The sequence below is a fragment of the Actinoallomurus sp. CA-142502 genome (genome assembly GCF_050936355.1).
Taxonomy (GTDB): Bacteria; Actinomycetota; Actinomycetes; order Streptosporangiales; family Streptosporangiaceae; genus Actinoallomurus; species Actinoallomurus iriomotensis.
Genome location: NZ_JBNJMY010000001.1, coordinates 7,846,421 through 7,957,728, shown reverse-complemented (window position 1 = coordinate 7,957,728; position 111,308 = coordinate 7,846,421). Strand labels below are relative to the sequence as shown.

At 71.7% G+C, this 111,308-nt stretch carries 110 protein-coding genes and 3 pseudogenes (2 of these 113 running past the window's edge); 66 read left to right on the top strand and 47 right to left on the bottom strand.

Going from position 1 to position 111,308, the window contains the following annotated elements; translation table 11 throughout:
* Positions 1–1,049: the 3' portion of a YihY/virulence factor BrkB family protein gene (locus tag ACQEV1_RS37205; RefSeq protein ID WP_433400630.1), read on the top strand. 70 nt of this gene lie to the left of the window's left edge; 1,049 of the gene's 1,119 nt are visible here — the last part of the coding sequence; the start codon falls outside the window, past its left edge; the stop codon is at positions 1,047–1,049.
* A 97-nt stretch (positions 1,050–1,146) separates the two neighbouring features.
* Here the strand turns inward: ACQEV1_RS37205 and ACQEV1_RS37200 are convergent, their stop codons facing one another.
* Both ACQEV1_RS37200 and ACQEV1_RS37195 read right to left on the bottom strand, forming a co-directional pair.
* Entirely contained in the window at positions 1,147–1,656 is a 510-nt protein-coding gene (locus ACQEV1_RS37200) for a hypothetical protein (RefSeq protein WP_285635856.1), read from the bottom strand.
* A 97-nt stretch (positions 1,657–1,753) separates the two neighbouring features.
* The gene (locus tag ACQEV1_RS37195) at positions 1,754–2,422 is read right to left on the bottom strand and encodes a hypothetical protein (RefSeq protein WP_433400627.1); all 669 of its coding nucleotides are present in this window, start codon (positions 2,420–2,422) and stop codon (positions 1,754–1,756) included.
* Positions 2,423–2,805: 383 nt separating this feature from the next.
* Here ACQEV1_RS37195 and ACQEV1_RS37190 point away from each other — a divergent pair, with 383 nt between their 5' ends.
* Complete coding sequence (locus tag ACQEV1_RS37190) at positions 2,806–3,879, top strand: alpha/beta fold hydrolase (RefSeq protein WP_433400624.1); 1,074 nt, start codon at positions 2,806–2,808, stop codon at positions 3,877–3,879.
* Between the two features lie 89 nt (positions 3,880–3,968).
* On the opposite strand, the gene ACQEV1_RS37185 is transcribed toward ACQEV1_RS37190, so the two are convergent.
* A complete protein-coding gene (locus ACQEV1_RS37185) occupies positions 3,969–4,547 on the bottom strand; it encodes a TetR/AcrR family transcriptional regulator (RefSeq protein WP_285635865.1) in 579 nt (192 codons plus the stop codon).
* 94 nt (positions 4,548–4,641) lie between these two features.
* Between ACQEV1_RS37185 and ACQEV1_RS37180 the strand changes: the two genes are divergently transcribed.
* Positions 4,642–5,598: an NADP-dependent oxidoreductase gene (locus ACQEV1_RS37180; RefSeq protein WP_433400620.1), complete on the top strand. Its 957-nt coding sequence runs from the start codon at positions 4,642–4,644 to the stop codon at positions 5,596–5,598.
* A gap of 197 nt (positions 5,599–5,795) precedes the next feature.
* On the opposite strand, the gene ACQEV1_RS37175 is transcribed toward ACQEV1_RS37180, so the two are convergent.
* Complete coding sequence (locus tag ACQEV1_RS37175) at positions 5,796–6,938, bottom strand: site-2 protease family protein (RefSeq protein WP_433400617.1); 1,143 nt, start codon at positions 6,936–6,938, stop codon at positions 5,796–5,798.
* Positions 6,939–7,382: 444 nt separating this feature from the next.
* Between ACQEV1_RS37175 and ACQEV1_RS37170 the strand changes: the two genes are divergently transcribed.
* Positions 7,383–8,048, top strand: coding sequence for a phosphoribosyltransferase (locus ACQEV1_RS37170; protein WP_433400614.1), 666 nt, complete (start codon positions 7,383–7,385; stop codon positions 8,046–8,048).
* Positions 8,049–8,251: 203 nt separating this feature from the next.
* On the opposite strand, the gene ACQEV1_RS37165 is transcribed toward ACQEV1_RS37170, so the two are convergent.
* Positions 8,252–8,548 (bottom strand): WhiB family transcriptional regulator, encoded by a 297-nt coding sequence (locus tag ACQEV1_RS37165; RefSeq protein WP_285576288.1) that lies wholly within the window; start codon positions 8,546–8,548, stop codon positions 8,252–8,254.
* A 157-nt stretch (positions 8,549–8,705) separates the two neighbouring features.
* On the bottom strand, positions 8,706–9,596 hold the full coding sequence (locus ACQEV1_RS37160) for a sucrase ferredoxin (RefSeq protein ID WP_285576290.1): 891 nt from the start codon (positions 9,594–9,596) through the stop codon (positions 8,706–8,708).
* Between the two features lie 183 nt (positions 9,597–9,779).
* Between ACQEV1_RS37160 and ACQEV1_RS37155 the strand changes: the two genes are divergently transcribed.
* From ACQEV1_RS37155 to ACQEV1_RS37140, 4 genes are all read left to right on the top strand, one after another.
* The gene (locus ACQEV1_RS37155; RefSeq protein WP_285635885.1) at positions 9,780–10,910 is read left to right on the top strand and encodes an EfeM/EfeO family lipoprotein; all 1,131 of its coding nucleotides are present in this window, start codon (positions 9,780–9,782) and stop codon (positions 10,908–10,910) included.
* Positions 10,907–12,151, top strand: a complete 1,245-nt coding sequence (gene efeB, locus ACQEV1_RS37150) for an iron uptake transporter deferrochelatase/peroxidase subunit (protein ID WP_433400609.1) — start codon at positions 10,907–10,909, stop codon at positions 12,149–12,151. Before ACQEV1_RS37155 ends, efeB begins: the two co-directional genes overlap by 4 nt.
* 197 nt (positions 12,152–12,348) lie before the next feature.
* Positions 12,349–13,962, top strand: coding sequence for a phospholipase C (locus ACQEV1_RS37145; protein ID WP_433400606.1), 1,614 nt, complete (start codon positions 12,349–12,351; stop codon positions 13,960–13,962).
* A 136-nt stretch (positions 13,963–14,098) separates the two neighbouring features.
* Positions 14,099–15,712 carry a phospholipase C gene (locus tag ACQEV1_RS37140; RefSeq protein ID WP_433400603.1) on the top strand — a complete coding sequence of 538 codons (1,614 nt, stop codon included), beginning with the start codon at positions 14,099–14,101 and terminating at the stop codon, positions 15,710–15,712.
* A 48-nt stretch (positions 15,713–15,760) separates the two neighbouring features.
* Here ACQEV1_RS37140 and ACQEV1_RS37135 read toward each other — a convergent pair whose 3' ends face one another.
* The gene (locus ACQEV1_RS37135) at positions 15,761–16,414 is read right to left on the bottom strand and encodes a response regulator (protein ID WP_433400600.1); all 654 of its coding nucleotides are present in this window, start codon (positions 16,412–16,414) and stop codon (positions 15,761–15,763) included.
* Positions 16,402–17,532 carry a sensor histidine kinase gene (locus tag ACQEV1_RS37130; protein WP_433400597.1) on the bottom strand — a complete coding sequence of 377 codons (1,131 nt, stop codon included), beginning with the start codon at positions 17,530–17,532 and terminating at the stop codon, positions 16,402–16,404. Before ACQEV1_RS37130 ends, ACQEV1_RS37135 begins: the two co-directional genes overlap by 13 nt.
* Before the next feature lie 131 nt (positions 17,533–17,663).
* Here ACQEV1_RS37130 and ACQEV1_RS37125 point away from each other — a divergent pair, with 131 nt between their 5' ends.
* Both ACQEV1_RS37125 and ACQEV1_RS37120 read left to right on the top strand, forming a co-directional pair.
* A complete protein-coding gene (locus tag ACQEV1_RS37125; protein WP_285635895.1) occupies positions 17,664–18,041 on the top strand; it encodes a DUF6069 family protein in 378 nt (125 codons plus the stop codon).
* On the top strand, positions 18,038–19,150 hold the full coding sequence (locus tag ACQEV1_RS37120) for an alpha/beta hydrolase (RefSeq protein WP_433400593.1): 1,113 nt from the start codon (positions 18,038–18,040) through the stop codon (positions 19,148–19,150). The genes ACQEV1_RS37125 and ACQEV1_RS37120 overlap by 4 nt, the downstream gene beginning before the upstream one ends.
* Here the strand turns inward: ACQEV1_RS37120 and ACQEV1_RS37115 are convergent.
* From ACQEV1_RS37115 to ACQEV1_RS37105, 3 genes are all read right to left on the bottom strand, one after another.
* Positions 19,137–19,415: a hypothetical protein gene (locus ACQEV1_RS37115; protein ID WP_433400590.1), complete on the bottom strand. Its 279-nt coding sequence runs from the start codon at positions 19,413–19,415 to the stop codon at positions 19,137–19,139. The two genes, ACQEV1_RS37120 and ACQEV1_RS37115, sit on opposite strands and share 14 nt — an antisense overlap.
* Positions 19,400–19,936: a pyridoxamine 5'-phosphate oxidase family protein gene (locus ACQEV1_RS37110; RefSeq protein ID WP_433400587.1), complete on the bottom strand. Its 537-nt coding sequence runs from the start codon at positions 19,934–19,936 to the stop codon at positions 19,400–19,402. The genes ACQEV1_RS37115 and ACQEV1_RS37110 overlap by 16 nt, the downstream gene beginning before the upstream one ends.
* Before the next feature lie 80 nt (positions 19,937–20,016).
* A complete protein-coding gene (locus ACQEV1_RS37105) occupies positions 20,017–20,178 on the bottom strand; it encodes a hypothetical protein (RefSeq protein ID WP_433400584.1) in 162 nt (53 codons plus the stop codon).
* 14 nt (positions 20,179–20,192) lie between these two features.
* Here ACQEV1_RS37105 and ACQEV1_RS37100 point away from each other — a divergent pair.
* Positions 20,193–20,270: pseudogene (locus tag ACQEV1_RS37100) on the top strand (BBE domain-containing protein); the annotation flags it as partial.
* Positions 20,271–20,292: 22 nt separating this feature from the next.
* Here ACQEV1_RS37100 and ACQEV1_RS37095 read toward each other — a convergent pair.
* From ACQEV1_RS37095 to ACQEV1_RS37085, 3 genes are all read right to left on the bottom strand, one after another.
* Positions 20,293–22,377, bottom strand: a complete 2,085-nt coding sequence (locus ACQEV1_RS37095) for a prolyl oligopeptidase family serine peptidase (protein ID WP_433400581.1) — start codon at positions 22,375–22,377, stop codon at positions 20,293–20,295.
* Positions 22,378–22,611: 234 nt separating this feature from the next.
* Positions 22,612–24,195 (bottom strand): glycerol-3-phosphate dehydrogenase/oxidase, encoded by a 1,584-nt coding sequence (locus ACQEV1_RS37090; RefSeq protein ID WP_433400578.1) that lies wholly within the window; start codon positions 24,193–24,195, stop codon positions 22,612–22,614.
* A gap of 64 nt (positions 24,196–24,259) precedes the next feature.
* Positions 24,260–24,844, bottom strand: a complete 585-nt coding sequence (locus tag ACQEV1_RS37085) for a TetR/AcrR family transcriptional regulator (RefSeq protein WP_285635907.1) — start codon at positions 24,842–24,844, stop codon at positions 24,260–24,262.
* 36 nt (positions 24,845–24,880) lie between these two features.
* Here ACQEV1_RS37085 and ACQEV1_RS37080 point away from each other — a divergent pair, with 36 nt between their 5' ends.
* The 9 genes from ACQEV1_RS37080 to ACQEV1_RS37040 all read left to right on the top strand — a co-directional run bounded on the left by ACQEV1_RS37080 (position 24,881) and on the right by ACQEV1_RS37040 (position 35,225).
* Positions 24,881–26,464, top strand: coding sequence for an FAD-binding oxidoreductase (locus tag ACQEV1_RS37080; protein ID WP_433400575.1), 1,584 nt, complete (start codon positions 24,881–24,883; stop codon positions 26,462–26,464).
* Between the two features lie 76 nt (positions 26,465–26,540).
* Positions 26,541–27,422 (top strand): diacylglycerol/lipid kinase family protein, encoded by an 882-nt coding sequence (locus ACQEV1_RS37075; protein WP_285576318.1) that lies wholly within the window; start codon positions 26,541–26,543, stop codon positions 27,420–27,422.
* A 118-nt stretch (positions 27,423–27,540) separates the two neighbouring features.
* Positions 27,541–28,215, top strand: a complete 675-nt coding sequence (locus ACQEV1_RS37070) for a hypothetical protein (RefSeq protein WP_285635911.1) — start codon at positions 27,541–27,543, stop codon at positions 28,213–28,215.
* Positions 28,216–28,285: 70 nt separating this feature from the next.
* On the top strand, positions 28,286–28,684 hold the full coding sequence (locus tag ACQEV1_RS37065; RefSeq protein WP_285635912.1) for a YccF domain-containing protein: 399 nt from the start codon (positions 28,286–28,288) through the stop codon (positions 28,682–28,684).
* Positions 28,685–29,016: 332 nt separating this feature from the next.
* Entirely contained in the window at positions 29,017–30,171 is a 1,155-nt protein-coding gene (locus tag ACQEV1_RS37060) for an RNA-guided endonuclease InsQ/TnpB family protein (protein WP_432705952.1), read from the top strand.
* Between the two features lie 196 nt (positions 30,172–30,367).
* A complete protein-coding gene (locus ACQEV1_RS37055) occupies positions 30,368–30,646 on the top strand; it encodes a hypothetical protein (protein WP_285576325.1) in 279 nt (92 codons plus the stop codon).
* Between the two features lie 420 nt (positions 30,647–31,066).
* The gene (locus ACQEV1_RS37050) at positions 31,067–31,930 is read left to right on the top strand and encodes an oxidoreductase (RefSeq protein ID WP_285635918.1); all 864 of its coding nucleotides are present in this window, start codon (positions 31,067–31,069) and stop codon (positions 31,928–31,930) included.
* A 78-nt stretch (positions 31,931–32,008) separates the two neighbouring features.
* Positions 32,009–33,514, top strand: coding sequence for a metallophosphoesterase family protein (locus ACQEV1_RS37045; protein ID WP_285635921.1), 1,506 nt, complete (start codon positions 32,009–32,011; stop codon positions 33,512–33,514).
* 70 nt (positions 33,515–33,584) lie between these two features.
* Positions 33,585–35,225, top strand: a complete 1,641-nt coding sequence (locus ACQEV1_RS37040) for a bifunctional 3'-5' exonuclease/DNA polymerase (protein WP_433400568.1) — start codon at positions 33,585–33,587, stop codon at positions 35,223–35,225.
* 31 nt (positions 35,226–35,256) lie between these two features.
* On the opposite strand, the gene ACQEV1_RS37035 is transcribed toward ACQEV1_RS37040, so the two are convergent.
* The 3 genes from ACQEV1_RS37035 to ACQEV1_RS37025 all read right to left on the bottom strand — a co-directional run bounded on the left by ACQEV1_RS37035 (position 35,257) and on the right by ACQEV1_RS37025 (position 38,625).
* On the bottom strand, positions 35,257–36,531 hold the full coding sequence (locus tag ACQEV1_RS37035; RefSeq protein ID WP_433400565.1) for a flavin-dependent oxidoreductase: 1,275 nt from the start codon (positions 36,529–36,531) through the stop codon (positions 35,257–35,259).
* Positions 36,532–36,534: 3 nt separating this feature from the next.
* Positions 36,535–37,284, bottom strand: coding sequence for an ABC transporter ATP-binding protein (locus ACQEV1_RS37030; RefSeq protein WP_285635934.1), 750 nt, complete (start codon positions 37,282–37,284; stop codon positions 36,535–36,537).
* 252 nt (positions 37,285–37,536) lie between these two features.
* Positions 37,537–38,625 carry an ABC transporter substrate-binding protein gene (locus ACQEV1_RS37025; protein ID WP_285635937.1) on the bottom strand — a complete coding sequence of 363 codons (1,089 nt, stop codon included), beginning with the start codon at positions 38,623–38,625 and terminating at the stop codon, positions 37,537–37,539.
* Between the two features lie 435 nt (positions 38,626–39,060).
* Between ACQEV1_RS37025 and ACQEV1_RS37020 the strand changes: the two genes are divergently transcribed.
* Positions 39,061–40,713 (top strand): thiamine pyrophosphate-binding protein, encoded by a 1,653-nt coding sequence (locus ACQEV1_RS37020; protein ID WP_285635940.1) that lies wholly within the window; start codon positions 39,061–39,063, stop codon positions 40,711–40,713.
* Between the two features lie 62 nt (positions 40,714–40,775).
* Here ACQEV1_RS37020 and ACQEV1_RS37015 read toward each other — a convergent pair whose 3' ends face one another.
* Together ACQEV1_RS37015 and ACQEV1_RS37010 are read right to left on the bottom strand one after the other, a co-directional pair.
* Entirely contained in the window at positions 40,776–41,648 is an 873-nt protein-coding gene (locus tag ACQEV1_RS37015) for an ABC transporter permease (RefSeq protein ID WP_285576341.1), read from the bottom strand.
* Positions 41,645–42,385, bottom strand: coding sequence for an ABC transporter permease (locus ACQEV1_RS37010; RefSeq protein WP_285635941.1), 741 nt, complete (start codon positions 42,383–42,385; stop codon positions 41,645–41,647). Before ACQEV1_RS37010 ends, ACQEV1_RS37015 begins: the two co-directional genes overlap by 4 nt.
* A gap of 815 nt (positions 42,386–43,200) precedes the next feature.
* On the opposite strand from ACQEV1_RS37010, the gene ACQEV1_RS37005 reads away from it, so the two are divergent.
* The 9 genes from ACQEV1_RS37005 (at position 43,201) to ACQEV1_RS36965 (ending at position 52,305) form a co-directional block, all read left to right on the top strand.
* Positions 43,201–46,047: a sensor histidine kinase gene (locus ACQEV1_RS37005; RefSeq protein ID WP_433400559.1), complete on the top strand. Its 2,847-nt coding sequence runs from the start codon at positions 43,201–43,203 to the stop codon at positions 46,045–46,047.
* Complete coding sequence (locus tag ACQEV1_RS37000; protein WP_285576345.1) at positions 46,044–46,445, top strand: roadblock/LC7 domain-containing protein; 402 nt, start codon at positions 46,044–46,046, stop codon at positions 46,443–46,445. The genes ACQEV1_RS37005 and ACQEV1_RS37000 overlap by 4 nt, the downstream gene beginning before the upstream one ends.
* A gap of 2 nt (positions 46,446–46,447) precedes the next feature.
* The gene (locus ACQEV1_RS36995; RefSeq protein ID WP_285576346.1) at positions 46,448–46,900 is read left to right on the top strand and encodes a DUF742 domain-containing protein; all 453 of its coding nucleotides are present in this window, start codon (positions 46,448–46,450) and stop codon (positions 46,898–46,900) included.
* Positions 46,901–46,919: 19 nt separating this feature from the next.
* A complete protein-coding gene (locus ACQEV1_RS36990; protein WP_285576347.1) occupies positions 46,920–47,480 on the top strand; it encodes a GTP-binding protein in 561 nt (186 codons plus the stop codon).
* Between the two features lie 39 nt (positions 47,481–47,519).
* Positions 47,520–48,308, top strand: a complete 789-nt coding sequence (locus tag ACQEV1_RS36985; RefSeq protein WP_285635944.1) for an SGNH/GDSL hydrolase family protein — start codon at positions 47,520–47,522, stop codon at positions 48,306–48,308.
* Positions 48,309–48,541: 233 nt separating this feature from the next.
* Positions 48,542–49,543 carry a LacI family DNA-binding transcriptional regulator gene (locus tag ACQEV1_RS36980; protein WP_285576349.1) on the top strand — a complete coding sequence of 334 codons (1,002 nt, stop codon included), beginning with the start codon at positions 48,542–48,544 and terminating at the stop codon, positions 49,541–49,543.
* A 14-nt stretch (positions 49,544–49,557) separates the two neighbouring features.
* Positions 49,558–50,313, top strand: coding sequence for an ATP-binding cassette domain-containing protein (locus tag ACQEV1_RS36975; protein WP_285576350.1), 756 nt, complete (start codon positions 49,558–49,560; stop codon positions 50,311–50,313).
* Positions 50,310–51,323, top strand: a complete 1,014-nt coding sequence (locus tag ACQEV1_RS36970) for an ABC transporter permease (protein WP_285576351.1) — start codon at positions 50,310–50,312, stop codon at positions 51,321–51,323. Before ACQEV1_RS36975 ends, ACQEV1_RS36970 begins: the two co-directional genes overlap by 4 nt.
* A gap of 13 nt (positions 51,324–51,336) precedes the next feature.
* A complete protein-coding gene (locus ACQEV1_RS36965) occupies positions 51,337–52,305 on the top strand; it encodes an ABC transporter substrate-binding protein (protein ID WP_285635950.1) in 969 nt (322 codons plus the stop codon).
* A 440-nt stretch (positions 52,306–52,745) separates the two neighbouring features.
* Here ACQEV1_RS36965 and ACQEV1_RS36960 read toward each other — a convergent pair whose 3' ends face one another.
* Together ACQEV1_RS36960 and ACQEV1_RS36955 are read right to left on the bottom strand one after the other, a co-directional pair.
* Positions 52,746–53,372: an ATP-dependent Clp protease proteolytic subunit gene (locus ACQEV1_RS36960; protein ID WP_285576355.1), complete on the bottom strand. Its 627-nt coding sequence runs from the start codon at positions 53,370–53,372 to the stop codon at positions 52,746–52,748.
* A complete protein-coding gene (locus ACQEV1_RS36955; protein ID WP_285576357.1) occupies positions 53,369–53,986 on the bottom strand; it encodes a ClpP family protease in 618 nt (205 codons plus the stop codon). The genes ACQEV1_RS36960 and ACQEV1_RS36955 overlap by 4 nt, the downstream gene beginning before the upstream one ends.
* Positions 53,987–54,049: 63 nt before the next feature.
* Between ACQEV1_RS36955 and ACQEV1_RS36950 the strand changes: the two genes are divergently transcribed.
* Complete coding sequence (locus tag ACQEV1_RS36950) at positions 54,050–54,319, top strand: type II toxin-antitoxin system Phd/YefM family antitoxin (protein WP_285635952.1); 270 nt, start codon at positions 54,050–54,052, stop codon at positions 54,317–54,319.
* Positions 54,320–54,390: 71 nt separating this feature from the next.
* The gene (locus tag ACQEV1_RS36945) at positions 54,391–57,915 is read left to right on the top strand and encodes an AAA family ATPase (protein WP_433400549.1); all 3,525 of its coding nucleotides are present in this window, start codon (positions 54,391–54,393) and stop codon (positions 57,913–57,915) included.
* On the opposite strand, the gene ACQEV1_RS36940 is transcribed toward ACQEV1_RS36945, so the two are convergent.
* Positions 57,912–58,172: a hypothetical protein gene (locus tag ACQEV1_RS36940; protein WP_433400546.1), complete on the bottom strand. Its 261-nt coding sequence runs from the start codon at positions 58,170–58,172 to the stop codon at positions 57,912–57,914. The two genes, ACQEV1_RS36945 and ACQEV1_RS36940, sit on opposite strands and share 4 nt — an antisense overlap.
* 63 nt (positions 58,173–58,235) lie before the next feature.
* On the opposite strand from ACQEV1_RS36940, the gene ACQEV1_RS36935 reads away from it, so the two are divergent.
* The 5 genes from ACQEV1_RS36935 to ACQEV1_RS36915 all read left to right on the top strand — a co-directional run bounded on the left by ACQEV1_RS36935 (position 58,236) and on the right by ACQEV1_RS36915 (position 60,832).
* On the top strand, positions 58,236–58,499 hold the full coding sequence (locus tag ACQEV1_RS36935; protein WP_433400543.1) for a hypothetical protein: 264 nt from the start codon (positions 58,236–58,238) through the stop codon (positions 58,497–58,499).
* Complete coding sequence (locus ACQEV1_RS36930) at positions 58,496–58,771, top strand: SH3-like domain-containing protein (protein ID WP_349498055.1); 276 nt, start codon at positions 58,496–58,498, stop codon at positions 58,769–58,771. Before ACQEV1_RS36935 ends, ACQEV1_RS36930 begins: the two co-directional genes overlap by 4 nt.
* Positions 58,768–59,403: a nitrile hydratase subunit alpha gene (locus ACQEV1_RS36925; RefSeq protein WP_433400539.1), complete on the top strand. Its 636-nt coding sequence runs from the start codon at positions 58,768–58,770 to the stop codon at positions 59,401–59,403. Before ACQEV1_RS36930 ends, ACQEV1_RS36925 begins: the two co-directional genes overlap by 4 nt.
* A gap of 92 nt (positions 59,404–59,495) precedes the next feature.
* The gene (locus ACQEV1_RS36920) at positions 59,496–60,548 is read left to right on the top strand and encodes an LCP family protein (protein WP_285635965.1); all 1,053 of its coding nucleotides are present in this window, start codon (positions 59,496–59,498) and stop codon (positions 60,546–60,548) included.
* Between the two features lie 131 nt (positions 60,549–60,679).
* A complete protein-coding gene (locus ACQEV1_RS36915) occupies positions 60,680–60,832 on the top strand; it encodes a hypothetical protein (RefSeq protein WP_285576369.1) in 153 nt (50 codons plus the stop codon).
* Here ACQEV1_RS36915 and ACQEV1_RS36910 read toward each other — a convergent pair.
* The gene (locus ACQEV1_RS36910; protein WP_433400535.1) at positions 60,824–61,498 is read right to left on the bottom strand and encodes a TetR/AcrR family transcriptional regulator; all 675 of its coding nucleotides are present in this window, start codon (positions 61,496–61,498) and stop codon (positions 60,824–60,826) included. The genes ACQEV1_RS36915 and ACQEV1_RS36910 overlap by 9 nt on opposite strands.
* 84 nt (positions 61,499–61,582) lie before the next feature.
* Here ACQEV1_RS36910 and ACQEV1_RS36905 point away from each other — a divergent pair, with 84 nt between their 5' ends.
* Positions 61,583–62,521, top strand: coding sequence for an alpha/beta fold hydrolase (locus ACQEV1_RS36905; RefSeq protein WP_433400532.1), 939 nt, complete (start codon positions 61,583–61,585; stop codon positions 62,519–62,521).
* A 32-nt stretch (positions 62,522–62,553) separates the two neighbouring features.
* Here the strand turns inward: ACQEV1_RS36905 and ACQEV1_RS36900 are convergent, their stop codons facing one another.
* Complete coding sequence (locus ACQEV1_RS36900; RefSeq protein ID WP_433400529.1) at positions 62,554–63,438, bottom strand: DUF72 domain-containing protein; 885 nt, start codon at positions 63,436–63,438, stop codon at positions 62,554–62,556.
* Positions 63,439–63,461: 23 nt separating this feature from the next.
* Here ACQEV1_RS36900 and ACQEV1_RS36895 point away from each other — a divergent pair, with 23 nt between their 5' ends.
* Both ACQEV1_RS36895 and ACQEV1_RS36890 read left to right on the top strand, forming a co-directional pair.
* The gene (locus ACQEV1_RS36895; protein ID WP_433400526.1) at positions 63,462–63,947 is read left to right on the top strand and encodes a glutathione peroxidase; all 486 of its coding nucleotides are present in this window, start codon (positions 63,462–63,464) and stop codon (positions 63,945–63,947) included.
* Entirely contained in the window at positions 63,830–64,426 is a 597-nt protein-coding gene (locus ACQEV1_RS36890; RefSeq protein ID WP_433400523.1) for a TIGR00725 family protein, read from the top strand. The genes ACQEV1_RS36895 and ACQEV1_RS36890 overlap by 118 nt, the downstream gene beginning before the upstream one ends.
* 31 nt (positions 64,427–64,457) lie before the next feature.
* Here ACQEV1_RS36890 and ACQEV1_RS36885 read toward each other — a convergent pair whose 3' ends face one another.
* Positions 64,458–65,087 (bottom strand): LUD domain-containing protein, encoded by a 630-nt coding sequence (locus tag ACQEV1_RS36885; protein ID WP_433400520.1) that lies wholly within the window; start codon positions 65,085–65,087, stop codon positions 64,458–64,460.
* Between the two features lie 179 nt (positions 65,088–65,266).
* Here ACQEV1_RS36885 and sigJ point away from each other — a divergent pair, with 179 nt between their 5' ends.
* Complete coding sequence (sigJ, locus tag ACQEV1_RS36880; protein WP_285635986.1) at positions 65,267–66,133, top strand: RNA polymerase sigma factor SigJ; 867 nt, start codon at positions 65,267–65,269, stop codon at positions 66,131–66,133.
* A gap of 206 nt (positions 66,134–66,339) precedes the next feature.
* Here the strand turns inward: sigJ and ACQEV1_RS36875 are convergent, their stop codons facing one another.
* Entirely contained in the window at positions 66,340–66,681 is a 342-nt protein-coding gene (locus tag ACQEV1_RS36875; RefSeq protein ID WP_285635989.1) for a hypothetical protein, read from the bottom strand.
* Between the two features lie 91 nt (positions 66,682–66,772).
* Positions 66,773–67,363 carry a hypothetical protein gene (locus tag ACQEV1_RS36870; protein WP_433400517.1) on the bottom strand — a complete coding sequence of 197 codons (591 nt, stop codon included), beginning with the start codon at positions 67,361–67,363 and terminating at the stop codon, positions 66,773–66,775.
* A 98-nt stretch (positions 67,364–67,461) separates the two neighbouring features.
* On the opposite strand from ACQEV1_RS36870, the gene ACQEV1_RS36865 reads away from it, so the two are divergent.
* The gene (locus ACQEV1_RS36865) at positions 67,462–68,373 is read left to right on the top strand and encodes an oxidoreductase (RefSeq protein WP_433400514.1); all 912 of its coding nucleotides are present in this window, start codon (positions 67,462–67,464) and stop codon (positions 68,371–68,373) included.
* Positions 68,374–68,540: 167 nt separating this feature from the next.
* Here the strand turns inward: ACQEV1_RS36865 and ACQEV1_RS36860 are convergent, their stop codons facing one another.
* Positions 68,541–69,071: a methylated-DNA--[protein]-cysteine S-methyltransferase gene (locus ACQEV1_RS36860; RefSeq protein WP_285576389.1), complete on the bottom strand. Its 531-nt coding sequence runs from the start codon at positions 69,069–69,071 to the stop codon at positions 68,541–68,543.
* Between the two features lie 138 nt (positions 69,072–69,209).
* Between ACQEV1_RS36860 and ACQEV1_RS36855 the strand changes: the two genes are divergently transcribed.
* From ACQEV1_RS36855 to ACQEV1_RS36845, 3 genes are all read left to right on the top strand, one after another.
* Complete coding sequence (locus ACQEV1_RS36855) at positions 69,210–70,424, top strand: citrate/2-methylcitrate synthase (RefSeq protein ID WP_433400510.1); 1,215 nt, start codon at positions 69,210–69,212, stop codon at positions 70,422–70,424.
* A 123-nt stretch (positions 70,425–70,547) separates the two neighbouring features.
* Positions 70,548–70,886, top strand: coding sequence for a hypothetical protein (locus ACQEV1_RS36850; RefSeq protein WP_285576393.1), 339 nt, complete (start codon positions 70,548–70,550; stop codon positions 70,884–70,886).
* A gap of 40 nt (positions 70,887–70,926) precedes the next feature.
* Positions 70,927–71,244, top strand: a complete 318-nt coding sequence (locus ACQEV1_RS36845; protein ID WP_285576396.1) for a DUF3817 domain-containing protein — start codon at positions 70,927–70,929, stop codon at positions 71,242–71,244.
* 460 nt (positions 71,245–71,704) lie between these two features.
* On the opposite strand, the gene ACQEV1_RS36840 is transcribed toward ACQEV1_RS36845, so the two are convergent.
* Positions 71,705–72,142, bottom strand: a complete 438-nt coding sequence (locus ACQEV1_RS36840) for a hypothetical protein (RefSeq protein WP_433400506.1) — start codon at positions 72,140–72,142, stop codon at positions 71,705–71,707.
* 34 nt (positions 72,143–72,176) lie between these two features.
* Positions 72,177–72,635, bottom strand: coding sequence for a rhodanese-like domain-containing protein (locus tag ACQEV1_RS36835; RefSeq protein ID WP_433400503.1), 459 nt, complete (start codon positions 72,633–72,635; stop codon positions 72,177–72,179).
* A gap of 71 nt (positions 72,636–72,706) precedes the next feature.
* Between ACQEV1_RS36835 and ftrA the strand changes: the two genes are divergently transcribed.
* The 6 genes and pseudogenes from ftrA to ACQEV1_RS36805 all read left to right on the top strand — a co-directional run bounded on the left by ftrA (position 72,707) and on the right by ACQEV1_RS36805 (position 77,448).
* Positions 72,707–73,693, top strand: a complete 987-nt coding sequence (gene ftrA, locus ACQEV1_RS36830; protein WP_433400499.1) for a transcriptional regulator FtrA — start codon at positions 72,707–72,709, stop codon at positions 73,691–73,693.
* Positions 73,694–73,902: 209 nt separating this feature from the next.
* A pseudogene (locus ACQEV1_RS36825) lies at positions 73,903–74,064 on the top strand (helix-turn-helix domain-containing protein); the annotation flags it as partial.
* 196 nt (positions 74,065–74,260) lie between these two features.
* Positions 74,261–74,818 (top strand): alpha/beta hydrolase fold domain-containing protein, encoded by a 558-nt coding sequence (locus ACQEV1_RS36820; RefSeq protein ID WP_433400496.1) that lies wholly within the window; start codon positions 74,261–74,263, stop codon positions 74,816–74,818.
* 8 nt (positions 74,819–74,826) lie between these two features.
* Complete coding sequence (locus tag ACQEV1_RS36815; protein WP_433400493.1) at positions 74,827–75,762, top strand: phosphotransferase; 936 nt, start codon at positions 74,827–74,829, stop codon at positions 75,760–75,762.
* Positions 75,763–75,918: 156 nt separating this feature from the next.
* Positions 75,919–76,536, top strand: coding sequence for a hypothetical protein (locus ACQEV1_RS36810; protein ID WP_433400490.1), 618 nt, complete (start codon positions 75,919–75,921; stop codon positions 76,534–76,536).
* Positions 76,537–76,608: 72 nt separating this feature from the next.
* Positions 76,609–77,448 (top strand): alpha/beta fold hydrolase, encoded by an 840-nt coding sequence (locus ACQEV1_RS36805; RefSeq protein ID WP_433400487.1) that lies wholly within the window; start codon positions 76,609–76,611, stop codon positions 77,446–77,448.
* Between the two features lie 67 nt (positions 77,449–77,515).
* On the opposite strand, the gene ACQEV1_RS36800 is transcribed toward ACQEV1_RS36805, so the two are convergent.
* From ACQEV1_RS36800 to ACQEV1_RS36790, 3 genes are read right to left on the bottom strand one after another with little or no spacing between them, the layout of a single operon-like run.
* Positions 77,516–78,289 carry an ABC transporter permease gene (locus ACQEV1_RS36800; RefSeq protein WP_433400484.1) on the bottom strand — a complete coding sequence of 258 codons (774 nt, stop codon included), beginning with the start codon at positions 78,287–78,289 and terminating at the stop codon, positions 77,516–77,518.
* The gene (locus tag ACQEV1_RS36795; RefSeq protein WP_285632179.1) at positions 78,286–79,224 is read right to left on the bottom strand and encodes an ATP-binding cassette domain-containing protein; all 939 of its coding nucleotides are present in this window, start codon (positions 79,222–79,224) and stop codon (positions 78,286–78,288) included. The genes ACQEV1_RS36800 and ACQEV1_RS36795 overlap by 4 nt, the downstream gene beginning before the upstream one ends.
* 12 nt (positions 79,225–79,236) lie before the next feature.
* Entirely contained in the window at positions 79,237–79,899 is a 663-nt protein-coding gene (locus tag ACQEV1_RS36790) for a DUF4097 family beta strand repeat-containing protein (protein WP_433400480.1), read from the bottom strand.
* Positions 79,900–80,155: 256 nt separating this feature from the next.
* Here ACQEV1_RS36790 and ACQEV1_RS36785 point away from each other — a divergent pair, with 256 nt between their 5' ends.
* A complete protein-coding gene (locus ACQEV1_RS36785) occupies positions 80,156–80,938 on the top strand; it encodes a helix-turn-helix domain-containing protein (RefSeq protein ID WP_433406041.1) in 783 nt (260 codons plus the stop codon).
* 22 nt (positions 80,939–80,960) lie between these two features.
* Here the strand turns inward: ACQEV1_RS36785 and ACQEV1_RS36780 are convergent, their stop codons facing one another.
* On the bottom strand, positions 80,961–81,959 hold the full coding sequence (locus ACQEV1_RS36780) for an NAD-dependent epimerase/dehydratase family protein (protein WP_433400478.1): 999 nt from the start codon (positions 81,957–81,959) through the stop codon (positions 80,961–80,963).
* Positions 81,960–82,070: 111 nt separating this feature from the next.
* Between ACQEV1_RS36780 and ACQEV1_RS36775 the strand changes: the two genes are divergently transcribed.
* Entirely contained in the window at positions 82,071–82,799 is a 729-nt protein-coding gene (locus tag ACQEV1_RS36775; protein WP_433400475.1) for a class I SAM-dependent methyltransferase, read from the top strand.
* On the opposite strand, the gene ACQEV1_RS36770 is transcribed toward ACQEV1_RS36775, so the two are convergent.
* Genes ACQEV1_RS36770 through ACQEV1_RS36760 form a run of 3 tightly spaced genes read right to left on the bottom strand, consistent with a single transcriptional unit; the run spans position 82,780 to position 85,138 of the window.
* Positions 82,780–83,226 carry a hypothetical protein gene (locus ACQEV1_RS36770; protein WP_433400472.1) on the bottom strand — a complete coding sequence of 149 codons (447 nt, stop codon included), beginning with the start codon at positions 83,224–83,226 and terminating at the stop codon, positions 82,780–82,782. The two genes, ACQEV1_RS36775 and ACQEV1_RS36770, sit on opposite strands and share 20 nt — an antisense overlap.
* The gene (locus ACQEV1_RS36765; protein ID WP_433400470.1) at positions 83,223–83,951 is read right to left on the bottom strand and encodes a response regulator; all 729 of its coding nucleotides are present in this window, start codon (positions 83,949–83,951) and stop codon (positions 83,223–83,225) included. Before ACQEV1_RS36765 ends, ACQEV1_RS36770 begins: the two co-directional genes overlap by 4 nt.
* On the bottom strand, positions 83,948–85,138 hold the full coding sequence (locus ACQEV1_RS36760) for a sensor histidine kinase (RefSeq protein ID WP_433400467.1): 1,191 nt from the start codon (positions 85,136–85,138) through the stop codon (positions 83,948–83,950). Before ACQEV1_RS36760 ends, ACQEV1_RS36765 begins: the two co-directional genes overlap by 4 nt.
* 164 nt (positions 85,139–85,302) lie before the next feature.
* Between ACQEV1_RS36760 and ACQEV1_RS36755 the strand changes: the two genes are divergently transcribed.
* The gene (locus ACQEV1_RS36755) at positions 85,303–86,922 is read left to right on the top strand and encodes a nitrilase-related carbon-nitrogen hydrolase (protein WP_433400464.1); all 1,620 of its coding nucleotides are present in this window, start codon (positions 85,303–85,305) and stop codon (positions 86,920–86,922) included.
* A 151-nt stretch (positions 86,923–87,073) separates the two neighbouring features.
* Here the strand turns inward: ACQEV1_RS36755 and ACQEV1_RS36750 are convergent, their stop codons facing one another.
* Both ACQEV1_RS36750 and ACQEV1_RS36745 read right to left on the bottom strand, forming a co-directional pair.
* Positions 87,074–87,748, bottom strand: a complete 675-nt coding sequence (locus ACQEV1_RS36750; protein WP_285632200.1) for a response regulator transcription factor — start codon at positions 87,746–87,748, stop codon at positions 87,074–87,076.
* Positions 87,718–89,061, bottom strand: a complete 1,344-nt coding sequence (locus ACQEV1_RS36745) for a sensor histidine kinase (RefSeq protein ID WP_433400461.1) — start codon at positions 89,059–89,061, stop codon at positions 87,718–87,720. Before ACQEV1_RS36745 ends, ACQEV1_RS36750 begins: the two co-directional genes overlap by 31 nt.
* A gap of 173 nt (positions 89,062–89,234) precedes the next feature.
* Here ACQEV1_RS36745 and ACQEV1_RS36740 point away from each other — a divergent pair, with 173 nt between their 5' ends.
* From ACQEV1_RS36740 to ACQEV1_RS36720, 5 genes are all read left to right on the top strand, one after another.
* Entirely contained in the window at positions 89,235–90,071 is an 837-nt protein-coding gene (locus tag ACQEV1_RS36740; RefSeq protein ID WP_285632206.1) for a CPBP family intramembrane glutamic endopeptidase, read from the top strand.
* 86 nt (positions 90,072–90,157) lie between these two features.
* Complete coding sequence (locus ACQEV1_RS36735; RefSeq protein ID WP_433406039.1) at positions 90,158–90,913, top strand: ABC transporter ATP-binding protein; 756 nt, start codon at positions 90,158–90,160, stop codon at positions 90,911–90,913.
* 3 nt (positions 90,914–90,916) lie between these two features.
* Positions 90,917–92,860 carry an FtsX-like permease family protein gene (locus tag ACQEV1_RS36730; protein WP_433400458.1) on the top strand — a complete coding sequence of 648 codons (1,944 nt, stop codon included), beginning with the start codon at positions 90,917–90,919 and terminating at the stop codon, positions 92,858–92,860.
* 113 nt (positions 92,861–92,973) lie between these two features.
* Positions 92,974–93,642 (top strand): HEAT repeat domain-containing protein, encoded by a 669-nt coding sequence (locus tag ACQEV1_RS36725; protein ID WP_432705648.1) that lies wholly within the window; start codon positions 92,974–92,976, stop codon positions 93,640–93,642.
* Between the two features lie 6 nt (positions 93,643–93,648).
* Positions 93,649–94,647 (top strand): HEAT repeat domain-containing protein, encoded by a 999-nt coding sequence (locus tag ACQEV1_RS36720; protein WP_285632211.1) that lies wholly within the window; start codon positions 93,649–93,651, stop codon positions 94,645–94,647.
* Positions 94,648–94,662: 15 nt separating this feature from the next.
* Here the strand turns inward: ACQEV1_RS36720 and ACQEV1_RS36715 are convergent, their stop codons facing one another.
* On the bottom strand, positions 94,663–95,328 hold the full coding sequence (locus tag ACQEV1_RS36715; protein ID WP_433400454.1) for a TetR/AcrR family transcriptional regulator: 666 nt from the start codon (positions 95,326–95,328) through the stop codon (positions 94,663–94,665).
* Between the two features lie 91 nt (positions 95,329–95,419).
* Between ACQEV1_RS36715 and ACQEV1_RS36710 the strand changes: the two genes are divergently transcribed.
* From ACQEV1_RS36710 to ACQEV1_RS36700, 3 genes and pseudogenes are all read left to right on the top strand, one after another.
* Positions 95,420–96,550 (top strand): FAD-dependent oxidoreductase, encoded by a 1,131-nt coding sequence (locus ACQEV1_RS36710; RefSeq protein WP_433400451.1) that lies wholly within the window; start codon positions 95,420–95,422, stop codon positions 96,548–96,550.
* 381 nt (positions 96,551–96,931) lie between these two features.
* Entirely contained in the window at positions 96,932–98,929 is a 1,998-nt protein-coding gene (locus ACQEV1_RS36705) for a S53 family peptidase (protein ID WP_433400448.1), read from the top strand.
* A 623-nt stretch (positions 98,930–99,552) separates the two neighbouring features.
* Positions 99,553–99,651 (top strand): annotated as a pseudogene (locus ACQEV1_RS36700) (hypothetical protein); the annotation flags it as partial.
* A gap of 243 nt (positions 99,652–99,894) precedes the next feature.
* Here the strand turns inward: ACQEV1_RS36700 and ACQEV1_RS36695 are convergent.
* The 4 genes from ACQEV1_RS36695 to ACQEV1_RS36680 all read right to left on the bottom strand — a co-directional run bounded on the left by ACQEV1_RS36695 (position 99,895) and on the right by ACQEV1_RS36680 (position 103,453).
* Complete coding sequence (locus ACQEV1_RS36695) at positions 99,895–100,545, bottom strand: GNAT family N-acetyltransferase (RefSeq protein WP_433400445.1); 651 nt, start codon at positions 100,543–100,545, stop codon at positions 99,895–99,897.
* A gap of 350 nt (positions 100,546–100,895) precedes the next feature.
* Positions 100,896–101,171: a hypothetical protein gene (locus ACQEV1_RS36690; RefSeq protein ID WP_433400443.1), complete on the bottom strand. Its 276-nt coding sequence runs from the start codon at positions 101,169–101,171 to the stop codon at positions 100,896–100,898.
* Between the two features lie 321 nt (positions 101,172–101,492).
* Entirely contained in the window at positions 101,493–102,962 is a 1,470-nt protein-coding gene (locus ACQEV1_RS36685; RefSeq protein ID WP_433400440.1) for an MDR family MFS transporter, read from the bottom strand.
* A 77-nt stretch (positions 102,963–103,039) separates the two neighbouring features.
* Positions 103,040–103,453 (bottom strand): nuclear transport factor 2 family protein, encoded by a 414-nt coding sequence (locus tag ACQEV1_RS36680; protein ID WP_433400437.1) that lies wholly within the window; start codon positions 103,451–103,453, stop codon positions 103,040–103,042.
* A gap of 179 nt (positions 103,454–103,632) precedes the next feature.
* Between ACQEV1_RS36680 and ACQEV1_RS36675 the strand changes: the two genes are divergently transcribed.
* On the top strand, positions 103,633–104,187 hold the full coding sequence (locus ACQEV1_RS36675; protein WP_433400434.1) for a TetR/AcrR family transcriptional regulator: 555 nt from the start codon (positions 103,633–103,635) through the stop codon (positions 104,185–104,187).
* Between the two features lie 596 nt (positions 104,188–104,783).
* Here ACQEV1_RS36675 and ACQEV1_RS36670 read toward each other — a convergent pair.
* The gene (locus ACQEV1_RS36670) at positions 104,784–105,068 is read right to left on the bottom strand and encodes a hypothetical protein (RefSeq protein WP_433400431.1); all 285 of its coding nucleotides are present in this window, start codon (positions 105,066–105,068) and stop codon (positions 104,784–104,786) included.
* 904 nt (positions 105,069–105,972) lie between these two features.
* Between ACQEV1_RS36670 and lon the strand changes: the two genes are divergently transcribed.
* Positions 105,973–108,360, top strand: coding sequence for an endopeptidase La (lon, locus tag ACQEV1_RS36665; RefSeq protein ID WP_433400429.1), 2,388 nt, complete (start codon positions 105,973–105,975; stop codon positions 108,358–108,360).
* Between the two features lie 142 nt (positions 108,361–108,502).
* Positions 108,503–109,030 carry a hypothetical protein gene (locus ACQEV1_RS36660; protein WP_433400426.1) on the top strand — a complete coding sequence of 176 codons (528 nt, stop codon included), beginning with the start codon at positions 108,503–108,505 and terminating at the stop codon, positions 109,028–109,030.
* Between the two features lie 172 nt (positions 109,031–109,202).
* Here the strand turns inward: ACQEV1_RS36660 and ACQEV1_RS36655 are convergent, their stop codons facing one another.
* Together ACQEV1_RS36655 and ACQEV1_RS36650 are read right to left on the bottom strand one after the other, a co-directional pair.
* The gene (locus ACQEV1_RS36655) at positions 109,203–109,694 is read right to left on the bottom strand and encodes a nitroreductase/quinone reductase family protein (RefSeq protein ID WP_285576464.1); all 492 of its coding nucleotides are present in this window, start codon (positions 109,692–109,694) and stop codon (positions 109,203–109,205) included.
* A 10-nt stretch (positions 109,695–109,704) separates the two neighbouring features.
* Positions 109,705–110,757 (bottom strand): NAD-dependent epimerase/dehydratase family protein, encoded by a 1,053-nt coding sequence (locus ACQEV1_RS36650; RefSeq protein WP_285632232.1) that lies wholly within the window; start codon positions 110,755–110,757, stop codon positions 109,705–109,707.
* Between the two features lie 376 nt (positions 110,758–111,133).
* Between ACQEV1_RS36650 and ectA the strand changes: the two genes are divergently transcribed.
* Positions 111,134–111,308: the beginning of a diaminobutyrate acetyltransferase gene (gene ectA, locus ACQEV1_RS36645; RefSeq protein ID WP_285576467.1), read on the top strand. It continues 362 nt past the right edge of the window; 175 of the gene's 537 nt are visible here — the first part of the coding sequence; its start codon is at positions 111,134–111,136; its stop codon lies beyond the right edge, outside the window.

The window sequence follows — 111,308 nt, the reverse complement described above, 5'->3', positions numbered from 1 at the left end:
TGTGGCGGGTCGTCCGCGGTACGAGCGTCTCCGCGTTCCGCTACCGGGTGACCGGCCTGGCCGCGGAGGCCGCGTTCTTCACCCTGCTGTCGCTGCCGCCGCTCGTGCTGGGGCTGATCGGCACGCTCGGGCACTTCCGGTCGATGCTCGGCGACGACACGGTGTCCGACATCCGCACGTGGGTGATCGAGAAGGCGCAGACGGTGCTGACCGAGCAGTCGGTGGACACCGTCGTGCGACCGCTCCTCGACGACGTCCTGCGGGGCGGCCGGGTCGAGATCGTCTCGCTGAGCTTCCTGGTGTCGCTGTGGGCCGGCTCACGCGCGCTGAACGTCTACGTCGACACGATCACGATCGCGTACGGCCTGTCCGGCGTGCGCGGCGTCATCCGCACCCGGCTGCGCGCGTTCTTCCTGTACATCGCCGGGCTCGGCGTCGGGCTGGTGGTCATCCCGCTGCTGGTCGCGGGCCCGACGCTCGTCCTGCGCTGGCTGCCCGAGGGTGCGCGGGTGCTGCACGTGCTCTACTGGCCGGTGCTGATCGTCGTCTCGATCGTGTTCCTCGCCTCGCTGTACTACCTCAGCGTCCCGGTGCGCACGGCCTGGTGGCGGGGCCTGCCGGGCGGCGCGGTGGCCCTGGCGATCTGGGCGCTGGGCAGCCTCATCCTGCGCCTCTACCTGGACGGCTCCGCGTCGGGCGTGTCCGTGTACGGCTCGCTGGGCGCGGCGATCGCGGTCCTCGCCTGGCTGTACGTCACCGCCCTGGCCGTGCTGATCGGTGCCGCGCTCAACGCCGAGATCGACAAACTGTGGCCCGGCGAGTACACCGCGCGCGCCCGCGCCGAGGTCGCCGAGGCGCGCGCCCGGGCGGCGAAGAAGCAGCTCCGGGCCGCCGAGCGGCGCGTCGAGGCCGCCACGACCGACGAGCCGGAGGAGCCCACCGCGCCGGAGGAGGACGCCGAGCCTCAGGAGCCGCGGGAGCCGCGGGAGCCGCTGGAGGCGCGGGAGAGCGAGCGCGAGCAGGCCCGCCCGGAGTCCCGCAGCGCCTGACCGATCCGCCGGCCGGCGGAAGACCGGTCGTCTCCGGGCCGCCGCCCGCACCTGTGATCGGCCTGCCGCCCGCGCGGGCGGAGGAACCACGGGAAGGTCAGGCGCCGGGGGAGGCCAGGTGGTCGACGGCGGGCGGCGGGCCGGAGGACACCGGACGGGGTCTGGCGGTCCGCCGCCGGGTTCGCGGGTCCCCCGAGGTCGTCTCCGGACGTCCCGGGCCGTCCTGGGGGCGTCTGGAACCGTCCTCCGCGTGTCCCCGGACGTCCGGGCCGCGTCCCTGGCCGTACCAGGGGCGGGCGATCGGGGTCCACCGCGCGAGCAGTTCCATCGCGTCCGGGAGCGTCTCGGCGAAGATGTGCTCCACCACGTTGCCCGCGTTGCCCTCGAGTTGGAGCAGGAACTGCAACGGCGGCGTCTCCCGGGAGTAAAGCGTCAGCGAGACCGGCACCGACGGCAGCTCACCGACCTGGCACCACGCCTCGTACCCCAGGTTCGCCACCGCCGCGCGCACGTCACCGCCGTACGGCTCGCAGATCGCCATCACCGGGTCCTCGCGTTCCACCCACGAGCCGTTGACCAGGCACCATGCGTGAATCATCTCGTTCATGATCACACCCCACGGTAGGCCGGGCGGACCGTCCGCGGCGGTAACGCCACGCGGCGTGAGCGACTCCCCGTACACCGGGCCGGGTGTCTCTGGTGGATCAGTGCGCCGCTAGGGGCCACTCGAGGCGGATCCGCGAACGTTCGGGGGACCGGGGCAGGTCCTGGCAGGAGACGTTCATGCCGTGCCCGCTGAGCGCGCGGATACGCCCGGCCACTTCGGTGAGGTCGCCCGTGGGCGCGTCGAGGTGCATGACGAGCCAGGTCGGTGGTCGCGGGTCGGCGGTGATCATCACATGGACGTCCGGCAGACGCTCCCCGGGGACGAGGGCGAGGGTCCGGTGGACGAGCCGGGCGACCCACTGCCAGGCCGACGGGTCGATCACCGCCTCGATGCCGTGCCCGAGCGTCAGCGCCGGGCACATCCGGCCCGGGCCGCAGGCCCGCTCCACCGCCTCCACGACCAGCGCGCGCAGGCCCGATTCTCCGGCGGAGTCCTCGGGGCGCAGGTCGAACACCACGCCGCGAAAGTCCTTGATCGCGCCGTCCAGGCCGTTGATGGCCTTGTGGACCTTGGCGACCGTGACGTCGGCGCCGAGGTTCGCCTCGATGTAGGTCAGCGCGGCGTGCAGGTCCAGACCGACCGCGAACAGGCGGTGCATCAGGACGTCCGCCATTCCCGGGGAGACCCGCTCGCCGCCCTCCGCGGTGGCCACGGGCGATGATCCCCCGCCGACGTCGTTCATCACCGGCTCACTCGGTGTGATCAAAATCGTCCATCCCTCTCTGTCGGCCGTACGGCTCACGGACGGCGGGCCGCCCATCGGCTGGGGGAGGGATCCCGGGGGCGTCACGAATTTTCATGCCCATTGTGGCTGTTCAACGCACTGTGCGCCCTACCCAGCGAATGCCTGATTTATACGTTGTTGGCCGGGCGTGGGCGGGATCTCGGCGGTTGCGGTATTCAGGACCTTCGCCCCTGGCTCACCGTCATCATGTGACGCAACGTGTAGGTGAGGACCTGTGGGGAAGGGGGTTCGGCCGCACGTTGGGAGAAGGGGCCGAGGATCTCCAGTCGCCTCGGCCGCAGCTCAATGGCGAGTGACGGTGGCGGCCTGCCGAGGCAGGACGGCACCGCCCGGCGGAGGTGGTCATGTCGTTCACGGACATCGCCAGCGCGCTGGCGGAACAGGGGCGCTTGTTGCTCCCGATACCCGGACACTCCGCCGCCTCCGAGCCCGACCATCCCCCGCCGACCCGGTCGATGACGGTCACCGCCGATGACGGCGTCGAACTGCACGTGGAGATCCAGGACGCCCCCGGCGCCCCGCTGACCGTCGTCCTCTGCCACGGTTACCTGCTGAACTGCACGAGCTGGGACGTCCAGCGCACGATGCTGGCCGGCAAGGCGCGGGTGGTCCTGTGGGACCACCGCGGCCACGGCCGGTCCGGCTGGGGAACACCGCCCAACGCCACCATCGACCAGGTCGGGCGCGACCTGTTCGCGGTGATCCGGGCGGCGGCGCCGCGCGGACGGCTGGTGCTGGTCGGCCACTCCATGGGCGGGATGGCCATCCTCGGCCTCGCCAAGTCCCACCCCGGCATGTTCGGCGGGCGGGTGGTCGGCGTCGTGCTCTCCTCGACCTCCGCCGGAGGCCTGTCCACGATCACCGCGGGCCTGCCGCAGATCACGGCGCCGTTCGTCGTCCGCCGCCTGGTGCCCGCCACCCTCAGCACGCTGCGGCGGCACGCACGCCTCGTGGACGGCGCGCGGCGGTCCGCGGGCGGCGCGACGTACCTGATCACCTGGCCCTACCTGTACGGCTCGCGGGTGCCCCGCCCGGTGGCCCGGCTCACCACGCGGCTCATGGCGTCGGTGCCCATCCAGGTGATCGCCGAGTTCTACACCGAGCTCGTCCGGTACGACCTGCACGCGGTCCTCCCGGCCCTCGGCCGCATCCCGGTGCTCGTCCTCGTCGGCGAACGCGACGTCATCACCCCGATCGCGCACGCCGAGGCGCTCGTCGCCGCGATGTCCGGCGCGGAACTGGTCGTGGTCCCCGACTCGGGCCACCTGCTGGTCCTCGAACGCCCCCGCGAGTTCGGCGAACAGGTCCGGAGACTGATCAGCCGCGTCACGCCGCCGCGGCTCGTCGCCGCCTCATCCGCCGTACCCCGCAGGCACATCGAGAAGCCGGCGCGAGCCCAGCACCAGCACCGTTCCTAACCGGTGATCGGCTCGCGGCCAGGACGGGTGGACGGCAGATCCACAGGCATCGCCGGCCGCTACGTGGACGTCCCGCGGTTCGAGGAGGCTCAGCCGGGCGGCGCGGGCCGGAGGCCGTCCATCAGGAGGTCCAGCAGGCGGTCGGCCCTGGCTTTGCGCCCGGGCCGGGGGGCCACGGTGAAGATGCCGATGAGCGAGGCGGCGATGTCTTCGGCGGTGACGTCGGAGCGGAGGTCGCCCGCCGCGCGGCCTGCGTCGAGAATCGTGGTGATGGCCGCCAGCAGCTCGGTACGGGTCCGCGCGTGGGCGATCTCACCCGATTCGATCATCGCGAGCAGCGTGTCGAGCATGCCGTTCTTGGTCGCGATCCAGTCCCCGAACAAGTCCATCCAGCGCCGCATCGCCGCGGCCGGGGGCAACGGGCCGAGCAGCTCGCGGGCTCCGGTCGTCAGCCGCACGACCTGGTCCCGGTAGACCGCGTCGACCAGCGACTCGCGGGTCGGGAAGTGCCGGTAGAGCGTGGCGATGCCGACTCCGGCCTCGCGGGCGATCGCACGCATCGACGGCTCGCCGTCAGCCGAGACGAACACGCGGGTCGCCACCGCGAGCAACTGGTCGCGGTTGCGGGCCGCGTCCGCCCGTGGCGCGCGCCTCTCCGCCTCAGTCAAAACGGATCACGCTCCGGTTGTGTTACGGTCGGCCATGAAACGGAGCATAGTCCGTTTCAAGGCGTTCCTTCGGTTCCCAAGGAGACAGGCGTACATGCAGGAACAGAGTGATCACCCGTCGGCGGGCAGGGGCAGGGCGGTCCGGCTCGATTCGTTCGGCGGCCCCGAAGTCCTGGACATCCGTGAGGTTCCCGCGCCGCAGGCCGGGCCGGGACAGGTCCGGGTGCGGGTCACCGCGGCCGGTCTGAACCCGATGGACTGGATCATGACCGCCGACGCGGACACCGCCGCCCGGTTCGGCTTGAGCCTCCCGGCCGGGTTCGGGACCGACTACGCGGGAGTGGTCGACCAGGTCGGTGACGGGGTGACCGGCTTCGCGCCCGGCGACCGCGTGTTCGGGGGTGCCCTGTCCCGCGCGGTCGCCGACTTCGTGGTGATCGACCCGGCCGGGGGGACCGCGGCGAACGAGGCCCACCACACGCCGGACGGCGTCGACGACCGCACCGCCGCCACCCTCACGATCGCGGGCCGCACGGCATCCGCCACCCTCGCCGCGGTCGGCGCCGGCCCGGACGACACGGTGCTGATCGGCGGCGCGGCGGGCGGGGTCGGGGTGTTCGCCGTCCAGCTGGCCCGGATCGCAGGAGCGCGCGTGATCGGGACAGGGTCGGCGACATCATCCGATTTCCTGCGCGATCTGGGAGCCGAGCCGGTCGCCTACGGTGACGGCCTGGCCGACCGGGTCCGAGCCCTCGCGCCCGGCGGCGTCACCGCCGCCATCGACCTGCACGGGACGGAGACAGCGCACGTCGCAAGGGAACTCGGCGTCCCGGACGGCCACATCTGCACCATCGCCGCGCAGGTCGACGGCGTCGCGGCGGCCAACGGAGCGAACGCCGCCCCCGGCGCCCTGGAGGAGATCGCCCGCCTGGTCGCGGCGGGCCGGCTCCGGGTGCCCATCGCGGCGAGCTTCCCGATCGAGCGGATCCGCCGCGCGGCCGAGCTCCAGGCCGGCCGGCACGTGCACGGCAAGGTCGTCATCGACCTGTAGACCAAGGCCGTCGCGACGATGAACGCGTTGTCGCCGTCGCTGATCGGACGGGGACGGCCTCCCGCCCGCCAAGGGGCGACCGCGGGATGCCCTTCACGTCGCAGCCGAGAATGACGCCGCGGACGGCGTCCTTGTCCGCGGCCCCCAACCGCGCGATCGCTCGAGCGGCGTATCGCCAACCGGTGAACCCAGGTGGACTAGTCGGGGCGCGGCGCGCACTTGGCGCGGAGGCGGCTCTGCTGGACCAGCCGGCCGAGGTCCTCGGCGGTGACCATGCCGACGACGCGATGGTCGGCGACGACGACGGCGAGCAGGGTACCGGCGAGCGGCAGCCGCCCGGCGAGCGGCGCGACGGGGTCCTCCGGCGCGGCCAGGTAGTCGGCGGGCAGGGCGACCGCCACCGAGTCGATCCGGTCGCCCGCACGGCCCGGCGGCACCCGCGTGAGGCGGGCCAGGGTGACCACGCCGCACGGTTCGCCGCCGAACCCGGTGACGGGGAAGGCCGACTGGCGGGACCGCGCGGCGACGCTCGCGATGAACTCCCCGATCGGCTGCCACGAGGGCGCGCACTCCGGCTCGGGGACCATCAGGTCGCGTACGCGGACGCCCGCGGCGGCCTCCTGTGTCGCCCGCGACCGGGCCTCGGCGCCGGCCGTCCACATGAGGAACCAGCCGATGAGCATCAGCCACAGCCCGCCCGTCTGGCTGAGGAAGATCAGCTGAGCGACGCCGGCACCGGCGAGCGCGGCGCCCATGACCTGGCCGGCGGCGGTCGCGACCCGGTCACCGCGCGACCGGTCGCCGCAGCGCATCCACACCAGCGCCCGCAGAATCCGTCCGCCGTCCAGCGGCGCGCCCGGCAGCAGGTTGAACACGGCCAGGAACCCGTTGGTCGCCCCGGTCCACGCGAGCGCCGCGACGATCACGCCCGGTGCGCCGGCCGACGAGGCGCCCTCCGCGGCGCCGAACAGCACCCCTCCGACGGCGAGGCTCGTCAGCGGGCCCGCGGCGGCGACGGCGAGGTCCGTACGGGCGGTCTTCGGCTCGCTGTCGAGCTGGGCGACGCCGCCGAGCATCCACAGCGTGATCGACCGCACCCCGAGCCCCCGCCTGCGCGCCACGGCGGCGTGCGCGCCCTCGTGGGCCAGCAGCGAGGCGAGGAAGAGCAGCGCCGTGGGGATCGCGATGGCCCAGTACACGCTCGCGGACCGGCCCGCGTCCGCACGCGGCAGGACGTTCACGGCGACGATGTCGGCGATCAGCACGAGGATCACCACGACCGACCAGTTGACACCCACCGGGATGCCCGCCACGTGGCCCAGCCGGAGATTCTGCTTCATCGCCACCCCCTCGATGGTGACCCAGGCTCCACTCTCGGCTCGTGCGGCCGGCCGGGGTACGTCCATTGGTCCCCGGTGAGCGGGCGAAGGTCGCAGGAACGCCCGGCGCCGCGGCCTCGGCGTCCCGTGGGACGGGACAGGCGACCAAGGTCCCGCCGCGGATGGGACCTTCGCCCCTGGATGGCTCTTCGGCCCGTGCGAGGCTGAATACAGGCCTGCGGGACGAGCGAGGGAGCCGGATCATCGACGACCTCCAACACCTGAACCGGGTGAAACCGGCGCAGGGAAATCGCCCCGCAGGTCTTCTCGTCGCCTGATCGAGAGCCCGTCCAGGGACCGGAACCCGTCGCACCAGCGCCCCTGGACGGCTCCCGGGCGATGCCCGTTGAGGGCCGCCGCTGCTGGGTAGAGCCACGGACAACCGGCTTTTCGAGGTGGTTCACCGTGGGTTCGAACGGACATGGCGTACGGCTGCCGTTCACCGACCGGGCCGAGGCCGGACGGGTGCTCGCCGAGCGCGTGGCGGCACTGGGCCTCACCGACCCCGTCGTCCTGGCCCTGCCCCGTGGCGGTGTCCCGGTGGCGCACGAGATCGCCGAACGGCTCGGCGTCCCCTTCGACGTCCTGGTCACCCGCAAGATCGGCTGCCCGGGCCAGCCCGAACTGGGCGTCGGGGCGATCGCCGAGGGCGGCGAACCGGTGTTCGACGCCGACCTGCTGCGCCGCCTGGGCCTGACCGAACGCGACCTGGACCCGACCACGACCCGGGAACGCGCCGAACTGGCCCGCCGCATCACCGCCTACCGCGGCGACCGCGCGCTGCCCCCGCTCAAGGGCCGCGACGTCGTCGTGGTCGACGACGGACTCGCCACGGGCGGCACCGCACGCGCGGCCCTGGCCGCGGTACGGGGGGAGGGCGCGGCACGCGTGGTCCTGGCGGTCCCCGTGGGCGCCGCGCAGACGGTGTGGGAACTGTCGTCGGCCGCGGACGACCTGATGGTCCTGGCCGCCCCGTCGGCGTTCCGCGCGGTGGGCCAGTGGTACCAGCACTTCGACCAGCTCACCGACGAGGACGTCCTGACGCTCCTCCACGCCCCGCACACGCGATGAGACAGGCCACGTTGGTGACCAGGCCGGGGAGAACGCCGGTGCCACGGATGCTTCCGTGGCACCGGTGATCGGGCGGGCCGTCGGGCCGTCGGGCCGGGGGAGAGGGTCCTCGTAGAGAGGACAAGAGCCGGATCCGCCTGGTCGGCGGTACCGGCTCTATGGAAACGGCCCCGCGGGGGCGGGGCCGCAGGCTGCGCTCTCGCTCAGGCGGCGTTGGCGCGGCGCATGCGGCGGCGGCGCTCCGACGCGCGCTCGTCCTCGTTCAGGCCGCCCCACGTGCCGTACTTCTCGGGCCGGGACACGGCATAGTCAAGGCATTCTCCTCGCACGGGGCAGCGCATGCAGACCGCCTTGGCCTTGCGCTCGCGGATCTCCCGCTCCGGCTGACGTTCACCGTCCGGGCCGAAGAACAGGATGAGGTCCTCCCCCCGGCACTCGGCAGCGTCCTGCCAGCCCCAGCTAGGGCGGGGGAGGTTTGCCTGCCGACGTACCTGAGCCATAGAACTACCACCTCGTAGCTTGCGGGTGAGCATAAATTTCGGTCACGGGCGCCAAACGGTGAGTACGTGCCAAAACTGTGCAACGTCGTGAAGCGCCGTGATGTTCCCCGGAGAGCGCCGTGTCCCCTCGGGAACGGCGTACAGGGCCTCGGAGAGGTTACACGAGGGCCGTCGCGTTGAGAAGAGTCAGGTCCCGTTCAACATAGGTTCGGACGTCTTCGCCGCATCCGGGACCGCAGGCGCTCATCGGCCTCTGCTCTACTCGGAGCCTATAGCGTGCCGTGCGTGCTCGCACCACGGCGACGTCGCCGGCCATGGACTCCACGGTGACGTCGCCGACCCCGAGGACCCCCGTACGCGCACGGACGAAATGCTCCGCTGCCTGCGAGGACTCCGGCTGGCCGCCCCGTCCGCGGAAGCCTTCGAGGACCACCCGGCCGCGCCGATATTCCTCCGCCGCGACCAGCGCCCGCCGCTCGTCCAGGTCGCCGTAGAACAGGCCGTGCGGCAGGCAGACGAGGTTCGCGGCGTAGCGGTCGCCGCCCACATGTGTCGTCTCCCACACCTCGCCGAACCGCTCGTGCAGGAACCGGGCGAGGGGCGCGCCGACGCGGGCGCAGCAGGCGTTGTGCCTCCCGTGCGTGCACACGAGGAACACCGGCCCGGCGACCGGCACTCCGAACCCGGGGGCGTGGCCGGCGCCGACGGCGGCCAGGTCGAGGTCGGCCAGTTCCTCGGGGTCCTCCAGCTCGCGTCCCTCCAGCCAGACGTCGCCGCCGGGGCCGGAGAACCCGGCGTACACCCGGAGCGGCGGTGTGGCGCGCCGCCGCCGGGGCGCCCGGATGAGCTGGGGGCGTACGCCGTGGCGCCGGGCGCGGGCGACGGCTTCGGCGATGGGCGGGGGGAGTGTCATGGTGTCGACGTCCTCGCCCCACGGGCCGGGGTGTTCGATGAGCAACCAGGCGCGCGAGCCCACGGTCGCGCTGGCCAGGCACGGACGCCGGCCGATATGGCACCCGGCGCAGTGCGTGCATCGGTTGTCTCGCAACGAACCCCCTTCACAGGCTTATTAGGTAAGACTAACCTAACTATCTGCCGTCACGCGAGTGAACAGGAGTCGTGAATGAACACAGCGTGAACACCCGCCCGAGAAATGCCGGAAGGCGTCGACGCGTGACACCGCGCACGCTCTACAGTGTTTCCGTCCCCCGAGACCGATCATGGGAGCCCCATGCGCACGCCGTTCCTGGTCGTGAGCGTGGCGTTGTTGCTGGCCAGCGCCGGTGACGCCCGCCCGACTCTCGGCGCACCGCGCCCGGCCGCCATCGAGGCGTCGACCACCGGCTGCGGCACCGGCTGGACGCATCCGCACGCGGGCGGTCAGGTTCTCACGCTGCGTAACGACGGCGCCACCGCCGCGGGCGTGATGCTCGTCGATCCGTCCTCCGGCGCGGTCTACGCCGAGGTCGAGGGCCTGGGGCCCGGCGTGACGCGGCGACTGCACCTGTCCCTCGGGGGCGGCACGTACGCCTTCCGCTGCGAGGACGACCGCGCCGGCGACCCGGTCACCGGCCCCTCGGTACGCATCGCCGGCGGCCGCGGGAGCAGCGTCGCGGTGCTGCCCGTGACCAACAACGACCTGTACGCCCCGGCGCGGGCGTACTCCAAGTACGTCGACGCCGGGCTCGACCGCCTCATCGCCGCGACGGACCGGCTGCGCGCGGCCGTGGACGACGGCGACCTCGGCGCGGCCCGTACCGCCTGGACGCCGGCCCACGTCTCGTACGAGCGCCTCGGGGCGGCGTACGGCACGTTCGGCGACTTCGACGGCGCGATCAACGGCGGCCCCGCCGGCCTGCCGAAGGGCGTGCACGACCCGGACTTCACCGGCTTCCACCGGTTGGAGTACGGCCTGTGGCACGGGGAGTCCGCCGCGTCGCTGCGCAAAGTGGCCGACCGGCTCGCCCACGACACCCGCGCCCTGAAGTCCGACTTCCCGCACCAGCGCATGGACCCCGCGGACCTGCCGCTCAGGGCGCACGAGATCCTGGAGAACACCCTGCAGTTCCAGCTCACCGGCACGGCCGACCAGGGGAGCGGCACCACGCTCAGGACGGCGGCCGCCAACGTCGAGGGCACCCGCGAGGTGCTCGGCGTCCTCCGGCCGGTCCTGCGCGACCGCTACCCGGCCCTGTCCCAGGTCGACACCTGGCTCGACCGGCTCGACGCGCAGCTCAAGGGCAGGTCCTCGGTCGACGGTCTCTCCACCGCGGAGCGCGAACGCCTGAACGGAACGGCGGGCCGGCTGCTGGAGCTGCTCGCGCCGATCGCCACGCTCGCCGAGCCGAGGCGCGTCTCATGAGCGCCCGCGGCCCACGTGACGACGGTGCCGGCGGCGACCGCCGGTCCTTCCTGCGCGGCGCGCTGGCCGCCGGCGTCGCCGGCTCGCTCGCCGGCGCGTCCGCGTCCGCCGCGGCGGCACCGCCGGACCGCGCCACCACGCCCCCCGCACGCCCGTTCCACGGCGTGCACCAGGCCGGCGTGCTCGACCGGTCGCGCCCGCGGACGATCGTGGTCTCCCTCGACGTCATCGCGTCCGGGCGGGGCGAGCTGACCGAGTTCTTCCGCACCCTCACCGACCGGGCCCGCACGCTCACCGCCGGCGGCGCGCCGGACGACAGCGGCATCAGCGGGCCGCCGCCCGACTCCGGAGTGCTCGGGCCCGACGTGCCCGCCGGCGGGCTGACGGTCACCGTCGGCGTCGGCGCCTCGCTGTTCGACGACCGGTACGGCCTGGCGAGCCGCAAGCCCGCCGGGCTGAAGCCGATGCGGATGTTCCCCAACGACGACCTCGACCCGGACTGGTGCCACGGCGACGTCAGCCTGCAGCTGTCGGCCGAGGACGACGACACCGTCGTGCACGCGCTGCGCGACATCGCGCGGCACACGCGCGGCGCGGCGCAGATCCGCTGGCGGATGAGCGGGTTCACCAGCCCGCCACGCCCGAGCGGCACGCCCCGCAACCTCATGGGCTTCAAGGACGGCATCTCCAACCCCGACGCCACGAGCGCGGCCGAGATGGACCGGCTGGTCTGGGCGGACCGCTCGCGCGAGCCCGCCTGGACGGCCGGTGGCTCGTACGTCGTCATCCGGCTGATCCGCATGCTCGTGGAGTTCTGGGACCGGGTGGGGATCACCGAGCAGGAGCAGATGTTCGGCCGCGACCGGGCGACCGGCGCGCCCCTCGACGGCACGCGCGAGCTGGACGAACCCCGGTTCGCCGAGGACCCGATCGGGAAGGTCATCCCGCTGACCAGCCACATCCGGATGGCCAACCCCCGCACGCCGCAGACCGCCGACAGCCGGATCCTGCGCCGCAGCTACAACTACGACCGCGGCGTGGACTCCGTCGGCGACCTCGACATGGGCCTGGTGTTCACCTGCTACCAGCAGAACCCCGAGCGCCAGTTCGAGGCCGTGCAGGAACGCCTGATCGACGAGCCGCTCGTCGACTACATCACCCCGTTCGGCGGCGGCTACTTCTTCGCGCTGCCGGGCGCACGCGATTCCAAGGACTTCCTGGGGCGAACGCTCCTCGCGTAGGTGTACGGCGGATGAACGCCTTCGCCGTGAAGGCGAGGCAAAGATCCTTTAATCCCACATGGGGCCTTGTTCACCTGCCGTACACCTTCCATCACCGCGATCTTCGTCCCGGTCCGATGAGATCCCCGCTGGACCGACGCGGCCCCCGGGATTCCTCATCTCAGGGCCCGGAGCTTGATATTTCCCCAGGAGGCAAGATGGGTCCCGGCAAGTGGAAGAGACGGCGACCGGTGGTGATCGCCGCTTCGCTGGTGGCCGCCGGCTCGCTGGCTCTCGCGGCCTGCGGCACGACGGGAGGCGGGGCGACGTCGCTCACCGCGGCCGAGTCGCCCGTCCGGACCGCGACCCCGATCAAGCACCTCGTGGTGCTGTTCGACGAGAACATCTCGTTCGATCACTACTTCGGGACGTACCCGAAGGCGGCCAACACGGACGGCACGAAGTTCACCGCCGCGAGGCACACCCCGAAGGTGAACGGGCTGACCAAGAAGCTCCTCACCAAGAACCCGAACCAGTACAACCCCACGCGCCTGACGCACGACCAGGCCCTGACCTGCGACCAGGACCACAGCTACGGCCACGAGCAGAAGGCCGTCGACGGGGGCAAGGTCGACAAGTTCGTGGAGAACACCGGCAAGGACACCTGCACGGGCATGCCGCCCCTGTTCGGTGAGCCGGGCCTGGTCATGGACTACTACGACGGCAACACCGTCACCGGGCTGTGGAACTACGCCCAGAACTACGCGATGAGCGACAACTCCTGGGACTCGGTCTTCGGGCCGTCCACCCCCGGCGCGCTCAACCTGATCTCGGGTCAGACCCACGGCGTCTACGCCGTCGACCCGAAGACGGGCGCGAAGGTCAGCGACTCGTACGTGGTCGCCTCGCCGGACAAGAACGGCGTGGGCACGGTCATCAACGACCCGGACCCGGCCTTCGACGACTGCTCGGGCAACAACCACACGTCCAAGAACAACCTGGCCGTGATGACCGGCAAGAACATCGGTGACCTGCTCAACCAGAGGAAGGTCGCCTGGGGCTGGTTCCAGGGCGGCTTCAAGCCGACCGGCTCGGCGAACGGCTACGCGGTCTGCGGCGCCACCCACGCCAACGTCGGCGGCGTCTCCTCGGTCGACTACAGCCCGCACCACTCGCCGTTCCAGTACTACAAGTCGACCTCCAACCCCAAGCACCTGCCGCCGTCGTCGGTCGCCGCGATCGGCCGTACGGACCAGGCCAACCACAACTACGACCTGACGGACTTCGACGCGGCGCTCAAGGCGGGCAACCTGCCGGCGGTGAGCTTCCTGAAGGCCGGCGAGTACCAGGACGGCCACGCGGGCTACTCCGACCCGCTGGACGAGCAGCAGTTCCTCGTGAACACGATCAACAAGCTGCAGCAGTCCCCGGACTGGAAGTCCACCGCGGTCGTCATCGCCTACGACGACTCCGACGGCTGGTACGACCACGTGGCTCCGCGGATCCTGAACGGCTCGTCCGACGCCGCCAACGACGACACCGCGACCTGCGGCAAGACCAGGGTGGTGGCCGGTGGCTACCAGGACCGCTGCGGCCCCAGCCAGCGGCTGCCGCTGCTGGTGGTCTCGCCGTACTCCAAGGTCAACTACGTCGACCACCACTACACCGAGCAGGCCTCGATCACGAAGTTCATCGAGCAGAACTGGGGTGTCGGCCGGATCGGCGACGCCTCGTTCGACGCTCGCGCGGGAGACCTGTCCCACATGTTCGACTTCCACCGGCCGGCGGCGAGGAACCTGATCCTCGACCCGAAGACGGGCGCTCGCCGGTAGCCCGAGTCAAACCCAGGGAAGGCGCCTCCGTCCGGCTTCGGCCGGGTGGGGGCGCCTTTTCGTCATCACCTGCTGTTTACCTCTCGTTCGGGTTCCGGCAACATGATCGTCGCTCCGTCTTCACCCTGGAGGGTAAATGGCTCCCCGCAAGTGGAAGAGGCACAGACCGGCGGCGATCGCCGCCGCCCTGGTGGCGGCCGGTTCGCTGACCCTGGCGAGCTGCGGAAGCGGCCAGAACGCCGCGAGCACGCTGACCGCCGCCGAGTGGTCGCCGGTCCGTACCTCGACGCCGATCCAGCACGTCGTCGTGCTGTTCGACGAGAACATCTCCTTCGACCACTACTTCGGGACGTACCCGAAGGCGGCCAACACGGACGGGACGAAGTTCACCGCCAAGAAGCACACGCCGAAGGTGAACGGGCTGAGCAAGAAGCTGCTCACCGACAACCCGAACGTGTACGACCCCCAGCGCCTCACGCACGAACAGGCCCTGACCTGCGACCAGGACCACACGTACGGCAAGGAGCAGCTGGCCGTCAACGGCGGCAGGATGGACAAGTTCGTCGAGAACACCGAGAAGGACAAGTGCACCGGCCAGCCGGTCCTGTTCGGTGAGCCGGGCCTGGTGATGGACTACTTCGACGGCAACACCGTCACCGGCATGTGGAACTACGCCCAGAACTACGCGATGAGCGACAACAGCTGGGACACGGTGTTCGGACCCTCGTCGCCGGGTGCGATCGACCTCGTCTCCGGCAACACCCACGGCATCTACGCCGTCGACCCGGTGACGCACGAGAAGGTCAGCGACTCCTACGTCGTCCAGTCGCCGGACAAGAACGGCGTCGGCACCATGATCAACGACCCGGACCCGGCGTTCGACGACTGCTCGGGCAACAACCACACGTCCAAGAACAACCTCGGCGTGATGACCGGCCGCAACATCGGCGACCTGCTGAACCAGAAGAAGGTCACCTGGGGCTGGTTCCAGGGCGGCTTCAGGCCGACCGGCTCGGCCAACGGCTACGCGGTCTGCGGCACCACCCACGAGAACGTCGGCGGTGTCCCGGTGGTGGACTACAGCCCGCACCACAACCCGTTCGCGTACTACAAGTCGACGGCGAACGAGAAACACCTGCCGCCGTCGTCGGTCGCCGCGATCGGCCGTACGGACCAGGCGAACCACAACTACGACCTGACCGACTTCGACGCGGCGCTCAAGGCCGGCAACCTGCCGGCGGTGAGCTTCCTGAAGGCCGCGTCGTACCAGGACGGCCACGCGGGCTACTCCGACCCGCTGGACGAGCAGCAGTTCCTCGCCGGCACGATCAACAAGATCCAGCAGTCGCCGGAGTGGAAGTCCACCGCCGTCTTCATCGCCTACGACGACTCCGACGGCTGGTACGACCACGTGGCGCCGAAGGTCACGAACGGCTCGTCCGACGCCTCACAGGACACGCCGCTGTGCTCGAAGAAGCCTGCCGCGGGCGGCTACCAGGACCGCTGCGGGCCGAGCCAGCGCCTGCCGCTGCTCGCCATCTCGCCGTACTCCCGGGTCAACCACGTCGACCACTCGTACGCCGAGCAGACCTCGATCCTGCGGTTCATCGAGGACAACTGGCGGGTGGGCCGGATCGGCGACGCGTCGATGGACGTACGCGCCGGCGGTGTCGGCGGCCTGCTGGACTTCCGCCACGCGAGGGCGGGCCGGCTGATCCTCGACCCGAAGACCGGAGCCCCGGTCTCCTGACCTTGAGCACCGGCACGGCCCCCGCCCACCGGGCGGGGGCCGTTTCGGCTAGCTCAGGCCCGCGTCGTGGGCCAGGAGCGCGATCTGGGTGCGGTTGTCCAGGCCGAGCTTGGTGAGAATGCTGGAGACGTGGGCCTTGACCGTCGTGATGCCCATGGCGAGCTCCGCGGCGATGTCGGCGTTCGTCCGGCCGCGGGCGATCGCGAGGGTCACCTCGTGCTCGCGTGGGGTGAGGACGGCCAGCGCGGCGCGGGCCCGCTCGTAGGTGCCGGTCTGGGTGACGGTGCGGTCCATGAGCCGCCGGGTGATGCGGGGGGACAGGATCGGGTCTCCCTCCGCCACCCGGGTGACCGCCTCCACGATCCGCGGAGGCGAGGTGTCCTTGAGCAGGAACCCGCTGGCGCCGGCGCGCAGTGCGTACAGGATGTTCTCGTCGGTGTCGAAGGTGGTCAGCACGATCACCTCCGGGGGACGAGCGCGGGCGCGCAGCCGGCGGGTGGCGGTGATGCCGTCGACGCCCGGCATCCGCAGGTCCATGAGGACGACGTCGGGTGCGTGGGCGTCGGTGGCGGTGATGGCCTCCTCGCCGTCGGCGGCCTCGCCGACGACGGTGATCCCGGCGGCGCCGTCGAGCATCATCGACAGCCCGGCACGGACCATGGCGTCATCGTCGACCAGCAGCACGCGGATCACGCGGGCCATGGTAGCGACGCCTGGAGCCGGAACTCCCGATCGGCGATCCGGTGGTCCAGCCGCCCGCCGGCCAGCCGTACCCGCTCGGTGAGCCCGACCAGGCCCAGACCGCTGCCCGGCACGGCCGGGGCCGAGTCCGCCGCCGGCAGCGGGTTGCGGATGTCGATCAGCAGGTGCGTGCCGGGACCGCCGTGCAGCAGCACGTCGACCGGCCGGCCGGGAGCGTGCTTGCGCGCGTTGGTCAGCCCCTCCTGCGCGACCCGGTAGGCGGTCCGGGCGGCGGCCGGCGGAAGTGTCGTGGCGTCGGTGACCTCCTCGCGCAGGCGTACGGGCTGGCCCGCCTCCTGCGCCTCGGCGACCAGGCGGGGCAGGTCGGCCAGCGTGGGCCGGGGTTCCAGGTCGTCGTGCCCGTCGTCTTCCTCGCGCAGGAGGCCGATCACCTGACGCAGCTCCTCCAGCGCCTGGTGCACGCCGGTGCGGACCACCCCGGCCGCGCGGGCGAGCTGCTCGGGGGAGGAGTCCGGGCGGTACTCCAGCGCTCCGGCGTGGGTGGCCACCAGCGACAGCCGGTGGGCCAGCACGTCGTGCATCTCCCGGGCGAGCGTGCGCCGCTCGGCCATGCGGGCCTCGGCGACCCGCCTGCCCTGCTCGGCCTCGGCACGCTGGGCGCGCTCGTACAGGGAGATGAGCAGCGCGCGGCGCGAGCGGGCCAGCGCGCCCCAGCCGAGCAGCGCGCCGTACGCGGCGAAGATCAGCAGCAGCCACCAACCGAGAGAGATGCCGGAATTGGGCCGCCACAGTCGCTGGACCACGTGCGCCGCCATGCCCGCCGCCGTCACGGCCACCGCGATGGGGAACCGCCTGCGCTGGGCCGCCTGCAACGCCCCCATCGTCGCCGCCGGCGTGGCCACCGGGGAGACCGCGGCGAGCAGGGTGGCGGCGAGCGCGCCGGAGACCGGCCACCGCAGCTGGGCGAGCGCCGCGAGCAGGCTCGCGACCGCGACCGCGGCATCCAGCACGAACAGGGACCCGCCCTTCTGCCCCCACAGGGACACGGCGGTCAGCCCGCCAATTCCGAGGGCCACACTCGCCACGGCGACCGTACGCGGGGATCGGCATCGGTTCACGGGCTCAAGCTAGCCGCCGGTCCGGCGGGGCCGTCACCTACCAAAGTCGGAGCCGGCCCCCACGCGGGACGGACACGGTGCGACCGCGCGCCCGATGCGGCGGCCCGGCCGGGCGGGCGAGGCTGCTCGGCGTGAACACCTCTGTGCGAAGACTCTTCATCACCGTGCTCGGCGCACCCGCCGTCGCCCTGGCCGTGTGGGCCCTGGCGGTGCCGCTGGCCGGAACCACGCTGACCGTACGGTCGGGCGGTGGCGAGCAGACGGTCGGGCCGGTGGCCGTCGCGGTGGCGAGCCTGCTGGCCGGGCTCGCGGGCTGGGCGCTCCTGGCCGTCCTGGAGCGGTCGGCGGCCCGGCCCGGCCGTACCTGGACGATCATCGCCCTGGCGGTGCTCGCCCTGTCCCTGACCGGCCCGCTCGGCGGCGCGGCCGGAGCCGCCGCGGCGCTGGTGCTGGTCCTGCTGCACCTGGCCGTCGCCGCCGTGCTCGTCACCGGGCTGGTGCGCCGATGAGCCTGCCCTACGGCTATCTGGTCACCGTGGGCCTTCTCGCGGCCGCCGCCCTGCTCACGCTGGCCGCGCCGCGCCGGCCCCGGCCGCTGGCCATGCTGAGTTTCCGGCTCGGCGTGGTCGTCAACGAGCTGCCCTTCGTGGCGCTCGCCTGGCTCCTGGCCGCCACCGCCCTGGCCCTCGCCGAGGGCGACCTGGCCGCACCGGCCGCCGCCGTGGCGGTGGCGGCCCTGGTGGGCCCGGGCGCGGGTCTGGGGGTCGTGGCGTGGCGCGGCGGCCGGGCGCTGCCCGCCGTGCGACGTGCCATGGGGACGGTGCCCGTCGCGCGGCGTCTGCCGTACGGGCGCATCCTGTTCCGGCCCTTCTTCCGCCGTCGCCGCGCGGTGGAGCGGATCCCCGGCCTGACGTACGGCCCGGCGGGCCGGCGCAACCTCCTGGACCTCTACCGTCACCGCTCCCGGCCCACCGGGGCCCCGGTCCTGATCCACCTGCACGGCGGCGGGTACACGGCGGGCCGGAAGAACAGCCAGTCCCTTCCCCTCCTGCACCGGCTGGCCGGCGAGGGCTGGGTGTGCGTGAGCGCGAACTACCGCCTGAGCCCGCAGGCGACCTTCCACGACCACCTGGTGGACGCCAAGAAGGTGATCGCCTGGGTCCGGGAACACGGCCCCTCCTACGGCGCCGACCCCGATCGGATCGTGCTGGCGGGCAGCTCGGCGGGTGCTCACCTGGCGGCCCTGGCCGGTCTCACCGCGGACGACCCCGCCTTCCAGCCCGGCTTCGAACCCGCGGACACCTCCGTCGCGGCGGTGATCGGTCTGGGCGGCCACTACGGGGCGTACGACGAGGCGGACCCGCGGACCTCGCCCTTCGCCCATGTACGGCCGGACGCACCGCCGTTCTTCATCGTTCACGGCGATCACGACACCCTGACGCCGGTCGAGACGGCCCGGCTCTTCGCCGAACGCCTGCGCGCCGTGTCGACCCGGCCGGTCGTCTACGCCGAACTGCCCGGCGGGCAGCACGCCTTCGACCTGTTCCACTCGCTGCGTTTCGAAGCCGTCATCAACGCCATCGACGCCTTCGCCGGGTCGGTGCTCACGCAGCGTTGAGCTCGGCCGTGGTCAGGTCCGCGAGCCGCCGCGCGGTCGTGAAGTGGGAGTCGATCAGGTCGGCAGGGCCGATGCCACGAGGCATCGCCGGCACGCCGGCCGAGTGCGTGAGCACGTGCCGAAGAGTCGCGGTCGCCTTGCCGCGGGCAGCGTGATGGTAGACGGCGACCTGCAAGCCGGTCTCGGCTCCGGTGTCGACGAGTTCGTCGAGGACGCTCTGCACCTTGTGCTGCAGTGCGGGCGTCGTCGTCACCGGCTCGGCCACGTGTAGCGAGTCTGGCCGGCCACCGGCAGCTTGCCGAAGGCGAATCCGACGGCCGGCGCGACCCGGTACAGCCTGACGTCGCCGGCGATGACGGCCTCGCCCAACCGGTACCAGGTGCCCTCGGGGCTGGTCAGATGCGCGCCGTACTTCCGCTCGAAGTCCGCGACGGCCTGTTCACGCTCGGAGCGCTCGTCCACCAGGGACGCGACTCCCTCGATGACGACGTCCACACCGGTCAGGGCGTTCGTACCGGTCGTCAGCACACAGCGGGGATCGTGCTCGAGGTTCCGCGCCTTGCGCTCCTGACCACCCGTGGTGAAGCACAGGCCACCCAGACTCCACACCGCCAGCAACGGCGTCACGTGGGGTCGCCCGTCGGGTCGCACCGTGGACAGCCAGAACACCTCCGCCTCACCGAGGACCGCCGACGCCGACGCCCACGGCGTCGCTCGCGCGTCTGGAGACGAGAACGGCCCCAGCTCGGCATCCGGTTCGTCGTCGGCGGCGGCAAGCCGGCTCATCATGCCCTCCAGTAATCGTCATCTGCGGTCCTGATGGTGACTCGAACTCGCCGGGAAACTCATCGGTCGCCTCCCTCCCGTCATCCGATCGGTGGGGTGGACATTTCGTGGGCGGCGGGTACGGGCCGCTGGCCCGGCGGTACGGCTCGGTGGTGGATCACCTGTACGGGGTGGAGGTCGTGGTGGTCGACCGCGACGGCGCCGCCCGGGGACACCGCGATCGCGCAGCGGGACGTGGTCATGAAGGCGGTCTACCAGACGAGTGAAGGCCCGCTGGGACCCGCGCAACGTCTTCCGGCACGCCCTGGCCGTCGAACCTCCCCTGGTCGGCTGACGAGCCGGGCGCCGCGCCGGGGTCAGTCCTTCCGGTGGGTGTCCGCGCCGAGCGCGCCTTCCAGGAACTCCGCCTCCAGGACGAGCATGTTCTCGGCGATCTCCTCCTGCGGCGTCATGTGCGTCGCGTCCGGCAGCGGCAGCACGGTGTGCGGTCGCCCGGCGGCCGTCAGCGCCGACGAGAGGCGTAGCGTGTGCGCGGCGAAGACGTTGTCGTCCGCGAGTCCGTGGATCAGCATGAGCGGCCGCCGGAGGTGTTTCGCGTCGGCGAGAAGGCTTGAGCGGTCGTACGCTTCGGGGTTCTCGTCCGGATGGCCGAGGAAGCGCTCGTTCCAGTGGGTGTCGTACAGCCGCTGGTCGGTCACTGGCGCGCCGGCCACGGCGGCGTGGAAGACGTCGGGTTCGCGCAGCACGGCGAGCGCGGCGAGGAAACCGCCGAAGGACCATCCGCGGATGCCGACCCGGTCCAGATCGAGGTCGGGATGGCGCGCGGCGGCCGCGTGCAGCGCGGCCACCTGGTCGGTCAGCGCGAGCTCCGCGCGGTCGCCGTAGATCGCCCGTTCCCAGGCGGGGCCGCGGCCGGGCGTGCCGCGGCCGTCCGCGACGATGACCGCGAAGCCACGGTCGGCGAACCACTGGGAGACCAGGTACTGGTTCCGCGCCGCCAGCACGCGCTGCGCGGCGGGCCCACCGTAGGGGTCCATCAGCACCGGCAGCCGTCGCGACCCCGGTGTGTGCCCGGTCGGGAAGAGCACGGCGGTTCGCAGCTCCCCGTCTCCCATGCGCAGGAGTTCCACCTTGGGCGTCAGGACGGGTTTCTCGGCATGCGAGGTGATCGACGCGGCCGGCCGCCCGTCCCGGTGCACGGTCACCTGGGCGCCGTCGTGGCGCAGGGACTGCGCGACCACGACGGTCGTACCGCCCGCCCGGTGACCGTGGTGGACGCCGGGCGCGTCGGCGAACGGCGTCACCCCGGTACTCGGCGCGTACGTCCACAGGCCGATCTCCGTGGGCTCGGTGGACGCGGTGAACAGGACGGTCTCGCCGTCGACTCCGAGGACCTGACGGACGTGCAGGCGGGGTGGCGTGACGGGTTCGTCGTCGAGGAGCAGGCGCCGGCAGTCGTCCAGGTCCGCGGTCCAGACGAGGCGGCCGCTCTCGGTGAGCGCCGGCACACCCGGCACGATCTGCACCCAGTACGGGTCGGTGTCCTCACGTCGTGGGCGTGTCGTCCCGGTCAGCGGGTCCACCGCCAGCACCCGCATCGTCCTCTGGTCGCGGCTCTGCACGGCGATGAGCGGCTCGGGCCCGCTCCAGCAGACGGCGGTGACGTACTCGAAGGCGGCGCGGTCCCAGTCGACGGCCACCCGGCCGCCGTCCAGGCCGACGATCCACAGGGACACGTCGGCGTTGCGGGTGCCGGCGGCCGGGTAGGCGATCTCGGCGGGCGGCCTGGCCGGGTGCGCCGGGTTGGCGATGTACCAGCGCTGTACCGGTGCGTTGTCGACCCGGGCGACCAGAAGGCGAGAGCCGTCCGGTGCCCACCAGAACCCACGGTGACGGCCCATCGACTCGGCCGCCACGTGCTCGGGGAGGCCGTAGGTCACCTCCGGACCCTCCGGTGTGGCGAGCGCGCGGTCCCCGGAGCCGTCCGCGCCGATCACGCGCAGGGATCCGCCGGACACGTAGGCGACCGTGGCGCCGGGCGGGTCGGGGCGCGGTCCGACGACCGGGCCGGTCGCGGGCAGCTCCACCGCGGACGGGGCTGCGAGGTCGGCCAGCCACAGCCGTCCGGACAGCGCGTACGTCGCCTTGGTCAGCGCACGGTCGGTGGCGTACGCGGTCACTCCCGCGCTCTGCTCGCGGGCGCGCTCGCGCCGTGTCGCCTCGGCCGGTGACAGGGCCTCGGTGGCGTCTCCGGGGTCGGCGATGAGCCGCTCCGCGCCCGCGGTGACGTCGAACTCCCACAGGCAGGTGATCGGATCGCTCCCGTCCCGCGACCGCAGGAAGACGACCCGCCGGCCGTCCGGGGAGATGGTGAAGGACCGGGGGACCCCCAGGCTGAACCGGCGGGTGCGTGCGTGCTGTCGGGGCAGGTCGAGGGTCACTTGTCCTCCATCGCGAGTCCGTCGGCCGCGTCGCGCCGGTCGTGGCGGCCGAGGGGCTGGCGGCACGTCGCCCTCGCGCCGGAACCGGGCGTGCCACGCGCAGAACACGGTGCCCGGCCGGACCCTCCCGCGCAACCGGTGCGACCGCCACCGGACCAGCGGTGCTGGGAGGAGTCCATGGTCATCCGTGTCCATCCGCACACGCGGGTGGCGGGGAACTCGTCCCCGGCCGGGTCAGAGGCGCAGCTCGGCCCGGCCGAGGGCGCGGCGGGCGGCGGGCAGGGCCGCCTCGCGGTCGGCGGCGATCAGGCCGACGCGGGTGCGGCGGTCGAGCAGGTCGCCCTCATCCAGCGCGCCCTCGTGGCGGACCGCCCAGGCCAGCTCCGCCCCGATCGTCGCCGAGCCCGGCGCGACCGGCTCCAGCAGCGCCGGGTCCTCGGCGGCCAGGGCCATGACGTCGCGCGCCTCCGTGCCGTACCGGTGGACCAGGTGGGCCGGCGCGACCAGCCGGGACAGATCCGCCGCCGGGCCCGCGCCCACGAGCGGCAGCCGGGCCGTACGGCACGGGCCGGCCTCGACGCCGCGGCTCGCCAGGGCGGCGTCGACCGCGTCCTCGGCCATCCGGCGGTACGTCGTGAGCTTGCCGCCGACGATCGTCACGACGCCGTTCGCCGCGGTCAGCACGGCGTGGCGGCGGGACAGGTCGGCGGTGCCGCCCTCCGCGCCGTACAGCAGCGGCCGCAGCCCGGCGTACGCCCCGGCGACGTCCGCGCGGCGCACGGGCACGTCGAGGGCCGAGTCCAGCAGGTCCAGCAGGAACCCGATCTCGGCCTCCGAGGGCTCCGGCACGTCCGGGACCGGCCCGTCGACGGGCTCGTCGGTGAGCCCGACGTAGATCCGCCCGTCCTCCTGCGGCAGCACGAGCGCGAAGCGGCCCGCCGAGCCCGGCACGGGCAGGTGCAGCCCGGTGGCGAGGCCGCCCAGGCTCTCGGCGCGCAACACGAGGTGGGTGCCGCGCGAGGGCCGTAGGCGCACGCCCTCGGCGAGGCCGCCCGCCCACACGCCCGTGGCGTTCACGACCGCCCGGGCGCGCAGGATGAACTCCGCCCCGGTGAGTTCGTCGCGCACCTGCGCGCCGTCGCCGGTCAGGGTGAGCGCCCGGCAGCGCGTCAGGACGCGTGCGCCGTGCGCCGCCGCCGTACGGGCGATCGCGGTGACCAGGCGCGCGTCGTCGGTGAGCTGCCCGTCCCACGACAGCAGCCCGCCGCGCAGCCCGTACGAGCGCAGCGCGGGCGCGAGCCGCAGCGCCTCCACCGTGCTCAGGCGGCGCGGCCGGGGCAGCGCGGCACGGTGGGTACGGGCCGACATCCGCAGCACGTCACCGGCCCGCATCCCGGCCCGGGCGAGGGCCACCGCGGACGCCGGGACCTGCGGCGTCAGCGGCAGCACGAACGGCAGCGCGCGTACGAGGTGGGGCGCGGTGCGCTCCATGAGGACGCCGCGCTCGACCGCGCTCTCGTACGCGATGCCGAGCTGCCCGGAGGCGAGGTACCGCAGGCCGCCGTGGATCAGCTTGGAGCTCCACCGCGACGTGCCGAAGGCGAGGTCGTGCGCGTCGATCGCGGCCACGGACAGACCGCGCGAGGCGGCGTCCAGCGCGACGCCGGCGCCGGTCGCGCCGAGCCCGACGACCAGGACGTCGACGGCCGTGCCGTCGGCGAGCTCGGCCAGCTCGCGGGCGCGCCGCGCGGCGTTCAGCGATGAGGCGGGAGACGCGGGCGGAACGGCCGCCTCGGCGGGCCGGTGGAGACGTGTCATGGAGCCTCCTTCGTCGGGGGGAGTGACCACGGGTGCGTGTTTTCGATTCCCTCGCTCCGCTCGGTCATGGCGCGAGGTACCTTTCGAGAATCTGCCGGAGCTCCTCGTCGAAGGCGGCCGCCGACAGGGCCGGACCGTCGCCGGTCATGGTGTGGCCGGACATGGCGAAGGACTGGAGGACGAGCAGCAGGGAGCGCGCCTGCCGGACCGGGTCGCCGGCGCGCACGCTGCCGTCGCGGTGGCCCGCCCGCAGCGTCGCCTCGATCGCGCGCAGCATGGCGTCCTGGCTCGTGCCGCGCCGCTCGAGGATGTAGGGGAGCAGGACCTCGGGGTCGACTTCCATGATCTTGAGGAAGAGAGGGTGCGCGCGGAGGGCGCCGACCCCGGCGACCAGGGCCTCGACGGCCTGGACCCGTACGGGTGAGCCGTCCTCGGGCGGCGCTACGCGCGAGACGACGGAGGCCCACTCGCGGGTCATCAGGTCGGCGACCAGCGTCCGCACGTCCGGCCAGCGCCGGTAGATGGTCATGCGCGACACTCCGGCGCGGCGTGCGACGTCGGTGAGCGTCGTACGCCGCACGCCCACCGCCAGCACACAGTCACGTGTCGCGTCCAGCACGGCATCCTTCTTGTGACGAATCGACGCCATATGTCACAGTGTAACTGCGCTGGTGAGGGGGTAGCGATGCCGATCGTGGACATGTTGTGGAGCGGCTGGGGTGATCCGGAGCGGGCCGAGCGCCTGCCGGAGTCCGTCGCCGGACTGCTGCGCGAGTTGCTCGGCGTGCACGCCGAACCGGCCCAGCCGGTCAAGCTCGCCGAGATCGAGCCGCCGCCGGCCCGGCCCGTGCCCGGCGCCCTGGAGGACGTCGTCGGCGAGGAGCACGTGCGCGCGGACGCCGAGACCCGCATCCGGCATACGCGCGGCAAGTCAACGCCCGACCTGCTGCGCATCCGCGGGGGCGACGCCGGCGGCGCGCCCGACGCGGTCGTGCTGCCCGGCTCCCACGACGAGGTCGCCGCGGTGCTGGCCCGGTGCGCCGAACACCGGGTCGCCGTCGTGCCGTTCGGCGGAGGCACCTCCGTCGTCGGCGGGCTCGCCCCGGAGGCGGGCGGCTACGCGGCGGTGATCGCGCTCGACCTGCGGCGCCTGGACCGGCTCGTCGGCCTCGACCCCGTCTCGCGCACGGCCACGCTCGAGCCGGGGCTGCGCGCGCCGCGCGCCGAACGGCTCCTGAACGAGCAGGGCTACACCCTCGGCCACTTCCCGCAGTCGTTCGAGTGGGCGAGCATCGGCGGGTTCGCCGCCGCGCGGTCCTCCGGGCAGGCGTCGGCCGGGTACGGGCGGTTCGACGAGATGGTCGCCGGCCTCACGCTCGCCACGCCGTCCGGCACGCTGGAGACCGGCCGCGCGCCCAAGTCGGCGGCAGGGCCCGACCTGCGCCAGCTCGTACTGGGCTCGGAGGGTGCGTTCGGCGTCATCACGGACGTGACCGTGCGGATCCGGCCGCTGCCCGAGACGCGCGTGTACGAGGGCTGGCTGTTCCCCTCGTTCTCCGAGGGCGTCACCGCGGTCCGCGCCCTCGCCCAGGACGGCCCGCTGCCGACCGTGCTGCGGCTCTCCGACGAGACCGAGACCATGATCGGCCTGGCCCGGCCGGACGAGCTGGGCGAGCGGAACGACGCGGGCGGCTGCCTCGCGGTCTGCGGGTACGAGGGCACCGCCGCCGAGGTGCCCGACCGTCGTGCGAAGGTCCGCGCGGTGCTCACGTCGCTCGGCGGCGCCTACCAGGGCGAGGAGCCGGGGGAGAGCTGGGTGCGCGGCCGGTTCTCCGCGCCGTACCTGCGGGACGCCCTGCTCGACGTCGGCGTGCTCGCCGAGACGCTGGAGACCGCCGGCTTCTGGTCGAACCTGTCGCGCCTGTACGACGCCGTGCGCCTGACCCTCTCCCGCGAGCTGCCCTCGTCGGTGGTCATGTGCCACGTGTCGCACGTCTACCCCGCCGGCGCGTCGCTGTACTTCACGGTCGTCACCGCGCAGGGGGAGCGGCCGGTGGAGCGCTGGCGGGACGCCAAAGCGGCGGTCAGCGACGCGATCATCGAGGCGGGCGGCACGATCAGTCACCACCACGGCGTCGGCGTCGACCACCGCGACTGGTACGCCCGCGAGGCGGGCCCGCTCGGCGTCGCCGTGCTGCGGGCGGTGAAGGACCGGCTCGACCCCGAAGGCATCATGAACCCGGGCGTGCTCATTCCGGGGGAAGGCTGATCCGTCCCGGGCCCCGACCCCGTACGATCCCGCGCAGAGCCCGCTCGCAGGCGCGGGCCCCGGACAGGAGACCGACATGCGATCGTTCACCGCCGTGGTGAACCCGGCCGCCGGCAGCGACCCGGCCGCACGCCTCATCCCGGTCGCGCGGCGGCTGCGCGAGGCCGGCGCCGAGGTCGCGGTGGAGTACAGCCGCAGCCTCGAGCACGCGGGCGACCTGGCGCGGGAGGCCGCCGAGAAGGGGCACGTCGTGATCGCGACGGGCGGCGACGGCATGGTGGGCGGCCTGGCCGGGGCGCTCGCGGGCAGTGACGCGGTCCTCGGCATCCTGCCCGCCGGGCGCGGCAACGACTTCGCCCGCCAGCTCGGCCTGCCCGACGACCCCGAACGCCTGGCCGACCTGCTGCTGTCGGCCGAGCCCACGGCGATCGACGCGATCGAGGTGACCTCCGGCGACGGCACGACCAATGTCGTGGCCGGCAGCGTGTACGGCGGCGTCGACTCGGTGGCCAACGCGCACATCAACCGGCTGACCCGGCTGCCGGGCTCCCTCGCCTACTACCTCGGCCCGCTGCGCGCGATCGCGACGTGGCGGCCCGTCGCGTACCGCATCACGGTCGACGGAGAGACGCGCGAGGAGCGCGGGTACACCGTCGTCGCCGCCAACTCCGGGTACTACGGCTACGGCCTGCACGTCGCGCCGGACGCCTCCGTCTCCGACGGGCTGCTCGACGTCGTCATCATCCGGCACGCGCCCCGCCGCCTGTTCTTCGCGGTGATGCGCGAGCTGCCGCACGGCACGCACGTACGCCGCCCGGAGATCGAGGTGCTCCGCGGACGCGAGGTGCGCGTGGAGGCCGACCGGGAGATCCCGTTCGGCGGCGACGGCGAGCTGCTCGGCACCCTGCCGGCGACGATCCGGGTGCTGCCCGGCGCGCTCCGGGTCATCGCGGCCTGACCTGCCGCCGGGGGACACTCTCCTGGCGGCCTGGTGAAGCTTGCCCGGCGCTTTGCCGCACGGCGACCGGCCACCGGGTACGTTGCCGAGTGCGATCGGTGAGCTGGGGGCGACCACTGTGAAACACGCGCTCGCCGTCCTGGCCGGCATCGCCGTGGGGCTGCCGGTGATGGCGGCTCTCGCGTCCGCGGGCGGGCACACCGCGGGTGCCCTGCCGGACCGCTACGTGCCGTGGGCGCACCACCTCCGCGGCGGGTACACCACGATCAGGACGCCGGTCCGCCCGTCCCGCGCACGGACCCGCCACCGGTCCCGCGTGCTCATCTCCACCTCGCCCGCCTCCGCCGGCACGCCGTCGCCGACGCCCGCCGGCCGGCTCGTCCGTCACGCCCGGCCCGCCGAGGCCGCCGAACCCGCCGACGGCCTGCAGGTCTCCATCGAGGCCCCGCACTCGGTCCGGCCCGGCGGCACCTACGCGTACCGGATCCGCCTGGCCAACCGCGGGCGCGCGACGCCGGGTGAGATCACCGTACGCAACACGCTCCCGGCGGGCGTCGAACGGACCAGCACGTCACTGCCGGGCGGCGCCGGAGGCTACGCGGGCGGCCGCGACACGACACTCGTCCTGCCCCGGCTCGGCCCGGGCCGCTCCGCCACCGCGCGCTTCGTCGTACGGGTCCGGCCGAAGGCCCGCGGCGAACTGGTCGCCCGCACCCGGATCGCCTCGATCGGCGGCGCACGGGTCCCCCGCACCGGCACGAGCGTCTCCCACGTGGCGACCAGAGTTCGCTGATCCACCGGAACCGCGGGCCACCCGTGCTTCGTCTCACCTGTGACGACCGCGACACGGGAAGGCAGGGAGCATGCGTACGCTGCTCAACCTCATCTGGCTGGTGCTCTCCGGGCTCTGGATGGCACTCGGGTACTTCCTCGCGGGGATCGTCTGCTGCGTGCTCGTCGTCACCATCCCGTTCGGCGTCGCGGCCTTCCGCATCGGCGCCTTCGCACTCTGGCCGTTCGGCCGGACCGTCGTGCGCAAGCCGAGCGCCGGAGCGATGAGCACCATCGGCAACGTCATCTGGTTCGTCGTCGCCGGTCTGTGGCTGGCCATCGGGCACCTGCTCAGCGGCATCGCGCTGTGCGTCACGATCATCGGCATCCCGCTCGGCCTGGCCAACTTTAAACTCATCCCGGTGTCCCTGATGCCGCTGGGCGCCGACATCGTCGACGCCGACGACCCGCGCGTCCTCGTCGCGGCCTGAAAGCTTTTGGTCGTACAACCGTGGGACGCCCGGACGCCCGGACGCCCGGACGCCGGGACGCCGTCTGCCGTCGGGAATGTTTGTGGTTTATTTCCGCGTATGGTGGCTCGCTCTCGCCTGATGGCTAGTATCCCGCTGTCCGTATCGACGATCGGAATCTCGTTCGGTTGGACCACCCCTAAATATGAGTCCGCGGCGGAAGGGATTGCTTCTGAGGAGTGCTGTCTAGCCATGTAGCAGCGGTTCGGAAAGCTGTCGGTCAGGTCAGGCGCTTCCGTCGCATATTTGGATTCGGAGTGCATCGGGGCGATGTCGGCAATACGATGCGGGTCGTGAAGCTGGTGGTGCAGGTCAGACTAGCCCCGGATGGGGTGACCGAGACGGCCCTGCGGGAGACGCTGCGTGTATGCAATCTAGCGGCGAACTACGCCTCCCGCCGCGCTTTCGACACTGGCGTTACGGGCAAAATGCCCTTGCAGCAACTCGTATACGGCGAGTTGAAGCAGATGGGGTTGTCGGCGCAGCCTGCGATTCACGTGGTACGAAAGGTCGCCGGGGCCTATGCCACGCTGAAGGCAAATCTGAAGGCGGGGAACTATGGTCCGGACGGTTCAAGGCGCCGTGCCAAAGCCGAGAGCACGCCGCTCCGGTTCCGTAAGGACGCCGCCCAGCCCTTCGATGATCGTTGTCTGTCCTGGCAGCTTGATGCCCGCACGGTGTCGATCTGGACCGTCCGTGGCCGCTTAGGCCGTATCCCGTTCCAGTGCTCCCCGAAGCAGATGAAGATGCTCATCGAGCACCGGCAGGGTGAGTCAGATCTCGTGTTCCGGGGCGGAAACTGGTACCTGTACGCGACCTGTGATGTGCCTGAAGCCGATATGCGCGAACCCGAGGAAGGGTTTCTTGGGATCGATCTCGGTATCGCGAACATCGCCGTCACTTCCGACGGTGCCGTCCACGCCGGCAAGCATTTGAACCAGGTCCGGCACCGCAACCGTCGACTCCGTCGACGTCTCCAGAAGAAGGGCACCAAGTCCGCGAGACGGCTGTTGCGAAAGTTGTCGGGCCGGGAGTCGCGTTTCGCGGCCGACATCAACCATTGCATCTCCAAGAAGCTGGTGACCGAGGCTGAACGCACCTGTCGTGGTATCGCCCTGGAAGACCTGGGTGGTATCCGCGAGAGGGTACGGCTCCGCAAGCCCCAGCGGGTCACTCTCCACTCTTGGAGTTTTCAGCAGCTCGGCGCCTACATCGCCTACAAGGCGGCCCGCGCCGGGGTGCCGGTGGTGTTCGTGGACCCGCGCTACACCTCGCAAGGTTGTAGCGAGTGTGGCCATATCAGTAAAAGGAATCGGCCCGATCAGACTACTTTCCGGTGTACGTCGTGCGGCTTCGCTGAGCACGCCGACGTGAACGCAGCCCGCAACATCGCCACACGCGGCGTGGCGGGCTGGGCAGTGAGTCACGCTGCCGACGACGCGGCCTGACCCGTACCCGCCAGGTACGGTACAGAGCCGCAAGCTTGGCCCTCGATGGCTGAGAAGCTGACGCTCATCCCGGTGTCGTTGATGCCGCTGGGCGCCGACATCGTCGACGCCGACGACCCGCGCGTCCTCGTCGCGGCCTGACTCCTCGCCTTGCGGGTCTCGACAGCGGAGGGTGTCCGGGTCCACACTGGCCCCCATGCCAGGGGCCTCTCCGCTGCCCAAACAGGGCGACGTGTTCTTCGACTGCCGCAGGCCGGACCGCTCGTTGCGGATCAGCCGCCACCCGGACGCCGGAGTGGTCGTGCTGAGCATCTGGAACGGCGGCGTCTGCCAGGGAACATTCCAGCTACCGGCCGACCAGGTCGGCATGTTCGCGGACGCACTGCTCCACGGTCCACCCCCGGAAGCCGCCGCGGAGACCGCCCCCGAACTCTTCCGCACCGGCGAGTACAACACGCACCCCCGCATCGCCTGAACAAGGGGCCCTGATCGTCGCCTTTGGGGCGGGGGTCTTCAGCGTTCACGTCGCGCCTCGGGTGACCGACCCCGTCCGCCCGGGATGTGCCGTCCCGCGTCGATAGCACGTCGGGTGCTGCTTCGCACGGTGGCTGCTTCTGTCTCGCCCGTGGGGCGTGGTGGACCAGCCGCCCGCACGACGGGTGCGACGGGCGAGTCGCCCGCCCGGGCGGTGTGATGGAGGAGTCACTCGCCGGGCGGGGTGCGGTGGGCGAGCGGACCGCCGGGCGGCGTGCCGGCGGGTGAGGCGAAGATATGCGCCACCCGTGGACCGGGGGTGGGCTGATTCCAACCGCAACGTTTTGGTTGGGCTGCCCGAGCGCTAGCATCGGCGCTTGCAACTCCAACGTTGGAGATGACACTCAGAGAGGCGAACGACATGGCAGACAGCGCTCCCGGCGGCACCCTTCGGCTCGCGGACGATCTCGTGCTCAGCCGCATGGGCTACGGCGCGATGCAGCTCGCCGGGCCCGGGGTGTTCGGGCCGCCCAAGGATCGGGCCCAGGCCATCGCGGTCCTGCGCGAGGCGGTCGAGCTGGGCGTCACCCACATCGACACCAGCGACTTCTACGGCCCGGCCGTCGTCAACGAGCTCATCCGCGAGGCGCTCCACCCCTACAAGGAGGACCTGCGCATCGTCACCAAGGTCGGCGCGCGGCGGGACGAGAACGGCGGCTGGCACCCTTCGCTGGAGCCTGCCGACCTGCGGAAACAGGTCCACGACAACCTCCGGCACCTCCGTGTCGACGCGCTGGACGTCGTCAACCTGCGGCTGTCGGCCGAGGGCACCGGCGAGGAGTCCGTCGCCGAGCAGTTCGGCGCCCTGGCGGAGCTGCGCGAGGACGGGCTGATCCGCCACCTCGGCCTCAGCGGAGCCACCGCCGCCCAGCTCACCGAGGCGCAGGGCATCGCGCCCGTCGTGACGGTGCAGAACCTGTACAACCTCGCGAACCGGCAGGACGACCCCCTCGTCGACCGGTGCGCCGCCGAGAACATCGCCTATGCCGCGTTCTTCCCCCTCGGCGGGTTCAGCCCGATCCAGTCCCGTACGCTCACGGACGTGGCGGCGCGCCTCGGCGCCTCACCGCAGCAGGTCGCGCTGGCCTGGCTGCTCCGGCGCTCGCCCACGACCGCGCTCATCCCGGGGACCTCGACCCTCGCCCACCTCCGCGAGAACGTCGCCGCCGCGGACCTGGCGCTGCCGCCCGACGCGGTCGCCGAGCTCGACGCCATCGGCGGCTGAGCGGCCCACCCGCGCACTTTCGCCTGGAATGGCGCGAACACGGCGTGTCGCCGCTATTACGGCTGTTACGGTGCCGCCGTGCCCCCCTCTGCGCCTCTGTCCTCGCGTCACTCACCGGCCGGCGCCGGCTGGTCGTGCGACGAGCCGGGGACCTACACCGACCTCATGCCGGCCCGGGTCCAGAACCTGTCCTGGCTCAACCCCGCCGTCCTCTGGCGGTCGCGCAACGACGTGCTGGCCCGCCGGTTCGGCGATCCGACCAACGACGAGCGGCGCCGGTGGGTGGCCCGCCAGCTCGGTGCGGGTGCGCCGCCCGACTTCGCCATCCCGCGCGACGACCCGTCGTCGTTCTCGTTCATGGTGCTGGGCGACACGGGGGAGGGGGACGCCCCGCAGTACGCCGTGGTGCCCGGGTTCCTGAAGATGAGCGAGGACACGCGGTTCGCCGTCATCGCCAGTGACGTGATCTACCCGACCGGCAGCGTCAATGAGTACGGACCCAAGTTCTTCCGGCCGTACAAGGACTACGACGCGCCCATCTACGCCGTGCCGGGCAACCACGACTGGTACGACGGGCTCGGCGGGTTCATGCGGATCTTCTGCGGCGCGCCCGAGCTGCCTCCGGAGGGCCGGCCGCGGCTGCTGTCGCGCGCCTGGTGGCGGCGGCTGTTCTGGAAGAACCCGGACGTCCCCGACGAGACGCTGCTGGCCGAGGCCGAGAGCCTGCGGTCCCGGCCGGAGCAGCGGGCCGGGCAGCCCGGCCCGTACTGGATGATGGACGCCGGTCCGATCCGGATCATCGGCATCGACACGGGCATCCTCGGCGGCATCGACCGCGAGCAGGGCGCGTGGCTGCGGAAGGTCTCCGAAGGCCCCAAGCCGAAGATCCTCATCACCGGCAAGCCGCTGTACGTCGACGGCGCCCACCATCCGGGTCCCATCGAGGGCGGCGGCACGGTCGATGAGATCGTCCAGGACCCGGCGTGCAACTACGTGGCGGCGATCGGCGGCGACATCCACAACTACCAGCACTATCCGGTCAAGGTCGGCGACCGTACGATCGAGTACGTCGTCTCCGGGGGCGGCGGCGCGTTCATGCACGCCACGCACACGATCCCCAAGGTGAACGTCGGCGGCGTCGGCGAGGACGACTTCCGCTGCTACCCGCTGCGCGGCGACTGCCTGGCCTTCTACGGCCGGATGTACGGGCGGCGGCTGCGGATGCGGTGGCTGTTCGAACTGACCAGTGAGCAGGCCGCGGCGGTCATCGCCCAGCGGCTCGGCATCCCGCCGAGGCGGGAGACGAACGCACCGGTGACGTGGCGCACGCGGCTGGTGGCGACCCTCCTGGGCGTACCGGGGCGCCCGCACCGCCACCGGGGGTTCCGGCTGCCGGTACGCCGGGCGTACCAGCGGTTCCTGTCCCCGGCCTCCGCCTCGTACGGGCCGCCGCTGTTCAAGAGCTTCCTGCGGATCGACGTGACGCCGGAGCGGCTGCGCATCCGCTGCTTCGGCGCGTCCGGCTGCCGGGAGCACGAGGTGGCACCGCCCCTGGAGGACGAGATAACGATTCCGCTCACCTGACGGGCGACCGGCGGGTACGCCCCGAGGGCCGGGACCGCGACTGTCGGACGTCACGGGCACAATCGGGAGCATGCGGATCGCGGTCGCCGAGGGGCCGGACGACGGAGGCGTGCTGTGCCCCGTCGCCGAGGACGGCGCGCCGCTGGAGCCCGCCGAGCCGGTCGCCGACCTCGTCGCCGCCGTCGCCGCCCGCGAGGCGCGGGCGAAGGAGCGGGGCGACCCCGCCGGCGTGCGCTGGGTCTGGCCCGCGACCGCGCGGATCTACCCGCGCTTCCTCCGGGCGGGCGTGCGCCTGGCGCGGTGCCACGACCTGGAGCTGGCCGAGATCCTCCTGCTCAACCACGCCGGCCGGTACGGCGAGCCGCGCTCGCTGCGGGCCGCGTTCGCCCGGCTCAACGGCTCGGCGGTGCCGGACGACGTCGTCCCCGGCGACGGGCCGCCGACGCTGTTCGACGAGCGGCCCGCCGACGACATCGACGCCGTCGTCGCCGTCCACGCCGAGCAGCAGCGACGCGCCGCCGAGACCGGCATGCGCCTCCTGGTCGCGGCGGAGTCGGCGGGCGGGCTCGCGGCGGCGGAGATGGGCCACGACGGGCTGCCCTGGCGGCCCGACGTGCACGATGCCCTGCTGACCGAGCTCATGGGCCCGCGTCCCGCGCCCGGTCTGCGGCCGCGCCGGCTCCAGGAGCTGGCCGACCGGATCGGTGAGGCGTTCGGGCAGCGGATCAACCCCGACTCGCCGGCGCAGGTGGTCAAGGCGTTCGCGGCGGCGGGCGTCGGCATCTCCTCCACCCGGTCGCACGTGCTCAAGAACGTCGAGCACCCGGCGGCCGGGCTGCTGCTCGCCTACAAGGAGCTCGCCCGGCTCCACGTCGCGCACGGCTGGTCGTGGCTCGACTCCTGGGTGCGCGACGGCCGGTTCCGCCCGGAGTACGTCGTCGGCGGCGTGGTGTCCGGCCGGTGGGCCACCAACGGCGGCGGTGCGCTGCAGATCCCCAAGGTGCTGCGGCGCGCGGTCGTCGCCGATCCCGGCTGGACGCTCGTCGTCGCCGACGCCGCCCAGCTGGAGCCGCGCGTGCTCGCCGCTCTCGCCGGCGACCGTGCCCTGGCCGCCGCCGCGGGCGAGAACGACCTGTACGCCGCGCTGGCCGGCGTGTTCGGCGGCGCGCGCGACAAGGCCAAGATCGCGCTGCTGTCGGCGATGTACGGCGGCACCAGCGGCGAGGCGCCGCAGCTGCTCGCCGTCATGCGCCGCCGGTTCCCCGACGCGTACGACTACGTCGAGGCGGCGGCCCGTACGGGCGAGGCCGGGCGGCTGGTCCGCTCGCGGTTGGGTCGCACCTGCCCGCCGCCCTCGCACGAGTGGCGCGACCTGGCCGTGCAGGACGACGGTGGCGCCGCCGTGCGCAGCCGGGGCCGGTTCACCCGCAACTTCGTCGTCCAGGCCAGCGCCGCCGACTGGGCGACGGTGCTCCTGGCGGCACTGCGCCGCCGGCTGACCGCGCTGGAGACCGTGCCGGAGCGAGCGCCGCGCCTGGTGTTCTTCCAGCACGACGAGGTGATCGTGCACGCGCCGGAGCACCACGCCGAGGCGGTGGTCGCCGCCATCCGCGACTCCGCCGCCGAGGCCCGCCGTCTGGTGTTCGGCGACACCCCGGTCCGCTTCCCCATGGAGGCGGTCGCGGTCCCCTGCTACGCCGACGCCAAGTAGAGGGCGTCTCCTCGGCCGGCGGCGCCTCGGATCAGCCCGCGCCGACCGGGTTCCACGACGGCCGGGAGTTCAGCGCCTCCACGTCCATGTCCGTCGTACGCCGCCAGCCCTCCCGCAACGCGGTCAGCTCGTCGGCGGTCAGCACGTCCGCGATGTCGGTGAAGCCGTCCGGCGCTCGTTCGGCGACGACGTCCAGGATGCGGTCGGCGGCCATGTCGCGGCACGCCCGCACCACCGCGTTGGCGTCGTCGAGGCGCGCCTTCTCGTACGCCTGTAGCGCCTCGGCGGGGTCGTCGCAACGGGACAGCTCCAGCGCGAGCACGCGCGCGTCGATGACGGCCAGCGACCCGCCGTTCGCGCCGACCGGGTACATCGGGTGCGCGGCGTCCCCCACCAGTGTCACGCGGCCGCGGGTCCACCACGGCAGCGGGTCCCGGTCCACCATCGGGTACTCCAGGATCTGCGGCGACTCCGCGATCAGCCGGGGCACGTCCAGCCAGCCCAGCCGCCAGTCGGCGAAGTACGGCAGGACGTCCTCGGCCCGGCCCTCGCGCGTCCAGTCGGCGGTGTCGGTCTCGACACGGGTCTCGGGCGACACCCGGACCTCCGCCACCCAGTTCACCAGCGCCCGGCCGCGGTCCTCGGCCGGCTTGGAGATCGGATAGCACACGAGCCGGCCGGACCGGTGCGAGCCGGCGACGATCATGCTGCGGCCGGTCAGGTACGGATCGGCCTCGGCGATGCCGCGCCACATGCGGATGCCGTTCCACAGCGGAGGGCCCTCACCGGGGTGCAGCCGGCGGCGCACGGCCGAGGAGAGCCCGTCGGCGCCGATCAGGACGTCCGCGCGCAGCGTCACCGGCGCGCCGCCCGTACGCGCGTGCAGGCACACCTCGACGCCGTCGGCGTCCTCGGCGAACGACTCGAACACCAGCCCGGTCCGTACGGCCGCGGGCCCGAGCCGTTCCACCACCGCGTCGAGCAGGAGCATCTGCAGCTCACCGCGGTGAATGGAGTACTGCGGCCAGCGGTAGCCGGCGTGCACGCCACGGGCGTGGGCGATGATCTCGTTGGCGTGCCGGTCCATGCGGAGCATCTCGCGGGTCGGGATCCCGGTCGCCGCCAGGGCGTCGCCGAGCCCCAGTTCGGTCAGCTCGCGTACGGCGTGCGGCTGGAGGTTGATGCCGACGCCGAGCGGCAGCAGGGCACGCACCGCGTCCACCACGACCACCTCTGCGCCCGCGGCGTGCAGGCTGAGCGCCGACGTCAGACCGCTGATGCCGGCGCCGACGATGAGCGCCTTCAAGGCTTAGGCGGGGACGGCGTTGTCGCGCACGAGACGCCCGACCTCCGAGCGCAGGTGGACGAACTCCGGCAGCTCGCGGGTCTCGATGCGGTCGCGCTCGGCGGGCAGCCCGACGTCGAGGTCGGCCATGACCCGGCCGGGCGAGCGGCCCATGACGAGGACGCGGTCGCTGACGTAGACGCTCTCGTCGATGTCGTGGGTGACGAGGAGGATCATCATGTCGCTCGCCGCGTGCGCGCGCAGGAGCAGGTCCTCCAGGTCCTCGCGCGTCTGCGCGTCCACCGACCCGAACGGCTCGTCCATCAGCAGCAGCGTCGGGCGGTAGGCCAGCGCCCGCGCGATGGCGACGCGCTGCTGCATGCCGCCGGACAGCTGCCAGGGGAACTTCCCGCCCTTGTCCGCCAGGCCGACCTCCTCCAGAGCCTCGTCGGCGGCGGCGCGGCGGGCGGCCTTGTCCAGGCCGCGGCGGCGCAGCGGGAAGGTCACGTTGTCCCGTACCGACAGCCAGGGGAGCAGCGAGCGGGAGTAGTCCTGGAACACCACGGCCAGGTCGTCGGGCACGCCGTCCACGGTCCGGCCGGAGAGCCGGATCTCTCCGGTGGTCGGGGTGATCAGCCCGGCGACGGCACGCAGCAGAGTCGACTTCCCGCAGCCGGACTTGCCCACGATGCTGACGAGCTCGTTCTCGCCGACTTCGAACGAGACATCGTCCAGAGCCGTCTGTTCGCCGTACGTGTGAGTGAGTTTCAGCACTTCAAGCACGATTATGAACCCCGCAGCTCCGAGTAACGGAAGCGCCAATAATAACGTAGCCCCGGCAACTGCGACATAGGAGATGCATCCTGCAATGCAAGTCTCGCGGGATGCAAGTCTCGTGCCACTGCCCCGGGACACGACAGAACACCTTACGAAAGCCGTCAAGTTCCGCCGGTGGCGGAGGCCGGCCGTCCCGCGGAGGGGTGGGGCGGGACGACCGGCGACGTCATGCGCGAACGCCCGAAGGACTTACTGCAGGACGCCTGAGACGTCGTAGTGCTGCTTGATGACGCCGAGCTCGGTCATGAGGTCGGCGACCCGCTGCAACCGTGTCTTGCTCAGGGACGCCGGGTAGACGCCGAGCGTGATGGTCTGCGCCACCTGCGGCGACAGGCCCTTGACATAGGTCGGCAGGATCTGTCCGACCTGGTTCCGGTCGGTCGCCGCCTGCTGTGCCTTGGCCATCGCCCGCTGGAAGGCCGCGACGGTCTTCGGGTTCTGCTTCGCGAACTTCTGCGACGTGAGGTAACCGCCGACCGGAAGGTCGGCCGTCGGGCCGGCCATCGTGTCCACGATGACGCGGGCGCCGAACTTCTGCTGTGACTGGCTCAGGAAGGGCTCGGTCATGAAGGCGGCGTCGATCGAGTGGTTCTGCAGCGCCGCCGGCATGTTCGGGTACTGGATCTCGACGAGGTGGACCTGGTCGGGGGCCACTCCCGCGTTTTTCAGCGCCGCATTGGTCAGCAGGGACGGAAAGCCCTTCGTGTTGATGAGGCCGATCTTCTTGCCGACGAGCTGCTTGGCGTTGTGAATGGGGGAGTTCGGCAAGGTGATCAGGGGATACAGGTTGCTGCGCCCCTGGTAACCGTCGGTCACCACCCGAAGCTTCACGCCCTGGGTCGCGGCCTGGACGATCGGGATGTAGGCGCTGTAGGAGAAGTCGACCCCGCCCGACATGACCCGGGAAATCGTCTCCGAGCCATTGGTCAGAATCGTGGGCGTCACATTGAGGCCCTCGGCCTTGAAGTAGCCCTTGGAGCGCGCCAGGTAAACGGTCGCCGCGTCCGGGATCGGCAGCACGCCCACCTTGATGTTGGTCTTCTCCAGCCCACTCGAGCTCTTGTTCGAGTCCGAGCCGCCGCAGGCGGTGAAAGCCGAAACGGCGAGCATGGCAAGGGCTGTCGCTTGAGTCCAGCGACGTATTTTCATGGAACTCCTCGAGAGGGATTCGCGCCGGACCCTTAGTCGGCGTGCGCAGGGGAGGGGGCACGCGTCGAACACCGGCTTCAGGTCACTGGTTAACGGCCGGGCCAGAGTATAGGGCTGCCACATCGGCATGTCTGGGTACCATCTGCAAATTTGGTAACAGATGCGGACGTTCAGGACGTTCGCTACGGAGAGTGCACAAAGCCTGCGCTGAGTGTGGTCTTGATCACGTTTTTGTCACGCCTGGAAGGCCTTCAGTCATGGATGCAGTCACGGGACAAGTCGCCCTTATTCGTGATGAATCGGGTGCTATAGCATCCGAGGCGCACTGAAGGGCCGTTGGCGAACACAGCAGTTCCGCGGCCCGGCCCGCGCGCGGGGTGGACGCTCGGCCACGGCGTGCGCCGGACCGGTACGGCCGTCGGCACCAGAGGAAAAGAGGGTCATGTTCCCAGTCCCACCGATTTCCGTCCCGACGCCGGCCCGCCCGGCGACGCTTCGTCACCGACTCCAGGCGAACCACGGCCGTGCGGACCACCGGTCCGTACCGGCCGCCGGGAGGACGGCGTGACCGGGGCGGGCCGCAGCGGCGGGCGCGCCGTGCTCGAGACGCTGCGCGCCTGGGGCGTGCGCCGCGTCTTCACCTGCCCGGGAAGCACCGAGGCGGCCTTCCTCGACGCGACGCTGGATCACCCGGACTTCGAGGTCGTCCTCACCCCGCACGAGTCCATCGCCGTCTCGGCGGCCGACGGATACGCGCGGGTCACCGGCGAGCCCGCCGTCGCGTACCTGCACACGCACGTCGGCCTGGCCAACAGCCTCGGCCACCTGAACGCCGCGCGGCTCGCGCACTCGCCCGTGGTCGTGCTCACCGGCCTCAAACCCGCGCTCCTCCAGTCGCACCGCAGCTTCACGTGCGTCCCGGACACCGGCCGCCTGGTCGAGCCCTATGTGCGCGCGCAGTGGCAGTCACTGCGGACCGAGGACATCCCGGCGGATCTCAACCGCGCCTTCCGGCTCGCGCTCACCGAGCCGGCCGGGCCGACATGGGTGGGTCTGTCGCAGGACCTGATGAACGACACCTGCACCGCGCCGGTGCCCGACCCGCAGCGGTACCGTCCCCGCGCGCGTACGGCCCCGGACCCGGAGCTGATCCGCGAGGCGGCCGCGCTGCTGGCCTCCGCCGCCAGCCCGCTGCTCGTGGCCGGGGCGGAGGTCGCCCGGCACGGGGCCGTCGGCGACCTGATCGCGCTCGCCGAGCGGCTCGGCGTGCCGGTGGTCAACGAGGACCGGCGGACCTACGAGCGGCCGGGCTTCCCCACGTCCCACCCGAACTTCGCCGGCCTGTACGACGCCCGCCGCGCGACCGTGCGCGACAGCGACCTGATCGTCTTCGCCGGGTGCCGCTGCTTCACCGAGTTCGAGACGCCGGTACGGCCCGACGTGCCCGAGGGCGCCCGCGTCGTCCACATCCATTCCGACGCCGCCGAGATCGGTCACATCTACGGTGTGGACACCGGCATCGTCGCCGACGAGGGACTGGCGCTGGCCGCGCTGCTCGAGGCGCTCCCGCGCGACGGCCTGGCCGCGCGGGCCGGCCGGGTGGACGAGGCGCGCGGGGAGTACCTCGCCGACACCGGGCCGCTGCCGCCGGAGCCGGAGGGCGTCGAGAACGTCGCCGCGGTGGCCGACGCGCTCGCCGAGCAGGTCGGGGAGAACACGACCGTCGTCGGTGACGCGACGACCACGGGCGCGATCCTCCTGCGGCGGCTTCCGCAGGACCCGCCGCACCAGTACTACACGACGTCCTCGGGGTCGCTCGGCTGGGCGATGGGCGCCGCGCTCGGCGTCAAGCTCGGCCTGCCGGAGCGCGAGGTGGTGGCCGTGCTGGGCGACGGAGCGTTCCAGTTCGGGCCGCAGGGCCTCTGGGTGGCCGCCCGCTACCAGATCCCGGTGACGTTCGTCGTGATCAACAACGAGTCGTACGCGGCCGTGGCGGCCGCGCTGCGGCGGTACGGCGGGACCGCCGTCGAGCGCGGCGAGTTCCCCGGCAAGGACCTGTCCGGCGTCGACGTGGCCGCGATCGCCCGCGGGTACGGGGTGTTCGGCCAGCGGATCCACCAGGCCGCCGAGCTCGGAGAGGCGATGGCCAAGGCGCGCACGCACCCGGGGCCGTCGCTGATCGAGATCATGACCGATCCCGACTACCTCGGTCCCTGATCGCCGGAAAGAGAAGAGCGGCCCGCCGGTCACCGGCGGGCCGCTCTCGTCGTCCGGGACCCCTACGGCTCCACGCGGCGGGCGCCGCGGTGCCAGGCGAGCAGCCGCCGCTCCACCCAGAGCAGCAGCGCGTTGAGCGTGTACCCGAGGATGCCGAGCAGCACGATGGCCGACCACATGTCCGGCAGCTGGAAGGAGTCCTTGGCGGTGTAGAGGGTGTAGCCGATGCCGTTCGTGCCGCCGACCATCTCCGAGATCACCATCAGGATGATCGACATCGACAGGCTGACCCGCAGGCCCGCGAAGATCTTCGGCGCTGCGGAGGGCATGATGATCAGCCGGAACCGCTCGAACCGCTTCAGCGCGAACACGCGCGCCAGGTCCAGCTGCAGCGGCTCGACCGAGCGCGCCCCGTCGATCGAGTTCAGCAGGATCGGCCAGAGCACCCCGAAGACGATCACCGCGAGCCGCATCGTCAGGCCGAGCTTGAACAGGACGATGAACACCGGGATCAGCGCGGGCGACGGGATGGCGCGGAAGAACTGGATCAGCGGGTCGACGTAGTCGAGCAGCCGCCGCGACCGCCCGAGCAGCACGCCCAGCCCGACCCCGATCACCACCGCGATGCCCCAGCCGGCGAGCATCCGCCCGATGCTGGGCAGGATGTTGCCGGTGGCCGCCGGCGTGAGGAAGAGGTGGCTCGCGGGACCGGTCAGCCACAGCTCGTACATCCGCTTGGCGATCACCGTCGGGGCGGGGAAGAACATCTTGTCGTCCTCGGGCACCGCGACGTACGTCGCGAGCTGCCAGAGCGCGACCGCGACGGCGAAGACGATCCACCGCAGGAGCAGCCCCGTCGGCCCGGACCGGCCGAACGGCCTGGTCCTGCGCGGCGCGGCCGCGACGGCCGCCGGCGTGGTGGTGGAGGCTGTCATGCGGCCCTCCCGAGACGCTCGAAGTGCCAGCGGAACATGCGCCGTTCCAGGGTGCGCATGGCGAGGTCGATGAGGAACCCGAGCAGGCCCGCGATCCCCGCCGCCGCGAAGACGACGTCGGCCCGGCCGGCGTCGGCGCTCGCGGTGAGGATGAAGATGCCGATGCCGTGCTCCCCGCCGCCCGCGATCAGCTCGGTGCTGATGGTCACGATGAGGGCGATCGAGGACGCCACGCGGATGCCGGTCGCCACGAACGGCGCGACGCTCGGCAACGCGACACGGGTGAGGATCACGAGCCGGCCCATGCCGAACGACCGCGCCATCTCGCGGGGGACCGGGTCGACGTCGCCGACGGCGTAGATCGTGTTGATGAGGATCGGCCAGAGCGCCGCGTACGCCGCCAGCGTCTGCTCGATCTGCGCCTGCTCGGCGATCATCAGAATGACGAGCGGGATCAGCGCCACCGCCGGGATCGGCCGCAGGAACTCGATGAGCATCCGGACGGCGGAGTTCACGAAGGGCAGGCTGCCGAGCAGCAGGCCGGCGGGCACCGCGATCACGGCCGCGATGAGCAGTCCGACGGCCCAGGCGGTGAGTGTCCAGCCGATGTCCTGGAGGAAACCGCCGTCCGTGATGAGACGGGCGGCCCGTGCCAGAACGGTGGATGACGGCGGCAGGTAGGAACGGTCGACGAGGCCGATCCGGCCGATCACCTCGCCGATCAGGAGGAAGATCACGACGCCGACGACGCCGCGGACGATCCGTCCTGCTCGTGGCTGCTTTTTCGCATTTCGCGAGGCCGCGGCGGGGATGCGACTACCTGCAATCGAATCCGTCGCCGGGACCGGTGTCCTGACACTGCGGTCAGCCAATGCTCACTCCCTGGACGGCCGTGGATACCGGCCTGACGTGCGCGGAATGTGGCAACGCGCCGCGGAACGGCGCCGTCCCGCCGGCGTTCCGTTCGGAGCCGCCTCGGGCCTGACGGTGGGGAGACCCCGCAGGGAACCTATCGTAATGACGTGGTACGGGCCTTACAGCGCTGATTGCGCTGGATACGGGGGGTTACTTTCCGTAGTGCCTGGGTACGGTAACTGGGTTACGGTCCGCCCTCTGCCCGTGAACGACGAATAGAACCCCATTTTGGTGACCGGTGAGTCGTCGGCGAGAAACTCTCTGTGACCATTGCTCTCGTTTCGATCTCTTCGGCAGGGAGTGTTCGTCGACTACTTGCCGTAGAGCACGGGCGGAGGCAATGATGTTGGCCGCAAATCAGTCGGTGCCCACCTTCAGGGCAGGATGATGCAGAAAGCAGAGAAATTTAGATAGGTGGGACATAGGATCGCCTCGGATATATGCAGACGGTTCGTTTTGGGTAGCGACACCACTCTGTGTAGGCGAAACCGTGCTCGGCCGGCGGACCTGCCTCCCGTCGATCGCTCGCATCGTCCGGCAGGCCCGACACGGTTCGATCCGGTGAGACGCAGCGGAAGGTAGTGTGGACAGCGACGGAGATCGGACGCGGCAGAGCGCCGCGGACACGTCCCAGCCCATGGACGAAACGGCGAGCCGCCCCAAGCGGCGATTGGCCGGACGTTTCGCCCTACGCAACTGGAAGGTGTCCGCCCGGCTCGTCGCGCTCATCGTCATCCCGACCATCGTGGCGGGCGTGCTCGCGGGCCTGCGTGTCAACAGCGCCCTGGCGAACGCGTCGACGTTCGGCCGTATCGAGCGGCTGGCCGCACTGGGTGACAAGCTGAGCGTGCTGACGCACGCGCTCGAGGCCGAGCGCGACACGACGGCCCTGTACGTGGCATCGTCCGGGAAGAGCGCGAGCAAGAGCGACCTGCAACACGTTGAGGGGCAGGTGGACTCGGCCGTCCAGGGGGTGCGCGCCCAGGCCGGTGGCATCGATGACTCCTACCCGAGTCAGACCCGGACCCAGGTGCGCGACATCCTCAACCGGCTGAGTCAGTTGAGCGGCCTACGGGCGGAGGCGACGCAGACCAAGCTTCCCGCGGACGCGACGATCGACAAGTACAGCGAGTTCGTCACGGACCTGCTGAACTTCAACGAGCAGATCGCCCAGGACGGCTCGAACTCCGACCTCGCCAGGGAGTCCCGCGCGCTCGACTCCCTGGCCGCGGCCAAGGAGGACTCCGCCAGGGAGCGGGGCTTCCTCTCGGTCGCGCTGGCGGCCGGCGGGTTCCAGCCGGGCGCCTACCAGGAGTTCCAGGCGGCGCGCAGCCAGCGGGACACCGACATCGCGGCCTTCCAGGCGGACGCGACGCCGGCGGAGGCCCAGTTCTACTCCGACACGGTCGCCGGACCCGAGGTCGACCAGGCGGAGCTGATCCGCCAGCAGGCGGTGACGCAGGCGGGCAAGTCGGCCGACCTGTCACTCGCCGGCATGGGCGTCAACTCCGACCCGCGCAAGTGGTTCAACGACATGACCGTGCGCTCGGACAAGATGCGCGCGGTCGAGGACCAGCTGGTGCACAACCTGCTGGACAAGAGCCACAGCCTGAAGAGCCAGGCGCAGCGGTCGGCACTGCTCATCGGCGGCCTGCTGCTCGTCGTACTGCTGCTCGTGGTCTTCGCGGTCGTCATCGTCGCCCAGTCGCTGGTCCGGCCGTTGCGCCGGCTGCGGGGAGGCGCGCTGGACGTGGCCGGCACCCGGTTGCCCGACTTCGTCCGCCGGCTGCGTGAGCCGGACGTCGAACAGGTCGGCTTCGACGTCGAGCCGATCGACGTCGACTCCACCGATGAGATCGGTGAGGTCGCGCGGGCCTTCGACGAGGTCCACCGCGAGGCCGTACGCCTGGCGTCCAACGAGGCCATGCTGCGGGGCAACGTCAACGCGATGTTCGTCAACCTCTCCCGCCGCAGCCAGTCGCTGATCGAACGTCAGCTGCGGCTCATCGAGGACCTCGAACAGAGCGAGCAGGACTCCGGCCGGTTGGACAGCCTCTTCAAGCTCGACCACCTGGCGACCCGCATGCGCCGCAACTGTGAGAACCTCCTGGTCCTCGGCGGCCAGGAGCAGGCACGGCGGTGGAACAAGCCGGTCGCGCTCGTGGACATCGTGCGCGCGTCCCTGTCCGAGGTCGAGCAGTACGAGCGGATCACGCTGCGGATCCAGGACGAGGTCTCGGTGAACGGCCGGGTCGTCAACGACCTGGTCCACCTCGTGGCGGAGCTGGTGGAGAACGCCACCTCCTTCTCGCCCGAGCACACCAAGGTGGCGGTGTCCGGACACCTGCTCAGCGGAGGCGGGGCCATGCTCCAGATCTCCGACAGCGGGGTCGGCATGTCGCCGGAGGAGCTCGAGGAGGCCAACTGGCGGCTGGCCAACCCGCCGACGATCGACGTGTCGGTCTCCCGGCGCATGGGCCTGTTCGTCGTCGGCCGCCTCGCGCAGCGGCACGGCATCCGGGTCGAGCTGCGCGCCGCGCTGTCCGGCGGCCTGACCGCCTTCGTCATCCTCGCCCCGAACACGATCATGCAGGACCCGCAGAAGGTGCGCCCGCAGCGGCTCGACACGTTCGGCGGTCCGTCGCTGGACCGCGGCCCGGTCTCGCAGCCCCTACAGCCGGTCCAGCCGGTCCAGCCCGTGCAGCCCCTTCAGCCGCCGGCCGTCCGCGGTGAGATCGGCCGGCCGGGGGACACCGGGCGGCCCGGCGAGAACGGGCGGCCGGGGGAGAGCGGGCGGCCGCCCGTACCGGACACGCCGCGCGAGCCGTTGCGGTCCCACGGCACGCCGCTGCCCAAGCGCAAGGCGGCGCCGACGTCACCGCCCGGCCGCGGCTCCGGTCCGACCGCCCCGTCGCGTTCGTCGCGTCCGCAGGGAGTGCCGCCCTCCAGGTCCGGCCCGCCTCCGGGGCCGCCGCAGGAGCCGCCGCCGCCCCGGCCGGTGCCCCAGGCGCAGCCCCAATCGGCGGGCCCGGCGTTCGGCGAACGCCGCTCGGTGACCGAGAACAACGGACGCTCCCCTATCTTCGAGGCAATGCAGTCGGAATGGTTCGAACGGCGTAAGACGGGATCGACGAGCCGTGCTGAGACCGCTCCGCCGAGAGAGTGGTCCTCGCCCGGCGATGACGGGTGGCGAGCCGCGGAGGCGATCCGCGCGCCGGCCACCGGCGGGCAGACCAGCGCCGGCCTGCCGAAACGGGTACCCGGAAGCAACCGGATCCCCGGATCGGTCGGCTCGGCGAGGCCGGCCCCGCCGGGGCCGGCCGCGCCGGGGCCGGCCGCGCAGCCGGCGCAGCCCGCACCCAGAATGGAATCCCGCCCGCCGCAGGCGGAAACCGTACGGAACCGTTTCGCGAGCTTCCAGCAGGGCGTACGGAAGGGTCGCGCCGCGATCCAGCCCGAAGATGATGAACGGGAGAACCAGTGAACAGCCGCCAGGACCTCAGTTGGCTGGTGACGAACTTCGTCGAACGCGTCCCGCGCGTCGCGCACGCCGTGGTGGTCTCCTCCGACGGTCTGCCGATGGCGTACTCGGAAGGCTTCCCGGCCGACCGTGTCGATCAGCTCGCCGCGATCGCGTCGGGACTGACCAGTCTCACCCAGGGCGCGGCCCGTATCTTTGAGGGCGGTGCGGTCACGCAGACGCTCGTCGAGATGGAACGCGGGCTGCTGTTCGTGATGGCGATCAGCGACGGTTCCGTGCTGGGCGTCCTCGCCGCACCCGACTGCGATATGGGATTGGTGGCATACGAGATGGCACTGCTCGTCGAGCGTGTGGGCCGCGTGCTGACGCCCGCGCTCCGCGCCGAACCCGGGATCGGTTAAGGGTGGACGGCGGCAGGTACGGGAATTACGGGTTCGGCCCCCAGCACGGGTCGAACCCCGGTCCGCACCGAGACCCGCCGCCGGGGCCGCCCTCGTCGCCGCCCTCGGAAGCGGGAGACTCCAGTTCGCTGGTCCGGCCGTACGCGGTCACGGGCGGGCGCACCAAGCCACGGTACGACCTGCCGATCGAGGCGCTGATCTCGGTCGCTCCGTATCCGCGGCACGACATCACGACTCTCACCCCCGAGTACAAAGCCATCATCGATCTGTGCCGCAACTGGCGTTCGGTGGCGGAAGTGTCGGCCCTGCTCAGACTGCCGCTCGGCGTGGCCCGTGTGCTGATCGCGGACATGGCGCACGAAGGCCTGCTACGCCTGCATCAGTCTCCCTTCACTGAGGGGCAGCCTGACCTCCAGCTGCTGGAAAGGGTTCTCAGTGGACTTCGCAAGCTCTAATCCGGGCGCCTCCCCCGGAATGACCTCGGTCAAGATCATTGTCGGGGGAGGCTTCGGTGTGGGGAAGACGACCTTCGTCGGTTCGGTGTCAGAGATCATGCCGCTGACCACCGAGGCCGTCATGACCGCGGCCAGCACCGAGGTCGACGACCTGTCCTCCACTCCGGACAAGACGACCACGACCGTCGCGATGGACTTCGGCCGGGTCAGCCTCGACCGGGAGCTGATCCTCTACCTGTTCGGCACGCCCGGACAGCACCGGTTCTGGTTCATGTGGGACGACCTGGTGAAGGGCGCGATCGGCGCGGTGGTCCTGGTGGACACGCGCCGGCTCGCCGACTCCTTCGCCGCGGTCGACTACTTCGAGGAGTCGGGGGTGCCCTTCGTCGTGGGCATCAACGGTTTCGACGGCGTCTACACCCACACGATCGAGGACATCCGCGACGCGCTCACGATCGGCGCGCACGTGCCGATCGTCACCTGTGACGCGCGCAACCGCGAGTCCACCAAGGCGACGCTCATCACGCTGGTCGAGCACGCCCTGTCGATGCGCGGCCGGGGAGTGCCGATCAACAACTGAGGGGCTGTGATCGCCGGGAGGCGGCGTCATGCATCATTGATGGACGTGACCGACTCCGAATCGACGTACTCCTCATACGTGGCCCTCGGTGACAGTTTCACCGAGGGCCTCGACGACCCGGATCCCGCCGGCGGCTACCGCGGCTGGGCCGACCGGCTCGCCGAGCACCTCGCCGCCTCCGCCTCAAGCTCCACCAGTGGCCTGCGCTACGCCAACCTCGCCATACGCGGGCGGCTGCTGGGCCAGGTCGTGGCCGAGCAGGTACCGCGCGCCGTCGAGCTGCGGCCGGACCTGATCACGCTCGCCGCGGCCGGCAACGACCTGCTGCGCCCGCGTGCGGATCCGGACCGGCTCGCCGTCGTCTTCGAGGACGCGGTCCGGCGGCTGCGGGCGACCGGCGCCGAGGTGCTGCTCTTCACCGGCTTCGACACGCGTGACGTGCCGGTGCTGCGCCGGATCCGCGGTAAGGCGGCGATGTACAACCTGCACGTCCGCTCCATCGCGGACCGGCACGACTGCCGGGTGGTGGACCTGTGGTCGATGCGGACGCTGCTGGACCCGCGGGCCTGGGCGCCGGACCGGCTTCACCTGTCGCCGGAGGGGCACCGGCGCGTGGCGCTGGCCGCCTGCGAGGCGCTCGGCATCGAGGCCGCCGGCGACTGGCGCGAGCCCTGGCCGGCGGCGCCGCCCGTCGACTGGCTGACCTCGCGGCGCGGTGACATCGAGTGGGCGCGGACCTACTTCGTGCCATGGATCCAGCGGCGCCTGCAGGGACGCTCGTCCGGCGACGGCCTCACGGCCAAGCGCCCGGACCTGCACCCGTTCTGAACCGGCTCTGAGACCGGCTCTGAGACCGGCTCGGAGGCGGGGCCGGAGTCACGCGGCCGGTTCGTGCCGTGGTCGGGCCGCGGGCTTGACGCCGGGCGTACGGAGATGAGATGACAACGTTGTCGTCCTGAGAGATCGCCCGGGACCCTCGCCGGCCGCGGGTGCGGGGTTCGGGCAGTCTCTCACGGTCGGCGGTCTCGACGCCCCGTCCAGCCGAAGTCCTGAGGGAGCCCATGCGGCCGACCATGCGTGACGTCGCCCGGCGTGCCGGCGTGAGCCTCAAGACGGTCTCGCGCGTGGTCAACGGCGAGGACGGCGTGCGGCCGGACACGACCGCGAAGGTCAACGCCGCCATCTCCGCGCTGGGCTTCCGCCGCAACGACATCGCCCGCGCGCTGCGCGGCGGAAAGCGCACCCGCAGCCTCGGGCTCGTCATCAAGGACGTCGCCAACCCCTTCTACTCCCAGATCGCGCGCGGGGTCGAGGAGGTCGCGCGGGCCCACGACCTCCTGGTCATCTCCGGCTGCTCGGACGAGGACCCCGCGCGGGAGCGCCACCTCATCCGGTCGCTGTGCGAGCGCCGGGTGGACGGCCTGCTCGTCGTGCCCTCCGGCACCGACCACCGCTACCTGATCCCCGAGATCAGCATGGGCACCCCCGCGGTCTTCATCGACCGCCCGCCCGAGGAGGCCCTTGAGGCCGACGTCGTCCTCATCGACAGCGTCGGCGGGGCCCGTACGGCCGTCGACCACCTCGTCCGGCACGGCCACCGCCGCATCGCCTGCCTGTCCGACCTGCCCGGCATCTTCACCGCGAGCGAGCGCCTGCGGGGCTACCGCGAGGCGCTGGGCGAGCACGGCGTGCCCGTGGACGAGGCCCTCGTACGTCCGGGCCGGCACGACGTGGCCGGCGCCGAGTCGGCCATGGCGGAGCTGCTCGCCCTCGACGACCCGCCGACGGCCGTCTTCACCGGCAACAACCGGCTGACGGTCGGCGCGCTGCGGGCCGTCCAGGCCGCCGGCGCGGGCACGGCGCTGGTCGGCTTCGACGACCTGGAGCTCGCCGACATGCTCGCCACGCCGGTGACCGTCGTGGCACACCAGCCCGTGGAGATGGGCCGCCGCGCGGCGGAGCTGCTGTGCCGCCGCATGGCGGGCGAGGAACTGCCCCCGCAACGCGTGGTGCTGCCGACCCACCTCATCGTCCGCGGCTCCGGGGAGCTGCCGCCGCCCTAGCCAGGAAGGTGCACATGACGGAACCGCTGCTCGAAGCACGAGGCGTCACGAGGCGTTTCGGTCATGTCCAGGCCCTGCGAGGGGCCGCCTTCACCGCGTACGCGGGTGAGGTCGTCGCGCTCATCGGCGACAACGGCGCCGGCAAGAGCACTCTGGTCAAGACGCTCGCCGGCGCGCTGCGGCCCGACGGCGGCGAGATCCTCCTCGACGGCCGCCCGGTGCACCTTACCGATCCGGTCGACGCGCAGCGGCTCGGCATCGAGACCGTCTACCAGGACCTCGCGCTCGCCCACGACCTCGACGCCGCCGCGAACCTCTTCCTCGGCCGCGAGCCGACCCGGTTCTCGTTCCTCCACGTGCTCGACCGGGGCGTCATGCGGCGGCGGGCGGCGGAGGCCTTCGACGAGCTCGGCATCCGGCTGCCCGACATGTCCGCGCCCGTACGGCAGCTGTCCGGTGGGCAGCGTCAGTGCGTCGCCGTGGCGCGCGCGGTGGCGTGGGCGTCGCGGGTGGTGTTCATGGACGAGCCGACCGCCGCGCTGGGCGTGGTCCAGCGAAAACAGGTGCTCGACCTCATCCGGCGCGTCCGCGACCGTGGCGTGACGGTGGTCCTGATCAGCCACAACATGCCCGAGGTGCTCGCCGTCGCCGACCGGGTGGAGGTGCTGCGGCTGGGCCGCAGGGTCGCCCGGTTCACCGCCGCGGACACGTCGGTGGAGCAGCTCGTCTCGGCGATGACCGGAGGACTGGACCAGGAGGGTGCCGCATGACGACGACCGCCGTCTCTGAGGAGACCACGGAGACGGGACGGATCCCGGCCCTCTTGCGCTCGAACACGGTGTGGACGCTCGCCGTGCTGGTCGCACTGTTCGCGCTGTTCGCCGTGCTCAAGCCGGCCGAGTTCGCCACGACCTTCAACATCCGCAACGTCGCGACCGACTCGGCCATCCTGCTCGTCCTCGCGGTCGGCATGACGTTCGTCATCGTCACCGCCGGCATCGACCTGTCGGTCGGCTCCGTGCTGGTCTTCTCCGGCGTCGTCGCGGCCAAGACGATGGTCGCCCTGGGCGGCACGACCGCGGGCTGGGGCGGCATCGCGCTCGGCGCGCTCGCCGGGATGGGCTGCGGGCTCGGCTGGGGCCTGGTGAACGGCCTGCTCGTCACCAAGGCGAGGATCCCACCCCTCATCGCCACCCTGGGCAGCCTCGGTGTGGCCCTCGGCCTCGCCCAGGTCATCACGGGTGGCAGCGACGTCAACCGGATCCCCGCCAAGCTGGCGAACGCCATCGGGTACGGCCTGGTCGCCGGGGTGCCCTGGCTCGTCATCATCGCCGTGCTCATCGCGGTCGTCTTCGGGCTGCTGCTGGCGCTCACCCGGTTCGGCCGCCACACGTACGCGATCGGGTCCAACGCCGAGGCGGCACGCCGGGTCGGCATCAAGGTCGACCGGCACCTCATCAAGGTGTACGCGCTGTCCGGCCTCCTGTCGGGGGTGGCCGGCGTGCTGTCGCTGGCGCACTACACGACCACCACGATCGCCAGCCACACGTCCGACAACCTGAGCGCGATCGCCGCCGTCGTCATCGGCGGCGCGAGCCTGTTCGGCGGCGTCGGCACCGTCGCGGGCACGGTGATCGGCGTGCTGATCCCCGGCGTCCTGCGCAACGGTCTGATCATCCTCGGGGCACAGCGGTTCTGGCTCGATGTCGCGGTCGGGGCCGTACTGGTCGTCGCGGTCTTCTTCGACCAGCTACGGCGGCGAGCGCGAGAACGTCGATAAAGGAGGCACATCGGTGAACAGGTACGTCGTCGTGGCCGCCGCGCTGTCACTGGCCCTGACCGGCGGGTGCGGGAGCGGCGGCTCCTCGTCCTCGTCCGGAGGCGGGAGCAAGAAGCTCACCCTCATCCAGGGGATCGCGAACGAGCCGTTCTACATCTCCATGTACTGCGGGGCCAAGGCCGAGGCGGCCCGGCTGGGCGCGCACCTCAGCGTCCAGGCGCCGGCCCAGTGGGACGTGGCGCAGCAGACCCAGGTGGTGACCTCGGTCGCCGCCTCACGGCCGGACGCGGTGCTGATCGCCCCGGTCGACAAGGACGCCATGGCCGGCCCGGTCCGCCAGCTCACCGGCAACGGCAGCAAGGTGGTCTTCGTGGACACCGAGCTGGCCGACCAGTCGGTCGGCCTGTCCCGCGTCTCCTCCGACAACCGGCTCGGCGGACGGCTCGCGGCGCAGACGCTGGCGAAGCAGATCGGCGACCGGGGCAAGGTCATGGTGCTCGCGCCCACCCGGGGCATCGCCACCACCGACGATCGGGTGGCCGGTTTCAAGGAGGAGATCGCCAAACACCCGGGCATCACCCTGGCCTCGGAGCAGTACCCGGGCGACGACGCGGGCAAGGCCACCGAGCTGGTCAACGGCGAACTGTCGAAGAACCCGGACCTGGCGGGCATCTTCGCCTCCAACCTGGTCACCGGCGAGGGCTCGGCGGCGTCGCTGAAGCAGGCGGACAAGGTCGGCAAGGTGAAGCTCATCGAGTTCGACGCGAGCCCGAAACAGGTCGAGGACCTGCGGGCCGGCACGATCCAGGGCCTCATCGGCCAGGAGCCGCTGGAGATCGGACGCCAGGGCGTCGACCAGGCGGTGAACGCCCTGGAGGGCAAGACGGTGACCAAGCACATCCAGACCCGGCTCGTGGCGGTCACCAAGGACAACGTCGACAGCCCCGACATCGCCAAGTACCTGTACAAGCAGACCTGCTGACGCCCGTCCGGCCGGGCCCCGCCCCCGGGGCCCCGGCCGCCGGCGTCAGCCGGGCGATCGCTCAGACCTGCCGGCGGCCGTCGCACATCGGCTCGCGGCCGGGCAGCGCGCCTGGCACCAGGCCTGGATACGGCGCGGCGAGCGGACGCGGGGCGAAGGCGGTGCGTCCGGCGAACAGGTCGCCTCACTCCCGGGGCAGAGAAGCCGTCCGCGCAGATCCAGCCCCGGAGGAGACCAGGGCCTTGAGTCTGTCCAGGTCGCCGGAGCCGTGGAGAACGCCCGTGCGCGCCCGGACCTCGCCCGTGAGGGTCGGCGGCGTGCCGTGCCGGCGGCTCGAGCCGCCACCACCGGCCGACCTCGGCGGCGTTCCGTGTGGTGACGGCCGCGCCGGGGGCGGCCCGACCCCATGAGGCCGCCCCCGGTCGTCTTCCGAGACGAGATCAGCCGGTCTTGCGGCTGGTGATGATCTCGTCGATGAGGCCGTACTCGCGTGCCTCCTGTGCGGTGAGGAAGCGGTCGCGCTCGATGTCGGCGCGTACCTGCTCCACCGGGCGGCCGGAGTGGTCGGCCAGGATCTCCTCCAGCTCCTCGCGCTGCCGGAGGATCTCCTTCGCCTGGATCTCCAGGTCGCTGGCCTGGCCGTACCCGCCCTCGGTGCTGGGCTGGTGGATGAGGATGCGCGCGTGTGGCAGTGCGGCGCGCTTGCCCGGTGTGCCGGCCGCCAGGAGGACCGCCGCCGCCGAGGCCGCCTGCCCGACGCAGGTCGTCTCGATGTCCGGTTTGACGTACCGCATCGTGTCGTAGATCGCCGTCATCGCGGTGAGCGAACCGCCGGGGGAGTTGATGTACAGGCTGATCGTACGGTCGGTGTCCATCCCCTCCAGCGCGATGAGCTGGGCGATCACGTCGTTGGCGAGAGTGTCGTCGATCGGCGCTCCGACGAAGACGATCCGCTCCTCGAACAGCTTGTTGTACGGGTTGCTCTCCTTCATCCCGTACGACGTGCGCTCGACGTAGGACGGCAGGATGTACCGGGCCTCGATGCCGAACGGCTCGTGGATCCTCACGGCGCGACGCCTCCCGCCTCCAGTGCGCTGGTCACGACGTGGTCGATCAGGCCGTACTCGCGAGCCTCCGTGGGGGTGAAGTAGCGGTCGCGGTCGGCGTCGTGCTCGATCTGCTCGAACGGGCGCCCCGTGTGCTCGGAGATCAGCTCCAGGAAGCGCTTCTTCAGGTGCAGTGACTGCTCGGCCTGGATGCGGATGTCGGACGCGGTGCCGCGGATGCCGCCCAGGGGCTGGTGCATCATGATCCGCGTGTTCCGCAGCGAGTAGCGCTTGCCCGGCGTCCCCGCGGTGAGCAGGAACTGTCCCGCCGAGGCCGCCATGCCGAGCCCGACCGTCGACACGTCGTTCGGCAGGTACTTCATCACGTCGTACATGGCGAACATCGCGTCCATCGATCCGCCCGGCGAGTTGATGAAGAGCTTGATGTCGCGCTGCCCGTCCTGCGCCGCGAGGAGCAGGAGCTGTGAGCAGACCCGGTTGGCGAGATCGTCGTCGATCTCGGACCCGATGAAGACGATGCGCTGCGCGAGCAGCCGCTGGAACACCTGGTCGGTGACGGCGGCATCCGGCAGCTCGGTCACTCGTGCGCGCGGCTCGTACGTCGGAAAGTCCACGGACTGCACCTCCTAGAGTTCTGTACAGAATAGCAAAACTGTACAGAATGCTAGAATCATTGCATGACACGAGAGGTGCCCGTGACCCAGGCCCGCGCCGAGCTGGCGGAACTCGTCAGCCGCGTCGGCTACAGCGGAGAGCGGATCCTGCTGACCCGCCATGGCAAGGCCCTCGCCGCGCTCGTCCCCGTCGACGACCTGGAGGCGCTCGAACGCCCACCGGCCGAGATCGGGTTCACCTTCACCCCGCAGCCGGAATCCGAGCCGCGCGAGCGCCCGTCCGGCCCGATGCGCATCGCCGCCGAACACCGCGACCGGAAGCATCCGCGCTGAGCGCGTTACCGTCACCTGGGCCGATTCACACGCGGCTGCGGCCTATGCGGTAACGGTCGTAAGGTCTACCCGTGAGCGCCCCACGCCTACCCGAACACCTCGGCCTGCTCCTTACCGACGAGCCCGTGCTCGACGTCTACTCCCACGGTCCGTGGAGAGTGCCCGACGGGCTGTACGACGAGGTGCGCGAGCGTGCGGTGAAGTTCGACCGCGACGACCGGGCCAAGGAGCTGACCAGCGGGCTCAGCGACTTCTACGGCGCCGGCACCTCGGCGGCGGGCGCGGAGCTGTGGTCGCTGCTCACCTTCCTGCTCGGCGCGTCCGCGATCCGCGCGGGCTCGCGCGGCGACATCGACTACGAGCTGTTCGCCGGCTTCCTCGCCAAGCCCGAGGCCCCGGTGCGCGACCCGTACGCCTGGTTCAGCCAGGGCGGCCGGCTGCGGCCGCCCGGCCTGTGGCTCGTGGAGAACGTCGGCGACGACTCCGACCGGCGCGCGACGATGTACACGCTCGCCCGGGAGGCCCTCGACGTGCTCGCGGGCATCGAGCCGATCGAGCAGCGCCGGCAGGCGCTGATCGCGCTGTACGACCGGCGCGCCGCCGACCCGGAGGCGCGTGCGGCCGACCTGAGCGTCCCGCAGGGCGAGCTCGAACGCCTCTGGGCGACCGACCTGCCCGAAGACGTTCTGGCCGCGCTGCCCGAGCTCGCCGGCCCCGTGGGGTACCTCGGCTGGGCCTGTTCGGGCTGGGTCGCCGTGCACGAGCGCCTGCTGTCGGCGGTGCCCGGCCACGACCCGCTCGACGTCGCGCTCGCCCGGCTGCTGCTCCAGGCCGAGGTCGCGGCGGTGCCGGCGGAGATGGCCTTCGCGATCGGCGTCGAGCGCTACGAGAACGTCCAGGAGCAGTTCCAGCGGCTCCGGGAGGGCTTCCGCGTCGACCCCTGGCAGGCCGACGTACGGTCCTGGCTGGCGCGCGGGCTCGTCGCCGGTGAGGCGGACGTCTGCCGCGCCTGGCTCGACATGGCCCTGCGCATCACCGGCTGCGTCCAGGGGCTGCCCGAGACCGCCGTCAGCCCCAAGTGCCGCGTGCCCGTACGCGGCTTCCAGATGGACCTGCGCCGGCTCTTCCAGGCGCCGACGGTCGTCAACCCCCTCGCCGCGGCGTTCGCCGGCCCCGCGCCGGCCGAAGAGTCGCGAGCCGCCGCGGTGGCCGACGAGGTCGCGGACGACATCGTCGGCCAGCCCGACCTGGTCACCGCCGTCACCGAGGTGCTGCGCGCCGACGCCGGTCGCCCGGTGCGGGTACTCATCAGCGGCCCGGAGGCCACCGGCAAGGGCACCGCCGTACGCGCGCTGGAGAGCGCCCTGATGGCGCGCGGCGACGTGCGCGAGACGGTGTGGGTGTCGGATCAGGTCTTCGCCAACCTCCACGTCAGCGACACGATCCTGTACTTCCTCGCCCGCGTGCGCGAGTGCCTTGAGGGCCGCCTCCTGGTCATCGACGGGCTCGACCGCATCCTCGCGTTCGACAACTGCGGCATCGCGTTCGCCGAGGAGCTGCGCCGGGCGCTCGAACGCCACCAGAAGCTGCACGTCGTCGTCCTGTGCCGGGTGGGCGGCGACCGCCGGGTCTTCGACGCCAACCCGGCGCTGCACCAGCACTTCCGCGTCGCGCGCACGCAGGAGTTCGGTGAGGACGCCTACGCCGAGCTGTTCCGCCGTGCCGTCGCCCGCCGCGACCTGACCGTCGCGCGGGAGGCCGCGGCCACCGCCGGCGTGCTGCTCACCCGCACCCCGCCGCTGCTGAACCTCCGCGGCGCGCGCCTCGTGGAGTACCTCGCCGAGCAGTGCGTCACGGCGGCGGTGGCACGCGGCGAGACCGAGGTCGCGCCGGCCGACCTGCCGCAGCGGGTCATCGCCGGCGGCGCCGAGCATTCCGACCCGATGGCCGAGCTGGATTCCTGCGTTGGCCTGGAGTCGGTCAAGAGCGAGGTCCGCCTGCTCGTCGCCGAGGCGGAGGCGGCGCGAATGCGCCGCGAGGCCGGCATGCCGGTCGCCGCCCGGCCCAAGCACATCGTCTTCAGCGGCGGCGCCGGCACCGGCAAGTCGAAGGTCGCGCGCATCCTCGGCCGGATCTACGCCGACCTGGGCGTGCTCTCGTCCGGGCATCTCGTCGAGGTGGACCGGTCCGACCTCGTGGGGGAGTACGTCAGCGAGAGCGGGCCGCGGGTCCGCCGCGCGGTCGAACGGGCGCAGGGCGGCATCCTGGCCATCAACGACGCGCACAACCTGATGCCCGGCGAGTCGCCCCGCAACCGGGAGGCCGTCGACGTGCTCCTCGCCTGCGTCCAGGCGCAGACGGAGGACCTCGTCGTCGTGCTGTGCGGACCCGAGGGGCCGATCAACGGCCTGCTGAAGAGCGACGCGGAGCTGTCCGCCTACTTCCCCAAGCGGCTGCGCTTCCCCGGCCTGACCGAGGACGAGCTGATCGAGATCTTCAAGGCCAAGACCGCCGACGCCGGCTTCGCGCTGCGTGAGGGCGTGCTGGAGAAGGTGCGCGAACTGGTCCACGGCAGCACCCGCGACAGCAACGTCGGCAACGCCCGCGCAATGATCAACCTGCTGGACCGCGCCATCGCGATGCAGTCGCGGCGCGTCCTCGACGACGGGGTGCTCACCGACGACGAGTCCCTGGACGAGATCTTCGCCGACGACATCCCGGGCACGCTCATCGCGAGCGGCCACATCGACCTGCCCGGCGACCCGCTCGCCGAGATCGAGAAGCTCATCGGCCTGGACACCGTCAAGCACGAGGTGCACCTGCTCGTCGCCGAGGCACGCGCCGAGCAGCTGCGCCGCGACGCGGGCATCCCGATCGCCCCGCCCACCCGCCACATGGTCTTCACCGGCAACCCCGGCACGGCCAAGACGACCATGGCCCGCCTCCTCGCGGCGGTCTACGCCAAGCTGGGCCTGCTGTCGTCCGGTCACCTGGTCGAGGTCTCCCGCGCCGACCTGGTGGGGGAGTACATCGGGCAGACCGCGCCCAAGGTGCGCGCCGCGGTCGAGCGCGCGCTCGGCGGTGTGCTGTTCATCGACGAGGCGTACGCCCTGACCCCCGCCGACTCCGGCCGCGACTACGGGCACGAGGCCATCGCCGAGTTGCTCAAGCTCATGGAGGAGCACCGCGCGGACATCGTCGTCATCGTGGCCGGTTATGAGGGCCCGATGCTGCGGTTCCTGGACTTCAACCCCGGTCTCGCCTCGCGGTTCCCGCTGGTGCTGCGCTTCCCCGACTACACCGACGACGAGCTGGTGGCGATCTTCGAGGTGATGGCCGCGGACGCGGGCTTCAGCCTGGGCGACGGCGTGCTCGACGCCGTACGCCGCCACCTGCGCACCGCCGCCCGCGGCGAGTCGTTCGGCAACGCCCGGCTCATGCGCAACCACCTGGACCGCGCCATCGCCCTGCAGGCACGCCGCATCACCCGCGAGGAGGACCCGGCGCGCTCCGACATCGGCACCCTGCGGGTCGAGGACCTGCCGGAGACCGAGGGCCCCGCGAGCACCGGCGAGAACCTCGGCCAGTACCTCTAGCCGCGCAGGTACTCGATGTAGAGCGGCCGCAGTTCGTCGGCGACCTCGCCGCCGCCCGAGTGCACCAGCTCGTTGAGGATCGACGACAGGTGCGACACGTCGGCCTCGGCCTGGTCGGGGTGCCCGGCCGCCGCCTGGGCCGCCGGGATCGCCTTGGTCAGCCGCCACAGGAAGCCCACGTCGAGGTGGTGGACGGCACGGTCGAGCGCGCGGTCGTGCAGCTCCTTGGACGTCAGTTTCTCCAGCTCTTCCGCCATGCCCTCCAGCCAACCAGACGTACGGGCTTCCCGCGCCGCGCGGGGACGGTTAGCGTCGGGAGGGTGAGCAGAGTGCACGACATGGGCGGCCAGAGCGGGTTCGGGCCGGTCCCGGTGGGAGACGAGGACGTCGAGCCGTTCCACGCCGACTGGGAGGCCCGGGTCTTCGCGCTGAGCCGCGCGCTGCGCCACAACGGGGTGTTCAACGGCGACGAGATGCGCGACGCGATCGAGCGGATCCCGCCGCACGAGTACCTGGCCGCCTCCTACTACGAGCGCTGGCTGCTCGCGATCGAGACGATCCTCGAAGAGAAGGGCCTGGCATGAGCGCGTACGCGCCGGGCACGCGCGTGCGGGCGCGGCCGGGCGACCCCGCGCACCACACGCGGGTGCCGGTCTACGTCCGCGGCCACGTGGGGGAGATCGTCGAGTGCGAGGGCGAGTGGCCGCTGCCCGACGACCGGGCACGCGGCGTCACCCCGCCGCGCGTCGAGGCGGTGTACGCGGTGCGGTTCCCGGCCCGCGACCTGTGGGGCGCCGGCGCGCACTCGGTGACGGTGGACCTGTGGGAGTCCTACCTGGAGGAGGTGACCCCATGAGCGGGCGCGGCGAGCGATCCGGCGAACACGATGACCTGGTCACATCTCCGACGAAGGAGGGCTTCGACGACCATGAGGACATGCCCGTCGCGGCGCGCGTGCGCCGGCTGGAGGAGCGGGTGGTCGCCGCGGGGCTGACCACCGACGACGAGCTGGACGCGATCCTGGACGGACTGCTCCGGAACGCCTCGCCGGTCAACGGGGCCCGGATGGTCGCCCGGGCGTGGACCGACCCCGGCTACCGCGAGACCCTGCTGTCCGACGCGAACGCCGCGGCCACCGAACTCGGCTTCGGCACCTCCGGCTACCGCCTGCGCGCCGTCGAGAACACCCCGGCGGTGCACAACGTGGTCGTGTGCACGCTGTGCTCCTGCTATCCGGTGTCGCTCCTCGGCCCCTCGCCGGGCTGGTATCGCAGCTTCGCCTACCGTTCCCGCGTCGTACGCGAGCCGCGCGCCGTCCTGGAGGAGTTCGGGCTGACGCTGCCGGACGACGTCGAGATCGCCGTGTGGGACGCCAGCGCCGAGACGCGCTATCTCGTGGTGCCCCGGCGTCCCGAGGGCGACCTGCCGGAGGAGGAGCTGGCGGCCCGCGTCACCCGCCGGGGCCTCATCGGTACCGCGGCGGTCTGAGCCCTCGCCGTACGGGGGAATGACGCCTCCCGGCCGGGAATCACTCGCCAAGCTGACGCGTCGGCTTGACCTGACCCTCTACGGTGTCTGCCATGAGCGATTGGGTGGATCACGGGCAAAGCGGCGCGGCGCCGTACGCCGCCGACCGGCGGGCGTACGACGGCGGAGGCGCCTACTCGGGCGGCCGGAAGCGCCGGCGCTGGGGGCGGACCATCCTGATCGTCCTCCTCGTCCTGCTCCTGCTGCTGATCGGCGCGTACTTCTACCTCGACTCGCGGCTGAACCGCATCGACGTCTTCACCGACTACCCGGGGCGGCCCGGTGACACCCCGGGCACCAACTGGCTGATCGTCGGCTCCGACAGCCGGTCGGGCCTGTCGAGCGAGGAGCGCAAGAAGCTCCACACCGGCAGGGCCGAGGGCAAGCGCACCGACTCGATGATGCTGCTGCACATCGGTGACCACGGCACGACCCTGGTCAGCCTGCCGCGCGACTCCTACGTCCCGATCCCGGGGCACGACCCCAACAAGCTCAACGCCGCGTACGCGTTCGGCGGGCCCAAGCTGCTGGTCCGTACGGTCGAGGGGGCCACGAAGATCCACATCGACCACTACGCTGAGATCGGCTTCGGCGGGTTCGTCGGGATGGTCGACGCGGTCGGCGGGGTGAACATGTGCATCCCCCAGCGGATCAAGGACACCGCCGCGGGCATCGACCTGAAGCCGGGCTGCCAGACGCTCAACGGCCCGGAGGCCCTGGGCTTCGTCCGCACCCGTCACGCGTTCGCCAGCCAGGACCTGCAGCGGGTGCAGAACCAGCGCAAGTTCCTGGCCGCGCTGACCCACAAGGCGACGAGCCCCGGCACGCTGCTCAACCCGTTCCGCATCGTGCCGTTCGTGCTCCGCTCCACCAGCGACTTCTCCGTGGACCAGGACGACCACCTGTACAACGTGGCGGGGTTCGCCTGGGCGATGCGCGGCCTGACCAAGGGCGACGGCCTCACCACGACGGTCCCGATCGGCGGGAACGGCTACTCGGCGAGCGCCGGCGCGTACATCACCTGGGACACGACCAGGTCCGGTGAGCTGTTCCGCGCCCTCCGCGAGGACCAGCCGGTGCCGAAGAGCCTGCGGTCCAGCAACTGACCTGTCCGTCCCGGCACACTTTTGAATCCTTTGCCGTTCGACAGCCCGGATTTGCGGGGCGTCGGTGCTGTCGCGGCACCGGACCGGGTAGTTACCCTCCGTATCTAGGTCGATACGAGGAGTGACCGAATATGAAGAAGGTCGCCAAATGGGGAGCCTTGGGCTTCCTGGCGTTCTACATGGTCAGCCAGCCCCACAAGGCGGCGAACGTCGTCCACGGCGCCCTCGGCGGTCTGACCGGCGCCGCCACGTCCCTGTCGAGCTTCGTCAGCGATCTACCCTGACCGTCGCCGCCGGAACCGAGTGTCCTTCGCGCGGGCCGGGCCTGCGGGCCCGGTCCCCGCGTCGCCGGTAGGGGTCCGATTCATTCCCGGATGTCGTCTCCCGGGGATACGGGCGGCGGCTGTGGCGACGGTTGCCAGGTCTTCGCTCGAGAAGCCGGCGCGACTCAGTACCGCCAGGGATTTGTTCGTTGCCAGCGTGCACAACGCCAGCTCTGCCGCCTCCTGATCATCGGCCCCCGCGGCCAGCAACGCCTGCTCCAGCATCGCCCGCAAATCGTCGATCATGGCGCGGACCATCGCCCGGCCCTCGGCGTCGAGGGCCGGGAACTGCGTTGCCGACACCGTGAGCAGGCAGCCATCCGGGACCGTCGGGTCGGCGATGCGGTTCAGGGTGACCTGCAGGTAGGCGGCCACAACGGCGCTCGGGCTCGGGTGGGGGCCGGACAGTGCCTGGACGTACAGCGGGTGGTAGGTCTGCGCGTACCGTTGGAGGCTTTTCCGGAAGAGGGCGCTCTTGTCGCCGAAGGTGCCGTAGAGCGAGCTCCGGCCCAGGCCCGTGCCCTCGGTCAGGCGGTCGATCGAGGCCTCTGAATAGCCCCAGCGCCAGAAGACGTGCATCGCGCGTCGTAGCGCCTCGTCCACGTCGAATTGCTTGCGGCCCGCCATGGTTCGTCAGCCTACACATCTTGCACCGATCGTTTCAAGATGTGTAGGGTCGCCGGCATGACAAGTTGCACTGATCGTTCCAAGATGAGTCCGGCCGACGGCACGACAAGCCTGGGTTCGCTGCGGCTGCCCGACGGGTTCACCGACGTCTTCACCAGCCGGCTCGTGGAGCTGAACGGGCTGCGGCTGCACGCGGTCACCGGCGGGGACGGCCCACCGCTGCTGCTGGTCGGCGGGTGGCCACAGACCTGGTACGCCTGGCGGAAAGTGATGCCCGCGCTCGCCCGCGAGCACACCGTCGTCGCCGTCGACTCGCGCGGGGCCGGGCTCTCCGACAAGCCCGACGACGGTTACGACGCCGGCACGCTGGCCGCCGATCTGGTCGCTCTGATGGCCGCGCTCGGGCACGACCGGTTCGACGTGGTCGGCCACGACATCGGCATGTGGACCGCATACGCCCTCGCTGCCGATCACCCCGAGCGGGTGGGCCGGCTCGCCGTCGTCGACGCCATCATCCCCGGTCTCACGCCGGCTCCGTCGGTCTTCAGCCCGGCCGCGGTCAACCAGCGGTTCTGGCACTTCGGCTTCAACCGGCTCACCGACCTCAACGAGGAGCTGGTCCGGGGGCGGGAGCGGCTCTTCTTCGGCTACCAGTTCGCCAAGAAGGCGGCCACCCCGGATGCGATCCCCGAGTACGCCGTCGACGTCTACGTCGATGCGATCGTCGCGGATCCTCGCGGGCTGCGGGCGAGCTTCGCGTACTACCGGGCGCTGGATGAGACGATCGCGCAGAACGAGCAGCGCAAGAAGACCCGGCTGACGCTGCCGGTGCTCGCCATCGGCGGCGCGCGGTACAGCGGCGCGATGGTCGCCGAGACGATGCGACTGGCGGCCGACGACGTCACCGAGGTGGTCCTCGACGACTGCGGCCATTACGCAGCCGAGGAACAGCCGGCGCGGTTCACCGAGATCCTGGAGGACTTCCTCGGTGGTGAACCGATGGCAGGTGTGCCGCACGGCTGACACATTCGTGGCGAAGAAGAATGTCTCGTAGTTCAGGGGCCGCCGTCGCCGGTCAGCAGGCTCATCAGGTCGGTCGCGTTGCGCTGGGCGTAGTCCTGGTAGCAGTTGTTCAGGAGCACGTGCGTCGTCTCGGCGTTCCCGGCCAGGTCGCGGATCTTCGGGGCGAGCTCCTTCAGCTCCTTCTCGCTGTAGAGGTAGCCGAACCGGTCGTAGATGTTCTTGCTCGTCCACTTGTCGGAGTGGCCGTGCAGCCGGACCACGGCCAGGTCCGACGTGGCGGCGAAGACCGGCGGGATCGAGCTCGTGTGGCCCTGCGGCATGTCCACGCTGACGTACGGCACGGCGTACCTGGTCAGGAAGTCCAGCGTCTCGCCGCGGTTCTCCTCGCTCATCCAGGTCCTGTTGCGGAACTCCACGCAGATCCGCATCGGATCGCAGCGGCGCCTGGCCTCCAGGATGTACTCCTTGTTCCGCTTCCCGATGACGAACCACTGGGGGAACTGGAACAGCAGCGCGGTCAGCTTGCCGGCCTCGTGCAGCGGCCACAGCGCGTCCAGGAACCGCTGCCAGACCTCGTCGGTCACCTCGTCCGGCAGGTCGCGCGGGTAGAGGTTCTTCTTGTCCGGCACCTTCTCCCGCAGGTCCTTGTACAGCGCGCCCGGCCGGGTGGGGTGCTGGGTGAGCAGCGAGAACGCCTTGACGTTGAACGTGAACCCCTCCGGCGTACGGTCCCGCCAGTAGCCGACCGTGCGCTCGGCCGGCGGCGCGTAGTAGGTGGAGTCCACCTCGACCAGCGGAAACCGCGACGCGTAGTAGTTCAGGCGCTGCTCGGCCGTCTTCACGTCGGACGGGTACCAGTCCGTCGCGAGCAGCGTCTTGTCGGTCCAGGAGGCCGTGCCGACCAGGATGTCGCCCATGGGACCAGACTAGGATCGGCGTCGTGTCGATCTATGACGTGGACATCCAACGCCTGCAGGGCGGGCCGGCCGACCTCGCGCGGTACCGCGGAAAGGCGGTGCTCGTGGTGAACGTCGCCTCCCGGTGCGGCCTCACCCCCCAGTACGAGGGGCTGCAGCGGCTCCAGGACACCTACGGCGAACGCGGCTTCACCGTGCTCGGCGTGCCGTGCAACCAGTTCATGCAGCAGGAGCCGGGCACGGCCGACGAGATCGCGGAGTTCTGCTCGGCGACGTACGGCGTCACCTTCCCGATGACGGAGAAGGTCGAGGTCAACGGCCCCGGCCGCCATCCGCTGTACGCCGGGCTCGTCGACACTCCGGACGCCTCGGGGCACACCGGCGACATCCGGTGGAACTTCGAGAAGTTCCTCATCGGCCCCAACGGCACGGTCGTGGCGCGCTTCGCGCCGCAGGCCGAACCCGACACCGACGAGGTCGTCCAGGCCATCGAGAAGGCGCTGCCCTGACCGCTGCCCTGACCCAGGTCGCGGTCTGCGGTCCGGGTGACTGCACCGAGACCGAACGCCGCGCCGCGTACGAGGTCGGCCGGCTGCTGGCCGCCCGCGGCGCGGTGGTGCTCTGTGGCGGGTACGGAGGCGTGATGGGCGCGGCGACCGAGGGCGCCCGGTCGGCCGGCGGGCTGGTCGTGGGCGTGCTCTCCGGCGACGACCGCGCCGAGGCCCACCCGGACCTCAGCGCGGCCCTCGCGACCGGCATGGGCCAGGCGCGCAACGCGCTGATCGTGGGCTCCGCCGACGCGGTCATCGCGGTCGGCGGTTCGTGGGGCACCCTGTCCGAGGTCGCCCACGCCCTGCGCCGGGGCACGATACCGGTGGTGCAACTCGGCGGCTGGCGCCTGTACGACCCCGACGGCGAACCGGTGCCGGGAGCGGCGGAGGCCGCCTCTCCGGAGGAGGCCGTCGCCCTCACCGGCCTGTGGCCTTGAGCGGCCGCCCCGCCCGCGCCCGCCAGGTGGTTCAGAATCCGATGGCCTCGCGGAGCAGCAGGACGGTGCCGCGCCCCGGATAGGGCTCCGCGTTCAGGACGAGGAGGCGGTTGACGGCGCTGGGCCACCCGTGGACCGCCTGGGTGCGGGCGCTCTCCAGCGGGAGGCAGTGGTCTTCGACGCGGCGCAGCGCGGTGCTCAGGTCGGGTACCACCTTCTGCGCCCCGACGATCCAGATCGCACGGGCGGCGCCGCCGGAGTAGGCGGGTAGCTGGCCTCCGCTGCCCGAGGCGACCACGAGGGAGCCGGTTTCGGTGACCGCAGCGACGCTTCCCACGACGACGTCGGGGCCGGCGAGCAGCCGCCGGATCTCGTCCCTCTGGGTGGCGCGGTCCAGGGCCAGGACACGTGGCTTGATGGCCTCGTACCGCCCGCTGGTGTTGATGTCCTCATCGATGCCGGACAGGCGGAGGGTCTCGCTGGCCCCGGTGAACACGCCGGCGCCCTCGGGTATCAGGTCCTTGACGCGGGTACGCGCGGCGGCGGCGTCCTCGAGGATCTCGACGGTGAAACCGTGTGCGGTCAGCGCGGCGGCCGCCCGCTCCAGGCGCTTCGCGGGCGCCGCGTCGGCGAACGACGGCGCCGGCATCGGGATGGTCATGGTGGCTCCTGGGATGGTCGGATGGGTTCGTCTGTGCGGTACGACAACGCGACCCTCCGGAATGTCAGGTGACGCGCCGGCCTGACGTTCCGGTGTGCCGTCTTGTCGTACTGGTGAGGGCAGACGCGACCGAGGGAGCCGCCGGCACGATGACCACCCGATCCGGGCCAGACGCGCTCATGAGTGAGCGGCGTCAGCTGATCAATCTCGCGTACCGGCTCCTGGGCTCCCTGGCCGAGGCCGAGGACGTCGTACAGGAGACCTACGCCCGCTGGTACGCCATGTCCCGGCGGCAGCAGGAGGCCATCGCGTCCCCCGGCGCCTGGCTGCGGACGGTCGCCGGCCGGATCTGCCTCAACCTGCTCGGCTCGGCACGGGCCCGGCGAGAGACCTACGTGGGCGAATGGATCCCCGAGCCGCTGCCGGACCGTACGGAGTGGATCAGCGCCGCCGTCGACCCGGCCGACCGGGTCACCCTGGACGAGTCGGTCGGCATGGCCTTCCTCGTGGTGCTCGAATCGATGACCCCGGCCGAGCGCGTCGCGTTCATCCTGCACGACGTCTTCCGCTACCCCTTCGCCGAGGTGGCCGAGGTCGTCGGCCGTACGCCGGCGGCGTGCCGCCAGCTGGCCTCCTCGGCCCGCCGCCGCCTCCGGGACTCGCGGCCTTCCGCGACTCCGGCCGCCCAGCGCGCCGGCGTCGTCAGGGACTTCAAGCGAGCGTGGGAGGCCAAGGACATCGACGCCCTGATCGGCCTGCTCGACCCCGACGCCACGGCGATCGCCGACGGCGGCGGCCTCGCCGTCACCTTCCCGGACCCCATCGAAGGCGCCGGGCAGATCGCCCGCGCCTGGATCGAGATCGCCCGCCGGAGACCCGGCACCATGGCGTTCCTGGAACGCACGGTCAACGGTCAGCCCGGCCTGGTGGCTCAGCAGGACGGTGTCATCGTGACGGTGTTCGCGTTCGAGGTCGCGGGCGACCGGATCAAGCGCATCTGGGTGGTACGCAACCCCGAGAAACTCCGTCGCTGGACGACGGGCTGAGTGGTCACCCGGGCTGAGTGAGACGGACGTACCCGTACGGGTTGAGGACTCCACCGCGGCCCGGTCCGCCTCATCGAACGAGGCCGCCGCCATACCGGTCCTGAACGCCTCCGGCATCCGAGGGTCGGGTGCGGCCTCGGAGCACTCCCGATCACCTCACGCGGAAGCCGCCCCGGGCGCGGTCCGGGGCGGCCTCGGTGGACCGTCTAGGGGCGGCAGTCCACGGCCATGACCTCCAGGGCGCCGGCGGAGCCGAGCGCCCGAGCCTGACGGCAGGTCCACGCCGACACGCGCGGGTGGTAGCGCGGCTGGGCGATGACCAGCTTGACCGGTCCGCTCACGCCGGTCGCCGGGGCGCCGCCGGAGGCCCGGCAGCCGATGCCGTGGATCAGGATCGGGACGCCGGTGTTCCCCGGGGTGTCGGTCTGACAGGTGTAGGTGGGCTCGCCGGTCGCGGCCGTGGCGGCCTGGGCGACGGGGGCAAGGGCCAGTACTCCTGCGGCGATGCTCAGGGTCAGGCCGAGTGGCAGCGGAGCTGACAAGCGCATGGTCTCCCTCTCGTTCAACTACCGTGCGCATACATGTAAACACGCTCAGTAGTCATCGGCCAGGTGTCGCGACCGTTCGGCCCGCGGCCCGCTAGTTCTCGGCGAGCAGGGCCTTGATGCGGGCCAGCGAGTCGGCGCCGGCGAGTTCGACCGGCATCACCGGGCCCTCGGCGAGGCGGTCGGCCAGCGCCGACACCGCCTCGGCGCGGGCGATCACGTACTCCCGCTCTCCGCCGCGCGGCGGGCGGCCCGCCAGCAAGCCCGCGACCTCGGCGAGTGCCAGATGCGCGGCGTCCCGTCCCATGCCGGCGCCGGGCGTGCGCTCCAGCCGTCCGTACGCCGCGACGAGGCGGCGCACCGAGGAGTCGGAAACGTCGAGGACGGTGCCGTGGCCGAGGGCCTCCCGTCGCCGGCGTTCGGAGCGGCGGCGCAGCGCGGTCAGCAGCGCCGCGTGGGCGGGCAGCGCCAGCCCGAGCGCGAGACAGGCGACCGCGATCACGGTCAGCCAGCCGGGTAGCCCCATGAGGAGCACCGCGACGAGCAGGATCCCGCCGCCGACCGCCAGCACCGCCTCCGGCGCCCCGATGAGCCGGGAGGCCGGCTCGCCGGCGGCCGGGCCGTCATCCTCCGGGACGTCGACGAGCGGACCGGGCCGGTGCGGGACGATGACCTGCGACGCCATGATCCCATTATTCGGCAGGCCCGGCCGGAACCCGGGGAACTCGCCGACCACGCGGTATCGGTTTCTCTAGCATGGCCCGCAGGGAAAGGCGGCGAGTGATGTCCAAGTGGACGACGGACGACATACCCGATCTCGCCGGAAGGCGGGTGATCGTCACCGGCGCCAACAGCGGTCTCGGCCTGCGGACCTCCCTGGAGCTGGCCCGCCACCGCGCCACCGTCGTCCTCGCGTGCCGCAGCGCCGAACGCGGCGCGCGGGCCCTCGCGACCGTTCGCGCGGCGGTGCCGGACGCCGACGTCGTCCTCGGGTCGCTCGACCTGGCCGACCTGGCGTCGGTGCGCGCCTTCGCCGAGTCGCATCCCGAGCCGCTCGACGTCCTGGTCAACAACGCCGGTGTGATGGCGCTGCCGCGCCGGACGACGGCGGACGGCTTCGAGGCGCAGTTCGGCACCAACCACCTGGGCCACTTCGCGCTCACCGGGCTGCTCCTGCCCGCCCTGCTCCAGCGGCCCGGCGCCCGCGTCGTCACGGTCACGAGCATGATGCACTGGCTGGGCAGCGCCGACTTCGCCGCCTTCGACGACGAGCACGGCTACCACAAGTGGCCCGCGTACTGCCGGTCGAAGCTGGCCAACCTCGTCTTCGCCAAGGAGCTCGACCGCCGGGCGCCCTTCGTCAGCGTCGCCTCCCACCCGGGATACGCCTCGACCAACCTCCAGCAGGCCGCCCCGCGGATGACCGGCCATCGGACGCGGGCCGCGCTGTTCGGCCTGCTGAACACGATGGTCGGCCAGTCCGACGCCGCCGGGGCGTGGCCCTCGCTGTACGCGGCGACCGCCCCGGGGGTGGCGGGCGGTCAGTGCTACGGGCCGCGCGGGCCGGGGCAGAGCCGCGGCGCGCCACGCCGCGTACCGACGCTGCCGCGCGCCGCCGACCCGGAGCTGGGCCGCCGCCTGTGGGAGCTGTCGGAGGAACGCACCGGCGTGTCCTACGACGCGCTGCCGACCTAGGGCCTGTCTCGAAGCCCCGCTGTCCTACTGCGCGGTGTCCAGACGACGCCTCGCCGCGTTGTCGTCGGTCGCCAGCCAACACCAGGCTGACTCCCTCCTCCGCCTTGCGACGCGCCGCCTGGACACCGCTCGTTACGGACGGGGACTTCGAGACAGACCCTGAGGCGTCAGGGTCCGGTCGCGGGGTCCCAGTCGAGGGTCGCGGGGATGGCGCCCTCCAGGGTGAGCAGCCAGCGTTTCACCTCGATGCCGGTGCCCCCGCTGTAGCCGCCGAGGCCGTCCGAGGCGACCACGCGGTGGCAGGGGACCACGATCGGGATCGGGTTGGAGCCCATGATCGTGCCGATTCCCCGTGCCGGGACGCCGGTGCCGCTGAGGCCGGCCAGCTCTCCGTACGTCACGGTGCGGCCGTACGGCACGCCGGCGTAGAGCTTCTCCAGCACCTCGCGCTGCGCCCCCGACGTGTGGCGCCAGTCGATGGGCAGGTCGAAGTCCGCCTCGCGGCCGTCGAAGTAGGCGGCCAGCCGCCGGCGTACGGTCTCAGTGCGCTCGGGGGCCGCCACGAGCGGCAGGCCGCCGCGCAGCCGCGCCCGCTCGCGTGGCGTGTCGCGGAAGGCCAGGCCGGACAGCCCGAGCGGGGTGCAGGCGTAGGCCAGCGTGCCCAGCGGGGTGTCCATGGCTTCGATCGCGACGTCCATCCCTCTTTCCTACCAACATGGGCATGCCCGCCGCTCGCGGGTTTCCGACATCACCCCGCGGCCGGAACGGGGGTTGCGGCGGCCGTTTCCCGGAGCGGAGAATGCCCGTCAATATTGACGGAAATCAATGGAGGCAGGGTGACGGAGCCGGGCGCATGGATCGACGCGGCGAGCGCGGCGGACCGGCTCGGCGTCAAGCCTGCCACGCTGTACGCCTACGTGAGCCGCGGGATGCTGCGCCGCGCCCGTACGCCGGACGGCCGGCGGAGCCTGTTCGACCCGGCCGAGATCGAGGAGCTCGCCCGGCGGGGCCGCCCTCGGCGCGGCGGGCACGAGCTGGTCATCGAGTCGCGGCTGACCGTTCTGGGCGACGACCGGCCCTACTACCGCGGACGCGACGCCCTCCGCCTGGCCGCGACTCACCGGTTCGAGGACGTCGCGCACTGGCTGTGGACCGGCGAGGAGACGACCGCGACGACGCCGTGGCGGGCCCACCCGGACGCGGTGGCCGCCGCCCGTGCGGCCCAGTCCGGGCTGGCGGCGGGCACCCTGCCGCTCGAACGCCTCCAGGTGATCACGGTGGCGCTCGCGACCGCCGATCCGCTGCGCCTCACCCTCGACCCGGCGGCCGTGACCGCCGCAGGCCGCAACCTCATCGCGGGCATGGTCGACGCGCTCCCGGGCGAGGACGATCCGGCCGCGACCGCGATCCCCGACCGCCTGTGGACCCGCCTCACGGCGGTGGAGCCGCGGCCGGAGCCGGTCGGGGCGCTGCGGTCGGCGCTCGTGCTGCTGGCCGATCATGAGCTGGCCGCCTCGACCGTGGCCGTACGGGTCGCGGCGTCCGTGCGCGCGGACCCGTACGCCGCCGTCGGCGCGGGTCTCGGTGTGCTCGGCGGGACGCTCCACGGCGGCGCGTCGCTCGGCGTCGAGGCGCTGTTCGCCGAGGTCGCCAGTCCGGACCGGGCGGGCCGGGTCATCGGCGAACGCCTCCGGCGCGGCGACCGCGTCCCGGGCTTCGGAGGCCGCCTGTACACGGGCGGCGACGCCCGCGCGACGTGCCTGCTCGACATCGTGCGCGCCACCGCTCCGGACCGCGACCGCCTGCGGGTGGTCGAGGCGGTCCTCGCCGAGGCACGGGCCCGGCGGCTGCCCGTGCCCGCGATCGACGTGGCGCTCGCCGCCCTCGCGTACGTCACCCGGATGACCGAGGGGGCGGGCGAGGCGGTGTTCGCCGTCGCCCGTACGGCGGGGTGGCTGGCCCACGCGATGGAGGAGTACGCCCGCGAGGTCCCGCTGCGCCCGCGCGCCGTCTACTCGGGCCCGCCGCCGGAGCGGCCGAAGTCGCGTTAGGGCCGGTGGCCGGGTGAGGCGGGGGCCGGCCGGCGGCCTTCCGGCCCACGCGGGGGCCACGGTCCTGTCGCTTGGGGCGGGGGTCCGGCACGGTTCCGCGACGACGCGGGTACGCTCACGTACGTGCGACGGTTCTTCACTCCCGGCTGGCTGGGGCTCCACCTGATCGCCATCGTGCTGATCGGGATCTTCCTGCTGGCCGGCTGGTGGCAGCTGACGCGTGCCGAGGGCGGCAACCTGCAGAGCTGGGCCTACGTCATCGAATGGCCGATGTTCGCGATCTTCGTGGTCGCGATGTGGATCCGCATGGTGCGCGACGAGCTGCGCGGCAAGGACGACCCGGGCACCGTGGTGCCCGAGCGCGCCGCGCCGCGAGTGGAGATCGACGACGAGGACGACGAGGAGCTGGCGGCCTACAACCGCCGTCTCGCCCGGCTGAACGACGAGAGCACGCGCCACTGACGGCGCGAGCCTCACGGAAGGACCTCCCGTGCAAGGAGCGGTGACCCGGTACCGCATCATGGCGTACGTGACCGGCACGCTGCTGATCGTGCTGTGCTTCGTGGCGGTCCCGCTGAAGATCTTCGCGCACAACGGCGTCCTGTCGAACGTCGTCGGAGTGCCGCACGGCATGATCTGCTATCCGCTGTACCTGCTGGCCACCTTCGACCTCTACCGGCGGGCCCGCTGGCCGCTGGGCAAGGTCGTCGTGATCGTGCTCGCGGGCGTGATCCCGTTCCTGGCCTTCTACGTCGAGCGCCGGGTCGTGAACGAACTGCGCGACCGCCCGGAGCCGGCGGCGCCCGTCGGCGCCGCCTGACGTTTCCTACCGGAGGGGCGTCGGCCCGCGGCGGCGTATGGTCCGCCGCGGGCCGACGCGTCTTACGGCCCCCGGTCAGCGGCCGTCCGGGGCGCCGGAGGACCGGTGTCGCAGGTCGGGGGCGCCGGGCCGGCGGCATCGGGGACCGCCGACCCGGCCGTGGCGGCCCGGTGCCGTGGGGGCGTACGGCGCCGGCGCCGAGAGGACAGCAAAGGGCGGATGGCGCGGGGTGCCGCCAGGAAACGGATGGGGGGAATCATCCGCCGGCGTCGTTTCGCCGTCACGACCCTCATCGGCCCTCCTCGAATCGCACACGATGGCTCGGGCGGACCCGCCCAGGCGTAATCACCGAGTGTTGCGATCTCGTTACTGTGAGTACCCTCGGTTGATGAGGACGTAAACCCAGGTCAAGCAAGAAATGTGATCGGGTCTTCAACGGGACAAAGATCACTCCGCGTGGTCAATGATCAGTAGCGGAACGGTCCTGGGGGGCGGCGAGCCGGACGTGGGTCACATACGGTCCGGCCGTACGGCCCGGCGCCGGCGCGTACGCGGGGCGGGACCGGGGCAGGGCCGTCTCCACCTCGGCGAGCGGGTATCCGAACAGGTCGACGTCGGCCCAGACGACCGGCACGCGGCCGGCGACGTCCGCCATGCCGCCCGGCCGCTCGAAGGAGACCTCCGCGAGGCCGGCGCCGCGGCGCGGCCCGCCGAGGACGCCGAGGACGAGATCGCCGTACGCGGCCCCGAACGCCCAGGCCGCGCCGCAGACCCAGCTCTCGCGTACGTCGGCCAGCGTCGAGACGGCCCACTGCGCGTCGTGCTCGGACATCCCGAATCGGAGCGTCCCCGCCCCGTGCGGCAGCTCGACGCCCACACCCGGCAGCAGTGTGAACATGCCGTCATCATGCCGTGCCCCGCGAGGCCGTGGATCAGCAGCCGCAGGTGATCGACGCGACCGGGGCGGTGAGCGGGTCGGCGGGCTGGACGACCCGGCCGGCCGGAGTCTGGACCGCGAAGCCCTCGCGCACCCAGTACTCATAACCGCCGGTCATCTCCTTGACCCGGTAGCCGAGGCGAGCGAAGGCGAGCGCGGCGCGGGTCGCGCCGTTGCAACCCGGGCCCCAGCAGTACGTGACGACCGTGACGTCCCGCGGCACGACGGCGGACGCGCGTGCGGCGATCTCGCCGGAGGGCAGGTGAACGGCGCCGGGCAGGTGGCCCTGTGCCCAGGACTCGGCGCTGCGGGAGTCGACCACGATCAGTCCGGGCACCCCGGCCTCCAGGTCGGCGTGCACGTCGGAGACGTCGGTCTCGAACGCCAGGCGAGCGGCGAAGTGGGCGGCGGCCTCGGAGGGGTCCGCGGGAGCGGTGGACAGAACAGAGGACATGCCGACGATGCTCGCGCGCCCCGGCCGCCGCCACCAGTGGCACTGACGCCGCCGACCGCTAGGATCCCGCCATGCTCAGCCCGCCCCGGCGCCGGCGGACCGTCGCGGTGCTCGCCTACGACGGCATGTCACCGTTCGAGACCGGCATCGTCACCGAGGTGTTCGGCCTGCCCCGACCCGAACTGGACGTGCCCTGGTACGACCTGACGGTGTGCGCGGAGCGGCCCGGCCCGCTCAACGTCGTCGGGGGAGCGACCCTCGACACCCGGCACGGCCTGGACGTTCTCGCCTCCGCCGAGACGGTGATCGTGCCCGGCGTCAGCGACGTACGCGGCGGGTCCTCGCCCGCGCTGGTCGCGGCGCTGCGCCGGGCGCACGCCCGGGGCGCCCGCGTCGTCTCGATCTGCTCGGGAGCGTTCGCACTGGCCGCCGCGGGCCTGCTGGACGGCCGGCGCGCGACCACGCACTGGCAGTACGCGGACCTGCTGCGCCGCCGCTTCCCCCGCGTACGGGTCGACCCCGACGTGCTCTACATCGACGACGGCGACGTGCTGACCAGCGCCGGCAGCGCGGCGGGCCTGGACCTGTGTCTGCACCTGGTACGCCGGGACCACGGCCCGAGCATCGCCAACGCCGTGGCGCGCCGGCTGGTCGTCCCGCCGCACCGTGAGGGCGGGCAGGCCCAGTTCATCGAGGCGCCGATGCCGCCCGACGTCGACGACGACCGGATCACCGGCAGCATGACCTGGGCCCTGGCGAACCTCCGGGCCGAGATCACGGTCGAGACCCTGGCCCGCCACGCCCACATGTCCACCCGCACGTACCTGCGCCACTTCGCCCGCTGTACGGGCACCAGCCCGATCCGCTGGCTGATCCACCAGCGCGTCCAGGCGAGCCTGCCACTCCTGGAGCGAACCTCGACGCCGATCGAGGAGATCGCCCGCGCGGTCGGCTTCGCCAGCCCGGTGACGTACCGTTCCCACTTCACCCGGGCGATGCGCACCTCACCGTCGGCCTACCGACGCGCCTTCGCCGACGTTCAGGGCGTCGGGCGGTAGTAGAGGCCGAGGACGGCGACGTCCTTGCCCGGAGTGTGTTTGAACCGCGCCAGTTCGTCGATCGAGACCGGCTCGGCCGGTGACGCGCCCCAGGTGACCGCCTCGAGCGTCGTCGAGACGACGAGTTCGGCCAGGGTGTTCATGCGGTCGGCGATTCGCCGGTCGACGTTCGTGCCGAGTTCGCCGGTCCAGTAGGCGGCGAGGTCGGTGTGAGTGGTGCGGCCGAGGACGAGTGTGTCGACCTCGTCGAGTTGCTCGACGGAATAGTCGGCGAACTCCTGCCCGAAGGTCTGCCAGCCGGAGCCGCGGTCGGCTCGCAGTCCACGCTCAGCCGGCAGATCGCCGCCCTGGAACGATCGCTCGGCTGCGTGCTGCTGCGGCGCTCCACCCAGGACGTGGCGCTCACGCCCGCCGGGCAGGCGCTGCTCGACCGGCTCCCCGGCGTGCTCGATGACATCGACGAGGTCGTCGAGCAGGTCCGGTCGGTCGGCGGGGAACTGGCCGCCCGCATCCGGCGGCTCGGCGACTCCTTCGCCGACCTGACCTCCGCTGACGTGGAGGCGTTGCGTGCGGCGGCCGAGCGGCACTACGGGCTCCTGCACCTCGTACCGGACGTCGACTTCACCGCGGTCGTCACCGGCGGCGTTCCCGGGCTCGTCGCCGAGCCGCCCGACGCCCGCCGCGCCTGGGTCCTGCTCCTGCGACTCAGGGCGGCCGCTACCCGCCCGCTGCGCGCTGTTCACCCCGTACGTCGACATCAGCGCCGCCGCCCCGGACGCCCTCCCGGACGCCCCCGCGCCGAGCGCCACCCGGCAGGGCGCGGCATGGGGCGTCGCCCGCTACCTCGACGGGCATCCCGTGGACGATCCCCTCCTCGATCCGCTCCACGCCGACCTGCGCGGGCTGCCCCCCATGCTGATCCAGGCGGCGGCCGGTGACGAAGGACCGCCGGACGCCGAACGACTCGCCGAGCACGCACGCTCCCACGGCGTCGACGTACGGCTGGAGATCTATCCGGTGGCCGCGCAGAGCTTCCAGCTCTACTGGTCCTTCCTGCCTGAAGCCGTCGACGCGATCGCCCGGTTCGGCGAGTACGCACGGGGCGTGTCTCACGCTGCTGGTTGACTGGCCCGATGCGACCCGAGGAGACGGACGCGATCGCCGAGGCGCTCGGTGGAGCGGTGCGCGCGGTGTCCACGCTGGCGGGGGGCTTCTCCCACGAGACGTGCCTGGTCACCTACGCCGGAGGGCGGGTCGTCGCCCGCCTCGGCGGCCCCGCCCCGGCCGTGGAGGCGGCGGTGATGGAGATGGCCCGCCGCCACGTGCCCGTTCCGGAGGTGCTGGCCGTCCTTCCCGCGACGGAGCGAACCCGGCCCGCCATGCTCGTCGAGTACGTCCCGGGCACGCTGCTCGACCGGGTGCTCGCCACGGGCGACGACGGCGCGGGCATGCGCGACCTCGGCGCGGAGGTCGGACGGGTCGTCGCCGGCATCGCCGCGGTGCGCTTCGACCGCCGGGGCTTCTTTACCGGTGACCCGCCGGCCGTCGGCCCGGAGCGCCCGTGGTCCGAGCAGCTTCCCGCGTTCGCGGAGAAGTGCATGGCCGCCACTCCCGGGAGCCGCCTGGACGAGGCCGCGCGGCGATCCTGGGCCGGCCTGTGCGGAGCGCACGCCCCGGCGCTCACCGCCGTCGACGACCACGCGCGGCTCGTGCACGCCGACGTCAACCCCAAGAACATCCTGGTCGCCCGCACCGGCGGGGGCTGGCGCGTCGAGGCCGTCCTGGACTGGGAGTTCGCCTACTCCGGCTGCCCGTACGGCGACGCCGCCAACATGGCGCGCTTCGGCGACGGCTACCCGGCGGCCTTCCTCGACGGCTTCCGTACGGGTTTCGCCGATCACCGGCCCGCCGGTTCGCCGCTGCACGAGGACTGGGCGTACCTGGGCCGCGTGCTGGACATGTTCGCGCTCAGCGACCTGGTCACCCGCCCTCTCGGTCACCCCGTCGCCGACCAGGCGGCGGAGCGGATCCGGCGCTGGACCACCGAGGGCGTGCCCCGCTCGCTCTGAACCGCGGACGGCGCCGCCGCGTCGACGTGGCATCCCGTCGGCGCCGGCGTGCGAGGTGGACGGCCGTCACCGGCCCGGACGAACTGTCGTGCAATCGAGCGGGTCGTGAGGCGGGTGGCGGCGCGGACCGCGCTGCCGGCTTGGGAGGCTGGTGTCGTGAACACCTTCGACGGCGCACGCGCCGGTTACCGGCGGTCGGCGGGCTCGCCGCGCGGCGAGGCGAGACGGCGTGAGCTACTCGACCGGGTCACCGACGACCTGGCGGTGAACGGGCTCGTGGACTTCTCGCTCCGGCGTGCCGCGCGGGCGGCCGGCACCACGCACAAAGTGCTGCTCTACCACTTCGACGGGGCCGATGACCTGCTCCGGCAGGCCGTCTTCAAGTTGCGCGAGCGCCGCATCGGCAACGCGCTGCCCGCCATCGCCGCGCGGGGCGGCACGCTGGCGGAGGGGGTGCGCGCCATCTGGCCGATCCTGATGGAGGAGGAGTCGGGGCTGCGGCGGGTGCTCGACCAGGCGATGGGCCTGGCCATGTACGACCCCGCACGGTACGCCGACCTGGGGCGGGAGGCCTCCGGGCAGTATCTGCCGCTGCTGCGGTCCCTGTGCCCGGCCGACTGGACCGAGGAGCGCGGGGCCCAGGTCGCCCAGATGATCCTCGCGACCCTACGCGGCTTCCTGCTCGAACGGCTGATCAGCGGGGACGACTCGGGGGTCACCGCGGGCTTCGAGGCCCTGGTCCGGACGCTGGAACGCGAGGAGGCCGCCGACTAGCCGTACCCCCGTGCGGGCGTATGCGAACCACGTGGTTCACTTCTTGGGAGGGAAGCGGAAGGGAGCCACGGCATGAGAGAGATCACGCTGTCCGGCGGCGTCATCGAGTACGAGGACACCGGTGACGGCCCGGTGCTCGTCCTGTTGCACGGCCTGATGATGGACGCCTCGCTGTGGGACGGACCGGTCGCCGACCTGTCCGCCGACCACCGATGCGTCGTCCCGACGCTGCCTCTGGGCGCGCACCGCCGGGCGATGGACCCCGGGGCGGACCTGTCGCTCCCGGGCGTGGCGCGGCTGGTGGCGGAGTTCCTCGACCGGCTCGACCTGCGCGACGTCATCCTGGTCGGCAACGACACGGGCGGCGCGCTCGTCCAGCTCCTCCTCGGTGAGGACCGGCCGCGCGTGGCCCGGGCGGTGCTGGTCTCGTGCGACGCGTTCGACAACTTCCCGCCGGGCCTGACCGGCCGTACGCTCGTGCGCTCCGGCCGGCTGCCGCCGTGGCTGTTCGGCCTGTTCATGCAGCAGATGCGGCTCCGTGCCGCGCGGCGCCTGCCGCTGGCGTTCGGGCACCTGACGAGGCGCGGCGACGCGGCCACCGCCCGGTGGATGCGCCCGGTGCTGACCCGGCCGGACATCCGCCGCGACACCGTACGGGTCCTGCGCGCCGCCGGGGCGGATACGGACGTCCTGCTGGCCGCCGCGGAACACCTGCCGAAGTTCGACCGTCCGGCCCTGGTGGTGTGGGCGACCGAGGACCGCGTGATGCCCCTGGAGCACGGCCGCCGCCTGGCCACCCTCCTGCCGCGGGCCCGCCTGGCCGAGGTCGACGACAGCGACACGCTCATCCCCCTGGACCGGCCGGCGCGACTCGCCGAGCTCATCCGGGCCTTCACCCGCGAGCCCGTCTGAGACGTCGGTAAAAGGTTCAGGGCCGTCAGACCTGTCGGTCTGACGGCCCTGTCCGGCCGGTTCACGGTCAGGCCTTGTTGAAGGTGCTTTTGGCCCAGAGGTAGGAGAGCGCGGCGATGCCGACGCACCAGGCGGTGGCGATGGCGCCGCTGTTGCCGATCGGAGTGCCGAGGAGCAGGCCACGGACGGTTTCCATGATCGGGGTGAAGGGCTGGTAGTCGGCGAACCAGCGGAGGACGGTGGGCATGGAGTCGGTGGGGACGAAGCCGCTGCCGAGGAAGGGCAGCAGGACCAGGGGCATCGGGGCGTTGCTGGCGGCCTCGGGAGAGGAGGACTTCAGGCCGAGGGCGACCGACAGCCAGGTGATGGCCACGATGAACAGGGTGAGCAGTCCGACGGCGGCCAGCCATTCGACGACCGTGGCGTTCGGACGGAAGCCGATGGCCAGGGCGATGCCGATGAGGACCGTCATGCCGAGGAGCTGTTGGATGACGCTGCCGACGACGTGCCCGGTGAGGACCGATGCCCGGGAGATCCGCATCGTGCGGAAGCGGGCGATGATGCCTTCGGTCATGTCGGTGGCGACCATGACGGCGGTCCCGGTGGCGGCGGTGGCGGCCGCCATGAGGAGGATGCCGGGGACGACGTAGTTGACGTAGGTGTCGCGGCCGCCGCCGATGCCGGTGCCGAGGGTGCCGCCGAAGATGTAGACGAACAGCAGCAGCAGGATGACGGGCGTCACGATCAGCTGCACGGTCATGGACGGGTAGCGCACCAGGCGCTTGAGCTGCCGCCGGACCATGGTCGAGGAGTCGCGCATGGCGAGGGTGAGGGTGTTCATCGGGTGGCCTCCTTCTTCTGACCGGTGAGGGTGAGGAAGACGTCGTCTAGGTCGGGGGTGTGGACGCTCATCTCGTCGATCTCGACCGAGTGTTCGTCCAGGAGGGCGAGCAGTTCGCGGATCGCGCGGACGCTGCCGTCACTGGGCACCTGCAGGGTGAGGGCCTCCGGGTCGGCGACTCCGGCGCCGACGACCTGGCGGGCCGCGTCGAGCCGGTGCGTGCCGGCGAATCTGAGCTGGATGTGGCCGCCGGGGATGAGCCGCTTGAGCTCATCGGCGGTGCCTTCGGCGATCAGCCGTCCGTGGTCGAGGAGGACGATCCGGTCGGCGAGCTCGTCGGCCTCTTCCAGGTACTGCGTGGTGAGGAAGATGGTGACGCCGTTCGCGACGAGCTCGCGCACGATCTGCCACATGGAGCGGCGGCTGCGCGGGTCGAGGCCGGTGGTGGGCTCGTCCAGGAAGATGAGGCGGGGGTCGCCGACCAGGGTCATCGCCAGGTCGAGCCGGCGCTGCATGCCGCCGGAGTAGGTCGCGGCCGGTTTGCGCGCCGCGTCGACCAGGTCGAAGCGGTCGAGCAGCTCGGCGGCCTTGCGCTTGCCGTCCCGGCGGGACAGGTGCTTGAGGTCGGCCATGAGGAGCAGGTTCTCCTCGCCGGTGAGCAGCTTGTCGACGGCCGAGTACTGGCCGGTGACGCCGATCGCGCCGCGCACGTCGTCCGGCCTGCGGGCCAGGTCATGGCCCGCGACCTGGACGGTGCCGCCGTCGGCGGGGATCAGGGTGGACAGGATCTGGACGGTGGTGGTCTTGCCCGCCCCGTTCGGGCCGAGCAGGGAGAAGATCGTTCCTTCGGGGACGGCCAGGTCGACGCCGTCGAGCACGACCTTGTCGCCGTAGGACTTGCGCAGCCCGTTCGCCGCGATGGCCAGGTTCGTCATGGTGTTCGGTCCTCAGAGGCCGCGGGCGGTGATGTCGCCCTGGGAGGTGGTGGCGTGGATGTCGAGTCCGGGAGTGCCGTCGTTCTTGAGGGCGTTGCTGACGCGGCCGTGGCTGGTGCCGGCGTCGAGGGTGGCCGAGACGCCGGCCGCGGCGCCGATGGAGATGTCGCCGGACTGGGTGTGGAGGGTGACCTTGCCGCCGGTGGCCTCGGTGATGGTGATGTCGCCGCGTGCGGTGGTGATCTGCGCGGAGCCGCCGAGGCGGCCGACCTGGATGTCGCCGTCGGTGGCGGTGAGGTGGAGGTTCGCGGTCTCGTCGAGCTTGATGTGGCGGTAGGCGCCGTCGAAGGTGACGTCGCCGAGGCGGCCGACGGTGCGCAGTTCGGTGCTGGCGGCGGTGGCCTGGACGTGGGAGCCGGCGGGCAGCTTGACCGTCACCTCGATGGAGCCCGACGGGCCGAGGTACTGGTTCTTGGCCGGGACCTGAATCCGCAGGACGCCGTCGGCGTACTCGGCCGTGGTCTGCTCAGCGGCTTTCACGTCGCGGCTCTTGGCGGGGTTGGCGGGCTGGATCTCGATGGTGGTGTCGGCCCGGTCGGCGGCGATCAGCTGGACCCGTCCGGCGGGGACGTTCAGGACGACGGTGATCGGGCGGGGGGTGTCGAACTTCTGCATCGGGTGTTCCTCGGTGCCGGTGTTGTTTCTGACATCGCAAACGCTACGTTGCTTTCCAGATCTCCACAACTAGATCTTTGCGTAGAAACAACAAACATGCAGGTCAGAGATCAATAATCATTGCAACCGGCTCTCGTTTAACGCAATGGTGGGGCAGTCGTCCGTTGCAATGTATTGAAGGCGAACGCTATGGTGGAGGCGTCAGGGAACACCGAGCAGCGCCATGGAGCACCCGTGGGGCATGAAGGGGGTCGTGATGCCGGGAGGCAGGCTCACCCAGCAGGAGCGCCAGCAGATCGCGGCAGGGCTGGCCGACGGCCTGGCCTACGCCGAGATCGCCCGCCGTCTCGACCGTCCGACCTCGACGATCACACGTGAGGTGTCGCGGAACGGCGGCCCCGCCGGCTACCGCCCCGACCTGGCCCAGCGCGCCACCCAGCAGCGCACCCACCGGCGCCGGCAGGCCGCGCCCCGGGGAACGCGGGCGGCCGCGCAGCCTTACGGGCGCGACCCCGAGGCCGTGCGCGACTACGAGGAGACCCTCACCACCGTCTCCATGGCCGGGGGCCTGCCCAAGATGATGGCCCGGGTGCTGAGCTGCCTCTACACCACCGACACCGGGAGCCTCACGGCCTCCGAGCTCGCCCAGCGCCTCCAGGTCAGCCCGGCGTCCGTCTCCAAGGCGATCGCGTTCCTGGAGAGCCAGAACCTCGTCCGCCGGGAACGCGACGAACGCCGCCGCGAGCGCTACGTCGTCGACGACGACCTCTGGTACCAGGCGATGATCCGCAGCGCCCGCTCCAACGACGAGTTCATCGAGGCCGCACGGCAGGGCGTCGCCATCCTCGGCGCCGGTACTCCGGCCGCCACCCGCCTGGAGAACGCCGCCCGCTTCCTCGCCTTCGTCAGCGAAGCGCTCATCCGCGCCGCCGACCAGGGACGCGAGGTCCTTTACACCAAAACCGAAACGAGCCCGGACGGCAGCGCCGAGCCGAGTTCGGACCACGGACCCGCGGCCGTCCCGACGCCCACAGCCTGAGACGTAGCCGGCCGCGCTCCGGTCACCGGGCGCGGATCCGCTGGAGGACGCGCCGCTCCTTGTCGGGGTCGAGCCCGATCCCGGGGGCGCCCGGACGAGGGGCGGGATCTCCCTCGGCCTGGAGCCAGGCCCACGTGTCGGCGACCGTCTCCGGCATCGGCCGGAAGGTGAGCCCGCTGGCCACGGCGGCGGACACGTCCGAGTCGTGCATGCCGTCGTACTCACTGTTCAGCGGCAGCCAGATCGGCAGTTCGGTCCAGGGGCTGATGCCCGCCTCCTCGATCACGCCGGGGGAGACCCAGACCAGTTCGGCGTCCGCGCCGGTCACCCGTACGGCGGTCTCGAGCAGTTCGCGCATCGTGCAGTACCCGGACGGGCTGACGGTGTTGAATGCGCCGCCGATCCCGCGGTCCGCAGCCGACAGCATCCAGCGGGCCAGGTCGCGCGCGTCGACGTACTGGAGGGGGCGGTCGGGCTCGGGCGCCAGGACGGGCCCGCCGCGCTCGATCCGGCGCAGCCACCACGGCATGCGGCCGATGACCTCGTACGGGCCGAGGATGAGACCGGCGCGGGCGAGCAGCGCACGGTCGCCGAACGCCTCCAGGGCGGCGAGTTCGCCGCCGCGCTTCGCGGCGGCGTAGTCCTCGTCGTCCTTCGCGCCGGGGTCGCCGTCGACCACCGGGGCGTTCTCGTCGGCGCCCGGCGGGATCGGCCACCGGTGGACCGACCGGCTGGACACGTACCCGTAGTGACCGGTACGGCCGGCGAGCAGCTCGCAGGAGTCGCGCACCACGCGCGGCGGTCCGCTCCAGGTGTCGATCACCGCGTCCCACTCCCGGTCCGCGACCGCCCGGCGCAGGGCGTCGGGGTCGGTACGGTCGGCGACGAGGGCCTCCACCCCGGCTGCGGGTGCCCGGCTCAGTCCCCGGTTGACGGTGGTGACCTCGTCGCCCCGTGCCAGCGCCGTCTCGACGACGGCTCGGCCGACATGGTGCGTTCCTCCCAGTACGAGCAGTCTCATACGGCCATCGTGGCGGTCGGGGCGAACGGGCGACACGTCGTTTCACCGGAGGCGTAGCGGTGCAGTGAAAACCCGTCGCCGGAGCGGCCCGGCCGCGAGTACGGTCGCCGCGTGCCCGACGCGCTGTTCGCCCACCCTCGCCTCGCCCCCCTCTACGACGCCTTCGACGGCGACCGCGACGACCTCGCGGCCTACGTCGCCATCGCGGGCGAGCTGGGCGCGGACCGGGTGCTCGACGTCGGCTGCGGCACGGGCGGCCTGGCGATCCTGCTCGCCGACGCCGGCCGTACGGTCGTGGGCGTCGACCCGGCGCAGGCGTCGCTCGACGTCGCCAGATCCAAGGATCCGGCCGGGAGGATCACCTGGGTGCACGGCGACGCGCGTCGGCCGGCCGTACCGTCCGGATTCGACCTGGCGGTGATGACCGGGAACGTCGCGCAGGTCTTCCTCACCGACGACGACTGGGCGCGGACCCTCGGGAACGTGCACGCCGCGCTTCGCCCGGGCGGTCACCTCGTGTTCGAGACCCGGCGTCCCGAGCGCCGCGCCTGGCAGGAGTGGGCCGCCGACACCGCTCCGGTCACCCTGGACGTGCCGGGGATCGGCCCGGTGGAGCGGCGGATGGAGGTCACCGACGTGAGCCTTCCGCTGGTGTCCTTCCGTTACACCTACCGGTTCCCGGCCGACGGCGCGGTGCTCACCTCGGACTCGACGCTGAGGTTCCGCGACCGCGACGAGGTGGAGGCGAGCCTGGCCGAGGGCGGTTATCGCGTGCTGGACGTGCGGCAGGCACCGGACCGTCCCGGCCGGGAGTTCGTGTTCATCGCGGAGCGCTCGTGATCGTCACCCGCTCGGGAGCCGAGCGAGGGAATCGCCAGACCTGACCGGCGGTGCTCGTCGCGGTCACGGCCGTGTCGTCGAGCTCGACGACGGCGAAGGGGTCGGAGTACCGGCAGACCGCGAGCCACTCCAGCGTGTCCCCGCCGTCGCGGGTCAGCGCGACCCACCCGATGCTGCCGTGCGCGGCCGACTCGCCGGCGAGGGCCCGGCTCCCCGCCCGGTCGCACGACGCGAGGGTGAGGTCGACGTCGATCCAGTGGGACGCCGTCCACTGCCGCGCCCGTACGATCTCCCGCCACTCCCACTGCGGGGAGCCGGTGAACTCCTGGAGCTCCATCACCGCCAGGGTGCCGTCGCCGAAGAGGACCAGATCGCCGTCCGGCGCCCGCCGGGCGCGCCAGCGAGCCTGTACGTCATCGGCGGTCAAGGCCGGGGCCTCCTGGGTTCCGGGGGCTCGTCCCGCCCGTGCACGGCCGGGAGCAGGCCCGCTTCGTGCACGAGTATCGCGGCCTGGACGCGGTTGTCCAGGCCGAGGCGGGTGAGGATGCGGTTGACGCGGCTCTTCACGTTGGCCTGCGTCAGGCCGAGCGCATCGGCGATCTGGAGATTGGACAGCCCGCGCGCGACCAGGATGAGGACCCGCAGCTCGCGTTCGGTGAGCGCGTCGATGAGCTCGTGCCGGCCGGGGCCGGACACGCCGGGGACGAGGCCGAGGGGGAGCGCGGTGAACGTGCTGATGAGCCGGTGCGTGACGCTCGGGGCGAGCATGGCCTCACCTTCGGCGACGACGCGGATCGCGTGCGCGAGCTGGTCGGGCGGGCTGTTCTTCAGCAGGAAGCCGCCGGCGCCGGCGCGCAGGGCCGCGTGCACGTACTCGTCCAGGTCGAAGGTGGTGAGCACGAGGACACGGGGCGGAGGGGCGGGGTGCGGCCAGCCGTCGAGGATCCGCCGGGTGGCCTCGACGCCGGTCATGCCGGGCATGCGCACGTCCATGACGACGACGTCGGGCCGGAGACGGAGCGCCGCGGCGACGGCCTGTTCGCCGTCCGCGGCGTCGCCGACGACGCACAGGTCGTCGCGGCGGTCGATCACGGCGCGCAGCGCGGCCCGGACCATCTCCTGGTCGTCGACGAGGAGCACCCGGACGGTCATCGGACCTCCCGAAGCGGGAGTGCGGCGCGGACCCGCCACCCGCCGTCCGGGCGCGGGCCGAGGTGTGACGTGCCGCCGAAGGCGGTGACACGTTCCCGGACGCCGATCAGTCCCCGGCCGGATCCGGGTACGGGACGGTGGGCCGCGGCGGCCGGTCCGTTCTCGACCTCGACGGTCAGCACGTCGTCGTCGAGGCGCAGGGCGACCCGGACGTCGGTGGGACCGGCGTGCTTGACGACGTTCGTCAGTGCCTCCTGCACGATGCGGTAGGCCGAGACCTGGATCGCGGAGGGAACGGCGCCGGCCGACGGGTCCAGCGTCGCCGTCACGCGGCAGCCGGCCGCTTCGGCCGCCGAGACGAGCCGGTCGACGTGGGCGAGAGACGGCTCGGGACCGGCGTCCTCACCCGGCCCGGAGAGCAGGCCGAGAATGCGGCGCATCTCGATGAGCGCGGTGTCGGCGGTCGCCGCGATACGCGTCACGTCCGCGAGCGCCGGACCGTCCCGCAGCCCCTCCTCGGTGGACCGCGCCTGGACGGCGATGGCGCTGACGTGGTGTGCGACGACGTCATGGAGGTCGCGGGCGATGCGGGCCCGCTCGGTGAGGACGGCCTGCCGGGCGTTGGTCTCCCGCTCCACGCGCAGCCGTTCGTTCAGGGCCCGCAGCCGGCCGGCGTCGCTCTCGATCCGCCGCCGCCCGTACCCCAGGAGCCAGGCCAGGACGTAGAAGGCGGCGAACGTGGTCGCGGTGATCGGCTCCAGCGAGTCCAGGCGGGGCACCGGGGACCGGCCGCCGACGAGGTCGGTCACCGCCGCCGCGACGAGCGACAGCGCGGACCACGGAGCGCTCACGGCCGCCGGGGCGTACCGGGCGAGCGCGTACACCGCGAAGATCAGGAAGTACGGCCCCGGCGTCTTGCCCGGGACCGGGTCGATCGCCTCGAAGAGGACGAAGGCGACCGTCATCGCGCCCAGGACGGTGCGGGGACGCCGTCGCCGCCAGAACAGCGGAACGGTCTGCAGGCCCCAGAGCAGCACGCCGACCGTGCTCGGCGCCGGCGTCCGGCCGGACAGCGTCGCCATGTCGAACGCGGTGAGCCCGCCGCCGAGCGCCACGTCGACCAGCCAGGGCCGGCCGGCCACCCGGGTGTGTGCGCTGCGCAGGGCAGCCGTTACGTACGCCGTCATCAGTCGCCAACGTTAGATGTTCGCGGAGCTCACCGGATCGTCCGCGCGGACGCATCCATGGTTGCGCGGGCCGGGAGAGGATCGCCCCTCCAGACGATGCCCGTCGCCGATGCGCCCTTCTAGCGTCGAAACGCCCCTGAATCCCTGAGGAAAGAAGAAAGAGAATGGGCGACGAGAGGCGTACGACGACGGCATCGCTGCGGTACGCGTTCCTGGCGTTCGGCGCCGCGGCGATGCTGTTCGCGGTCGGCGGCCGCTGGGACCTCCCCCTCGCGGCGTGGATCTTCCCGGTCCTCCTGCTGCGTTTCACCCGTACCGGCCGTGCCTGGTCGGGCACCCTGTGGATCCTGCTCGCGAACATCGCCGCCGCCGTGTTCTGGGTCTACGAGTCGGCGCTGGGATTCAACGCCGTCATCCTCGCCGGAGCGGCCGGTCTCGGCCTGGTGCAGACGCTGCCGTTCCTGCTCGACCGGCTGCTCGTCGGCCGGCTGCACCCGTGGCCGGCGACGCTGGTCTTTCCCGCGGCGGTCGCCGGAGCCGAGTTCCTCATCACCCTGCTGTCGCCGTTCGGCACCGCCTACGGCTCGCTCACCGTCACGCAGTACGGGGACCTGCCCCTGCTGCAGGTCACCTCGATCACCGGCTCGTACGGGATCGGTTTCCTGATCGCCTGGCTCGCCAGTACGGTCAACCGCTTCTGGGAGCGCCCCTCGCGGCGTTCGGCCCGCGGCGGCCTCGTGTACGGGGCCGTCATGGCCGCCGTCCTGCTCGGCGGCGGTGCGCGGCTCGCCCTCCTTCCGGACGAGAGCGCGACGGTGCGGATCGCCGGTGTCAGCCCCGGCCGGGACGTGCTCGCCGCCCAGCAGGCCGCGATCGGCCGGGTCGACGGCGGCCGCCGGGAGGTCGCCGCCGCGCCCGCATCGCAGGTCGAACCGGCCATGAGGGCCGTGGAGGACCAGCTGCTCGCCCTCACGCGGCGGGAGGCCGACGCCGGGGCGGAGATCGTGATCTGGCCCGAAGAAGGCGTCAAGACGCAGGAGACGAGCGAGTCCGCCGCCATCGCGGCGGCCCGGAAACAGGCCCGCGAGTCCCGCATCTACCTGGAGATCGGCCTCGGCGTCTACAGCACGACCGGACCGGCGTACGGCCGCGACGAGGCCCTCCTCATCGGCCCCGACGGAAAGGTCCAGTGGACGTACCAGAAGGCGCACCCGATCCCCGGCTCGGAGCCGTTCACGCCGGGCGACGGCCGGGTGCCGGTCGTCGCCACCCCGTACGGCCGGATCGCGAACGTCATCTGCTACGACGCCGACTTCCCCGACCTGATGCGCGTACGCGCGGACATCATGCTCGTCCCGTCGCACGACTGGCGGGAGTACGGCGGCCCGCACACCGAGAAGGCCGCCCTGCGCGCCGTCGAAGGCGGCTACGCGCTGGTGCGCCAGGACGCCGAGGGCGTGTCGGCCGCCTTCGACGACCGGGGCCACGTCCTGGCCACCACCGACTCCCTCACGACGGATCCGCAGACGACCGTGGCCTACGTGCCGACGCGCGGCGCCACGACGGTCTACGACCTGGTCGGCGACACGTTCGCCTGGCTCTGCCTCGCCGCCGTCGGCGCGCTCGCGGTCATCGGCCTGGTCCGCCCCCGCCGGGAGCGGGCCGGTGGATCACCGTCGGCCCGGCATCCCGCCGCCCGGGGCGGTGACGGCCACGGTCAGGCCGACGGAGCTCAGCGGCGCGAGGTGCAAACCGCGGACCGGGCCGGCTCCGGCGGCCGGTGAGCCGAAGCGCGGTCACCAGCGCACCCGCGGTGAGGATCAGCGCGGCACGGCGATGGTCTACGCGTCGACCCCCACCGCAGCGCCGCGACCTCCCCGCCGATCGGCCACGTCCTACCGGCAGGCCGGGCGCCTTCGCCGACGGCGGTGGGCGTCACCGGCCGGAGCCGCTCCGTAGGTACGCCAGGACCGCGAGGACCCGGCGGCTCGTGTCGTCGTCCGGAGGCAGGTCGAGCTTGGCGAGGATGCTGCCGACGTGCTTGCCGACCGTGGCCTCGGAGACGACGAGCAGCCGGGCGATCGCGGTGTTCGAGTGTCCTTCGGCGATGAGGCCCAGGACCTCGTGCTCCCGCGCGGACAGCCGGCTCAGCGGGTCGCGCTGCCGGCGCAGCAGCTGGCGTACGACCTGGGGATCGACCACGGTGCCGCCGTCGGCCACCTGGCGCAGCGTGGCGACGAACTCCTCGACGTCGACCACCCGGTCCTTCAGGAGGTAGCCGACGCCCCGGCCGTCACCGGAGTCGAGCAGGTCCGAGGCGTAGCTCAGCTCCACGTACTGGCTGAGCGCGACGACGGCCAGACCCGGGTCGGCGCGGCGGAGTTCGACGGCGGCGCGCAGCCCCTCGTCCGTGTAGTCCGGTGGCATCCGAATGTCGGTCAGCACCAGGTCGGGGGCGTGCTCGGCCACGGCCTTCCGGAGCGCCACCGCGTCGCCGGCCGTGGCGACGACCTCGAACCCGAACCGGTGCAGCAGCCCCGCGAGCCCTTCCCGCAGGAGCACGCCGTCCTCGGCGAGGACTACTCGGACCGCGGTTCGCTCAGACTGCACGGAAGCTCCACACGTAGGACCGTCGGCCCGCCGGTCGGGCTCGACAGGAGCATTCTCCCGTCCGTCACGGCCACCCGGTCGGCCAGGCCGGTCAGGCCGGTGCCGCGCCGTGGGTCCGCGCCGCCGTCGCCGTCGTCTCGGATCTCCACGGTGAGCAGGTCGTCGTCGTGCCGTACGGTGACGCCGGCCGCGGTCGCCCCGCTGTGCTTGGCGATGTTGGTGAGCGCCTCGGTGACGACGAAGTAGGCCGTGCCCTCGATGTGGCGGGGCGGCCGGGCGGGCAGGTCGGCGTCCACCGTCACCGGGAGGTGGAACCGGTCGGCGAGCTCGCCGATGGCCGCCGGGAGCCCCCGGTCGGTGAGGACCCGGGGATGAATGCCGCGGACGAGTTCCCGCAACTCGACCATGAGCTGTTTCGCCTGTTCGTGTGCGTCGGCGACGCTCTGGCCGGCGGGCGATTCGGGCGGGAGGTCGAGCCGGGCGAGGCCGAGTCGCAGGGTGAGGCTGAGGAGGCGCTGCTGGGCGCCGTCGTGCAGGTCACGCTCGATCCGGCGGCGTTCGGCCTCGAAGGCGTCGACGAGCCGGGCGCGCGAGCGCGACACCTCGACCAGTTCCGCGCGCAGCCGCTCGTCCGTCCCGCGTGAGAGCAGGGCCCGCGCCATCGCGCCGTGCGCTCCGGCGAGCACCGCCAGCACGTACGCGGTGACCGGCAGCAGCACCAGACCGGCGGCCGCGTACGGCAGGGCCGCCGCCGGGGTGCCGGCGTGGCCGATGACGAGCGAGACGGGATGGCCGTCCCGTACCAGCAGGGGACTCGCGACCAGCCCGCCGAGCACGATCAGGAGCAGGAGGACGGCCGGCCACAGCGCGAGCGTGACGGCGCAGAGCAGGACGGTGTAACCGAACGCCCGCCAGGTGGCCGCCTCCGTGTAGCGGGTGCGCAGCCACGGCCACGGTCCGGCGGCCGGCGGGCGGCGGTGCGGGGACGCGATCGGCCGCGCGTCCACCAGGCGCAGCCGCCGCCGCTCCAGGGCCGCCAGGGGCAGCGCCACCAGCGGTCCGATCGCCACGATGATCAGCAGCCCGAGCCCGGCGAGCGACGTGATCACGGCGTACGGCGGCCGGGCCTCCCCGGTCGCCAGGCGCAGCGCGACGGCCCACGGTGAGCCGAGCAACACCAGCGGCAGGACGGCGACGAACGCGGGCACGGCGGCGGTCAGCAGGTAGCCCAGGGACCGCCACGGCCAGCGGCCGAGGAGGAAGCGGCGCCGCGCGACCGCCTCCAGCGCGGTGTTCGGCACGGCGGAGGGCACACGCGTCACGCTACCGGCGGCGCCGATCCGCGCCGCTCACGAGGCCGCCGCACCCGGCCTGGTAGGCCCAGCACCACCTCCGATCCGGTGGCCCACCGTGATGGCCGCGCCCCCGGCCCGGTGATTCCGTGAACGGACGCGTCCGACATCTACGGAAAGGTGCGTTCGGGCCTGTGGAAAAGCGCACAGGGGTACTCGCGTACCTCCTCATCTCCTTCGGCCTGTCCTGGGGGTACCTGTTCACCGCCCGGCTGTGGCTCGGGCTGTCGCTGGTCAACCCGCTGGTACAGCTGCCCATGGGTTTCGCGCCCGCCGTCGCGGCGGTGGTCGTACGCCGCTGGGTGACCGGCGAGGGGTTCCGCGACGCCGGTCTCGCGGTGCGGCTGCGGAGAGGCTGGTCGTCCTACCTCCTCGCCTGGGTGGGGCCGTTGCCGCTCGTCGCGGCCGCCGTCACGGTGGCGGCGCTGCTGGGTCTGTGGAAGCCCGACCTCACGCCGCTGGGGGCCTCCGGCCTGCCGGAGTGGGCGACGCCGCTCCTGCTGATGGTGGCGGTCGTTCCGCTCACCCCCGTCTACTGGGGCGAGGAGTTCGGCTGGACCGGCTACCTGCGGCCCCGGCTGTTCGCCGGCCGCCCGGCGGCGTCCGTCGCGGCGACGGGCCTGATCTGGGCGGTGTGGCACTACCCGCTGGCGTTCCTCGGGTACATCCAGTTCGGCGACGTCGTTCTCGGGCTGGCGGTCTGGACGATGTCCTTCATGTTCCAGGAGGTCGTTCTGGCCTGGCTCTGGGCGCGCAGCGGCAGCGTATGGGCGCCGAGTCTCGCGCACGCCGGGAACAACATGGTCCTGTCGCTGCTGACCGGCGAGCTCCTGTCGAAACTCGGTGCCACGGCCACCACGCTGCTCATGGCGCTGCCGATCGGCGCCGTCGCCGCCTGGATCCTGCTCACCGGCCGGCTCGGCACGGGCCGTCGGGCCGCTCCCCGGCCGGCCGGGTACGCGTACCGATGAGACCGGAGGTAGGGCCCGCCATACCCGAGGTTGGGGCCCCGGCCCGATGCCCGGACCCCCGCACCGGCGATGGAATCGCCTTCATGATGGTGGAACAGACCAGGCCGGGGGAGATGATCCGGCTCGCCGTGGAACTGCGCGGGGTGACCAGGGAGTACGGGCCGGGCCAGACGCGGGTCCGCGCGCTCGACGGCGTGCACCTCGGGTTCCCGGCCGGTTCGTGGACGGCGGTGATGGGGCCGTCGGGCTCGGGGAAGTCCACGCTGCTGCACTGCGCGGCCGGCCTGGAGAAGGTGAGCGGCGGGCGGGTCATCCTGCTCGGCCGGGACATCACCTCCGCGCCGGACGGGGTCCTCACCGTGCTGCGGCGCCGTACGGTCGGCTTCATCTTCCAGAGTTTCAACTTGATCGGTTCTCTGTCCGCGGAGCAGAACGTCGCCCTGCCGCTGAGACTGGCCGGGAGCAGGGTGTCCCGCAAGGACGTGCGCGACGTGCTGGCGGCCGTCGGGCTGGGCGACCGGCTGGCGCACCGGCCACGGGAGCTGTCGGGCGGTCAGCAGCAGCGGGTGGCCATCGCCCGCGCCATGGTGACCCGGCCCGAGGTTCTGTTCGCCGACGAGCCGACCGGGGCGCTGGACTCCACGTCCGCCCGTACGGTGCTGGGCCTGATGCGCGGCCTCGTCGACGCGGGAGGCCAGACGATCGTCATGGTGACCCACGACCCGGCGGCGGCCGCGAGCGCGGACGCCGTGGTGTTCCTGTCCGACGGCCGGGTCGTGGACCGCCTGGTCCGGCCCTCCGTGGGCGCGGTCGCCGACCGGCTCGCGCGGCTGGAGGGCTGAGCGATGCTGCGGTTGTCGCTCACGACGTTCCGGGAGCACCGGCGGTTGTTCGCCGGCGCCATCGTGGCCGTGGCCCTGGGCGTCGCGCTCCTGCAGTCATCGCTGCTGGTGATGGCGGCCATCGCCGACGCGAAGATACCGCCGGGGCTGTCCGGCCAGGCCAGGGAGCGACTGCGGGACTCCTACGCGGGCGCCGCGACGCTGCTCGGCATGACGGTGCTCCTGGCGGCGTTCCTGGCGCTGTTCATCGTGAGCTCGACCTTCGCCTTCACCGTGGCCCAGCGGCGCAGGGAACTCGCGCTGCTGCGCCTGGCCGGAGGGAGCCGCCCGCAACTCCTCGGCCTGCTGCTGTCCGAGGCGCTGCTGCTCGGCACGGCCGGGACGGCGACGGGCGTGCTGGCCGGCGTACCGGCCACCTGGGCGCAGTCGTGGTCACTGGTCGCGCTCGGCTTCCTGCCGGGCGGTTTCTCCCCGCACCTGGACGGCGGCATCATGCTCGGGTCGGCGTGCGCCGGGCTCGTGGTCGCGCTGCTCGGGGTGCTCGCGGCGGCCCGCCGGGCGGCGGCGGTACGCCCGCTGGAGGCCCTGCGCGACACCGGGCGCGCCGCGCGGGTGATGACCGTGTCCCGCTGGTTCTTCGGCACCTCCTCTCTGGCCGTCACGGTCTGGATGGTCTGGGTCGGGCAGGCGTCCGAGGTCCTGGGCGCGATCGTGATCGCGCTGGGCGTCTCGGTGATCGGAGCGGTGGCGCTGAGCCTGCTGAGCCCGCTGGCCGTACCGCTCGCGAGCCGGCTGCTCGGGCCGGTGCTGCGGTCGAGCACGCTCGGCGAGCTCGCCCAGGCGAACCTGCGGGACGCCGTGCGCCGCAGCGCCTCCACGGCCGCACCGCTCATCGTCCTCGTCGCCCTGGTGCTCGGCCTGACCGGAACGCTGGACTCGCTGGCCGCGATGGTCGGCGAGGAGCAGCGGCGCATCGTCGCGGGGGACCTGGTCGCGGACTCGACCGGCGCGGTCGCCGCGAGGATCGCGCAGGTGCCCGGCGTGGCGGTCGCGTCGGTCCAGTCCACGGTGCCGATCTCCGTGACGGGCCGGCACCGGAGGGCCGGCCGTACGTACCGGCGGACCCTCTACTCGGGCATCGTCGCGGTGGACCCGTCGTCCTACCGGCGAACCCACCGGCCGGCCCCGCGTGCCGGTTCCCTGGACCGGCTGCACGGCCGGACCATCGCCGTGGCCCCGGGGCAGAGCGAGGAGGGGTGGCGCCTCGGCGGCACGGTCACCGCGCGCGTCGGCGGGCAGCGGATGCGGCTGCGGATCGTCGCCCTGCTGCCGCCGACCCTGGAGAACGGCGCCGACAACTTCCTCGTGCCCCGTGAACTGATCCCGGCCGCGGTCGCGGCCCGGGCGCCGGCGCAGACGGTGATCCAGGTCGCCCCGGGCACGGACCCCGCGGCGGTGGCCGGGCGGCTCCGCGCCGCCGGCGTCGGCACGGTGCGTACGCCGGCCCGCTGGGCCGACGACCGGGCCGCCGCGGAGGAACGCGCGAACATGGCGATCTTCGCCGTCCTCATGGGCCTCGGCGGCCTGTACGCGGCCGTCGCCGTCGTCAACGCGGTGGTCATCGCCGGCGCCGAGCGTACGGCGGAGTTCGCGGTCGCCCGCGTCACGGGCCTGAGCCGATCCCAGGTCGTGCGCATGGCACTGATCGAGGCGTCGGCGGTGACCGCGATCGGGCTGGCCCTCGGCGGCCTGGTCGCGGCGGGCGCACTGGCCGGCATCGGCGCGGCCGGCGTCCGCGCCGTCGGCGTCCCGCTCATCGCGGTGCCGTGGACCCCGCTGCTCCTGCTGGTCCCGGGAGCCTTCCTGGTCACCGGCGCGACCAGCGTTTGGAGCACACTGTCGGCCACCCGCCGGCAGCCGGTCACCCTGGTGACCGCCCGGGAGTGAGCCTTCCCGCTCTGATGCGGGGGCCGGCAGGTCCGCGAGCCCGACGATCTGGCGGGCTCGCTTGACCTTGACACAGTGACAAGGCATTCACTGCGGCCCGGGAGGTGGTTCCGATGACCATGTCGGAAGAGGAGACGAACGCGATGCGCGCTCTCCGGGGGCTGGAGAACAGCAGTTCGTCGGTGCGGCTGAAAGCGGCGATGGCGGTCGGCACGACCCCGGACCCGAGGTTCGTCGACAAGCTGATCGAACGGTGCGCGATCGAGCCCGAGTTCTTCGTGCGCGAGATCCTCACGTGGGCACTCACCCGCCACGAGTCCTCGATGACGGTCCCGAAGCTCATCGACGAACTCCGTTCGGAGCGTGCGCAGGCACGGAGCCAGGCGTTGCACACGTTGTCCAAGATCGGGGATCGGCAGGGGTGGCCGGCGATCACCCGGGCGCTGCTGACCGACGCCGACGACGAGGTGGCGCGGAGCGCGTGGCGAGCGGCGGTCGTGCTCGTGCCCGATGATGAAGGGGCCGAGCTGGCCGAAGTGTTGACGACCCAGCTCGGGCGCGGCGAGCGTGAGACGCGGTTGAGCCTCAGCCGGGCGCTGATCGCGCTCGGGGAGGTGATCATGCCGGCCCTGCGCGTCGCGATGACGGATCCCGACCCCCGCGTGCGCCGGCACGCGATCGCCACGGAACGGCTGTGGCACGACCCGGAGGCCGGATTCGACTTCGCGATCGAGGAGGCGAAGCGGGTCGTGGCCCTCGGCGCGACCGGCCGGGAGGAGTGATGGGCAGTGTTGATCGGTGATGTGGCACGACGGTCCGGGGTCAGCGCCCGCATGCTCAGGCATTACGAGTCGCTCGGCCTGGTGCGGCCGACGGGTCGTACCGGGGCCGGTTACCGGGAGTACTCCAGCGAGGACATCCGGCGGATCTTCCATATCGAGAGCCTTCGGTCACTGGGGTTGTCGCTGCGTGAGGTCGGGCGCGCGCTGGACGACCCCGGCTTCACGCCCTCCGAGCTGGTCGACGAGCTCATCCGCCAGACGCGCGAACGCATCGCGGCCGAGACGGAGCTGCTCACGCGGCTCCGCCGGATCGGTGCCGCGGAACCCGCCGGCTGGGAGAACGTCCTCCAGATCGTCGCGCTCCTCCAGGCTCTGGGGTCGGAGAGCGCCGGCAGGCGCCAGCGTGCGGCCCTGTCCTCGGCCGAGGACGTTCCGGTGGAGGCTCTGGTCGAGGCGGCGTTGAGCGAGACGGATCCGAACGTCGCCGGAGCCCTTCGATGGGCTCTGGCCCGGTCGGGCGATGACGGATCGGCACTGCTGGCGGAGGGTCTCGACTCACCCGTGGCCGAGGTGCGGAAGCGCGCGGTCCAGTCCATCGCGGAGATTCCGACCGGCGAGGCGACCGCACTGTTGCGGGACGCCCTCACGAACTCCGACGTCGTGGTCCGCAGGTGCGCGGCTCTGGCGCTCGGGGCGCGTGGAGTGGTCGACGCGGTCCCGACGCTCATCGACATGATCGTCGAGGAGACGAACGACGCCGACGCGGCCGATGCGATCAGCGCGCTGGCGCGTGATCCCGCATTGGCGGATGAGATCGCCACCAGGCTCGTCGACCGCCTCGCCCACGGCACCGTCGAATCGTCCGCACGTCGGTGGCTGACAGAGGCGCTCGCGGACATCCCGGGGACCACGACGTCACGTGCCCTCGCGGAGCTGTCACATGACGAAGACCGTGCCGTCGCGCTCACTGCGGCCTACATCCTCAAGCTGCGCGACGAACGATAGAGGGGCAGCGGTCGTCTACCGGAGGGTCGCGATGCCGGCCAGGAAGATGTCGATGCCGGAGAGGAACTGCTCGCGGTCGTCGTGCTCGGGCAGCCGCGCCGCCGCCTTGTGCACGAACGGGTACTTGCCGGGGTCGAGCTCCGCCCACTGTGCGGCGATGGCGGACAGGAAGGCCGTCCGGTCCACCTCGCCGGAGGCGTGGGCCCGGGCGTTCGCGGCGTTCTGCCCGGCGACACCGAGGACGTAGTTCACCAGCGCGCCCGCGGCGTCGAAGAGCGCCTGCCCGGGAACGCCGAGTGCGTCGAGCAGTCCGCCGATGCACTCGTAGATCTCCAGCAGCGCGGGACGCCACGGCTCCCGGGAGAGTTGGGCGCCGACCCAGGGGTGTGCGTCGATCGCGTCGAACAGGCCCAATGCCACGGTACGCAGAGCCTCGCGCGGTTCCGCGTCGACGACCACGCCGGTCATCACTCCGGCGATGATGTCGTCCGTGGCCGCCGCGAGCAGGTCGCTCTTGTTCTCGACGTGGTGGTAGACCGCCCCGTAGCCGGTGCTCAGGCGGCTGGTGATCGCACGCAGGGTCAGCGCGGCCTCGCCGCCGGTGTCGAGAAGGTCGGTCGCGGCCTTGACGATCACCTCTCTGGACAGCCGATCCGCGCGCCGCTGAGTCCTCTTCGCCACAGGCCCCATCATGCCACGGTTGGATCGCCGATCCAAAAGGGTGTTAGCGTGTTGGATCGGCGATCCAATCAAGCTTGTGGGAGGAAACACCATGACCACCCCTGTCACGATCATCGGAGCCGGTCTCGGCGGTCTCGTGCTGGCCCGCGTCCTGCACCTGCACGGCATCCCGGTCACGGTCCACGAGGCGGAGCCCTCGCCGGCCGCGCGCCGTCAGGGCGGGTTGCTCGACATCCACCCGTGGAACGGCCAACCGGCGCTCGAGGCGGCCGGCCTGACCGAGGGGTTTCGCGAGCTCATCCTGGAAGGACGCGAGTCGTATCGGGTCCTCGACCGGCACGGGACCGTGCTGCTCGACCGGCCCGACGACGGCACGGGAGTGCGTCCCGAGGTGCAGCGCGGCGAGCTGCGGCAGCTGCTGCTCGATTCGCTCCCGCACGGCATCGTCCGATGGGGCGGCAAGGTCACCGGCGTGCGGGCGCTGGACGAGGGCCGCTACGAGGCGAGACTGAACGACGGCACCACCGTCGTCACGAGCCTGCTCGTCGGCGCGGACGGCGCATGGTCACGGGTTCGCCCGCTGCTCTCCGACGCCACCCCCCGGTACGTCGGCGTGTCGGTCGTCGAGACGTTCCTGTTCGACGGCGACACCCGCCATCCCGCCGCCGCGAAAGCGGTCGGCGCCGGATCGCTGTTCGCGCTCGCGCCGGGCAAGGGCATCGTGGCTCACCGGGAGAGCGGCGGAACCCTGCACACTTACGCACAACTGCTGAAGCCGCAGGACTGGCTCGCCGACGTCGATGTCACCGAGGCCGCGACCGTGACCGCGCGGGTCGTCGAGGAATTCGCCGGCTGGGCCCCCGAGCTCACCGCCCTCATCACCGAGAGCGACACCCCTCCGGTCCTGCGCCGCCTCTTCACCCTGCCCGTCAGGCACCGCTGGGACCGTGTGCCGGGGGTGACCCTCCTCGGCGACGCCGCCCACCTCATGCCGCCGAACGGCGAAGGCGCCAACCTGGCCATGCAGGACGGCGCCGAACTCGGCCGGGCCATCGCCGCGCATCCCGACGACACCGAGGCCGCCCTCGCCGAGTTCGAGCAGGCCATGTTCGCGCGCGCGGCCGCCGAAGCCGCGGACGACGACCTCTACGAGGTCATGTTCGGTGATGGCGCGCCCAACAGCATGGTCGCCCTGCTGACCGGGGCCGAGCAGACGTCTTGACCCGCCCGCATGCCTCATGCCCAACGAAACTCCGATAGCTCGGATGTGTCTCATTGGGTGGCCACCAGAACAACGGCGGCCGAATCGTAACGCGACGTGAGCGAAGAATTACGAATTGCGGATCGTGTGTCGACGGTGGAAAGGCAGGAAGGCCCCGGCCCTGGCCCTGACCTGCCATTCGTAACCGGTGTCCGTTCACTGCGGTTGTGTGTCAGCCATCCGTAAGAGCGCTCTGGTTGGCTCTGGTGCTTGCGAGCCCCCGGGGGGATCGCCTCAGTATCGACAGAATCCTTTACAGAAAAGGAAACAGTGAATATTCAATTCAACAGAGCTTCGGGCCGGGCTCTTTTCAGACGCCGGACCGGAGTGTCGGTCGCCGTCGTGTTGTCCTTGTCCGCGGTGACCGTGGTGCCCGCCGTCGCCGACGTCGGCGCGGACGACCGGGTCGCGGTGGCGGACGCTCGCCCCGCCTGGGCGGTCGCCTCCGCGGCCCGGGGCCACGCCGACTCCGGCACGCGACTGAACGCCCGGGTCTACCTCGCCGGACGGGACCCGCGAGGACTGAACGCGTTCGTCGCCTCGGTGTCGGATCCGAAGAGCCGCGCTTACCGGCACTTCCTCACCCCGGCCCAGTACAGGGCGCGATTCGGGCCCACCGACGCCCAGACCACCGCGGTCCGGTCCTGGCTCGAGTCCGCGGGGCTGACCGTCACCGGGTCCAACCAGCACTACGTCTCGGTGCGCGGCTCGGTCGCCCAGGCCGAGAAGGCGTTCGGGACGACCATCGACGACTACCCGGACGCCACCGCCAAGGGCGCCATCCACTACGCCCCGGCGGGGCGGGTCACCGTGCCGGCCTCGATCTCCTCCGCGGTCCTCGGCGTCACCGGTCTCGACAACGGTTCTCACCGGACGAGACCACTCGTCGCGAACGACGGCGCCGTGCGGAACAGCGCCACGCAACGGGACGACACCCTGCCCGGACCGCCCTCGGCCGTACTGCGGGCCGGTCCGTGCTCTGCTTATTACGGCCAGAACCCGGCGAAGGACAAGCCTCCGACGTACGGTCGCACCGGGGTCTGGACGAACTGCGGTTACACCCCGCAGCAGTTCCGTTCGGCGTACCGCCTGAGCAACGACCTCACCGGCGCGGGCCAGACCGTGGCGATCGTGGACGCCTACGCCTCGCCGACGATCGAGTCCGACATCAGCACCTTCACCAAGAACCACGGCGTCGCGAACCTCAAGCCGGGCCAGTTCACCCAGAGCCTGCCCAGCGCCTGGAACAGCGTGAGTGAGTGCGGCGGCAACTCCTGGTACGTCGAGGAATCGATAGACGTGACCGCCGTGCACGACATCGCGCCGGACGCGAAGATCGCGTACGTGGCCGCGGCCTCGTGCAACGTGGAGGACGAGCAGGAGGCGTTGAGCCGGATCGTCGACAACAAACTGGCCACCATCGTCACCAACTCGTGGAACCGGGACGAGGAGAGCCACACCAGCCAGGCCGAGCGGGACGCGTTCGAGCAGATCTTCAAGCAGGGCGCGGCCGAGGGCATCGGCTTCTACTTCAGCAGCGGTGACTGCGGCGCGGACGACCCGAACACCGGGTGCCCGGTGTACACCGACGGCCCGTACACCGAGTTTCCGCCCTCCGACCCCTATGTGACCGCGGTCGGCGGCACCAGCCTGGCGGTCGGCTCCGACGGCAGGCAGCTGTGGCAGACCGGCTGGAACAACGTCGCCTCCAACCTCACCCCGGACGGCACCGCCTGGACTCCCGAGCCGGGGACCGGCTACCCGTCGACGTACCTCAGCGGCGCCGGCGGTGGCACCAGCGTCCTGTATCCCCAGCCGTCGTACCAGGCGAACGTGGTGCCCGAGAGCCTGTCGAAGACCCTGCCGAACGGCAAGCCGCTGACCAGCCCGATGCGGGTGGTGCCGGACGTGGCCGCGGACGCGGACAACAACACCGGCATCCTCGCCGGTTCGACGCAGCACTTCCCCGACGGCACGGACCGCTACCACGAGACCCGGTGGGGCGGCACCAGCCTGGCCGCGCCGCTCTTCGCCGGGATCCAGGCGGTGACCCAGCAGGTCATCGGCGCGCCCTTCGGATTCGCCAACCCGGCGATCTACGCCCAGCACGGCACCGCGGCGTTCGATGACGTCACCGACACACCGGGCGGTCCCAACCTGCTCCTCGGCGTGGTCCGCAACGACTACACCAACCCCTCCGACCCGAACAGCCCGCTCATCACCCGGGCCCAGACCTTCGGCCACAACGGCCTGACCCACGCGACCACCGGTTACGACAATGTGACCGGCCTCGGCTCACCGGGCGCGAAGTACTTCACGGCCTACGGCTCCCGCCCGTAGGCCCGGCGGCCCGGCGAACGCCCGCCCCCTCCGCGAGGCTCACCTTTCACCGAGTCCGCGGAGCGGGGCGGGCGGCCGGCCTTTGCCGCGCTCCTCGATGAGCTCGACCAACGCCTCACGGAGTAGCTTGTGAGTGCGTCGCACCCGCACGTTGTCAACTGACTGAGGCAGGACACTCGGCTGCGGCCGGTCGGCTATCGGCTGGTCGGCGCGTTCGATGACGATCACGCCCACGACTTCGCCGCGGGAACGCGGCTACACCGGCAGCCAGAACCTCCTCTACCGCTACATCACCCAAGGTCGCGTCGAAGACGATCGACCCGCCCTCTCGCCCCGCAGGCGTTCGCGACTACTGCTCACCCATCCGGACACCCTCAAGCCTGACCAGCAAAAACTCCTCCATAAGACCACCAGCGCCTGCTTGGAGATGACTCAACTCGCCTCACTGGTCCGCGTCTTCGCCCAACTCCTCGTCTCCGCCGAGGACAACGCGGACCGCCTGGAGAAGTGGATCCACGCCGCGGAAGAGGTAAACCTGCCGCACGTCCACTCATTCATCCGCGGTCCGCGACTCGACCAGGACGCCGTCCGCGCCGCTCTGACCCAGCGAACACCACAACGGTGGGACCGAGGGCGTCAACACCAAGACGAAGTTGATCAAAAGGCAGATGTACGGCCGGGCAGGCTTCCATCTCCTACGCCACCGCATCCTCCTCCAATAGCCTCACTCTCCGCTACCACCGAAAGAGCGACAGAGCCGAACGCTGGACAGACCCAGGAGCAGGGCTAACAGATGGGCTACCGATTCCTCCCAGCGTTATCGTGCGGTCGTGAAAGGTTTCGCACAATGTCCGCTGCTCTTTCTCGATGTAGATGGACCGCTCATCCCCTTCGGAGCGTGTCAGCGGCCGGTTCCGACTCCCCATCGGCGGCCGGTTAGCGGGGAGTTATCCGGCTGTCTGCGGTCAGGCAGTGTTGATCCCGAACATAGGTAGGCACGGGGTGAGTCCGTCGATGGTGACGGGGATCGTGCGGTGGCGTTCCCACGCCTCCCGGGTGAGGCGCATCCGGCAATCGATGACCATGGCATCGCGGACGAGATGACGATCAAGACCGTCGGGTTGGTAGCCGAGCTTTCGCGAGACAGCTTGTGAGGCCGGGTTGTCCGCGAATGCGCTAGAGACGGCTTCCTCGGCGCCCAGTTCGGTGAAGGCAAGGTGCAGGACGGCGGCGCGCATCTCGGTGCCGATTCCCTGCCGCTGGTGGCGCTGTCCCAGCCATGAGCCGGTCTGCACCCGGCGGATGACCGCCAGGTCACGTGCGCCGATGGACTGCTGCCCGACGACATCGCCGGCATGGAACACGGTGAAGCTGAGCGACCAGTCCTGCGAGGACCAATTCCCCAGCCTCAGCCAGTGGTGCTGGATGACAGCCCTGGCGACCTCGGCGGTCGGCTGGTCGGTCCACGGGATGAGGAACGGCATCACATCAGGGGCGTGAATGCCGTCAGCGGCTACCTCTGCCAGGGTGGCCAGTTCTTCGGGCGACGGCAGCCGCAGCTCAAGCCGCGGTGTCCTCAGCCGCAGTCCCAACAGCGGAAAATGATCGACCAGCATCCCCCCATCCTGGCCACGCGACCGTCGCGGTTCATCTCGTTTTCCGGCCCCGGCTCCCGGAGCGGCGGGCCACATGGCGAGTAGCTACGGAAAGTGACAACCCAACTGGCCGTATCGTCGATTGGGCAGACGGGTGCTCGTTTGCCTGGGTCGATGACGAGATCACCGATACCGATCACATCTGGCCATCCGCCCACCATCCAGGGCAGGCCCTGCTCCATCGCGTCGACGCCCGCATTGGCCTCACCAAGGGTGGCTACGTCGTACTGGACAAGTGGCTGCGCGGGACTCACGAGATGCTCACGTCAGCGACATGCCGCTGACATCCGATCAGCAGAACCGCTACGAGGTCACGCAACAACGTCGGGTAGCAGATGATCGCGTTCCAGCCACGACTCGTACCCGACGTGCCGCTCCTCCGTCGCCGACCACCACCGGCCCGGGAAATGTCGCTGGCCCTTGTAGGAGGTGAAGCTCCGCGCCGGCGACGCGGACTCCAGCCGCAGCCCCCGCGCATCCGCCAGCGGAACCCGAGCGTGCGCCCCATCCTCCGTCAGGTACCCGACCTCGAAGCCATCACCAGGCGGAGCGCCCGTACCGCCACGCATCAGGCGTAGCTCGGTCATGGCGAATGAGTCTGGCCCAAGAAGACATCACCGGTAAACCGAACGTTGCAAGGTCTGCTGCAACCTAAGTCCGAACACTGCAGTGATCGCGCGGACGGGACACCCCCGGCTGTCCGTTTCGGTCGAAGGTTGCGAGTGCCGCATGGTCTGACCGTGGAATTGAAAGGTCAGTCCGAACGCCGGTCGCCGAAGTTGTTCAGACTCACCTTGCATTTTCGGTTGGTCTGGACTCGGTGATGGCAAGGTCAGGTGGACCCTGCTGCTAATCGTGACGATCTACTGGAGCCGTTCGTGGCCGCGACCACGGTCACCGATGAGGTGTCACGCCTCGGTCGGTCGGATGGTGGGGCGGGGAGGGATCAATACGGTGGGCACGAGTGCGATCGCGGCGATTCCGAACGTCCACCACAGGGTGTGGGCGAAGGCGTCGGTCAGTACGGAAAGTGCGTGCGGTGTGCGGTTTTTGGCGACGTCGGTGAGGGTGGTGCTGCGATGCAGACCGGCGCGGAGGTAGATCTGCAGGATCACGGCTAGCGCCGCCGTGCCGACCGAGGTGCCGACCCGGGCCAGGATATTGGCTGTCGTGGTCGCCGAGGGCATTTCGCTACGGTTCAGCCCTTGGAATGCGGCGGCCATCAAAGGAGGGGCGATCATTCCGTGCCCCAGCCCGATGGTGAACAGTGAGGCGGTGAGCACTGTTGTGCTGGTGTCGGCCTGTAGTTGGGTGAAGGGGACCGTACCGAGCATCATGATGAGCAGCCCGGCCAGCGTGACGCCTCGTGGCCCGCTGCGGTCGGTCATTCGCCCTGCCATCGGCATTGTGAGCATCGCGCCGAGGCCGAACGGGGCGAGCAGCAGTCCGGTCGCCGCCGGGCTGCGGCCCTGGACGGTCTGGAAGTAGATCGGCAGCACGACGAGCAGCCCGAACACGGCCGCGCTGTAGGTGAACAATGCGGCCACGCTGGTGGTGAAGGCGCGGTGGCGGAAGGTGGTGACGTCGACCAGCGGACGCGTGTTTCCGCCGGCCATGCGGATCGCGCGGATCGTGAACACCGCGAGCAAAAGCAGCCCGGTGGCAGTGCCTGCGAGCAGGCGCAGGTTGTTGTTGCCTGCCTGGGACAGGCCGTAGACGAGTGCGGCAAGTCCCGGTGACAGCAGGGCCAGCCCGGTGATGTCGATGCGATCGCCGGCTTTGCGGTCTGGATCGCGCGGCAGCAGCCGGACGGCGAGCAACAGCGCGATGGCGCCGACCGGGAGGTTGATGAGGAACAGCCACCGCCAGGACAGGGTGTCCAGAATCGCGCCGCCGAGGACGGGGCCCAGCACCGGAGCGAGCATCGCGGGCACGGAGATGACCGTCATCATCCGGCCCATCCGCTGCGGTCCGGCCGCTGTGGCAAGCATGGTCTGGCCGACCGGCATGAGGAGCCCGCCGCCGAAACCCTGAAGGACGCGGAAGATGATCAGGCTCAAGACCGACCAGGACGCCCCGCAAAGCGCGGACCCCCCGACGAACAGGACCAGCGCTGTGATCCACATGGTCTTGGCGCCGAAGCGCCGTATGGTCCACGCGGTCAGGGGGATGCTCATCGACAGGGCCAGCGTGTAGCCGGTGAGCGTCCATTGGATGGTCGATAGCGGGGTCTGAAAGTCGTGCGCGAGCTTGTTGATCGCGACGTTGACGATCGTGATGTCCAGGACCGTCATGATGGCGCCGACCACGACCGCCAGGGCGATCCGCGTCAAGTCCGGTTCGATGACGGTGGTGGCAGGTCCGGTTCGGCTGGTCATGGTCGGCTGATCCTTCGGTCGGCTCGCTCTTGGCTGGTACCGGCCGCCGGGTCGCGCCGCCCGGCGGCCGGGTGCGTTCAGGCCAGTAGTTCGGCGAACTGACCGGGGTTGAGATAGCTGCGGGACAGCAGGATCTTGCCGTCGCGGACCCGCAGGATGAGAAGTTGCGGGATGCGGAACCCGGCTCCAGTGGAGATGACGATGCCGACGACCTCGTACTCGGCGATGATCACTTCAGGGTCGGTGGTTTCCCATACCTGGACGTTCTCGAAGCCCTGGTACTTCACTGGAGATTGGCCGCCTTGGGCGTCCATCATCTGGCGGAGGGCTTCTCGCCCCTCGATGCGGGCCGGGGCGCCGGCCGGAGCGAACGGGATCTCGTGCACCGCGTTCTCCGCATAGAGGTCGACGGCGGCCGCCTCGTCGGTGACGGTGAGCTCGTGCATCCGCGCGAGGACCTCGCGGGGAGTGAGAGTGGTCGAAGATGACATGCGTGATCTCCTGATCGAAAGGTGCTTGGGATGAACGTCGCGTAGATCGCGTGCCGGGATATATTCGGGGTGGCGACCCCGGATCGGGAATATACGGGGTCCTTACCCCGGTTGTCTATCGGAGGGGCGTTATGGTCGCGGATGACATCTCTGGGCACGCTCGGGAACGAGCGAGGCCGATGCGGGCGGATGCCCGGCGCAACCGGGAGAGGCTTCTGGAGGTCGCGCGTGAGTGCTTCGCGACGGAGGGCGTGTCTGTACCGGTCGATGAGATCGCCCGCCGGGCCGGGCTGGGTGCGGGCACGATGCACCGGCACTTCCCGACCAAGGAGTCGCTGTTCGAGGCCATCGTGCTCAGCCATATCGCCCAGCTCGTGGACGAGGCGCGCAGTTTGGCGGAGGCCGGGGATCCTGGCGAGGCGTTCTTCGGCTTCTGCCTCGGCATGGTCGAACGCGGGATGAAGAACCGGGGGCTGGCCGAGATTCTGGCCGGAGCCGGCATCGACGCGAAGGCCAGGATCGCGGCCGAGACCGAGCAACTGGATCGAGCGCTGGAACGGCTGGTGGAACGAGCCCAAGGCAGCGGCCAGGTCCGCGCTGACATCGGCATCGCCGACGTGCGTGCCTTGCTGAACAGCATTCATACCGCCGCGGAACGAGAACAGGGTGACCGGCAGATGGCGCTGCGCATGATGACTGTCATCTGCGATGGCCTGCGCGTGAATCCGCGTTAGCGAGGAGCCTCGGCTTCGTCCGGGGCGGCTTTCGGCCGGATGTCCGCAGCTCGTCCCACTGATTCATCGGGTGCGGGTTCGGTCGCTTGGTCGGCGAGTCGGGCGCGTTGGCGGACGTAGGGGCCGGGTTGGGGGTAGTTGGGGTAGTTGGGGGTAGTAAGTCTCGATGACGGGGGCGTTGGTGTGGTGGTGGTAGAGCACGGCGCAGATCTTGAGGCGTGGATGATCGTGTCGAAGACCGGGATCGGTCCGTAGGCGCGTACCAGCCGCTGGTGCTTGCGTTGGGCGGCGAGGATCTCGGAGAGGTGGCGGGGGTTGTGGTCTTGCCCGACGTCGGGTGGGCCGAGCCGATAGCCGTGGCGTCGGCAGGTGTACTCGTGGTGGGCGAACAGCCGCATGACGCGGCCGCCTCGGTGTCGGGCGGTGCAGCGCGGGCAGGCGTGTTGCGGGGTGTCGTGCAGCAGCAGCCAGTCAATGCCGGGGTCCGGTTCAGGCATCGACGGGGACGAGGCCGAGGTGTTCCCGGCTGATCTTTCCGGGGCCGTCCTCGATGGCCGGGATCGCCGCTCCGCGGATGAGCTGGGACAGGTTGCCGATCATTCCTCCGCTGCGCGGTAGAGGTATTCGACCATTCCCGCCGGTGTCCCGGGCTTGTGGTGACGCAGCCGTAGCGTGCTCTCCAGGGTGGTGATCAGGGTGTGCCAGGTCTCGCGTTGTTCGGCGGTGCCGTAGGCGAATGCGTTGGTCGGGACGACAGTGAATCGTCCGGCGATCTGACGGCCACGAGGGCCAGAGAACAAGACTTGGGCTTCGACTTCGATGCCGGCGTAGACGAACGTGGCGGGCAGCCGTTCGGCGAAGTATTCAAGCTGGTCGGACACTTCGGCGCCCGTGCGGGTGGCCCTTGGCCTGGTCGCGCTCTGCGAGAGTGTGCGTCGTCGGGTCGTACTCCGCCCGCGGGACCGCTCCGGGCGCCGCATCCGGTTGCAGGCCGGTGGTGACCTCAACGACTTGCCGTTCCCATTCCCTGGCTGCCGCGAGAACCTCGGCTGGGAGACCGTCAAGCAGCCCGAACGGCTCCACCTTGGTGCAGCGGCACCGACAGGTCCACGACCAACTCCTGCCGCCAAAGCAGGTGGACAGCACCGGCAACACCGCGATCGGATCGCCCGCTGTTTCCGCACCGGCCATCAACCCGCGCGGTGAGCGGAACGCATCCCGCAAAGCCGCAGCGATCTCAGGCGGCAGATGACGTGGATGCCGGTAGGCCGCCAGCCACCGCACGTTCGCCGTCACGATCGGATCCGGGGAGGCCACCAGCCGGTACTCCCACCCCACCAGCGCACATGCCCTCCGGGTGGCCTGCATTCTTCCGTCGCCGACCACCACCGGCCGGGGAAGTCCCGCTGCCCCTTGTGGGAGGTGAAGCTCCGCGCCGGCAGAGCGGACTCCAGCCGCAGCCCCCCAAGCATCCGCCAGCGGAACCCGTACCTGCGCTCCGTCCGAGGTCAAATACCCGACCTCGTAGCCATCGACCGGAGGATCGACGCCGCCACCGGTCACCATGCGTAAGCCCGTCATGACCGAGGATCCTCCACGACTCGGTCGTCGCCTCGCAGGGTTAATCCGAACTTCGCAAGGTCCCTCGCAACCCAAGTCCGGAACTCGCAAGGTTCATCCGGACGGGGACACCCCCGGCGGCGCTCGCTCAGAGCGAACGACCTCCGGGAAATAGATCGCGGCTCTTCTTTCTTGAGTGTGAGTGACTCAAGCTTTGGAGGCCTGATGAGCAAGACCGTCACCCTGCCGGTGCTGCCGCTCGACGACGAGGTCGTGCTGCCCGCGATGGTCGTGCCGTTGTCTCTTACGGACGATGAGGTACGAGGGGCGATCGAGGCGGCGCGCACCACGGCGCTGCCGGATGACACGGATGACAAGCCGCAGGTGCTCATCGTGCCTCGGCTGAACGGGAAATATGCCGCCGTCGGCACGCTGGCGGCGATTGAGCAGATCGGGCGGCTGCCGGGTGGGGACCCGGGGGCCGTCGTACGCGGTGTGGCGCGGGTGCGGATCGGCACCGGCACCTCCGGCCCCGGCAAGGCGCTGTGGGTCGAGGGCACCGTCGTGGAGGACACCGGGCTCGGCGAGCGGGCCGAAGAGCTGGCCAGGGAGTACCGGGCCCTGGTCATCGGCGTGCTGGAGAAGCGCGGCGCCTGGCAGGTCATCGACATGATCCGCCAGATCGAGGATCCGTCGGTGATGGCCGACCGGTCCGGGTACGCGTCCTACCTCGACGCCGAGCAGAAGACGCAGATCCTCGAGACCGCCGACGTGCCCGAGCGGCTGGAGCTGGCGATCGGCTGGACGCGTGCGCACCTCGCCGAGCTGGACGTCGCCGAGACGATCCGCAAGGACGTCGAGGAGGGCGTGGAGAAGCAGCAGAAGGAGTTCCTGCTCCGCCAGCAGCTCGCCGCCATCCGCAAGGAGCTGGGCGAGCTCAGCGGCGACCCCTCCAGCGAGGAGGAGGACTACCGCGCTCGCGTGGAGGCCGCCGACCTGCCGGAGAAGGTGCGCGAGGCCGCGCTGAAGGAGGTCGACAAGCTCGAGCGGACCGCCGAGCAGTCGCCCGAGGTCGGCTGGATCCGCACCTGGCTCGACACGGTCCTCGACATCCCGTGGAACGAGCGGAGCGAGGACGCGTACGACATCGTCGGCGCCCGGGAGATCCTCGACGAGGACCACACCGGCCTCGACGACGTCAAGGACCGCATCGTCGAGTACCTCGCCGTGCGCAAGCGGCGTGAGGAACGCGGGCTCGGCGTGATCGGCGGACGGCGTTCCGGCGCCGTGCTGGCCCTCGTCGGGCCGCCCGGGGTCGGCAAGACGTCGCTCGGCGAGAGCGTGGCACGCGCGATGGGCCGCAAGTTCGTCCGCGTCGCGCTCGGCGGCGTACGCGACGAGGCGGAGATCCGCGGCCACCGCCGCACGTACGTCGGGGCGCTGCCCGGCCGGATCGTGCGCGCGATCCGCGAGGCGGGCTCGATGAACCCGGTCGTGCTGCTCGACGAGATCGACAAGGTCGGCGCGGACTACCGTGGCGACCCGACGGCCGCCCTGCTCGAGGTGCTGGACCCGGCGCAGAACCACACGTTCCGCGACCACTACCTCGAGGTGGAGCTCGACCTGTCCGACGTGGTCTTCCTGGCCACGGCCAACGCCCTGGAGACGATCCCGGGCCCGCTGCTGGACCGGATGGAGCTGGTCTCGCTCGACGGCTACACCGAGGACGAGAAGGTCACCATCGCCCGCGACCACCTGCTGCCGCGCCAGCTCGACAAGGCCGGCCTGACCGCGGAGGAGGTCACGATCGGCGAGGACGCGCTGCGGCTGCTGGCGGGGGAGTACACCCGTGAGGCGGGCGTACGGAGCCTGGAGCGGTCGATCGCGCGGGTGCTCCGCAAGGTCGCGGCGAACGTCGCTTTGGAGACCGCGACCCTGCCGGTGTCGGTGGGCGCGGACGACCTGCGCGACTACCTCGGGCGGCCCCGGTTCACCCCGGAGACCTCGCTCAAGGAGGAGGAGCGCCGTACGGCGGTGCCGGGCGTGGCCACCGGACTGGCGGTCACCGGCGCGGGCGGCGACGTGCTCTACATCGAGGCGTCGCTGGCCGACGAGGAGACCGGCGAGACCGGCGTGACGCTGACCGGCCAGCTCGGCGACGTCATGAAGGAGTCGGCCCGGATCGCGCTGTCGTACCTGCGCTCGCGCGGCGCGGAGATGGAGCTGCCGGTCGGCGACCTGAAGAACCGCGGCGTGCACATCCACGTGCCCGCCGGGGCGGTGCCCAAGGACGGGCCGAGTGCCGGCGTCACGATGACGACCGCGCTCGCGTCGCTGCTGTCCGGCCGGCTCGTACGCTCCGACGTGGCGATGACCGGCGAGGTCTCGCTGACCGGGCGCGTGCTGCCGATCGGCGGGGTCAAGCAGAAGCTGCTCGCCGCGCACCGGGCGGGGATCACCACGGTCCTCATCCCCAAGCGCAACGAGCCCGACCTGGACGACGTGCCGGCGGAGGTGCTGGAGCAGCTGACCGTCCACGTGGCCTCCGACGTCCGCGAGGTGCTCGACTGGGCGCTGGAGCCGGCGACGACCGGACAAACGGTCGCGGCCTGACATTTCGCCGAATGGCCTGATGGCTGCCGGAAGGGCGGTCCCGCGAAGGCGGGACCGCCTTTTCGTTTACGCCACGCTTAGGGGCTTCTGCGCGACAATCGGGTTCGCTAGGCCAACTGAATCGTGAACAGGGGAAAGTGAGATGGCGGAACAGGACGAGCGCGATCCCCGCGAGGGCGCCACACCGGCCGGGGAGTCGCCGGCCGCACGGCCCGAGCCTCCCGCGCCGCCGGCCGGCGGCGGGCAGACGCCGCCTCCGCCGGGTCCGGGCGCGCCGCCGCCCCACGGCGGGGCGCAGGCGGAGTTCCTCGAGTCCGGCCGCACGGCCCCGCCGTACGTGGAGGGCGCCGCGCCGCCGCGGGAGTCCCGCTGGCACCGGTGGTCCTCGAACGGGACGGCACGGGCCGGCGCGCTGACCCTCGTGGCCGGCCTGATCGGCGGGCTGGTCGGCGGCGGCATCGTGGCCGCGTTCAACGACGACCACGGCTCTGACCACACGGTCCGTCTCATTCAGCGGGACGGCCGTGACTTCGGCTTCGGCCGGCGCGGCTTCGTGCCGCCGAACGGCGGCTGGGGCCAGTACCGCCGCATGCCGCAGCCGAACCAGCCACAGCAGCCGGACCAGTCGGGAGCGCCGGTTCCGGTGCCTTCGCCGAAGGCGAGTGGCTGAGGCCGGTCAGGACGGGCTGAGGCGGAAGACGCGCGGTTCGCGCTGGTCGGCGCGTTCGAGGTGGGTGTCGTGGGTCGATCAGGTCCGTACGCGGCGGGGGCGGATTCGCGGCGTGCCGTAGTCGGGCGCGCCGGTTCCGGTGCCTTCGCCGAAGGCGAGTGGCTGAGGCCGGTCAGGACGGGCTGAGGCGGAAGACGCGCAGTTCGCGCTGGTCGGCGCGCGCGACGTAGGTGTCGTAGACCGACCAGATCCGCACCAGGCGGGGCCAGACCTCGGCGCGGTCGGCGCCCTCCAGCGCCTGTGCCGTGACCGGGATGCGGCGGCCCTGGTAGCGGACCTCGGCCTTCGGGTCGGCCAGGAGGTTCGCCGTCCATGCCGGGTGGTGGTCGCGGCCGAAGTTGCTGCCGACGACGACGAACGACCCGTCCTCCTCGGGCAGGCAGATCAGCGGCGTCTCCCGTGCCAGGCCGGTCTTGCGGCCGGTCGTCGTGAGCACGATGCTCGGCAGCACGATCGCCGGCAGCAGGACGCGCCCGCCGGACAGGCGGTGGAGCACCCGGTCGAGCGGCGGGACGACCTTCGGGCCGATCCGGGCGAACCACGGCGCGCTCGCCAGCCGCCGGGCGACCGGTGTGAGCACTCCCTGCAGGGCGCGAACGGGCATCACGAGCTCCTCATGGTCTGGGGCCTGTCTCAAAGCCCCGCTGTCCTACCGGTCCCAGGCGCCCGGCACGGGCCGGGCGCAGGTGTCCCGCGGCGGCGAGCCAGCGCAGGGTGTCGGCCACGCTCTCCTCCAACGGGCGGAGCGTCAGGCCGAGAGCGTCGAGGGCGACCGTGTCGTCCGAGGGGACGAGCGTCACCATCAGCTCGGCCGCGTCCCGCGTCAGCGGGTAGCGGAACCCGTGCACCTTCTTCGCGACGTCCAGCAGCGTACCGAGCGCGATCATGAGACCGCCGGGCAAGCGGATCCGGCGGCAGCGGACGCCGGTCAGCGCGTCGCACAGGTCGGCGAACTCCGGCCATCGCACGTAGTGCCCGCCCAGGATGAGCCGCCGGGCGCCACGGCCGGGCTCGACGCAGCGGGCCAGCGCCTCTCCCAGGTCGCGCACGTCCAGAAGCGACACTCCGCCGGGCGCCACCGGCCAGGCGATGCCCAGTCCGGCCGCCAGACCCGCCGGCATCGCGTCCAGGTGGGGCTGGGACGGCCCGAGCACCCCGCCCGGATAGACGATCGTGACCGGCGCGCCGTCGTCCTGCAGGCTCCGCGCGTACCGCTCGGCCTCCAGCTTGGACCGCCCGTACCCGGTGCGCGGCCGCGCCAGGGGAGCGTCGGAGGTGATCACCGGGCTCGCGGGCGGGACGAACACCGCGATCGTGGACGTGTGGATCACCGGGTCCAGGCCGCGGGCCACCGCGCCGCCGACGACGTTGCGCGTGCCGGTGACGTTGACCGTGACCAGGTCCGTACGACGGCCCGTGACGCCGAGGGCCGCCGCGGCGTGGATCACCGCGTCGCAGCCGTCGAGGGCGCGGCCGACGGCCTCCTGGTCGAGCATGTCGCCGGGGCACATCTCGGTGTCATCGGGGTCGACCCCGAGATCGGCGAGGGTGCGGCCCGTCCGGCCGGAGTCGCGGACGAGCAGCCGGGGGCGGTGACCGAAGGCGAGGAGCGACTTCACCGCGTGCGACCCGACGTAGCCCGAAGCACCGGTGACGAGTACCCGCATGACCTTCAACGTAGTCCTCGGTGATCATTCACCGTCATGGGCGTGAACCGAGACGCCTCACATCTGTTACCGGTTTGCAACAAAGGGTGTGATCTAGATCTCAAAAGTCAACGCCGCCTCTGCGGTGTCCTTGGCGTCACGTTTTGGGATGAGACGTGTCCGTATGTCGAGATGAGCAACGCCTCCGCCGGTCCGCTATGCTCGCGTTTGCCCAGGCCAGGCAGGGCATCCGCCTTCGTGATCATTTTCACGTGACCGCCGTCTCGAGCGGCCAAAAGCGGAAAACCTGCCGATCTACCCCCGAATTGCGGGGTTCAAACACGGTGATCAAAAACCGGTCCGGAGTGAGGTTTCGGGTTCGCTAAATTCGGAACCCATGTCGTCAGGACATCCGAGCGCACCGCATTCCCCGACCATCGCCGACACCGAGGTGTTCGAGCCTCCCAGAATCGAAGACGGCCGCCATTTGTGGCGCATCGCGCGTGATTCGAAGACCCTCGACCTCAATTCTCCCTACAGCTATGTGCTCTGGTGCCGTGACTTCGCGGCGA

Excerpts from the sequence above, each read along its gene's own strand:
- ACQEV1_RS37200 (WP_285635856.1), bottom strand. The coding sequence starts at position 1,656 with ATGAACGAGATGATTCACGCATGGTGCCTGGTCAACGGCTCGTGGGTG.
- ACQEV1_RS37190 (WP_433400624.1), top strand. The coding sequence starts at position 2,806 with ATGTCGTTCACGGACATCGCCAGCGCGCTGGCGGAACAGGGGCGCTTG.
- ACQEV1_RS37180 (WP_433400620.1), top strand. The coding sequence starts at position 4,642 with ATGCAGGAACAGAGTGATCACCCGTCGGCGGGCAGGGGCAGGGCGGTC.
- ACQEV1_RS37175 (WP_433400617.1), bottom strand. The coding sequence starts at position 6,938 with ATGAAGCAGAATCTCCGGCTGGGCCACGTGGCGGGCATCCCGGTGGGT.
- ACQEV1_RS37165 (WP_285576288.1), bottom strand. The coding sequence starts at position 8,548 with ATGGCTCAGGTACGTCGGCAGGCAAACCTCCCCCGCCCTAGCTGGGGC.
- ACQEV1_RS37155 (WP_285635885.1), top strand. The coding sequence starts at position 9,780 with ATGCGCACGCCGTTCCTGGTCGTGAGCGTGGCGTTGTTGCTGGCCAGC.
- efeB (WP_433400609.1), top strand. The coding sequence starts at position 10,907 with ATGAGCGCCCGCGGCCCACGTGACGACGGTGCCGGCGGCGACCGCCGG.
- ACQEV1_RS37145 (WP_433400606.1), top strand. The coding sequence starts at position 12,349 with ATGGGTCCCGGCAAGTGGAAGAGACGGCGACCGGTGGTGATCGCCGCT.
- ACQEV1_RS37140 (WP_433400603.1), top strand. The coding sequence starts at position 14,099 with ATGGCTCCCCGCAAGTGGAAGAGGCACAGACCGGCGGCGATCGCCGCC.
- ACQEV1_RS37135 (WP_433400600.1), bottom strand. The coding sequence starts at position 16,414 with ATGGCCCGCGTGATCCGCGTGCTGCTGGTCGACGATGACGCCATGGTC.
- ACQEV1_RS37120 (WP_433400593.1), top strand. The coding sequence starts at position 18,038 with ATGAGCCTGCCCTACGGCTATCTGGTCACCGTGGGCCTTCTCGCGGCC.
- ACQEV1_RS37110 (WP_433400587.1), bottom strand. The coding sequence starts at position 19,936 with ATGAGCCGGCTTGCCGCCGCCGACGACGAACCGGATGCCGAGCTGGGG.
- ACQEV1_RS37105 (WP_433400584.1), bottom strand. The coding sequence starts at position 20,178 with ATGACCACGTCCCGCTGCGCGATCGCGGTGTCCCCGGGCGGCGCCGTC.
- ACQEV1_RS37090 (WP_433400578.1), bottom strand. The coding sequence starts at position 24,195 with ATGACACGTCTCCACCGGCCCGCCGAGGCGGCCGTTCCGCCCGCGTCT.
- ACQEV1_RS37085 (WP_285635907.1), bottom strand. The coding sequence starts at position 24,844 with ATGGCGTCGATTCGTCACAAGAAGGATGCCGTGCTGGACGCGACACGT.
- ACQEV1_RS37080 (WP_433400575.1), top strand. The coding sequence starts at position 24,881 with ATGCCGATCGTGGACATGTTGTGGAGCGGCTGGGGTGATCCGGAGCGG.
- ACQEV1_RS37075 (WP_285576318.1), top strand. The coding sequence starts at position 26,541 with ATGCGATCGTTCACCGCCGTGGTGAACCCGGCCGCCGGCAGCGACCCG.
- ACQEV1_RS37065 (WP_285635912.1), top strand. The coding sequence starts at position 28,286 with ATGCGTACGCTGCTCAACCTCATCTGGCTGGTGCTCTCCGGGCTCTGG.
- ACQEV1_RS37055 (WP_285576325.1), top strand. The coding sequence starts at position 30,368 with ATGCCAGGGGCCTCTCCGCTGCCCAAACAGGGCGACGTGTTCTTCGAC.
- ACQEV1_RS37050 (WP_285635918.1), top strand. The coding sequence starts at position 31,067 with ATGGCAGACAGCGCTCCCGGCGGCACCCTTCGGCTCGCGGACGATCTC.
- ACQEV1_RS37040 (WP_433400568.1), top strand. The coding sequence starts at position 33,585 with ATGCGGATCGCGGTCGCCGAGGGGCCGGACGACGGAGGCGTGCTGTGC.
- ACQEV1_RS37025 (WP_285635937.1), bottom strand. The coding sequence starts at position 38,625 with ATGCCGATGTGGCAGCCCTATACTCTGGCCCGGCCGTTAACCAGTGAC.
- ACQEV1_RS37015 (WP_285576341.1), bottom strand. The coding sequence starts at position 41,648 with ATGACAGCCTCCACCACCACGCCGGCGGCCGTCGCGGCCGCGCCGCGC.
- ACQEV1_RS37005 (WP_433400559.1), top strand. The coding sequence starts at position 43,201 with ATGGACGAAACGGCGAGCCGCCCCAAGCGGCGATTGGCCGGACGTTTC.
- ACQEV1_RS36990 (WP_285576347.1), top strand. The coding sequence starts at position 46,920 with ATGACCTCGGTCAAGATCATTGTCGGGGGAGGCTTCGGTGTGGGGAAG.
- ACQEV1_RS36985 (WP_285635944.1), top strand. The coding sequence starts at position 47,520 with ATGGACGTGACCGACTCCGAATCGACGTACTCCTCATACGTGGCCCTC.
- ACQEV1_RS36980 (WP_285576349.1), top strand. The coding sequence starts at position 48,542 with ATGCGGCCGACCATGCGTGACGTCGCCCGGCGTGCCGGCGTGAGCCTC.
- ACQEV1_RS36975 (WP_285576350.1), top strand. The coding sequence starts at position 49,558 with ATGACGGAACCGCTGCTCGAAGCACGAGGCGTCACGAGGCGTTTCGGT.
- ACQEV1_RS36970 (WP_285576351.1), top strand. The coding sequence starts at position 50,310 with ATGACGACGACCGCCGTCTCTGAGGAGACCACGGAGACGGGACGGATC.
- ACQEV1_RS36950 (WP_285635952.1), top strand. The coding sequence starts at position 54,050 with ATGACACGAGAGGTGCCCGTGACCCAGGCCCGCGCCGAGCTGGCGGAA.
- ACQEV1_RS36940 (WP_433400546.1), bottom strand. The coding sequence starts at position 58,172 with ATGGCGGAAGAGCTGGAGAAACTGACGTCCAAGGAGCTGCACGACCGC.
- ACQEV1_RS36930 (WP_349498055.1), top strand. The coding sequence starts at position 58,496 with ATGAGCGCGTACGCGCCGGGCACGCGCGTGCGGGCGCGGCCGGGCGAC.
- ACQEV1_RS36925 (WP_433400539.1), top strand. The coding sequence starts at position 58,768 with ATGAGCGGGCGCGGCGAGCGATCCGGCGAACACGATGACCTGGTCACA.
- ACQEV1_RS36920 (WP_285635965.1), top strand. The coding sequence starts at position 59,496 with ATGAGCGATTGGGTGGATCACGGGCAAAGCGGCGCGGCGCCGTACGCC.
- ACQEV1_RS36915 (WP_285576369.1), top strand. The coding sequence starts at position 60,680 with ATGAAGAAGGTCGCCAAATGGGGAGCCTTGGGCTTCCTGGCGTTCTAC.
- ACQEV1_RS36910 (WP_433400535.1), bottom strand. The coding sequence starts at position 61,498 with ATGGCGGGCCGCAAGCAATTCGACGTGGACGAGGCGCTACGACGCGCG.
- ACQEV1_RS36905 (WP_433400532.1), top strand. The coding sequence starts at position 61,583 with ATGAGTCCGGCCGACGGCACGACAAGCCTGGGTTCGCTGCGGCTGCCC.
- ACQEV1_RS36900 (WP_433400529.1), bottom strand. The coding sequence starts at position 63,438 with ATGGGCGACATCCTGGTCGGCACGGCCTCCTGGACCGACAAGACGCTG.
- ACQEV1_RS36885 (WP_433400520.1), bottom strand. The coding sequence starts at position 65,087 with ATGACCATCCCGATGCCGGCGCCGTCGTTCGCCGACGCGGCGCCCGCG.
- sigJ (WP_285635986.1), top strand. The coding sequence starts at position 65,267 with ATGAGTGAGCGGCGTCAGCTGATCAATCTCGCGTACCGGCTCCTGGGC.
- ACQEV1_RS36875 (WP_285635989.1), bottom strand. The coding sequence starts at position 66,681 with ATGCGCTTGTCAGCTCCGCTGCCACTCGGCCTGACCCTGAGCATCGCC.
- ACQEV1_RS36870 (WP_433400517.1), bottom strand. The coding sequence starts at position 67,363 with ATGGCGTCGCAGGTCATCGTCCCGCACCGGCCCGGTCCGCTCGTCGAC.
- ACQEV1_RS36865 (WP_433400514.1), top strand. The coding sequence starts at position 67,462 with ATGTCCAAGTGGACGACGGACGACATACCCGATCTCGCCGGAAGGCGG.
- ACQEV1_RS36860 (WP_285576389.1), bottom strand. The coding sequence starts at position 69,071 with ATGGACGTCGCGATCGAAGCCATGGACACCCCGCTGGGCACGCTGGCC.
- ACQEV1_RS36840 (WP_433400506.1), bottom strand. The coding sequence starts at position 72,142 with ATGTTCACACTGCTGCCGGGTGTGGGCGTCGAGCTGCCGCACGGGGCG.
- ACQEV1_RS36835 (WP_433400503.1), bottom strand. The coding sequence starts at position 72,635 with ATGTCCTCTGTTCTGTCCACCGCTCCCGCGGACCCCTCCGAGGCCGCC.
- ftrA (WP_433400499.1), top strand. The coding sequence starts at position 72,707 with ATGCTCAGCCCGCCCCGGCGCCGGCGGACCGTCGCGGTGCTCGCCTAC.
- ACQEV1_RS36815 (WP_433400493.1), top strand. The coding sequence starts at position 74,827 with ATGCGACCCGAGGAGACGGACGCGATCGCCGAGGCGCTCGGTGGAGCG.
- ACQEV1_RS36805 (WP_433400487.1), top strand. The coding sequence starts at position 76,609 with ATGAGAGAGATCACGCTGTCCGGCGGCGTCATCGAGTACGAGGACACC.
- ACQEV1_RS36800 (WP_433400484.1), bottom strand. The coding sequence starts at position 78,289 with ATGAACACCCTCACCCTCGCCATGCGCGACTCCTCGACCATGGTCCGG.
- ACQEV1_RS36795 (WP_285632179.1), bottom strand. The coding sequence starts at position 79,224 with ATGACGAACCTGGCCATCGCGGCGAACGGGCTGCGCAAGTCCTACGGC.
- ACQEV1_RS36790 (WP_433400480.1), bottom strand. The coding sequence starts at position 79,899 with ATGCAGAAGTTCGACACCCCCCGCCCGATCACCGTCGTCCTGAACGTC.
- ACQEV1_RS36785 (WP_433406041.1), top strand. The coding sequence starts at position 80,156 with ATGCCGGGAGGCAGGCTCACCCAGCAGGAGCGCCAGCAGATCGCGGCA.
- ACQEV1_RS36780 (WP_433400478.1), bottom strand. The coding sequence starts at position 81,959 with ATGAGACTGCTCGTACTGGGAGGAACGCACCATGTCGGCCGAGCCGTC.
- ACQEV1_RS36765 (WP_433400470.1), bottom strand. The coding sequence starts at position 83,951 with ATGACCGTCCGGGTGCTCCTCGTCGACGACCAGGAGATGGTCCGGGCC.
- ACQEV1_RS36760 (WP_433400467.1), bottom strand. The coding sequence starts at position 85,138 with ATGACGGCGTACGTAACGGCTGCCCTGCGCAGCGCACACACCCGGGTG.
- ACQEV1_RS36755 (WP_433400464.1), top strand. The coding sequence starts at position 85,303 with ATGGGCGACGAGAGGCGTACGACGACGGCATCGCTGCGGTACGCGTTC.
- ACQEV1_RS36735 (WP_433406039.1), top strand. The coding sequence starts at position 90,158 with ATGGTGGAACAGACCAGGCCGGGGGAGATGATCCGGCTCGCCGTGGAA.
- ACQEV1_RS36730 (WP_433400458.1), top strand. The coding sequence starts at position 90,917 with ATGCTGCGGTTGTCGCTCACGACGTTCCGGGAGCACCGGCGGTTGTTC.
- ACQEV1_RS36725 (WP_432705648.1), top strand. The coding sequence starts at position 92,974 with ATGACCATGTCGGAAGAGGAGACGAACGCGATGCGCGCTCTCCGGGGG.
- ACQEV1_RS36710 (WP_433400451.1), top strand. The coding sequence starts at position 95,420 with ATGACCACCCCTGTCACGATCATCGGAGCCGGTCTCGGCGGTCTCGTG.
- ACQEV1_RS36695 (WP_433400445.1), bottom strand. The coding sequence starts at position 100,545 with ATGCTGGTCGATCATTTTCCGCTGTTGGGACTGCGGCTGAGGACACCG.
- ACQEV1_RS36690 (WP_433400443.1), bottom strand. The coding sequence starts at position 101,171 with ATGACCGAGCTACGCCTGATGCGTGGCGGTACGGGCGCTCCGCCTGGT.
- ACQEV1_RS36685 (WP_433400440.1), bottom strand. The coding sequence starts at position 102,962 with ATGACCAGCCGAACCGGACCTGCCACCACCGTCATCGAACCGGACTTG.
- ACQEV1_RS36680 (WP_433400437.1), bottom strand. The coding sequence starts at position 103,453 with ATGTCATCTTCGACCACTCTCACTCCCCGCGAGGTCCTCGCGCGGATG.
- ACQEV1_RS36675 (WP_433400434.1), top strand. The coding sequence starts at position 103,633 with ATGCGGGCGGATGCCCGGCGCAACCGGGAGAGGCTTCTGGAGGTCGCG.
- lon (WP_433400429.1), top strand. The coding sequence starts at position 105,973 with ATGAGCAAGACCGTCACCCTGCCGGTGCTGCCGCTCGACGACGAGGTC.
- ACQEV1_RS36660 (WP_433400426.1), top strand. The coding sequence starts at position 108,503 with ATGGCGGAACAGGACGAGCGCGATCCCCGCGAGGGCGCCACACCGGCC.
- ACQEV1_RS36655 (WP_285576464.1), bottom strand. The coding sequence starts at position 109,694 with ATGCCCGTTCGCGCCCTGCAGGGAGTGCTCACACCGGTCGCCCGGCGG.
- ACQEV1_RS36650 (WP_285632232.1), bottom strand. The coding sequence starts at position 110,757 with ATGCGGGTACTCGTCACCGGTGCTTCGGGCTACGTCGGGTCGCACGCG.